Source organism: Nonomuraea sp. NPDC049684 (genome assembly GCF_044465345.1).
Lineage (GTDB): Bacteria > Actinomycetota > Actinomycetes > Streptosporangiales > Streptosporangiaceae > Nonomuraea.
Window position 1 is genome coordinate 1 of record NZ_JBITLO010000012.1, and the last position, 114117, is coordinate 114117.

99 protein-coding genes and 2 pseudogenes (1 of these 101 only partly in view) are annotated in these 114117 nt (G+C 71.9%); 68 read left to right on the forward strand and 33 right to left on the reverse strand.

Going from position 1 to position 114117, the window contains the following annotated elements:
• Positions 1–943: 943 nt before the first annotated feature.
• A complete protein-coding gene (locus ACIBST_RS32240; RefSeq protein WP_397177161.1) occupies positions 944–2380 on the reverse strand; it encodes a hypothetical protein in 1437 nt (478 codons plus the stop codon).
• On the opposite strand from ACIBST_RS32240, the gene ACIBST_RS32245 reads away from it, so the two are divergent.
• Positions 2324–3355, forward strand: coding sequence for a hypothetical protein (locus tag ACIBST_RS32245; RefSeq protein ID WP_397177162.1), 1032 nt, complete (start codon positions 2324–2326; stop codon positions 3353–3355). The two genes, ACIBST_RS32240 and ACIBST_RS32245, sit on opposite strands and share 57 nt — an antisense overlap.
• Before the next feature lie 80 nt (positions 3356–3435).
• Here the strand turns inward: ACIBST_RS32245 and ACIBST_RS32250 are convergent, their stop codons facing one another.
• Positions 3436–4389 (reverse strand): MBL fold metallo-hydrolase, encoded by a 954-nt coding sequence (locus ACIBST_RS32250; protein ID WP_387679901.1) that lies wholly within the window; start codon positions 4387–4389, stop codon positions 3436–3438.
• A gap of 83 nt (positions 4390–4472) precedes the next feature.
• Here ACIBST_RS32250 and ACIBST_RS32255 point away from each other — a divergent pair, with 83 nt between their 5' ends.
• Entirely contained in the window at positions 4473–4865 is a 393-nt protein-coding gene (locus ACIBST_RS32255; RefSeq protein WP_397177164.1) for a single-stranded DNA-binding protein, read from the forward strand.
• Between the two features lie 83 nt (positions 4866–4948).
• Here ACIBST_RS32255 and ACIBST_RS32260 read toward each other — a convergent pair whose 3' ends face one another.
• On the reverse strand, positions 4949–6517 hold the full coding sequence (locus ACIBST_RS32260; protein ID WP_397177165.1) for a DUF1015 family protein: 1569 nt from the start codon (positions 6515–6517) through the stop codon (positions 4949–4951).
• A 114-nt stretch (positions 6518–6631) separates the two neighbouring features.
• On the opposite strand from ACIBST_RS32260, the gene ACIBST_RS32265 reads away from it, so the two are divergent.
• Complete coding sequence (locus ACIBST_RS32265) at positions 6632–7057, forward strand: tetratricopeptide repeat protein (RefSeq protein ID WP_352326203.1); 426 nt, start codon at positions 6632–6634, stop codon at positions 7055–7057.
• A gap of 243 nt (positions 7058–7300) precedes the next feature.
• The gene (locus ACIBST_RS32270; protein WP_397177166.1) at positions 7301–7534 is read left to right on the forward strand and encodes a hypothetical protein; all 234 of its coding nucleotides are present in this window, start codon (positions 7301–7303) and stop codon (positions 7532–7534) included.
• Positions 7535–8189: 655 nt separating this feature from the next.
• On the opposite strand, the gene ACIBST_RS32275 is transcribed toward ACIBST_RS32270, so the two are convergent.
• Positions 8190–8627 (reverse strand): TipAS antibiotic-recognition domain-containing protein, encoded by a 438-nt coding sequence (locus ACIBST_RS32275; RefSeq protein WP_397177168.1) that lies wholly within the window; start codon positions 8625–8627, stop codon positions 8190–8192.
• Between the two features lie 121 nt (positions 8628–8748).
• On the opposite strand from ACIBST_RS32275, the gene ACIBST_RS32280 reads away from it, so the two are divergent.
• On the forward strand, positions 8749–9720 hold the full coding sequence (locus tag ACIBST_RS32280; RefSeq protein ID WP_397177170.1) for an HAD-IIA family hydrolase: 972 nt from the start codon (positions 8749–8751) through the stop codon (positions 9718–9720).
• Positions 9721–10055: 335 nt separating this feature from the next.
• Here ACIBST_RS32280 and ACIBST_RS32285 read toward each other — a convergent pair whose 3' ends face one another.
• The gene (locus tag ACIBST_RS32285) at positions 10056–10403 is read right to left on the reverse strand and encodes an SCP2 sterol-binding domain-containing protein (protein WP_397177171.1); all 348 of its coding nucleotides are present in this window, start codon (positions 10401–10403) and stop codon (positions 10056–10058) included.
• A gap of 127 nt (positions 10404–10530) precedes the next feature.
• Between ACIBST_RS32285 and ACIBST_RS32290 the strand changes: the two genes are divergently transcribed.
• The 14 genes and pseudogenes from ACIBST_RS32290 (at position 10531) to ACIBST_RS32355 (ending at position 24500) form a co-directional block, all read left to right on the forward strand.
• Positions 10531–10704, forward strand: a complete 174-nt coding sequence (locus ACIBST_RS32290; RefSeq protein ID WP_352326208.1) for a hypothetical protein — start codon at positions 10531–10533, stop codon at positions 10702–10704.
• Entirely contained in the window at positions 10701–11513 is an 813-nt protein-coding gene (locus tag ACIBST_RS32295; protein WP_352364461.1) for a TlyA family RNA methyltransferase, read from the forward strand. The genes ACIBST_RS32290 and ACIBST_RS32295 overlap by 4 nt, the downstream gene beginning before the upstream one ends.
• Positions 11510–12412: an NAD kinase gene (locus ACIBST_RS32300; protein WP_352364459.1), complete on the forward strand. Its 903-nt coding sequence runs from the start codon at positions 11510–11512 to the stop codon at positions 12410–12412. The genes ACIBST_RS32295 and ACIBST_RS32300 overlap by 4 nt, the downstream gene beginning before the upstream one ends.
• A gap of 94 nt (positions 12413–12506) precedes the next feature.
• Positions 12507–14216, forward strand: a complete 1710-nt coding sequence (recN, locus tag ACIBST_RS32305) for a DNA repair protein RecN (protein WP_397177173.1) — start codon at positions 12507–12509, stop codon at positions 14214–14216.
• Between the two features lie 73 nt (positions 14217–14289).
• A complete protein-coding gene (gene steA, locus ACIBST_RS32310) occupies positions 14290–15486 on the forward strand; it encodes a putative cytokinetic ring protein SteA (protein ID WP_397177557.1) in 1197 nt (398 codons plus the stop codon).
• Positions 15483–16457: a copper transporter gene (locus tag ACIBST_RS32315; protein ID WP_397177174.1), complete on the forward strand. Its 975-nt coding sequence runs from the start codon at positions 15483–15485 to the stop codon at positions 16455–16457. The genes steA and ACIBST_RS32315 overlap by 4 nt, the downstream gene beginning before the upstream one ends.
• A gap of 1 nt (position 16458) precedes the next feature.
• The gene (locus ACIBST_RS32320) at positions 16459–17310 is read left to right on the forward strand and encodes a hypothetical protein (RefSeq protein WP_364340006.1); all 852 of its coding nucleotides are present in this window, start codon (positions 16459–16461) and stop codon (positions 17308–17310) included.
• Positions 17311–17382: 72 nt separating this feature from the next.
• A complete protein-coding gene (gene murJ / locus ACIBST_RS32325) occupies positions 17383–18975 on the forward strand; it encodes a murein biosynthesis integral membrane protein MurJ (protein ID WP_397177175.1) in 1593 nt (530 codons plus the stop codon).
• A gap of 1134 nt (positions 18976–20109) precedes the next feature.
• Positions 20110–20286 (forward strand): annotated as a pseudogene (locus ACIBST_RS32330) (glycosyltransferase family 1 protein); the annotation flags it as partial.
• A 411-nt stretch (positions 20287–20697) separates the two neighbouring features.
• The gene (locus ACIBST_RS32335) at positions 20698–21465 is read left to right on the forward strand and encodes a glycosyltransferase family 4 protein (RefSeq protein WP_397177559.1); all 768 of its coding nucleotides are present in this window, start codon (positions 20698–20700) and stop codon (positions 21463–21465) included.
• A 176-nt stretch (positions 21466–21641) separates the two neighbouring features.
• Positions 21642–22625, forward strand: a complete 984-nt coding sequence (locus ACIBST_RS32340; protein ID WP_352364449.1) for a TerC family protein — start codon at positions 21642–21644, stop codon at positions 22623–22625.
• A gap of 108 nt (positions 22626–22733) precedes the next feature.
• Complete coding sequence (locus ACIBST_RS32345; protein ID WP_352329585.1) at positions 22734–23375, forward strand: phosphatidylserine decarboxylase; 642 nt, start codon at positions 22734–22736, stop codon at positions 23373–23375.
• Positions 23362–24189 carry a CDP-diacylglycerol--serine O-phosphatidyltransferase gene (pssA, locus tag ACIBST_RS32350; RefSeq protein ID WP_357983442.1) on the forward strand — a complete coding sequence of 276 codons (828 nt, stop codon included), beginning with the start codon at positions 23362–23364 and terminating at the stop codon, positions 24187–24189. Before ACIBST_RS32345 ends, pssA begins: the two co-directional genes overlap by 14 nt.
• A gap of 35 nt (positions 24190–24224) precedes the next feature.
• Complete coding sequence (locus ACIBST_RS32355; protein ID WP_364340010.1) at positions 24225–24500, forward strand: hypothetical protein; 276 nt, start codon at positions 24225–24227, stop codon at positions 24498–24500.
• Position 24501: 1 nt separating this feature from the next.
• Here the strand turns inward: ACIBST_RS32355 and ACIBST_RS32360 are convergent, their stop codons facing one another.
• Both ACIBST_RS32360 and ACIBST_RS32365 read right to left on the reverse strand, forming a co-directional pair.
• Positions 24502–25158, reverse strand: coding sequence for an MBL fold metallo-hydrolase (locus ACIBST_RS32360; protein WP_397177176.1), 657 nt, complete (start codon positions 25156–25158; stop codon positions 24502–24504).
• On the reverse strand, positions 25155–25946 hold the full coding sequence (locus tag ACIBST_RS32365; RefSeq protein ID WP_397177178.1) for a maleylpyruvate isomerase family mycothiol-dependent enzyme: 792 nt from the start codon (positions 25944–25946) through the stop codon (positions 25155–25157). The genes ACIBST_RS32360 and ACIBST_RS32365 overlap by 4 nt, the downstream gene beginning before the upstream one ends.
• A 216-nt stretch (positions 25947–26162) precedes the next feature.
• On the opposite strand from ACIBST_RS32365, the gene uvrA reads away from it, so the two are divergent.
• Positions 26163–29003 (forward strand): excinuclease ABC subunit UvrA, encoded by a 2841-nt coding sequence (gene uvrA, locus ACIBST_RS32370; protein WP_352323036.1) that lies wholly within the window; start codon positions 26163–26165, stop codon positions 29001–29003.
• Positions 29004–29109: 106 nt separating this feature from the next.
• On the opposite strand, the gene ACIBST_RS32375 is transcribed toward uvrA, so the two are convergent.
• The gene (locus ACIBST_RS32375; RefSeq protein ID WP_397177180.1) at positions 29110–29856 is read right to left on the reverse strand and encodes a DUF2306 domain-containing protein; all 747 of its coding nucleotides are present in this window, start codon (positions 29854–29856) and stop codon (positions 29110–29112) included.
• Between the two features lie 231 nt (positions 29857–30087).
• Between ACIBST_RS32375 and ACIBST_RS32380 the strand changes: the two genes are divergently transcribed.
• The 7 genes from ACIBST_RS32380 (at position 30088) to whiA (ending at position 36595) form a co-directional block, all read left to right on the forward strand.
• Positions 30088–30504 carry a Rieske (2Fe-2S) protein gene (locus ACIBST_RS32380; protein ID WP_397177181.1) on the forward strand — a complete coding sequence of 139 codons (417 nt, stop codon included), beginning with the start codon at positions 30088–30090 and terminating at the stop codon, positions 30502–30504.
• Between the two features lie 117 nt (positions 30505–30621).
• Positions 30622–31089 carry a Rieske (2Fe-2S) protein gene (locus ACIBST_RS32385; protein WP_397177183.1) on the forward strand — a complete coding sequence of 156 codons (468 nt, stop codon included), beginning with the start codon at positions 30622–30624 and terminating at the stop codon, positions 31087–31089.
• A 76-nt stretch (positions 31090–31165) separates the two neighbouring features.
• Positions 31166–31618: a Rieske (2Fe-2S) protein gene (locus ACIBST_RS32390; RefSeq protein WP_397177184.1), complete on the forward strand. Its 453-nt coding sequence runs from the start codon at positions 31166–31168 to the stop codon at positions 31616–31618.
• A 140-nt stretch (positions 31619–31758) separates the two neighbouring features.
• The gene (gene uvrC / locus ACIBST_RS32395; RefSeq protein WP_397177560.1) at positions 31759–33663 is read left to right on the forward strand and encodes an excinuclease ABC subunit UvrC; all 1905 of its coding nucleotides are present in this window, start codon (positions 31759–31761) and stop codon (positions 33661–33663) included.
• Positions 33664–33707: 44 nt separating this feature from the next.
• Complete coding sequence (gene rapZ, locus ACIBST_RS32400) at positions 33708–34574, forward strand: RNase adapter RapZ (protein WP_357705735.1); 867 nt, start codon at positions 33708–33710, stop codon at positions 34572–34574.
• Between the two features lie 11 nt (positions 34575–34585).
• On the forward strand, positions 34586–35542 hold the full coding sequence (yvcK, locus tag ACIBST_RS32405; protein WP_387680348.1) for a uridine diphosphate-N-acetylglucosamine-binding protein YvcK: 957 nt from the start codon (positions 34586–34588) through the stop codon (positions 35540–35542).
• Positions 35543–35614: 72 nt separating this feature from the next.
• Positions 35615–36595, forward strand: a complete 981-nt coding sequence (whiA, locus tag ACIBST_RS32410; RefSeq protein WP_138714326.1) for a DNA-binding protein WhiA — start codon at positions 35615–35617, stop codon at positions 36593–36595.
• Positions 36596–36782: 187 nt separating this feature from the next.
• Here the strand turns inward: whiA and ACIBST_RS32415 are convergent, their stop codons facing one another.
• Positions 36783–37493, reverse strand: coding sequence for a hypothetical protein (locus tag ACIBST_RS32415; protein ID WP_397177186.1), 711 nt, complete (start codon positions 37491–37493; stop codon positions 36783–36785).
• A 182-nt stretch (positions 37494–37675) separates the two neighbouring features.
• Here ACIBST_RS32415 and gap point away from each other — a divergent pair, with 182 nt between their 5' ends.
• The 5 genes from gap to ACIBST_RS32440 all read left to right on the forward strand — a co-directional run bounded on the left by gap (position 37676) and on the right by ACIBST_RS32440 (position 41441).
• Positions 37676–38680 carry a type I glyceraldehyde-3-phosphate dehydrogenase gene (gene gap / locus ACIBST_RS32420; protein WP_397177188.1) on the forward strand — a complete coding sequence of 335 codons (1005 nt, stop codon included), beginning with the start codon at positions 37676–37678 and terminating at the stop codon, positions 38678–38680.
• A gap of 37 nt (positions 38681–38717) precedes the next feature.
• Positions 38718–39905, forward strand: a complete 1188-nt coding sequence (locus ACIBST_RS32425; RefSeq protein ID WP_397177189.1) for a phosphoglycerate kinase — start codon at positions 38718–38720, stop codon at positions 39903–39905.
• A gap of 1 nt (position 39906) precedes the next feature.
• Positions 39907–40692: a triose-phosphate isomerase gene (gene tpiA, locus ACIBST_RS32430; RefSeq protein WP_397177191.1), complete on the forward strand. Its 786-nt coding sequence runs from the start codon at positions 39907–39909 to the stop codon at positions 40690–40692.
• Positions 40693–40791: 99 nt separating this feature from the next.
• Positions 40792–41022, forward strand: coding sequence for a preprotein translocase subunit SecG (gene secG / locus ACIBST_RS32435; RefSeq protein WP_090942947.1), 231 nt, complete (start codon positions 40792–40794; stop codon positions 41020–41022).
• A 74-nt stretch (positions 41023–41096) separates the two neighbouring features.
• Positions 41097–41441 (forward strand): RNA polymerase-binding protein RbpA, encoded by a 345-nt coding sequence (locus ACIBST_RS32440; RefSeq protein WP_082310244.1) that lies wholly within the window; start codon positions 41097–41099, stop codon positions 41439–41441.
• A 49-nt stretch (positions 41442–41490) separates the two neighbouring features.
• Here the strand turns inward: ACIBST_RS32440 and ACIBST_RS32445 are convergent, their stop codons facing one another.
• Both ACIBST_RS32445 and ACIBST_RS32450 read right to left on the reverse strand, forming a co-directional pair.
• Positions 41491–43095 (reverse strand): amidohydrolase, encoded by a 1605-nt coding sequence (locus ACIBST_RS32445; protein WP_397177193.1) that lies wholly within the window; start codon positions 43093–43095, stop codon positions 41491–41493.
• A gap of 50 nt (positions 43096–43145) precedes the next feature.
• On the reverse strand, positions 43146–44522 hold the full coding sequence (locus ACIBST_RS32450; protein WP_397177195.1) for an NAD(P)/FAD-dependent oxidoreductase: 1377 nt from the start codon (positions 44520–44522) through the stop codon (positions 43146–43148).
• A gap of 107 nt (positions 44523–44629) precedes the next feature.
• On the opposite strand from ACIBST_RS32450, the gene ACIBST_RS32455 reads away from it, so the two are divergent.
• A complete protein-coding gene (locus tag ACIBST_RS32455; RefSeq protein WP_397177196.1) occupies positions 44630–45652 on the forward strand; it encodes a GNAT family N-acetyltransferase in 1023 nt (340 codons plus the stop codon).
• A gap of 192 nt (positions 45653–45844) precedes the next feature.
• Here the strand turns inward: ACIBST_RS32455 and ACIBST_RS32460 are convergent.
• Positions 45845–46261, reverse strand: a pseudogene (locus ACIBST_RS32460) (Clp protease N-terminal domain-containing protein); the annotation flags it as partial.
• Positions 46262–46334: 73 nt separating this feature from the next.
• Here ACIBST_RS32460 and ACIBST_RS32465 point away from each other — a divergent pair.
• Together ACIBST_RS32465 and ACIBST_RS32470 are read left to right on the forward strand one after the other, a co-directional pair.
• Positions 46335–47168: a hypothetical protein gene (locus ACIBST_RS32465; protein ID WP_397177198.1), complete on the forward strand. Its 834-nt coding sequence runs from the start codon at positions 46335–46337 to the stop codon at positions 47166–47168.
• A gap of 40 nt (positions 47169–47208) precedes the next feature.
• On the forward strand, positions 47209–48078 hold the full coding sequence (locus tag ACIBST_RS32470) for an oxidoreductase (RefSeq protein WP_397177200.1): 870 nt from the start codon (positions 47209–47211) through the stop codon (positions 48076–48078).
• A gap of 114 nt (positions 48079–48192) precedes the next feature.
• Here the strand turns inward: ACIBST_RS32470 and ACIBST_RS32475 are convergent, their stop codons facing one another.
• Complete coding sequence (locus tag ACIBST_RS32475) at positions 48193–49032, reverse strand: class I SAM-dependent methyltransferase (protein ID WP_397177201.1); 840 nt, start codon at positions 49030–49032, stop codon at positions 48193–48195.
• Between the two features lie 102 nt (positions 49033–49134).
• On the opposite strand from ACIBST_RS32475, the gene add reads away from it, so the two are divergent.
• Positions 49135–50154, forward strand: coding sequence for an adenosine deaminase (gene add, locus ACIBST_RS32480; RefSeq protein ID WP_397177203.1), 1020 nt, complete (start codon positions 49135–49137; stop codon positions 50152–50154).
• A gap of 39 nt (positions 50155–50193) precedes the next feature.
• Here add and pgl read toward each other — a convergent pair whose 3' ends face one another.
• Genes pgl through tkt form a run of 6 tightly spaced genes read right to left on the reverse strand, consistent with a single transcriptional unit; the run spans position 50194 to position 58254 of the window.
• Complete coding sequence (pgl, locus tag ACIBST_RS32485) at positions 50194–50967, reverse strand: 6-phosphogluconolactonase (RefSeq protein ID WP_352323012.1); 774 nt, start codon at positions 50965–50967, stop codon at positions 50194–50196.
• A 27-nt stretch (positions 50968–50994) separates the two neighbouring features.
• The gene (gene opcA / locus ACIBST_RS32490; RefSeq protein WP_352323011.1) at positions 50995–51909 is read right to left on the reverse strand and encodes a glucose-6-phosphate dehydrogenase assembly protein OpcA; all 915 of its coding nucleotides are present in this window, start codon (positions 51907–51909) and stop codon (positions 50995–50997) included.
• Positions 51909–53510, reverse strand: a complete 1602-nt coding sequence (zwf, locus tag ACIBST_RS32495; protein ID WP_397177205.1) for a glucose-6-phosphate dehydrogenase — start codon at positions 53508–53510, stop codon at positions 51909–51911. Before zwf ends, opcA begins: the two co-directional genes overlap by 1 nt.
• Position 53511: 1 nt before the next feature.
• Positions 53512–55128, reverse strand: coding sequence for a glucose-6-phosphate isomerase (locus ACIBST_RS32500; protein ID WP_397177207.1), 1617 nt, complete (start codon positions 55126–55128; stop codon positions 53512–53514).
• Positions 55125–56216, reverse strand: a complete 1092-nt coding sequence (gene tal / locus ACIBST_RS32505; protein WP_397177209.1) for a transaldolase — start codon at positions 56214–56216, stop codon at positions 55125–55127. The genes ACIBST_RS32500 and tal overlap by 4 nt, the downstream gene beginning before the upstream one ends.
• Positions 56217–56223: 7 nt before the next feature.
• Positions 56224–58254 (reverse strand): transketolase, encoded by a 2031-nt coding sequence (gene tkt / locus ACIBST_RS32510; protein WP_397177561.1) that lies wholly within the window; start codon positions 58252–58254, stop codon positions 56224–56226.
• Between the two features lie 335 nt (positions 58255–58589).
• On the opposite strand from tkt, the gene ACIBST_RS32515 reads away from it, so the two are divergent.
• Together ACIBST_RS32515 and ACIBST_RS32520 are read left to right on the forward strand one after the other, a co-directional pair.
• Entirely contained in the window at positions 58590–59534 is a 945-nt protein-coding gene (locus tag ACIBST_RS32515; protein WP_364340061.1) for a heme o synthase, read from the forward strand.
• Positions 59535–59659: 125 nt separating this feature from the next.
• Positions 59660–60850, forward strand: a complete 1191-nt coding sequence (locus ACIBST_RS32520) for a PrsW family intramembrane metalloprotease (protein WP_397177211.1) — start codon at positions 59660–59662, stop codon at positions 60848–60850.
• On the opposite strand, the gene ACIBST_RS32525 is transcribed toward ACIBST_RS32520, so the two are convergent.
• Both ACIBST_RS32525 and ACIBST_RS32530 read right to left on the reverse strand, forming a co-directional pair.
• Positions 60826–61533, reverse strand: coding sequence for a vancomycin high temperature exclusion protein (locus ACIBST_RS32525; RefSeq protein ID WP_397177213.1), 708 nt, complete (start codon positions 61531–61533; stop codon positions 60826–60828). The genes ACIBST_RS32520 and ACIBST_RS32525 overlap by 25 nt on opposite strands.
• Before the next feature lie 22 nt (positions 61534–61555).
• Entirely contained in the window at positions 61556–62542 is a 987-nt protein-coding gene (locus tag ACIBST_RS32530) for a heme A synthase (protein ID WP_397177214.1), read from the reverse strand.
• 117 nt (positions 62543–62659) lie between these two features.
• On the opposite strand from ACIBST_RS32530, the gene ACIBST_RS32535 reads away from it, so the two are divergent.
• Genes ACIBST_RS32535 through ACIBST_RS32545 form a run of 3 tightly spaced genes read left to right on the forward strand, consistent with a single transcriptional unit; the run spans position 62660 to position 65413 of the window.
• A complete protein-coding gene (locus tag ACIBST_RS32535) occupies positions 62660–63700 on the forward strand; it encodes a proline racemase family protein (protein WP_397177215.1) in 1041 nt (346 codons plus the stop codon).
• On the forward strand, positions 63697–64731 hold the full coding sequence (locus tag ACIBST_RS32540) for an ornithine cyclodeaminase family protein (RefSeq protein ID WP_397177217.1): 1035 nt from the start codon (positions 63697–63699) through the stop codon (positions 64729–64731). Before ACIBST_RS32535 ends, ACIBST_RS32540 begins: the two co-directional genes overlap by 4 nt.
• Before the next feature lie 13 nt (positions 64732–64744).
• Positions 64745–65413, forward strand: coding sequence for a GntR family transcriptional regulator (locus tag ACIBST_RS32545; RefSeq protein ID WP_352364390.1), 669 nt, complete (start codon positions 64745–64747; stop codon positions 65411–65413).
• Positions 65414–65669: 256 nt separating this feature from the next.
• Here ACIBST_RS32545 and ACIBST_RS32550 read toward each other — a convergent pair whose 3' ends face one another.
• From ACIBST_RS32550 to ACIBST_RS32560, 3 genes are all read right to left on the reverse strand, one after another.
• On the reverse strand, positions 65670–66587 hold the full coding sequence (locus ACIBST_RS32550; protein WP_352328758.1) for an EamA family transporter: 918 nt from the start codon (positions 66585–66587) through the stop codon (positions 65670–65672).
• Positions 66588–66693: 106 nt separating this feature from the next.
• Positions 66694–67464: an ABC transporter permease gene (locus ACIBST_RS32555; protein WP_397177218.1), complete on the reverse strand. Its 771-nt coding sequence runs from the start codon at positions 67462–67464 to the stop codon at positions 66694–66696.
• Positions 67461–68369 carry an ABC transporter ATP-binding protein gene (locus tag ACIBST_RS32560; RefSeq protein WP_397177220.1) on the reverse strand — a complete coding sequence of 303 codons (909 nt, stop codon included), beginning with the start codon at positions 68367–68369 and terminating at the stop codon, positions 67461–67463. The genes ACIBST_RS32555 and ACIBST_RS32560 overlap by 4 nt, the downstream gene beginning before the upstream one ends.
• A gap of 156 nt (positions 68370–68525) precedes the next feature.
• On the opposite strand from ACIBST_RS32560, the gene ACIBST_RS32565 reads away from it, so the two are divergent.
• The 11 genes from ACIBST_RS32565 (at position 68526) to ACIBST_RS32615 (ending at position 79285) form a co-directional block, all read left to right on the forward strand.
• Positions 68526–69302, forward strand: a complete 777-nt coding sequence (locus ACIBST_RS32565; protein ID WP_397177222.1) for a VOC family protein — start codon at positions 68526–68528, stop codon at positions 69300–69302.
• A 93-nt stretch (positions 69303–69395) separates the two neighbouring features.
• Positions 69396–70631 carry a multidrug effflux MFS transporter gene (locus tag ACIBST_RS32570; RefSeq protein ID WP_397177223.1) on the forward strand — a complete coding sequence of 412 codons (1236 nt, stop codon included), beginning with the start codon at positions 69396–69398 and terminating at the stop codon, positions 70629–70631.
• A 91-nt stretch (positions 70632–70722) separates the two neighbouring features.
• Positions 70723–71421 (forward strand): metalloregulator ArsR/SmtB family transcription factor, encoded by a 699-nt coding sequence (locus tag ACIBST_RS32575; RefSeq protein ID WP_352328768.1) that lies wholly within the window; start codon positions 70723–70725, stop codon positions 71419–71421.
• Positions 71418–72830 carry a Fe-S cluster assembly protein SufB gene (gene sufB, locus ACIBST_RS32580; protein WP_352364380.1) on the forward strand — a complete coding sequence of 471 codons (1413 nt, stop codon included), beginning with the start codon at positions 71418–71420 and terminating at the stop codon, positions 72828–72830. The genes ACIBST_RS32575 and sufB overlap by 4 nt, the downstream gene beginning before the upstream one ends.
• Positions 72830–73951, forward strand: coding sequence for a Fe-S cluster assembly protein SufD (sufD, locus tag ACIBST_RS32585; protein WP_397177225.1), 1122 nt, complete (start codon positions 72830–72832; stop codon positions 73949–73951). The genes sufB and sufD overlap by 1 nt, the downstream gene beginning before the upstream one ends.
• Complete coding sequence (locus tag ACIBST_RS32590) at positions 73948–74265, forward strand: non-heme iron oxygenase ferredoxin subunit (protein WP_352325535.1); 318 nt, start codon at positions 73948–73950, stop codon at positions 74263–74265. The genes sufD and ACIBST_RS32590 overlap by 4 nt, the downstream gene beginning before the upstream one ends.
• Before the next feature lie 2 nt (positions 74266–74267).
• On the forward strand, positions 74268–75014 hold the full coding sequence (gene sufC / locus ACIBST_RS32595) for a Fe-S cluster assembly ATPase SufC (protein WP_352325533.1): 747 nt from the start codon (positions 74268–74270) through the stop codon (positions 75012–75014).
• Positions 75011–76267 (forward strand): cysteine desulfurase, encoded by a 1257-nt coding sequence (locus ACIBST_RS32600; protein WP_397177227.1) that lies wholly within the window; start codon positions 75011–75013, stop codon positions 76265–76267. Before sufC ends, ACIBST_RS32600 begins: the two co-directional genes overlap by 4 nt.
• Before the next feature lie 2 nt (positions 76268–76269).
• Positions 76270–76707 carry a Fe-S cluster assembly sulfur transfer protein SufU gene (gene sufU / locus ACIBST_RS32605; RefSeq protein WP_352325531.1) on the forward strand — a complete coding sequence of 146 codons (438 nt, stop codon included), beginning with the start codon at positions 76270–76272 and terminating at the stop codon, positions 76705–76707.
• Positions 76704–77063 carry a metal-sulfur cluster assembly factor gene (locus ACIBST_RS32610; protein ID WP_352325530.1) on the forward strand — a complete coding sequence of 120 codons (360 nt, stop codon included), beginning with the start codon at positions 76704–76706 and terminating at the stop codon, positions 77061–77063. Before sufU ends, ACIBST_RS32610 begins: the two co-directional genes overlap by 4 nt.
• 308 nt (positions 77064–77371) lie before the next feature.
• Positions 77372–79285, forward strand: coding sequence for a DEAD/DEAH box helicase (locus tag ACIBST_RS32615; protein WP_397177229.1), 1914 nt, complete (start codon positions 77372–77374; stop codon positions 79283–79285).
• An 81-nt stretch (positions 79286–79366) separates the two neighbouring features.
• Here ACIBST_RS32615 and ACIBST_RS32620 read toward each other — a convergent pair whose 3' ends face one another.
• Positions 79367–80389, reverse strand: coding sequence for an aminotransferase class V-fold PLP-dependent enzyme (locus ACIBST_RS32620; RefSeq protein ID WP_397177231.1), 1023 nt, complete (start codon positions 80387–80389; stop codon positions 79367–79369).
• A 150-nt stretch (positions 80390–80539) separates the two neighbouring features.
• Here ACIBST_RS32620 and ACIBST_RS32625 point away from each other — a divergent pair, with 150 nt between their 5' ends.
• From ACIBST_RS32625 to ACIBST_RS32650, 6 genes are all read left to right on the forward strand, one after another.
• Positions 80540–80803 (forward strand): phosphoribosyl-ATP diphosphatase, encoded by a 264-nt coding sequence (locus tag ACIBST_RS32625; protein WP_189652386.1) that lies wholly within the window; start codon positions 80540–80542, stop codon positions 80801–80803.
• Between the two features lie 59 nt (positions 80804–80862).
• Positions 80863–81708: an ATP phosphoribosyltransferase gene (gene hisG / locus ACIBST_RS32630; protein ID WP_352325534.1), complete on the forward strand. Its 846-nt coding sequence runs from the start codon at positions 80863–80865 to the stop codon at positions 81706–81708.
• Between the two features lie 70 nt (positions 81709–81778).
• Positions 81779–82663, forward strand: a complete 885-nt coding sequence (locus ACIBST_RS32635) for an ABC transporter ATP-binding protein (protein ID WP_397177232.1) — start codon at positions 81779–81781, stop codon at positions 82661–82663.
• On the forward strand, positions 82663–83397 hold the full coding sequence (locus tag ACIBST_RS32640; RefSeq protein ID WP_397177234.1) for an ABC transporter permease: 735 nt from the start codon (positions 82663–82665) through the stop codon (positions 83395–83397). Before ACIBST_RS32635 ends, ACIBST_RS32640 begins: the two co-directional genes overlap by 1 nt.
• Positions 83394–84527: a sensor histidine kinase gene (locus ACIBST_RS32645; RefSeq protein WP_397177236.1), complete on the forward strand. Its 1134-nt coding sequence runs from the start codon at positions 83394–83396 to the stop codon at positions 84525–84527. The genes ACIBST_RS32640 and ACIBST_RS32645 overlap by 4 nt, the downstream gene beginning before the upstream one ends.
• Complete coding sequence (locus tag ACIBST_RS32650) at positions 84524–85129, forward strand: response regulator transcription factor (protein WP_397177238.1); 606 nt, start codon at positions 84524–84526, stop codon at positions 85127–85129. Before ACIBST_RS32645 ends, ACIBST_RS32650 begins: the two co-directional genes overlap by 4 nt.
• 22 nt (positions 85130–85151) lie before the next feature.
• Here ACIBST_RS32650 and ACIBST_RS32655 read toward each other — a convergent pair whose 3' ends face one another.
• Positions 85152–86177, reverse strand: coding sequence for an EAL domain-containing protein (locus ACIBST_RS32655; protein ID WP_397177240.1), 1026 nt, complete (start codon positions 86175–86177; stop codon positions 85152–85154).
• 119 nt (positions 86178–86296) lie between these two features.
• Between ACIBST_RS32655 and ACIBST_RS32660 the strand changes: the two genes are divergently transcribed.
• Positions 86297–86950: an acVLRF1 family peptidyl-tRNA hydrolase gene (locus ACIBST_RS32660; RefSeq protein ID WP_397177242.1), complete on the forward strand. Its 654-nt coding sequence runs from the start codon at positions 86297–86299 to the stop codon at positions 86948–86950.
• A gap of 23 nt (positions 86951–86973) precedes the next feature.
• Here the strand turns inward: ACIBST_RS32660 and ACIBST_RS32665 are convergent, their stop codons facing one another.
• Positions 86974–87792, reverse strand: coding sequence for an NAD(P)H-binding protein (locus tag ACIBST_RS32665; protein ID WP_397177244.1), 819 nt, complete (start codon positions 87790–87792; stop codon positions 86974–86976).
• A gap of 87 nt (positions 87793–87879) precedes the next feature.
• Here ACIBST_RS32665 and ACIBST_RS32670 point away from each other — a divergent pair, with 87 nt between their 5' ends.
• The 5 genes from ACIBST_RS32670 to ACIBST_RS32690 all read left to right on the forward strand — a co-directional run bounded on the left by ACIBST_RS32670 (position 87880) and on the right by ACIBST_RS32690 (position 93504).
• Positions 87880–88458, forward strand: a complete 579-nt coding sequence (locus ACIBST_RS32670; protein ID WP_397177245.1) for a TetR/AcrR family transcriptional regulator — start codon at positions 87880–87882, stop codon at positions 88456–88458.
• Positions 88459–88615: 157 nt separating this feature from the next.
• The gene (locus ACIBST_RS32675) at positions 88616–90214 is read left to right on the forward strand and encodes an ABC-F family ATP-binding cassette domain-containing protein (RefSeq protein ID WP_352325517.1); all 1599 of its coding nucleotides are present in this window, start codon (positions 88616–88618) and stop codon (positions 90212–90214) included.
• Between the two features lie 113 nt (positions 90215–90327).
• Positions 90328–90543: a helix-turn-helix domain-containing protein gene (locus ACIBST_RS32680; RefSeq protein WP_125642298.1), complete on the forward strand. Its 216-nt coding sequence runs from the start codon at positions 90328–90330 to the stop codon at positions 90541–90543.
• Between the two features lie 145 nt (positions 90544–90688).
• Positions 90689–91516: an enoyl-CoA hydratase/isomerase family protein gene (locus ACIBST_RS32685; RefSeq protein WP_397177247.1), complete on the forward strand. Its 828-nt coding sequence runs from the start codon at positions 90689–90691 to the stop codon at positions 91514–91516.
• A gap of 98 nt (positions 91517–91614) precedes the next feature.
• Positions 91615–93504 carry an ABC transporter ATP-binding protein gene (locus ACIBST_RS32690; RefSeq protein ID WP_397177249.1) on the forward strand — a complete coding sequence of 630 codons (1890 nt, stop codon included), beginning with the start codon at positions 91615–91617 and terminating at the stop codon, positions 93502–93504.
• On the opposite strand, the gene ACIBST_RS32695 is transcribed toward ACIBST_RS32690, so the two are convergent.
• Positions 93476–94360 carry a sulfotransferase family protein gene (locus ACIBST_RS32695; protein ID WP_397177251.1) on the reverse strand — a complete coding sequence of 295 codons (885 nt, stop codon included), beginning with the start codon at positions 94358–94360 and terminating at the stop codon, positions 93476–93478. The two genes, ACIBST_RS32690 and ACIBST_RS32695, sit on opposite strands and share 29 nt — an antisense overlap.
• Positions 94361–94461: 101 nt before the next feature.
• Between ACIBST_RS32695 and ACIBST_RS32700 the strand changes: the two genes are divergently transcribed.
• Together ACIBST_RS32700 and ACIBST_RS32705 are read left to right on the forward strand one after the other, a co-directional pair.
• On the forward strand, positions 94462–95355 hold the full coding sequence (locus ACIBST_RS32700) for an LD-carboxypeptidase (RefSeq protein ID WP_397177253.1): 894 nt from the start codon (positions 94462–94464) through the stop codon (positions 95353–95355).
• A 41-nt stretch (positions 95356–95396) separates the two neighbouring features.
• Complete coding sequence (locus ACIBST_RS32705) at positions 95397–96272, forward strand: hypothetical protein (RefSeq protein WP_397177255.1); 876 nt, start codon at positions 95397–95399, stop codon at positions 96270–96272.
• 25 nt (positions 96273–96297) lie between these two features.
• Here the strand turns inward: ACIBST_RS32705 and ACIBST_RS32710 are convergent, their stop codons facing one another.
• From ACIBST_RS32710 to ACIBST_RS32730, 5 genes are all read right to left on the reverse strand, one after another.
• The gene (locus tag ACIBST_RS32710; RefSeq protein WP_397177256.1) at positions 96298–99084 is read right to left on the reverse strand and encodes an AfsR/SARP family transcriptional regulator; all 2787 of its coding nucleotides are present in this window, start codon (positions 99082–99084) and stop codon (positions 96298–96300) included.
• Between the two features lie 264 nt (positions 99085–99348).
• On the reverse strand, positions 99349–101664 hold the full coding sequence (locus ACIBST_RS32715) for an ATP-binding cassette domain-containing protein (RefSeq protein WP_397177258.1): 2316 nt from the start codon (positions 101662–101664) through the stop codon (positions 99349–99351).
• A gap of 90 nt (positions 101665–101754) precedes the next feature.
• Positions 101755–102126, reverse strand: a complete 372-nt coding sequence (locus tag ACIBST_RS32720) for a hypothetical protein (protein ID WP_397177260.1) — start codon at positions 102124–102126, stop codon at positions 101755–101757.
• A gap of 70 nt (positions 102127–102196) precedes the next feature.
• The gene (locus ACIBST_RS32725) at positions 102197–105175 is read right to left on the reverse strand and encodes a BTAD domain-containing putative transcriptional regulator (protein WP_397177262.1); all 2979 of its coding nucleotides are present in this window, start codon (positions 105173–105175) and stop codon (positions 102197–102199) included.
• A 152-nt stretch (positions 105176–105327) separates the two neighbouring features.
• Entirely contained in the window at positions 105328–111393 is a 6066-nt protein-coding gene (locus ACIBST_RS32730; protein WP_397177264.1) for a phospholipase A2, read from the reverse strand.
• A 228-nt stretch (positions 111394–111621) separates the two neighbouring features.
• Between ACIBST_RS32730 and ACIBST_RS32735 the strand changes: the two genes are divergently transcribed.
• Together ACIBST_RS32735 and ACIBST_RS32740 are read left to right on the forward strand one after the other, a co-directional pair.
• Positions 111622–113388, forward strand: coding sequence for an ABC transporter ATP-binding protein (locus ACIBST_RS32735; RefSeq protein ID WP_397177266.1), 1767 nt, complete (start codon positions 111622–111624; stop codon positions 113386–113388).
• A protein-coding gene (locus ACIBST_RS32740) for an ABC transporter ATP-binding protein (RefSeq protein ID WP_397177268.1) crosses the window boundary here: on the forward strand, positions 113385–114117 show its 5' portion. 1106 nt of this gene lie beyond the right edge of the window; only the first 733 of its 1839 coding nucleotides appear in the window; it begins with the start codon at positions 113385–113387; its stop codon lies off the right edge, out of view. The genes ACIBST_RS32735 and ACIBST_RS32740 overlap by 4 nt, the downstream gene beginning before the upstream one ends.

Consider the following 114117-nt stretch of genomic DNA (forward strand, 5'->3'; position numbering starts at 1 on the left):
CCGGAAGTTAAGCTTCTCTGCGCCGATGGTACTGCACTCGGGAGGGTGTGGGAGAGTAGGTCACCGCCGGACAATCTTTCGAAGAGGCCCCACACGGATCGTGTGGGGCTTCTTTGCGTTGTACACCTTCTTCGATGAAGAGGTACAGGGCCCCGCAGCGCGCCCCTGGGGTTGGCTCTGGTGTGGCAGGGGGGCGCCAGTCGCGTCAATCCCAACCGGTTCGCGAACACCGCGAGCCGGTGCGCTGTAGGAGATCACCCCCATATGTCGACGCGTTCTCCGCGCCGGCAACGTTTCATTTGCTTCGTGAGCGGGCCTTGGGTGATGGTGGTGAGCTAATGGCCGTGCACGCGGTTGAACCGACAGTTCCTCGCGGCCGCCTGTCCTGCAAGGAACGAGGAGCAGTGCCCTGGATGGTGTTCCGTTTCCTTCCGGTGGGGTGCATCAGAGGAGAGGCTTCTTTCGGGGCGCCTGGCGCACAGCAGTTGTAAGGTGCCACCCTCTCGCCAGCCGAACAATCGTTGCGAGGCTTCCTCCAATGCCTCCGGGGGCACGTGCACGAGAACGTCCGCCAGATACTCCTGAGGAGACTTCCGTCGCGTCTTTCTGGTGAGCGTCGTTCTGTGGGCGGTTGGTCGAATGGTCGTGGGTGGCTGGAGGGCTCGGTAACGGTCAGGGGCTTGCTAGGCTGGGGGGAGCGGGCCACCCCCACGGGTGGCCTTCGTCGCGTAAGGCCCGAGGGCGGGCGGCGACCAGCCACGGTGGACCGCCGTTGTGAGTCCGCTGAGTGAGCCAACGAAATGGACCAGAAGTGAACAGAGATAACGGATCGGACGGCGGACAGCGCGAGCGCGGCGACTACGGGGACAGGCGCTCCAGCGGCGGCAGGACTGGCGGATACGGCTCTCGCGGGCGTGATTCCGGTGGCGATCGTCCGTTCCGTTCAGAGGGCCGGCCCCGGCCGTACAACCGCGAGGACAGGGCGCCCCGAGGCGCGGAGGGTTCCCGCGACGAGCGTGCGCCGCGGCGCGAGGGTGGTCCCCGGGACGAGGGCCGCCCCTACCGCGACCGGGACGACCGCGGACCCCGCCGCGAGGGCGGCTACGGTGACCGCCGTGAAGGCGGAGGCAGCTACGGCGAGCGCCGCGAGGGCGGCGGTGGCTACGGCGAGCGACGCGAGAGCCGGTATGGCGACCGCGGGCCGCGTCGTGAAGGTTTTGACCGTGGGCCGCGTCGTGAGGGCGGTGGCTACGGTGACCGTGGGCCGCGTCGTGAGGGCTTCGATCGCGGGCCGCGTCGTGAGGGTGACGAGCGTCGTCCTTACCGGGACCGGGATGATCGTGGGCCGCGCCGTGAGGGCGGCGATAGCCGTCCCTACCAGGACCGGGGCCCGCGTCGTGAGGGTGGCGACAGCCGTCCGTACCAGGACCGTGGGCCGCGCCGTGAGGGTGGTGGCTACGGTGACCGCGGGCCGCGTCGCGAGGGCTTCGACCGTGGGCCTCGCCGTGAAGGCTTCGATCGCGGGCCGCGTCGAGAGGGCGACGAGCGTCGTCCCTTCCAGGACCGCGGACCTCGGCGTGAGGGCGGCGGCTATGGCGACCGTGGACCGCGCCGCGAGGGCGGCGGCTACGGTGACCGCGGGCCGCGTCGTGAAGGTTTCGAGCGGGGCCCGCGTCGTGAGGGCTTCGAGCAGGGGCCGCGTCGCGAGGGCGGTGGCTACGGTGACCGTGGGCCGCGTCGCGAGGGCTTCGACCGTGGGCCTCGCCGTGAAGGCTTCGATCGCGGGCCTCGCCGTGAGGGCGGCGACAGCCGTCCGTACCAGGACCGGGGCCCGCGTCGAGAGGGCGGCGGGTACGGCGAGCGTCGCGACGACCGCTTCGGTGACCGTGGTCCGCGTCGTGAGGGCTTCGACCGTGGTCCTCGTGGTGAGGGCTCCGAGCGTGGTCCCCGCGGTGAGGGTTTCGACCGTGGTCCGCGTCGTGAAGGCTTCGACCGTGGTCCGCGTCGCGAAGGGGGGCCGCGTCGAGAGGGCGGGTTCCGTGACGACCGTGGCGGCGGGCAGCGTCGTGAGGGGTTCGACCGGGGTCCGCGGCGCGAGGGTGGCTACGACCGTGGCCCGCGCCGCGACGACTCCTACGGGCCGCGTCGCGAGGGCGGCGGCTACCGTGAGTCGCGTCCGTTCTCGCGTGACGATCGCGGGGAGCGTCCGGGTGGCGGCGCCCGCGCCAGGTACGGCCGGGACGACCGCGACGCCGACGCCCCGCAGCGCGAGAGGCTGCCCGAGGTGGCGCCGGACATCACCGCGGAAGAGCTCGACAAGGAAGTGCGCGAGGAACTGCGTTCGCTGCCCGGTGACCTCTCCGACCTGGTCGGCAGGCACCTGGTCGCCGCTGAGCGCGCCCTTGAGGAGGACGACCCCGACAAGGCGCACGAACACACCAAGGTGGCGCGCCGGTTCGCCGCTCGCATCGGTGTCGTACGTGAGGCTGCGGGCATCGTCGCCTATCGGGCCGGACACTTCTCCGAGGCGCTCAGCGACCTGCGTGCGGCCAGGAGGATGACGGGGTCGGACGCGTACCTGCCGGTCATGGCCGACTGCGAGCGCGGTCTGGGCCGTCCGGAGCGGGCGATCGACCTCGTGCGTTCGCCGGAGGCCGAGCGCCTCGACCGGGCCGGACGCATCGAGCTGACCATCGTCGAGTCGGGCGCCCGGCGTGACCTCGGCCAGCAGGACGCGGCCGTGATCACCCTCCAGCGCCTGCCTGAGCTGCGCGACCCGCAGCCCAAGCCGTGGTCGGCGCGTCTCGCGTTCGCCTACGCGGACGCCCTGGCCGACGCCGGGCACCAGGAGGCGGCGACCGACTGGTTCGCCCGTGCGATGGCCTTCGACGAGGACGGCGAGACGGACGCGGCCGAGCGCTACGCCGAGCTCACCGGAGCCGTCATCGAGGACGTCGAGGAGGACTACGAGGAGGACCTCGACTCCGAGGACGACTTCGACGACGCCGGTGCCGCTGAGGTGGGCAAGCTGGCCGAGGAGGAGGAAGAGGACGACGAGGCCCTGGCCGAGGCGGACGACCTCCTGGAGCCCGAGGCCGCCGAGCCCGCCGCGGCTGACGAACCTGTCGAGCCTGCCGAGCCTGCCGAGCCTGTCGTCGAGCCGGAGGACGCCGTCGCTGCTGAGGCTGCCGAGCCGGAGGCGGGCGAGCCCGCCGACAGTGGCGAGGAAGCGAAGCCGGTGGAGGCCGGGACGCCGGGGATCACGCCCGCGTTCATCGAGCCGAACTTCGGTGACGTGCTGGAGGTCGAGACGGACGAATCCGCACAGGACCGTCCGAAGAAGAACGACGAGTAAGTGTTGCCGCTCCGCCGTACCCCTGATCCTCAGGGGTACGGCGGAGTTTTTGTGTCACATGGGGCGTGGTCGGCCGGTCGTCATCGTTCGACGCGGTTGAGCCAGTGGAGGATGCCCGCGACGTTCGACGGGGCGCCGCTCAGCAGTTCGAACTGCTCGGCCGTCACGTCGTCCGATTGCAGGGCGGTGTAGCGCTCCTTGGTGCGGTCGCGGACCATGGCGACCGCGTGATCGAGGTCGAGGCCCTCGGAGTGTGCCTGGCGGGTGAGATCCACCCAGACCCGGAGCTCTTCGGCGGATCGCTCAAGGGTCTCCTGGACGGCGCCGACCGGTCCGTAGTGGCTGAACAGCAATCGTTGCGGGCCAAGTGCCTGGAACAGGGCGATCGAGTCGAGGGCCGTCTGAAGGTCGAAGTCCGGCGGCGGCGTGGCGGGGCGCAGGTCGCCGGTCTGAGGCAGATACACGCCCGCGGCGTCGCCGACATAGAGATCTCCGGTGGCGGAGTCGATCAGGCCGACGTGGTGCTTGGCGTGGCCGGGCGAGTAATGGCTGCTCAGCGTGCGGCCGTTGCCCAGGTCGATGGCTCCGGTGTCGCCCAGGGCGACGATGCGCTCGGCCTCGGTGGGGGACAGCTCGCCGAAGAGAGTGTCGAGCTGGTCACCCCAGACCATCCGGGCGCTGGCCATCAGACGCGACGGATCGGCCAGATGGCGTGCGCCCTTCTCATGTACCACCACCTGCGCGGACGGGAAGAACTTCGCGATGTCCCCCACACCGCCCGCATGGTCGAGGTGGATATGGGTCACCACCACCGTGGCCAGGTCGTCCGGGCCGACGCCGAGCGAGGCGAGCGCGTCGCGCACCACGGGGGACGAGGTCGAGGTGCCCGTCTCCACCAGGCACGGCCGATCTCCCAGGATCAGGTAGCCGGCGGTGATGCCCGCGTATCCGGCCATTTTGGTGTCGATCTCATAGACGTCGCCGCCTAGTGCGGTGATGTTGTCCACAGGCACTCCCGCGCGTACATCCGTCATCCCCAGAACGACGTTCGCATCGATCCGGGCTTCCCTTCATCGTAGAGAGTGATCTCCTCCGGAACGCAAACGGGAGGACGACAATGGATCGGAACGAGGTCGTGCTGGTGGGGCGGCTGTCAGCGGCGGTCGAGGAATACGCGATGCCGAGCGGCGACATGGCCACGAAGTGGCGCGTCATCGTCCGCCGCCGGCGCAGGCACCGGCGAGGCCCGGCTCTCACCGACAGCATTCCTTGCGTCACGTTCGATCCCGGGGTGGCGGAGATCGTGCGCGGCCTCGAACCGCGGGACTTCATCGAGGTGACGGGCGCGTTCCGCTGCCGGGTCTTCGGCCCGGCCGCCGCCAAGATCTGGCGGTACGAGGTGGAGGTGGGCGCCGTCAGACCCGTCGAGGAGCCGGTTCCTGAGCCGTCTGAGGAGGTGGGGCCGAGCCGGGAGCCGCGGCCGGTGGCTCAGCTGGCCGGGGCGGGGTGACCTTGCCGGCGATGGCGAGGCGCCGCCCCGGGAGAGCGCTCGGAGGTGGGCAGGGAAGGCGCGGCTACGCGGCAGGGGCGGCGTCAGTCGATGGCGAACGTGCGCAGCACCAGGCCGGTACGCGGCTTGGGGCCGAAGGAGGTGGACTTGCGGGGCACTCGTTCGCCGCCCGCGGCGACCGCCAGCACGTCGTGGACCATGAGCGGCTTCAGGATGACGGCGGTGCCGCCCGTCTGGATCGCGAGCCGCAACGCCGCCTCGGTGTCGTGGTGGACGATGCGTACGGCCCGCTCGTCGTCCTCCATGCCCCACACCTTGGGCAAGATGAACTCGCTGAGGATGGAGGTGTTCAGCGAGTTCCAGCGGTCCGAATGGTGGTCCGGCATCGCCAGGTTGAGCTGCACCGGGTCGGGGTCGGTGAGCAGATGGGTGCCGCCCTCCCCGGCGAGCAGGAAGGCGGGTTCGGCCGCGTTCTGCAGCGCCTCCAGGCCCTGCGCGAGGTCGTCGTGGTCGTGCACCTGCCAGGCGCCCCTGGCTCTGGCGGCGGCCTCGGTCAAGGGGAGACCGGGGATGACGCGGTGAATGGCCTTGAGGTCGGGCGGGTAGGCGGTGGAGTCGACGATCAGGGCCAGCCCGAAGTCCCAGGGGCCCAGCGCCTGCCGGGGTACGGCCGGGGCGGAGGCCGGCTCCTCTGACGGATGGGCCAGGTGATCGGTCAGCTCGTGCCGGAACGAGGCGACCGGGCTGGGCATGCTCGGGGGCGTGTTGAGGGAGACGTGCTGAGAGGCTTGGGGAGGTGTGGGCTGGAGGGCTTCTTGTGACAGGTCGTCAGGCGTGGCCTGGTGGGGACCGCTCCGCAGGGCTTGGCGGGCGGCGTGCTCCTGGCGCTGGAGGACGCGGTAGGTGGCGTACCGGTGGTGACCGTCGGCGATCAGGGCCTGGCGGTTGCGCAGGTCGGCGTTGATGGCGTCGATCTCGTCCTGGTCGGTGATCGCCCACAGCCGGTGGGTGAGACCGTCCTCGGTGCCGGCCGTGACGAGGGGCGGTCGTTTGGCGGCCACCTCGTCCACCAGGCGGGTCGCCTTGCCGTTGTCGCCGTTGTAGAGCAGGAAGATGGGTTCGAGGTTGGCCTCGGTGGTGCTCATGAGGGCCAGCCGGTCGGCGATGGGGCCGGGCATGACGTCCTCGTGGGGGAGGATGACGCGTTCGGCGGGGTCCACCAGGCCGACGTCGCCGATCAGGCCGCGCTGGAGGACGTGCGGGCCGCTCTGCTCGTACACGTACAGGGCGGGGGTGTCGTCGGCCACCAGGACGCCGGCGTCCAGCCAGGCCCTCAGCGTGTCCCTGGCCTCGGAGTAACGGGCTTCGAGCGGCACCTCGGTCCGGTGGCGGAGTCTGGACGGGGTCCCGGCGGGCTCACGAGGGGTGCCCGGGTCGTTGGCGGGTGTCGCTTCGGGGTTGCAGGGAAGGATGAGGCGGACGACGTTGTTCGGGTGGGAGGCAAGGAGGGCTTCGACGTCCGCATCGCTGATCAGGTCGTACGGTGGGGAGGTCACCTTGGCGGGATCTTCGACATCGAAACGTACGCCTCGGAAGGGCCGTAGCACCAGTCCGTCAGGCACCGGCAGTTCAGGAGTCCCCATACCGGGCATGCTCCCATAAATGCTCGCGCCTACCAGGAGTTGCCCCAATCGTTTGCTGTCGCGCCCCTTACGCGGCGGAGCGGGAGCGAGGTTCGTCGTCCAGCGATGAAGGAGTCCTCACGCATGGTTCAGGGCGGAAACGGTCACGATGAGTCCGTGGGTGGCGTTCCCGGCGGCGGTGTCTACGACTGGTATCAGCGTGGGGTGAAGTTGCTGAAGGAGGGGAGCCCGGCGGCTGCCGCGGCGTTGCTGGAGCGGGCCGCCGCTGCTGAGCCGCAGTCCCGGAGCATCCTTGAGGCGCTGGCTCGGGCGCAGTTCAACTCCCGTCAGTACGCGGAGGCCGCGGCCAGCTTCCGGCAGATCGTGGATGCGAACCCGGCTGAGGATTATGCGTACTTCGGGCTGGGCTTGTCGTTGTGGCGTACGGGGGATCTGGAAGGGGCTCAGGAGCCGCTGGCCATCGCGGTGGCCATGCGGCCGGACGAGCGGCATTACGTGTCGGCCTTGAAGAGTGTGCGGGCGACGTTGAGGGCTCGCCGGGAGATGTAGGGGTACAGACCTGGCGATGGCGAATGTGGCCTTCCAAGTGGCTGTGCCAGGTCTTCAGAGTCTCTTCCGTCGGTGTCCGCTCGGATGAGGACCGCCCAGGAGCGTCTGCTTGCGGCTGGTCGTGCTGATCGGGTGGGGGCGCCGCAGCTCACTGTCTTGGTGCGGCACCCGAGCTGATAAGGATGATCCTGCGCGACGCAGATGAGGTGATGGCGCAAACGCGGCGGCCCGGCATCTGGACCGATGGGCACACTGTTGCTCACCGACCCCGGATTCGCCAGGGCGACCGAGGTGGGAGAGCGGGAGTTCGTCGTTCGTCGCCTGCACGAATGGACGTTACTCAGGTCGATCGCCGTCAATGCTCGTTGGAAACCGAGGGATGTCCTTGCCGCCTCCGACTGGTTTCAGCGCACGGCTGAGCTCGCCGGCCATTTGGAAGGACACGACCTGTTTGCACCGCCGCCGACCACCGGGTGAGCGACGCCGATAGGTGAGTCAGGTCAGTTCAGAGGGCTTGACGATCTCTCGGTATCCCGTGCCGTACCGCCTGGCCCATCGGGTTGACCTTGTCGCTGAGGTCCTTTCAGGGCTTCGATGAAGCACTCATGCTGTGACGCATGGACGGCCCTGTACGCGCCCTTCCCAGCCGCTGACGGTGGCCGGGGGACATCACGGCACCAGCCTGCCGTCGTTTCCGCGCACCTGGCCAGCCGTGACGGCGCACCACGATGCCGGAGAAGTGGCTGCCCCAGCTCGCTTGGCGACCGACTCGGGTGGTGAGGAGAGCATGGTGATGGGCCGTGCGACATCGCACTGTGTCTCCACGTGAGTGCTCAGGGGTGTGGCGCAGCCAATACAGCCGTCGTGGTAGCCCAGGCCGCCCCTGCCTAAGCGTGCAGGCATGCCGCGGCTGTATCCGGCTGTCCCTGCATAAGGGGCGACATGCCGTGGCTGCATATGGCGGCGGAAGGCTGCGGTGAAGGTCCTGGTCCGGTTTCTGTGGCGGTAGCACGGCGCCATGAGAGGCCATGACCCCGGTTCCGGGCCGGCCGCCGTCTCCACACACACCGGACCCCGGTTCCGGGCCGGCCGCCGTCTCCGTACACGCCGGACCACGGTCAGGTGGCGGGCATCAGCTCTGGCGGGTGGCGTTGGCGAGGATGGCGGATCGGAGGTAGGCGGCGAGGCCGGGGGAGGTGCGGTCGAAGGCGGCGGTGAAGCGGGGGTCGGAGACGTACAGCTCGGCCAGGCCGCGGTGGAGGTCGTACGTGCAGTCGTAGAACCAGCGGGAGAGGTGGGCACGGTGTTCCTCGGCCAGGTCCATCGCGAGGTCGCCGTCGGCCGGGACGCCGGCGTGCATCGCGTCGGCGAGGCGGGCCGAGAGGGCGGCTGCCTCGGCTTCGTGCCGCTGCCAGTCTTCCTTTGTGTACGTCGAGGTGCGGCGTGCGGATTCGGCCCAGGCTTGTGTGTCGCCCCAGCGTTCCTCGGCCTCCGCCGCGTACTCGTCATGGACGGGGGTGCCGAGGGGTTCCGCGTGTTCCTCGGTCGTGGGGTCGGGCTGGCGGGACATGGTCGTCCTTCCGGTGTCGGGTACGGGTTTCCCGATCCACGAGGAGAGGGCTTCCTGTGGCGGGGTACGAAGGCGACGCTAAAGTCTCACGCGGCGTGAGAGTCAAACGGGAAGAGGCGCTGTGCTGATTGACGGCTATGACACCCTGCTGCTCGACCTCGACGGTGTGGTCTATCTCGGACAGCACGCGGTTCCGGGGGCGAGGCAGGCGCTGGAGGAGGCGCAGGGCAAGGGGGTCCGGCTCGCCTATGTCACCAACAACGCCTCCCGCACGCCCGCCGCCATCGCCGCCCACCTGCGGGAACTCGGCGTCCCGGCCACGGCGGCCGATGTGGTGACCTCGGCGCAGGCGGCCGCGCGGCTGGTCGCCGAGCGGGTGGCTCCCGGCGCCGCGGTACTGGTCGTGGGCGGGTCGGGGCTGCGGGTGGCCGTACGTGCCCATGGGCTCAGGCCGGTGTCCGTCGCGGCCGAGTCGCCCGCGGCGGTGGTTCAGGGGATCGCTCCCGGTTTGTCATATGCCCTGCTGTCGGAGGGGGCGCTGGCCGTACGGCAGGGCGCGCTGTTCGTGGCCTCCAACGGTGACAGCACCATGCCGACCGGGCGGGGCGAACTGCCGGGGAACGGGGCAATGGTCCGGGTCATCGCCGCTGCCACCGGGGTTGAACCGGTGTACGCCGGTAAGCCGGATCCGCCGTTGCACCGGGAGTCGATGATCCGTACGGGCGCTCGGCGACCGCTGGTCGTGGGGGACCGGCTGGACACTGACATCGAAGGGGCCTCCAACGCGGGGGTGGAGAGCCTGCTGGTGTTCACCGGGGTGGCCACCCCGCTCGACGTGCTGACCGCTGCGCCCCGGCACCGGCCCACCTACCTGGCCGAGGACCTCGGCGCGCTGGTCCAGCCCTATCCCGACGTGCGGGACGGCACCTGCGAGGGATGGCGGGCCGAGTGGCGCGACGGGACGCTGCACCTCGAAGGCGACGGCAGCCGGATCGACGGCCTGCGCGCGGCCTGCGACGCCGCCTGGACGGCCGCGGGCGAGGGGCAGATCGGGGAGGACGCGGTCAAGGACGTCCTGAAGCGCGTGGGGTGAGGCGATCGGCGCGGGCGGGCAGGCCGCCTCGGCCCTGCTTACCCCGCCCAACAGCGGCCAGGCACCCCACGAGCCCCGTCGTGACCGGCATGCCCCACGGCACGAACGGGTTCGTACACGCCCGTGAGGCAGGGGCAGGTGGGCTTGTCGGGAAAGCGTCAGATGGGGGTAGTCGGGGGCGACGTGGCCGCCGGAGGGCGGCTCAGTCGGTCGGGGGGCGAGGGGCAGGTTCGCTGTTCGCTTGTCGCCTAACAGTTAACGCACGCGCCGAGTAGTTGCCCGACAGCGAACACAGCTGCGCAAGAACAGTCGCGCGAACGCGCACGTTGCACGGGTCAGATCAGCTTGCGCAGGCGCAGCAGGTCGCCGAAGCTCGCGTCGATCTTCACCCGCCCTCCGAGCAGCGCACGAGCCAGGTCCAGTTCGCCGTCGACCAGCGCGACCAGGTCGTCGCTCGCAATGGTGATCTTCACATCGGCCGCTTTGCCGCCCGCCGGCGGCTCCTCGGTGAACGGGTCGAGCCCCCCGTGGTGCAGCCGTCCGTAGAAGATCACGTCGAGGTCGGACACCCGGGCGCTGACCGTGCGCTCGACCACGTGTTTGGCACGATCCTCCGCGCCGATCTCGTCGAACTGGGCGACGAGCCTGGCCAGTGCCGCCCGGCACTCCTCGACGCTTGCCATGTTGGGCATCCTTTCTTTCCCTTTGCGGTCGGTAGCGTTCCACATCACTAGCACCCCCGTATGAGCTTCAACGCGTGACACGCCTGCCAAGGTCCCGGGCGCTCGCCCAAGGCGTTACGGTCGAGTCATGAGTGAGCTGCCGGAGGAGACCGGTGACGAGCGGGTCGACGCCATCGTGGCCGGTCTCGGTCGTGTGGGCGAGCTGCCGGTGAACGAGCACGTGGCGGTGTTCGAGGAGGCGTTCGCCGGGCTGGAGTCCACTCTCGCGGGCGCGGGCGACGAAGCGCTGGGCGAGCGGTGAGCCGGAGGATCCGTCTCGACAGCGAGCTGGTGCGCCGCGGGCTGGCCAGGTCGCGCGAGCAGGCCGCCCAGCTCATCGAGGCCGGGCGGGTCAGCGTGGGCGGCCAGCAGGCGCACAAGCCCGCGACCCAGGTCGACACCGCCTCGGCCATCGTCGTCGCCGAGTCGGCCGACGGGCCCGACTACGTTTCGCGGGGAGCGCACAAACTGCTCGGGGCGCTGGAGGCGTTCAAGAGCCTGTCGGTGGAGGGGCGCAGGTGCCTCGACGCGGGAGCCTCCACGGGAGGCTTCACCGACGTGCTGCTGCGCCACGGCGCGGCCCACGTGCTCGCCGTCGACGTCGGCTACGGGCAGCTCGCCTGGTCGCTGCGCACCGACGAGCGGGTGACCGTGATGGAACGCGTCAACGTGCGCGACCTGACCCCCGACATGGTCGGCGAGCCGCCCACGCTGGTCGTGGGCGACCTGTCGTTCATCTCGCTGCGGCTCGTGCTGCCCGCGCTGGCGCAGGTCGCCGCGCCGCGGGCCGACTTCGTCATGCTGGTCAAGCCGCAGTTCGAGGTGGGCAAGGAGCTCGTGGGCGCGGGTGGCGTGGTGCGCGACCCCGAGCTGCGGGCCAGGTCGGTGCGCGAGGCCGCGGCCAAGGCGCAGGAGCTGGGACTGAGCGTGCGGGGCGTGACGGCGAGCCCGCTGCCCGGTCCCTCCGGAAATGTCGAATACCTGCTGTGGCTGGGCAAAGGAGAGGGTGATCCGCCCGTCGCCGAGCTCGATGCCGAGATCCAGCGTGCCGTCGCGGAAGGGCCGCAATGAACCGGACCGTGCTGGTCGCCGTCCACACCGGGCGGGGGGCCGCCGTCGAGAGCGCCCGTCTGGTCATCAACCGGCTGGTCGGGGCGGGCATCAATGTACGCGTCCTGGACACCGAGGCGCGTGACATCGGCTGTGGCGGGGTGGAGGTCGTCCCCAGCGACGACCCCGGCTCGGCCAAGGACGCCGAGGTCATGATCGTGCTCGGCGGCGACGGCTCGCTGCTGCGCTCGGCCGAGCTGGCCAAGCCCGCCGGCACGCCGCTGCTCGGGGTCAACCTCGGGCACGTCGGGTTTCTGGCCGAGGCGGAGGTGGCCGACCTGGCCTCGGCGGTCGACAGCGTGGTCGCCGGGCGCTACGACGTCGAGGAGCGCATGACGATCGACGTCCTGGCCAGGCAGAACGGCCGGGTGATCGCCGACACGTGGGCGCTCAACGAGGTCACCGTGGAGAAGCAGGAACGCATGCTGGAGGTGGTCGCCGAGATCGACGGGCGGCCGCTGTCCCGCTGGGGCTGCGACGGCGTGATATGCGCCACTCCTACCGGTTCGACGGCGTACGCGTTCTCGGCCGGCGGGCCGGTGGTCTGGCCGGAGGTGGAGGCGCTGCTCCTGGTGCCGATCAGCGCCCACGCGCTGTTCGCCCGGCCGCTGGTGGTCTCGCCGCGGTCCACGATGGCCGTGGAGATCCTGCCCGACACTCCGGGCGGCGTTCTGTGGTGCGACGGCCGCCGCCGTTTCGAGCTGCCCTCCGGATCGCGGGTGGAGGTGCGCAGGGGCGCCGAGCCGGTGCGCCTGGCCCGTCTGCACGGCGTCGAGAACACCGGCGCGCCCTTCACCGACAGGCTGGTCGCCAAGTTCGAACTACCGGTTCAGGGATGGCGCGGGAGAGTGCGACCCTGAATGAATGGAGGGCGGAGCGCGTAGGATCCCATGGGCAACAGGTGTCCGGAGACAATCGACCGGCCATCAGGCACGGCAGTGACGGGAGTGGGCAGTGCGACCAAGGGTCGAGGAGGTCCGCATCCAGGGGCTCGGCGTCATCGACGAGGCCGTACTCGAGCTTTCGCCGGGCTTCAACGTGGTCACCGGCGAGACCGGCGCGGGCAAGACGATGGTCGTCACGGGGCTCGGGCTGCTGTTCGGCGGCCGGGCCGATCCCTCGCGCATCCGTCCGGGGGCCGACAAGGCGACCGTGGAGGGCACGCTCGTCGTCGAGCCCGACGGCCGGGTCGCCCAGCAGGTCGAGGACCTCGGCGGTGAGGTCGAGGACGGCGAGTTGATCATCTCGCGCACCGTCTCGGCCGAGGGCCGCTCCAGGGCCTGGCTCGGGGGCCGTACGGTGCCCGTCGGCACGCTGACGTACCTGGCCGACGACCTGGTGGCGGTGCACGGGCAGATGGACCAGCAGCGGCTGCTGCAGGCCGCCAGGCAGCGCGCCGCGCTCGACCGTTACGCGGGAAACGAGCTGGTCAAGCCGTTGCGGGCGTATTCGCAGGCGTACAAGCGGCACAAGCAGGTCGGGGCGCTGCTCGACGAGCTGACCACCCAGGCCAGAGAGCGCGCCCAGGAGGCCGACCGGCTGCGGTTCGGCCTGGAGGAGATCGAGAAGGTCGACCCCAAGCCGGGCGAGGACGCCGACCTGCGCGAGGAGGAGGAGCGCCTCTCGCACGCCGACGCGCTGCGCAGCGCCGCCACCACGTCCCACACCGCGCTGCTCGGCGACCCGATGGAGGCCGGCGGCGGCGCCCGGGACGTCATCTCGCTGCTCGGGGAGGCGCGCGCGGCCGTCGAGGCCGTGCGCGACTACGACCCCCAGCTCGCCGGCGTGGCCGACCGGCTCGCCGAGGCCGGATACCTGATCTCCGACGTCGCCACCGACCTGGCCGCCTACGCCGAGTCCGTCGAGGCCGATCCGGCCCGTCTGGGAGCCGTGCAGGAGCGCAGGTCCGTGCTGGGCAGCCTGATCAGGAAGTACGCCGAGGACAGCGCCGGAGTGCTGGCCTGGGCCCAGCAGGCCGCCGCCCGCCTGGGCGAGCTCGAAGGCGACGACGAGCGCATCGAGGAGCTCAGCCGCGAGCACGAGGAGCTCACCACCAGGCTCACCACCCTGGCCGCCGAGCTCACCAAGGTGCGCCAGGCCGCCGCCGAGCGGTTCGGCCAGGCCGTGACCGAGGAGCTGACCGCGCTGGCCATGCCCCACGCCCGGGTCGTGGTGCAGCTCACCCAGAGCGCCGAGTTCGGCCCCGAGGGCGTCGACGAGGTGGAGCTGCGGATGGCCGCCCACCCGGCCGCGCCGCCGCTGCCGCTCAACAAGGGCGCCTCCGGCGGTGAGCTGAGCCGCGTCATGCTCGCCATCGAGGTCGTGTTCGCCGGTGCCGACCCGGTGCCGACGTTCGTGTTCGACGAGGTCGACGCGGGGGTCGGCGGCAAGGCGGCGGTCGAGATCGGACGCCGGCTGGCCCGGCTCGCGCGCACCGCGCAGGTGATCGTCGTCACCCACCTCCCGCAGGTGGCGGCCTTCGCCGACCAGCATCTGGTCGTCGAGAAGGCCAGCGACGGCAGCGTCGTGCGCAGCGGTGTCGTCACGCTCAACCACGAGGGGCGCGTCCGCGAACTGTCCCGCATGCTGGCCGGTCTGGAGGACTCCGAACTGGGCCGGGCGCACGCGGAGGAGCTGCTCGGGCTCGCAGCGGCCGACAGGTGATTCTGTGTGACATAGTGGACACGCGGCGTAGTGCTTGGCCTCCGCGCTGTTTCCCTCTGGCAGGATGGTCATGATGAAGGTTCCGGGGAGCAAGATGCCGGGCCTCCGTGGCAGGAAGGTCGGTGACCTTCCCGGTGTGACGGCAGTGGCGAGAATCGACCGGCGAACCAAGAGGCTGACCAAGCGCCTCCAGCCCGGGGAAATAGCGATTATCGACCATGTCGACGTTGACCGGGTCAGCGCGGAGGCGCTCGTCGCATGCGGCGCGGCGGCTGTGGTCAACGTCGCCGCGGGCATCAGCGGCCGCTATCCCAACCTGGGCCCGCAGATCCTGCTCGACGCGAACGTGCCGTTCGTCGACAACGCCAATCCCGAGCTGTTCGAACGCGTCAAGGACGGCGACGTCATCCGCCTCCACGAGGGCGTGATCTACCTCGACGACGACGTCGTGGGCAAGGGCGACGAGCAGACGGCCGAGGCCGTCGAGGCCGCCATGGCCGAGGCGCGCGCCGGGCTGGCCGTGCAGATCGAGGCTTTCGCCGTCAACACGATGGAGTACGTTCGCGGTGAGGGCAAGCTTCTCATCGACGGAGTCGGCGTGCCTGAGATCCGCACCCCGATGGAGGGCAGGCATGTCCTCATCGTGGTGCGCGGATATCACTACAAGGAAGACATCGCCACCCTCCGCCCCTACATCAGGGAATACCGTCCCGTCCTCGTCGGCGTCGACGGCGGCGCCGACGCGCTGCTGGAGGCCGGCTACCTCCCCGACGTGATCGTGGGCGACTTCGACTCCGTCTCGACCAAGGCCCTGACCTGCGGCGCCGAGCTCGTCGTGCACGCCTACCGCGACGGCCGCGCCCCCGGCCTGGAGCGGGTGCACCAGCTCGGCCGCGAGGCGGTCATCTTCCCGGCCACCGGCACCAGCGAGGACATCGCGATGCTCCTGGCCGACGACAAGGGCGCCGAGCTGATCGTCGCGGTCGGCACCCACGGCACCCTGGAGGAGTTCCTCGACAAGGGCCGCTCCGGCATGGCCAGCACCTTCCTGACCCGGCTGATCATCGGCAGCAAGCTCATCGACGCCAAGGGCGTGAGCAGGCTCTACCGCAGCCGCATCACCACCTCCCAGCTCCTGCTGCTCGTGATCACCGCGCTGATCACCATGGGGGTCGCGCTCTTCCTGTCACCGCTCGGCCAGACCTGGCTGAACGGCCTGCAAGACGTCTGGAACGCATTCATCTTCTGGCTGGTCGGACTCTTCTCGTGATCGATTTTCGCTACCACGTCGTCTCCATCGTCGCGATCTTCCTGGCGCTGGCCGTCGGGATCGTCCTGGGCACCACGCTGCTGCAGGAGCCCGCGGTCAAGTCCGCGCAGGAGCTCACCGCGCAGCTCACCAAGACCAAGGACGAGCTGCGCGTGCAGATCGACCAGCTCCAGGGCCGCGAGGCGGGCAACGACGCGTTCGTCACCAGCGTCACTCCGAAGCTGGTGGCCGGCGAGCTGACCGGCCAGCGCGTGCTGCTGGTCGAGGCGCCGGGGTCGAGCACCACGTTCCGCGAGGCCGAGCAGCAGGTGCTGGAGGAGGCGGGCGCCGAGGTGGGCGGGCGCGTCACGCTGACCGAGAAGTTCTTCGACCCCGACCGCAGCGGCGTGCTGGACGGCCTGGTCAACCAGCTCAAACCGGTCGACATGGTCTTCCCGTCCACGGCGACCGTCTGGGACAAGGCCGGCGCGCTTCTCGCCTCCACGCTGCTCACCACCGACCAGGCCCAGGCGGGCACCCCCAACGCCGCGACCGCCGCCGTCCTCAGCGGGTTCGAGGCGGGCGGGCTGGTCAGCACCGACGGCGATCCCGCCAAGCGGGCCATGCTGGCGGTGATGTTCGCGCCGGAGAAGGCGTACGAGGGGGAGCAGGCCGACACCCAGCTGGGCGCGCTCGTCTCGGTCGCCGACCGGCTCGACGCCGCGGGCAAGGGCGCGGTGCTGGCCGGCAGCGCCGCCAACGCGGCCGTCACCGGAGGCGCCGTCAGCGCCCTGCGTGACGACGGCGACGTCGCCAAGCGCGTGTCCACCGTCGATACCGTCGATATGCCCACGGGCCGGGTCGTGGTCGTCTACGCTCTCCGGGAGCAACTGAGCGGGCGGGCCGGCCAGTACGGCATCGGCAGGGGGGCCTCGGCCACCCAGCCCGCGATGACGACCACCACACCCTCACCGACCCAGTCAGGGAGCTGACATGGCCCGTGGCCTGCTCTACGCGCTGGCCGGCGCCGCGATCGGTGCCGCCGCCGCCCGTGCCGCCTACTCCGCCTTCACCCGGAACCGCCCGGCCGACCTGGGCGGCCGATGGACGCGCAAGAACCATCGCGGCGAGCCCATCACCCTGCTGGAAGGGCCCGCGTTCGTGGCGGGCTCCGGCGCCGCGGCCGCGCTCACGCCCGGTCTGGCGCCGCGCACCCGGCTGGCCGCGGTGCTGGCCGGCGTCGGCACCGGCGCCCTCGGGGCCTACGACGACCTCTACGGCACCACGTCCTCCAAGGGGTTCAAGGGCCACCTGACGGCTCTGGCCCGCGGCGAGGTCACCAGCGGCGCCGTCAAGATCCTCGGGATCGGCGCCACCGGGCTGGGCGCCGCCGCCCTCGTCTCCGACGGGCCCGTCGACACCCTGGTCAACGGCGCTGCCATCGCGGGCGCCGCCAACCTCGCCAACCTGTTCGACCTGCGTCCCGGACGGGCGATCAAGGTCGGGCTGCTGGCCGGCGGGCCGCTGCTGGCGGTCTCGCTGCTGCGGTCCTCGCCCGCCGCCGCGGCCCTGGCCGCCGTGCCGCTGGGCGCCGCCGCCGCGCTGCTGCCCGACGACCTCGGCGAGCGCGCCATGCTCGGCGACGCGGGCGCCAACTCGCTCGGCGCCCTGCTCGGGCTGGCCGCGGTCACCAAGCTCGGCCGGCCCGGCAGGCTCGTCCTCCTGGGCACGGTCGCGGCGCTCACCGCCGCCTCGGAGAAGGTCAGCTTCACCAAGGTCATCGCCGCGAACCCGGTGCTCAACCGGCTCGACATGCTCGGGCGGCGTCCCGTCGACCACGTGTGACCCTCCGCGCGCGATTGTCGGTGGCACCTGCCAGGATGTCGGCGTGACCGGATACTGGGCGGGGGAGGCCGGGTGCGGAGCGTGACGGCGCGGGGCGTGGCGGGTGGCGCCCTGCTCATCGGGGCGATCACGGTGCTGGCCCGGATCGCCGGCTTCGCCAAGCAGTACGCCTTCGCCCAGACCGTCGGCACCAACTGCCTGTCCACCGCCTACATGACGGCCAACCAGATCCCCAACATCGTCTTCGAGGTCGTCGTCGGAGGCGCGCTGGCGGGCATGGTGGTGCCGGTGCTGGCCGGGTCCGCCGCCTCGCGCGAGCGCACCGGGCACATCAGCTCGGCGTTGCTGACGTGGGTCGTCGTGGTCCTGGTGCCGCTGGGGGCGCTCACGGCGATCTTCGCCCGTCCGGTCATCGGCCTGTTCCTCGGCGAGGCCGTCAACGGGTGCGACACGACCCAGCTCGTCGCCCTCGCCACCCGGATGCTGGTCGTCTTCGCCCCCCAGATCCCGCTGTACGGCGTGGCCGTCGTGCTCTACGGCGTGCTGCAGTCGCACAACCGCTTCGCCGGGCCCGCGGTCGCGCCGCTGGTGTCCAGCATCGTGGTCATCGTGGCGTACCTGCTGTTCGTGCCGCTCAGCTCGGCGACCGTCGACCCGGCTCACCTGCCCGGGCCGGCCGAGCTGGCCCTGTCGGTGGGCACCAGCCTGGGCGTGCTCTCGCTCGTACTGACCGTGGTCGGGCCCGTGTCGCGGCTGGGGCTGCGGTGGCGGCCCACCTTACGCTTCCCCGACGGCGTGGCCGGGCAGGTGCGCAGGCTCGCCCTGGCCGGGATCGCGGCGCTGCTCGCCCAGCAGGCCGCCATGATCGTCGTCGTGCTGCTGTCGAACAAGGCGATCGGCAACGGGGCCCTCACCGTCTACAACTACGCGTGGGCGATCTATCTGGTGCCGTACGCGGTGCTGGCCGTACCGATCGCCACCAGTGCGTTCCCCCGGCTGTCGGCGCAGTCGGGCGACGCGGTCGCGTTCTCGGCGCTGGCGGCGCGGACCACGCGGGCCGTGGTGCTGGTCACGGGGCTGGCGGCCGGGGTGCTGGCCGCCGCGTCGGGGCCCGGCGCGGTGGTGTTCCTGGGAGGCAGGAGCGAGGTGCCGCCACCGCAGCTCGCGCTGGCGATCGCACTGTTCGCGCCAGGCATCGTCGGCTACGGGCTCATCGCCCACCTGAGCCGGGTGCTCTACGCGGCCGGGCTCGGACGCGCGGCTGCCACCGGGACGGTGGCGGGGTGGCTGGTCGTCATCGTCGCGCAGACCGTGCTGGTGCTGCTGCTGCCCGCCGGGTGGAAGATCGGCGGGATGGCACTGGGGATGAGCGTCGGCATGACCGCCGGTGGGGTGGTGCTGCTCGCGGCCGTGGTGCGGTCGCGCGGGATCGGTGCCGCGGCGGGGCTGCCGCGGGCTGCGGGGGCGGCGGTCGCCGGTGGTGTGCTGGGGTACCTGGCGGGGGCTGGGGCGGTGAGGTTGCTCGGGGTCTCGGGCATCTGGCCGAACGTGGGTGCGGTGGTGCTGGCGGCGGTGGTGGCCGGGGTGGTCGGGGTTGCCGTCGTGGCGGTGGCGGACCGGCCGGATGCCAGGGTGGTGGCCGGGTTGCTCCGCCGGGGCGGCTGATCCACTGCCACCGATCGTCTGCCTGGTGTCGCAGGCAGGTGGGCGGCAGGTGCGCTCCTGCGGTTCCGGTCGCGCACGGCTTCTGGGACGCGGACGGCTGGTGGCCCACGCTCCTGACGCTCGGACGACTGGTCCCCTGCGGCTTTCGGGCGCCGTACGGCTGGGTCGCGCATGGTTTTGGGGTTCGGGCGGTTGGCCCGCGCGGCTTCGGGGCTTGCGCGGCGGGTCTCGCGCGGATTCTGGGCGCCGTACGGCTGGGCGCGGACGGCTTTGGGCTTTGGACGGCTGGTCCCATGCGGCTTTGGGGCTCGCGCAACTGGGGCCCACGCGCTTTGGGTGCCGTACAGGTGGGTCGCGCATGGCTTCGGGGGTTCGGAGGCTGGTCCCCTGCGGCTTCTGGAGCTCGCGCACTGGGTTCCGCGCGGCTATTAGGGCTGGCACGACTCGGGGTGCGGTCCATAGTGGCGCGCGGCTCTTGGATTGGTGCGGCTTCTGGTCTTTCGCGGTGTGTGGTCTGCCGTTGGTGCTTGGTTTGTGAGGGGTCTTCTGTGTGGGGCAGGGCGTCCTCGAAGGCTTGCCCTCCCGGGGCTGGGCCAGTGGTAGGTGGCGGGCCATGCAGGGCCAGGAAGCCATCTAGGGGGGTGGCCTCTGGGAGGTTCCTGGTTTTGGAAGGGGGCAGGGCAGCGGGCGCAGGGTTCCCGTAGTGCTTGGCTCCAGGCACCTACAGAGCCGGTCGGATTGTGAAGGTGACCACATTCTGGGGTGCTTCCTCCGTGAGGCTCAGAGGCTATCGAGCTGCCCGGCATCAAGACGGTGTTATGAGGCTCGGAATCTTGGGCCCCTTGGTCTCGGGCACAGGGTCTGCAGGGTTGGTGGTCATGGCGTTCGGGCCGAGGCGTGGTGGCCGGGGGCGGGGGTCCGTGGGCGTCAGGTGCCTGTGGGGACGGTGCTGAGTGTCGGTGCGTTGTGCGGGTGAGAGCGGGAAGCTGCGGCGTGGTTCGGGTTACGGTTTCAGCTTTGAGGTGTGGCTGCGGTTTCGGCGAGGGCCTAGGAGGGGTCGTGCGGGTGGCTTTTGTGATGGGGACCACGTCGGGTGGGACCGGGCGGCATGTACGGATGCTCGTCGAAGGGCTGATGCAGCGCGGCCACCAGGTGGCGGTGGTGGGGCCGGGGAGTGTCGAGGAGGCGTTCTCCTTCCGGGCGGCGGGAGCCGCGTTCGCCGAGGTGCCCGTGTCCGACCGGCCGCATCCGCTGAACGACCTGCGCGCGGTGCTCGCGATCCGGCGGCTGACGCGTGACGCCGACGTCGTGCACGCCCATGGCCTGCGAGCGGGGGCGTTGGCGAGCCTGGCACTGAGGGCGTTCAGGACTCAGGGGACAAAAGACCGGGTGGCCCCGGTTGAAGACGCCGGGCGTCGGGATGCGCGAGGCCGGGGGACCTCGGTTCAGGACGTCGAGAGGCGAGAGACGCGAGGCGGGGAGGCCTCGGTTCAGGGTGTCGGGCGTCGGGAGGCGGGAGGCGGGGGAGCCTCGGTTCAGGGCGTCGGGGGGCAGGTGGCGGGAGGCCAGGGGGCGCCGGTGCCAGACGTGGTGGGGTTGGAGGGGGCGGGCCAAGGGGGCTCGGGGCAAGAGTCTGGGGAACGCGAGGTCAGGGGGCAGGGGGGCTCAGGGGAAGGCGCAGGGGGGCGAAGAGGTGGTGGTCGGCTCGGGAAGGGGCCGGGGGTGGTGGTCACGTTGCACAATGCGCTCACTGCCGGTGGTTTCGTGGGGTTCGTCTACGGGGTGCTGGAGCGGATCGTGGCGCGGCGGGCCGACCGGGTGCTGGTCGTCTCGCCGGACCTGGCGGAGCGGATGACCGTCCTGGGAGCTCGGGAGGTGGCGGAGGCGGTGGTGCCCGCGCCTCCGCTCCGGCCCGCCCGGCGCAGGCCGGAGGAGGTGCGGGAGGAACTGGGGGCGGGGGATCGTCCCCTGGTGCTGACGATCGGCCGGCTCGCCCAGCAGAAGGGGCTCGACACCCTGCTGGACGTGGCGGCCGGGCCGTGGGAGTCGCCGGCGCCGCTGTTCGCCGTCGCGGGCGAGGGGCCGTTGCGGGCGGAACTGGAGGACCGGATCCGGTCCCGGAGCCTTCCCGTCCTGCTTCTCGGAGAGCGGGACGACGTCCCCGACCTGCTGGCGGCCGCGTCCGTCGTGGTCAACTGCAGTCGGTGGGAAGGGCTGCCGCTCAGCCTCAGCGAGGCGCTGATGGCGGGCAAGCCGGTCGTGGCCTCCGACGTCGGCGGGATCCCGTGGCTGGTCGGCGACGCGGGGATGCTGGTGCCGTACGGGGACGCCGAAGGGCTGCGCAGCGCGTTGCGCAAGGTCCTGGGCGAGCCGGGGGTGGCACGGACGCTGGCCGAGGCGGCGGCCCGGCGCGGACGGGAGTTGCCGGACGGTGACGATGCCGTGGAGAGCGTCCTCGGGGTGTACGAGGGGGCAAGATCGAATGGATGATGAGATCGGAGTGTCGGCGTATACTGCGTGGGTTAGGGAGGGGAGTATCCCTTCGCGACAGCCTCGTCATCACGGTGCAGCCCCGCTCCACGGGGCCCCCGGGGCTGCCGGTCCGCGTTGTTCGCGGGCGGGAGAGACCTCCGGCAATGAGTCATGCATGCCGGAGGGTTTGAATCGTGACCGTACCCGTGTGGGCCTGGATCGCCGTCATCGGCGGTCTGCTGGTCGTCCTCGCCTTTGACCTCTGGATCGTCGACCGCGGTGAAGCCCGTGAGTTCTCCATGCGGCAGGCCGGATATTGGGTCACCTTCTACGTCGCCCTGGCCGCGTTGTTCGGTGTGGGGTTGTGGGCCACCTTCGGGGCCGACAAGGCGGGGGAGTTCTTCGCCGGTTACATCACTGAATACAGCTTGAGCGTCGACAACCTGTTCATCTTCTTCATCATCATGAGCAGGTTCGCGGTGCCGCGGCCCTACCAGCACAAGGTGCTGCTCGTCGGCATCGTGCTCGCGCTGGTCATGCGCGGCATCTTCATCGCGCTCGGCGCCGCCGCTCTGGAGCGGTTCAGCTGGCTCTTCTACGTCTTCGGCGCCTTCCTCGTCTACACCGCCGTCAACCTGATCCGGCAGCACCTCAAGGGCGAGGAAGACGAGTTCAACGAGAACATCCTGCTCAGGTGGGTGCGCCGGGCGTTCCCGACCACCGAGGGGTACGTCGGCTCGAAGGTCAGCGTCAAGATCGACGGCCGCCGCATGGTGACCCCCATGCTCATCGTGATGGTCGCCATCGGAACCACCGACCTGCTGTTCGCCCTCGACTCGATTCCGGCCATCTTCGGGCTCACCAAAGACCCCTACGTCGTCTTCACGGCCAACGCGTTTGCCCTGATGGGGCTGCGTCAGCTTTACTTCCTGCTGGGCGGGTTGCTGCAGCGACTCGTCTACATCAGCTATGGTTTGGCGTTCATCCTCGGGTTCATCGGGGTTAAGCTGATAATGGAGGCGTTGCATGCCAGCGGCGTCTCCTGGGCACCCGAAATTCCCATCTGGGTGTCGCTCACGGTCATCGGCTCCACCATGGCGATCACCACGGTTGCGAGCCTGATCAAAGCCCGCATGACGAGCGGCGAAGGCGAGCACACGCACCCGGAGCAGGTCTAGCGGAACGGCTATCGAGGCGCTTTGCTTGTGTAGTTGCGCCGTGTAATAGTTGCGAGTTCCGTAACAGCATGGCAAAGCGCCTAGTCCAGTCACCACCAAAGGTTGTACGTGTCAGACGATTCTGCTAAGTCGAGCCGCGTCCGGCTCGCGCGCGGGGTCTCCCCGTGGCTCCTCCCGACGGCGGCCGCGGCGGCCGCCACCGCGCTGCTGACGCGCCGAGACCGGCGCTGGGCCCTGGCTGCGGCCCCGCTGGGTGCGCTCACGGGCGGCATGCTCTGGTTCTTCCGCGACCCCGAGCGCACTCCTGGCGAGGGGCGCATCCTGTCGCCCGCCGACGGCGTGGTGCAGAGCATCGACCCCTGGCCGGACGGCCGCACCCGCGTCGCGATCTTCATGAGCCCCCTGAACGTGCACGTCAATCGTGCCCCTCTTGCGGGAAATGTCACGTCCGTGCAGCATGTCGCAGGTGGGTTCCTGCCGGCGTTCAACAAGGACAGTGACCAGAACGAGCGCGTGGTGTGGCATTTCGAGACCGCGCTGGGCGACATCGAGATGGTGCAGATCGCGGGCGCCGTGGCGCGCCGGATCGTGCCGTACCTGAGCGCCGGGGCCAAGGTGGCGCAGACCGAGCGCATCGGGCTCATCCGGTTCGGCTCGCGGGTCGACATCTACCTTCCCGAAGGCATCTCGCCCGCGGTCACCGTGGGGGAGAAGACGGTTGCGGGGGTGACCAGAATTGACCACGGCTGACGCCGGCAGCTGGCAGGCAGGCGAGGAAGAGCCCCGCGGTCCCGTGGGCAAGGCGTTCCGCCTGTCCGCCGCGGACTCGCTCTCGCTGGGCAACGCGGTCTGCGGATTCCTCGCCGTCTGCGTCCTGGCCTACTCGGCGATTCAGCAGCTCACGGTCGCCGACGGCAAGTTCACGCCCACGCCGAGCTACTTCGCCACGGCGATCGTCCTGCTGCTCATCGGCGCGACCTGCGACTTGTTCGACGGGCTCGTCGCGCGGCGCTTCCGCGCCTCGGCGATGGGCGCCGAACTGGACAACCTGGCCGACGTGATCAGCTTCGGGTTCGCGCCCGCGTTCATGGTCGTGATCTGGGGTGTCGGCGCGCCGCCTTCGGTGCCGTTCATCGCGGTGGTCACCGCCGCGGCGGCCGTGCTGGTCGCCGGTGTCGTACGCCTGGCGCGCTTCGCGTGCGTCAAGACCAAGAGCGGCGACTTCATGGGCCTGCCCATCCCCATGGGCGCCATGACCGTGATCTCCATCGTGCTGCTGTTCCAGCCCAGCATCTGGGCGCTGTTCGCGGTGCTCGGCGTGGCCTGGCTGATGGTCAGCCGGATCGAGTACCCCAAGCCGAAGGGTCAGCTCGCGGCGGTCGTCCTCGGGTGGATCATGGTGAACGTGGCCTTCCTCACGTTCTGGGTGGCCTGGCCGGAAGGCGGCGACCTGCCGATCAAGATCGGCGCGACCATGCAGATCGCGCTCGTCGCGGCGATCCCGCTGCGCATGTTGTTCTACAAGCGGGAGCTGCGCAAGGAAGCCGAGCGAATCGGCAACTAGGGGATTTTTCATCCATCTTCGGCTTTGATGGATTCATGTCGGCCATGCCGCGCGAGCACACGCGTACGTACTACCTCGGCAAGCTGGCCACCGAGCTGGAGCAGCGCGGGCTGACCGCCACCCTGCGGGCCAACCCGCCCGCGCTGCGGATCAGCGATCCCGACACCGCGCTGCTGGCCGAGACGATCGACTGCGTGCCACTGCCCGAAGGGTGGTTCTACCGCTGGTCGTGGGGCGAGCTCGTGGGCCTGGCCGACGATCCCGCCCTGGCGGCCGGGCGCATCGTGCGCGTGCTGGCCGCGGGCAGGTGAGCTACCAGCCTCTGGCCTTCCACTCCGGCAGCGACGGACGTTCGGCGCCGAGCGTCGTGTCCTTGCCGTGGCCGGGGTAGACCCAGGTGTCGTCGGGCAGGCGGTCGAAGACGCGCTCGGTCACGTCGGTGTAGAGCCGCTCGAAGCGCTCCGGGTCCCTGCCGGTGTTGCCCACCCCACCGGGGAACAGGGAGTCGCCGGTGAACAGGTGACGGCCGTCGGGGCCGCCGTCGTAGAGCAGCGCGATCGAGCCCGGGGTATGGCCGCGCAGGTGTATGACCTCCAGGCTGACCGGGCCCAGGGCGATCGTGTCGCCGTGGTCGACCGTGCGGCCGACGGGGACGGGCAGGCCGGGCGCGTCGAGCGGATGGGCGATCACCTCGGCGCCGGTGACCCTGGAGACCTGTTCGAGGGCCTGCCAGTGGTCGCCGTGCTGGTGGGTGGTGACGATCGCGCCGAGCGGCTGGTCGCCGACGAGCGCCAGTAGCCGGTCGGCGTCGGCCGCGGCGTCGATCAGCAGCTCGTCGCCGGTCTCGGTGGAGCGCAGCAGGTAGGCGTTGTTGTCGTGGGGGCCGACCGCCAGCTTGGAGATGGTCAGGGCGGGCAGCTCGCGCACGTCGGCGGGGCCGCCGACCCGGACGTCGCCGGTGTAGGTCATGGATAGTCCTTCGGGGGCGTCGCGGGCAGATCAGCGGGAGCCGGCATCGTCAGCCACGGCGGCGGCTCGGGAAGGAGCGCGCCATCGTCACCAGGCGGCGACGGCTGTCCCGCGGGCACCAGGGTAACGCCCTCGCCCTCCGACCTTCCCGTCAACCAGGCCAGCATGTCGGCCGGCCGGCCCTGGACCGCCGGGCCGTGGCCGAGGTTCTGCCACCTTTGCCCCGGCTTGCCGGTCAGGACGACCTCGCTCACCGTGCTGCGGCCGTACGGCCAGGATCGGCGGAGGTCGTGCAGTTCGCGGTGGACGAACGTCTGCGGCCAGTCGTGGGGGCCGTACCCGGCGGCGAGGTCCACGTGGTGCATGCCCACCTCACGCAGCCGGCGTACCAGGACGTACCAGGCCGGATGCGACGGCGGCCGCATGCCCCGTACGGACGCCTGCCACGCCTCGGCGGGCAGGTCGCGGATCGCGGCGGCCAGGCGGGCGGCGCTGCCGGCCAGGTCGGCCAGGTGGCGCGCGGCCGGACGGGCGGCGGCGGCCTCGATCTCGGCGGCCCTGGCCTCCACGGAGGGGTACTGCGGGGTCTCGACGCCCGTCCTCGCCCAGGCGAGCAGGCGGAGATGGGAGCGGGCGTTGCCGGCCAGGTGGGCGAGCACGTGCCCTCTGGTCCAGCCGGGCAGCAGGGACGGGGCCGCGACGTCGGCGTCGGACAGGGACGCGGCCGTGGCCAGCAGCCGGTCGGTCGCGGAGGCGAGTTCGGCCTGCACCGCGGGTAGAACAGTCATGTCCAGATATTTCATCACTTAGGTGTCCAAGGTCGGCTCGGGCATAAAGTGGCAGGTCAAGTGGTTGACTCTCAAAGGGCTCCTGCCGACGCGGGAGATGGCCGTAACCTGTGAAGGACGGATTTTCGGGGGCCGGGGATCGGCTCGCCGAAAATGTCGGTGCCCCCGTCTACCATCCCCCGTGGACCTATCCGCCTTTCGACCTCCGGGATCGCCGTGGCAGACCGCCTGATCGTGCGTGGTGCACGAGAACACAACCTCAAGGACGTCTCGCTTGACCTGCCGCGAGACTCGCTGATCGTCTTCACCGGCCTCTCCGGCTCCGGCAAGTCGAGCCTGGCCTTTGACACGATCTTCGCTGAGGGCCAGCGGCGCTACGTCGAGTCCTTGTCGGCCTACGCCCGCCAGTTCCTCGGCCAGATGGACAAACCCGACGTCGACTTCATCGAGGGCCTGTCGCCCGCGGTGTCCATCGACCAGAAGGCCACCAGCAAGAACCCCCGCTCGACCGTCGGCACCATCACCGAGGTCTACGACTACCTGCGCCTGCTGTGGGCGCGCATCGGCAAGCCCCACTGCCCGGCCTGCGGCCGTCCGATCGCCCGCCAGATGCCGCAGCAGATCGTCGACCGCGTGATGGACCTGGAGGAGGGCACCCGTTTCCAGGTGCTCGCCCCCGTCATCCGCGGCCGCAAGGGCGAATACGCCGAGCTGTTCCGCGAGCTGCAGACCAAGGGCTTCGCGCGGGCCAGGGTCGACGGCACGGTCGTGCGGCTGGAGGAGCCGCCGACGCTGAAGAAGTACGAGAAACACGACATCGAGGTCATCGTCGACCGCCTGTCGGTCAAGGAGTCCTCGCGCCGCCGGCTCACCGACTCCGTCGAGACCGCGCTGCAGCTGTCCGGCGGCACGATCACGCTGGAGTTCGTCGACCTGCCGGAAGACGACCCGGGCCGGGAGCGCTTCTACTCCGAGCACCTCTACTGCCCCTACGACGACCTGTCGTTCGAGGAGCTGGAGCCGCGCTCGTTCTCCTTCAACTCGCCCTTCGGCGCCTGCCCCGAGTGCACCGGCCTCGGCACCAAGATGGAGGTCGACCCCGACCTGGTGGTGCCCGACCCCGAGCGCACGCTCGGCGACGGCGCGCTGCACCCGTGGTCGGGCGGCCACACCAGCGAATACTTCGTCAGGCTGATCGAGGCGCTCGGCCACACGGTCGGGTTCACCCTCGACACGCCGTGGGAGCGGCTGCCCAAGAAGGCCCAGAAGTCGCTGCTGTACGGCCACGACGAGCAGGTGCACGTCCGCTACAGCAACCGCTACGGCCGCCAGCGCTCCTACTACACCACCTTCGACGGCGTCATCCCCTGGGTGCAGCGCCGGCACGCCGAGGCCGAGAGCGACGCCACGCGCGAGCGCTTCGAGGGCTACATGCGCGAGATCCCGTGCCCGGCCTGCAAGGGCGCCCGGCTCAAGCCGGTCACCCTCGCCGTCACGGTCGACGACAGGTCGATCGCCGAGGTCGCGGCCATGTCGATCGGCGAGTGCGCCAAGTTCCTGGCCGAGCTGAAGCTGTCCGACCGTGACATGCACATCGCCGAGCGGGTGGTCAAGGAGATCAACGCCCGCATGGGCTTCCTGCTCGACGTCGGCCTCGACTACCTCACCATGGACCGCGCCGCCGCCACCCTCGCCGGTGGCGAGGCCCAGCGCATCCGGCTGGCCACGCAGATCGGCTCCGGGCTGGTCGGCGTCCTCTACGTGCTGGACGAGCCGTCCATCGGCCTGCACCAGCGTGACAACATGCGCCTGCTCGACACGCTGATCAGGCTGCGCGACATGGGCAACACGCTGATCGTCGTCGAGCACGACGAGGACACCATCGCCGCCGCCGACTGGGTGGTCGACATCGGCCCCGGCGCCGGCGAGCACGGTGGCCAGGTCGTGGTGTCCGGCACCGTCCAGGAGCTCCTCGCCAGCGAGGAGTCCATGACCGGCCAGTACCTGTCGGGGCGCCGGAGCATCCCGATCCCGGCCAAGCGCCGCAAGCGCGACAAGAAGCGGCAGATCACGGTCAAGGGCGCACGCGAGCACAACCTCAAGGGCGTCGACATCGAGTTCCCGCTGGGCGTGTTCACGGCGGTGACCGGCGTGTCGGGTTCGGGCAAGTCGACGCTGGTCAACGACATCCTCTACAACGCGCTGGCCAAGGAGCTCAACGGCGCCCGCACGGTGCCGGGGCGGCACTCCCGCATCAACGGCATGGACCAGGTGGACAAGGTCGTGCACGTCGACCAGTCGCCGATCGGCCGTACGCCGCGCTCCAACCCGGCCACGTACACCGGGGTCTTCGACCACGTGCGCAAGCTGTTCGCCCAGACGGCCGAGGCCAAGGTGCGCGGCTACCAGCCCGGGCGGTTCAGCTTCAACGTCAAGGGCGGGCGCTGCGAGGCGTGCGCGGGTGACGGCACGATCAAGATCGAGATGAACTTCCTGCCGGACGTCTACGTCCCCTGTGAGGTCTGCCACGGCGCCCGGTACAACCGGGAGACGCTGGAGGTCCACTACAAGGGCAAGACGATCGCCGAGGTGCTCGACATGCCGATCGAGGAGGCGCTGGCCTTCTTCGACGCGATCCCGGCGATCAAGCGGCACCTGCAGACGCTCAACGACGTCGGCCTGGGCTACGTGCGGCTCGGGCAGCCGGCGACCACACTGTCCGGCGGCGAGGCGCAGCGCGTCAAGCTCGCCTCCGAGCTGCAGCGCCGCCAGACCGGCCGGACGATCTACGTGCTCGACGAGCCCACCACCGGCCTGCACTTCGAGGACATCCGCCGCTTGCTCGGCGTTCTCGGGCGGCTGGTCGACGGCGGGAACACGGTGATCGTCATCGAGCACAACCTCGACGTCATCAAGACCGCCGACTGGATCATCGACATGGGCCCCGAAGGCGGGTCCCGCGGCGGCACGCTCGTGGCCGCGGGCACGCCCGAAGAGGTGGCGCTGGTCAACGAGAGCCACACCGGGCGCTTCCTGCGCAAGATCCTTTCGCTCTGAGGCAGGGCACCGGCTCGGGCGCGGCCGCGTCTCACTGTGGGTCGGGTGCGGCTGGGTCTCGCTGTGGGTCGGGTGGTGGTTCGGGTGCGGCTGGGCCGCACCCGGGTCAGGTGGTGACTCGGGGGTCGGCGGGAGTCAGGGGGGTGGTTCGGGCGCGGCGGCGGCGCTTGGCGGCGTCGCCGCGCTCCAGCCACCACTCGGCGAACAGCAGCGGCAGCACCCAGCCCAGCCAGGCGCTCAGCGCGCCGACCGTGGCGGCCAGCAGCGCCTGGTCGCCGTGGAAGGTGGTGTCGAGCTGCGGTGACAGCGTGATGACGAACACCGCGCCCCACAGGCGGTTGGTGATGATCGACATCGTCAGGGCGAAGCTGCGGATCATCCACCTGCGGTGATCGACGAACCTGCGCTGCCTGGCCATCCGCCAGCCGGCCAGCGTGCAGCCCAGCCAGAGCAGCGCCAGCACCACCCCGCTGGCCCTGGTCACCGGGCCGAAGGGCGTGGCCAGGCTGACCACCAGGCCCAGCAGGCCGCCGGGCAGGCAGCCGCCGAAGACGTACACCCGGCCGATCATGCGGTGCGCCCGCGGATGGCGGGCGCGGAACCACGGCCAGACCTGCAGGCAGCACGAGATCATCGCGATCGAGCCGAAGATCACGTGCAGGGAGAGCACCGCGAAGTGCGGCGGGAAGAAGTCGGGCGCGGGCACCCGCGACCGGCTCGGGTCCAGCGACAGGTACGGCGGCAGCGAGAAGGCGACGAACGCGATCGCCAGCACCGCGAGCGGAGCGACCCACGGACGCCGCCACCAGCGCGGCCCGGACGTCGTGGGGATGGGAGTCTCGGTGAGTGTCATGAGCGACACGCTCGCGCCCGGCGCTGACCGCGGGCATACCGTCCGCTGACCGTGCGCGGACCGTGCGCCGACCGCTCGTTGCCGCGACGGTGACCGTATCGGTCACCCGATGGGCGGACCGAGGGGTGGGGCCAATAAAGTTGAAGCACGGGTAACGGCTTGACCTGCTGGGGGTCGGCGCAGACGCGAAGGGTCGGCTAATTCATGACGGTGACGAATCAGGGCGAAGCCATGCCCGAAACCGGCGGCGGCCTCGGGCGGCGCGAGATGCTCGGCGTGGCCGGGGTGGCCGCGTGCGGGCTGGCGCTGGCAGGGTGCGGAGCTGGGGACGCCAAGGCGCAACCGGCGTCGGGGATCAAGGGCAAGGTGCTGGCCAAGACGGCGGACGTGCCCGTCGGCGGCGGCACGATCGTGCAGGAGTGGCGGATCGTGGTCACGCAGCCCACGAAGGGCGTCTACAAGGCGTTCAGCGCGGTCTGCACGCACAAGGGATGCATGGTGGGCACGCCGAAGGACAACGTCATCACGTGTGCGTGCCACGGCAGCGAGTTCGCCGCCGACAGCGGCCAGGCCACCAAGGGGCCCGCGACCGCGCCGCTGACGGTCTACCACGTCAAGGTGGAGGGCGACGGCATCGTCGTGATTTGAGCGTGTGTTTGTTCTGGGTAATTGTGCGTGGTTTTCGGGATTGGGGGCGTGCAGGCTGAACCGGTGCGGGGCGCCGGCCGTACCTGCATGTGAGACCGAGACCTGGGAGGACGCACCATGACAGAAACGACGCGCCGGACGGTCATGCTCGGCGCCGGAGGCGCCGGGCTCGCGGCGGTTCTGACGGCGTGCGCGAGCTACGGTTCGCCGACGACGGCGGCGAACGAGGCGCCGGCCACCGACGACACGGCCGCCGGGGAGCCGTCGTCGGAGCCCAAGAAGAAGGCGAAGAAGAAGGCCAAGGCGCTGGCCGACACCGGCGACATCCAGGTGGGCGGCGGCGCGGTCTTCAAGGACCAGAAGGTCGTGGTGACGCAGCCGACCGAGGGGGAGTTCAAGGCGTTCACAGCGATCTGCACCCATGCGGGATGCACGGTCGCCAGCGTCTCGAACGGCACCATCAACTGCCCCTGCCACGGCAGCAAGTTCAAGATCGAGGACGGCTCGGTGGCCGACGGCCCCGCCGGCGCGCCGCTCGCCGAGAAGAAGATCACCGTGGACGGCGACAAGATCAGACTCGCCTAATCCCCGTCTCATGAATTTCTCACCTGCCTCCGGTTGGGTGGGACGCATGGGAGATGACCTTCGAAGCCGTCGGGCAGTGATAGCGGGCGTGGGCGCGGGCGGGCTGGCCCTGGCGATCAGCGCCTGCGGCGGAAACGCCGAGACCCCGGCGGCCACCGCCCCCGACGCGGGCGGCCAGTCGAGCGCCGCCCAGCCGGGCGCATCGCAGTCCGGCGCCCCGCAGTCGAACGCCCCGCAGGCCGGCGGCGCGCTGGCCAAGACCGCCGACATCCCCGTCGGCGGCGGCACGATCTTCAAGGACCAGAAGATCGTGGTGACGCAGCCGACGGCGGGCGAGTTCAAGGCGTTCAGCGCGATCTGCACGCACAAGGGCTGCCCCGTGGGCAGCGTCGCGGACGGCGCGATCGTGTGCCCGTGCCACGGCAGCAAGTTCGACATCGCCGACGGCTCGGTCACCGACGGGCCGGCCGACAAGCCGCTGGCCGCCCAGCAGATCAAGGTGGAGGGCGACCAGATCACCCTGGCCTGACCCGTGGAGTGACCCCGGGCCTGGCCCATGGCCCGGCCCGGAACGTGGTCGGTCCCGTAGTGCCGTCCGATGGCTCGGCGGGTCACCTTGTCGGTGGCGCCTACTAGTCTTTGACCGTGGCGAGAGCAGCGGGCAGCCCCTTGAGTTTCCGGCCCAGACCAGGTTCGATCCCCGAGTCCCCGGGGGTCTACCGGTTCAGGGACGCGCACGGCCGGGTGATCTACGTCGGCAAGGCCAAGAGCCTGCGGCAGCGGCTCAACTCCTACTTCGCCGACTTCTCCGCGCTGCACCCGCGCACCCAGTCGATGCTCACCACGGCCGCCGACGTCGACTGGACCGTCGTCGGCACCGAGGTCGAGGCGTTGCAGCTCGAATACTCCTGGATCAAGGAGTTCGACCCGCGCTTCAACGTCAAGTACCGCGACGACAAGTCCTACCCCTACCTCGCGGTGACGATGGGGGAGGACTTCCCGCGCGTCCAGGTCCTGCGGGGCGCCAAGCGCAAGGGCACCCGCTACTTCGGGCCCTACTCGCACGCCTGGGCCATCCGCGAGACCGTCGACCTGCTGCTGCGCGTCTTCCCGGTGCGCACGTGCAGCGCCGGGGTGTTCAAGCGGGCCGGGCAGATCGGCCGTCCGTGCCTGCTGGGCTACATCGACAAGTGCTCGGCGCCGTGCGTGGGCCGGGTGACCCCGCAGGAGCACCGCGAGCTGGCCGAAGACTTCTGCGACTTCATGGCGGGCAACACCACCCGCTTCATCAAGCGCCTTGAGAAGGACATGCGCGAGGCCGCCGCCGAGCAGGAGTACGAGCGGGCGGCCCGGCTGCGCGACGACATCCAGGCGCTGCAGCGCGCGCTGGAGAAGCAGGCCGTGGTGCTCGGCGAGGCCACCGACGCCGACGTGATCGCGCTGGCCGAGGACCCGCTGGAGGCCGCCGTCCAGGTGTTCTACGTGCGCGGGGGCCGCATCCGCGGTCAGCGGGGCTGGGTGGTCGACAAGGTCGAGGAGACCTCGCCCGGCGAGCTGGTCGAGCAGTTCCTGCTGCAGATGTACGGCGAGGCCGGCCCCGAGTCGATGCCGCGCGAGGTGCTCGTGCCCGCCCTGCCGCCCGACGCCGAGGCGGTCGCCGAGCTGCTGACCGAGCAGCGCAGGGCCCGGGTCGAGGTGCGCGTCCCGCAGCGTGGCGACAAGAAGGCGCTGATGGAGACCGTCGAGCGCAACGCCAAGGAGTCCCTGGCCCAGCACAAGATCCGCCGCGCCGGCGACCTGACCACGCGCAGCAAGGCGCTGCAGGAGATCGCCGACGCGCTCGACCTCGACCAGGTCCCGCTGCGTGTCGAGTGCTACGACGTCTCCCATCTGCAGGGCGAGAACGTCGTGGCGTCCATGGTGGTCTTCGAGGACGGTCTGGCGCGCAAGAGCGAGTACCGGCGCTTCGCGATCAAGACCAAGGAGGGCGACGTCGCCTCGATCCACGAGGTGATCATGCGGCGGTTCCGGCGCTACCTGGAGGAACGTTCGGCCACCGGCGAACTGGCCGCCGAGGACGACGACGGCCACGGTCCCATCGACCCGGAGACCGGCAAGCCGCGCAAGTTCGCCTACCCGCCCAACCTGGTCGTCGTCGACGGCGCGGGCCCCCAGGCGGCCGCCGCGCAGCGGGCGCTCGACGAGCTGGGCATCGACGACGTCGCGGTGTGCGGCCTGGCCAAGCGGCTGGAGGAGGTGTGGCTGCCGGGCGACGACCAGCCAGTGATCATGCCTCGTTCAAGTGAGGGTCTCTACCTGCTGCAACGCGTCCGCGACGAAGCACACAGGTTCGCCATCACCTACCATCGTTCCAAGAGGTCCAAGTCAGTGAAGGAGAGCGCGCTCGACGGCGTGCCCGGCCTCGGGCCGGCGCGCAGGCAGGCGTTGCTCAAGCACTTCGGCTCCGTCAAGAAGCTACGCGAGGCCAGCGCGACCGAGATCTGCGAGGTTCCCGGCATCGGGCCGGCCCTCGCCGAGGTCATCGTGTCGACGCTGAAGGGAGATACATCGTGAACACCCGCGAGGGAGCGCAGGGTGTCGGCGAACGGAGTGAGGCCATGAGCACCGAGCCGGCGTTCGTCATCGTCACCGGCATGTCCGGGGCGGGGCGCAGCACGGCCGCCAAGGCGCTGGAAGACCTGGGCTGGTTCGTCATCGACAACCTGCCGCCGGGGCTGCTGTTCGCGATGGCGGAGGAGGCGGGCAAGGTCAAGCTGGCCGCCGACAAGGTGGCCGCGGTCGTCGACGTGCGCAGCCTGGCCTTCACCACCGACCTCAACGCGGCCATCGAGGAGCTGGAGGGCCGCGGCGTGCGCGTACGGGTCGTCTTCCTCGAGGCCAGCGACGAGGAGCTGGTGCGCAGGTTCGAGAACGTCCGCCGCCCCCACCCGCTGCAGGGCGAGGGCCGCCTGGTCGACGGCATCACCCGCGAGCGCGGCATCCTGCGCGAGGTGCGGGCCAACGCCGACCTGGTGATCGACACCTCGTCCCACAACGTCCACGACCTGCGCAACAAGATCGTCGCCTACTTCGGCGGCGAGGACCGTCCGGGGCTGCGGCTCAACGTCGTCTCGTTCGGGTTCAAGTACGGCCTGCCGGTCGACGCCGACCTCGTCGTCGACTGCCGGTTCCTGCCCAACCCCCACTGGGTGCCCGAGCTGCGGCCGATGAACGGCCTCGACGCGCCGGTCAGCGACTACGTGCTGGGCCAGCCGGGCGCCAAGGAGTTCCTCGACGCCTACGAGGAGGTCCTGCAGGTCGTCGCCACCGGCTACGCCCGCGAGGGCAAGAGCTACGCGACCCTGGCCGTGGGCTGCACGGGCGGCAAGCACCGCAGCGTGGCCATGGCCGAGCAGGTCGCCGCCCGCCTGCGCGACCGCGGCATGGAGGTCCAGGTCAGTCACCGGGATGTGGGGCGGGAGTGACCCATGAACGTATGGAGGCGGGGCTGCCCCATCCGCTGAACGGTCCCCGCGTGGTGGCCCTCGGCGGCGGCCACGGGCTCTACGCCTCGCTGTCGGCCTTACGGGTCGTGACCGACCGGCTGACCGCGGTGGTGACCGTGGCCGACGACGGCGGCTCCAGCGGCCGGCTGCGCCGCGAGCTCGGCGTGCTGCCGCCCGGCGACCTGCGCATGGCGCTGGCCGCGCTGTGCGGCGACGACGAGTGGGGCATCACCTGGAGCGAGGTCGTCCAGCACCGCTTCCGCAGCGAGGGCGAGCTCCACGGGCACGCCGTCGGCAACCTGCTGATCGTGGCGCTGTGGGAGCTGCTCGGCGACTCGGTGGCCGGCCTCGACTGGGTGGGCCGGCTGCTCGGCGCGCACGGCAGAGTGCTGCCGATGGCCTCGGTGCCGCTCGACATCGTGGCCGAGGTCGAGCTCGACGGCGTCACCTCGACCGTGCGCGGCCAGGTCGCCTGCGCGCTCACGCCGGGCCGGGTCCAGGCCATCTCCCTGGTGCCGGAAGACCCGCCGGCGCGTCCCGAGGCGGTCGCCGCGGTGCACGAGGCCGACTGGCTGGTGTTCGGGCCGGGCTCGTGGTTCACCAGCGTGCTGCCGCACCTGAAGGTCCCCGAGCTGGCCCGCGCGCTGCACGACAGCAGGGCCAAGCGGCTCGTCACCCTCAACCTGGCCCCCCAGCCGGGCGAGACCGACGACTTCTCCCCCCAGCAGCACCTGGAGGTGCTCCGCCAGCACGCCCCCGACCTGGCCTTCGACGTCGTGCTGGCCGACACCGGCGTGGTCGACGACCTCGACGCCCTGGACAAGGCCGCGGCGGCGCTCGGCGCCCGGCTCGTCCTGGCCGACGTGGCCGCGGCCGACGGCTCGCCCCGGCATGACCCACGACGTCTTGCCTCCGTCCTGGACGAGATTTTCCTCCAGAAGCGTTGATCCTGGTCGGCGTGGCGCGAAGGTGCGAGAGACTGGCGGGAGCCGGTCTGAATGGGGGAAGGACTAACGCTTATGGCGATGACAGGTGTGGTGAAGGACGAACTGAGCCGCCTGCCGGTGCTGAAACCGTGCTGCCGCAAGGCGGAGGTTTCCACGCTGCTGCGGTTCGCCAGCGGCCTGCACCTGGTGGGCGGCCGCATCGTGATCGAGGCCGAGCTCGACACCAACGCCACCGCGCGGCGGCTGATCAAGGACATCGGCGAGGTGTTCGGCCACAAGGCCGAGGTGCTCGTGCTCGCGCCGGCCGGGCTGCGCAAGGGCTCGCGCTACGTGGTGCGCGTCTACCGCGACGGTGAGGCGCTGGCCCGGCAGACGGGCCTGATCGACAACCACGGGCGCCCGGTGCGCGGCCTGCCCCGGCAGGTCGTGGCCGGCGCGGCCTGCGACGCCGAGGCGGCCTGGCGGGGCGCCTTCCTGGCGCACGGGTCGCTGACCGAGCCGGGGCGTTCGATGTCCCTGGAGGTCACCTGCCCGGGGCCGGAGGCCGCGCTCGCGTTGGTCGGCTCGGCCCGGCGGCTGAAGATCCACGCCAAGGCGCGGGAGGTGCGCGGCGTCGACCGCGTCGTGGTCCGCGACGGCGACGCGATCAGCGCGCTGCTCACCCGGCTCGGCGCGCACGACAGCGTGCTGGCCTGGGAGGAGCGCCGGATGCGCCGCGAGGTGCGGGCCACCGCCAACCGGCTGGCCAACTTCGACGACGCCAACCTGCGGCGTTCGGCGCGGGCGGCCGTCGCCGCGGGCGCGCGGGTGCAGCGCGCGCTGGAGATCCTCGGCGAGGAGGCGCCGGACCACCTGGTGGTGGCCGGGCGGCTGCGGGTGGAGCACAAGCAGGCGTCGCTGGAGGAGCTGGGCCAGATCGCCGACCCGCCGCTGACCAAGGACGCCATCGCCGGGCGCATCAGGCGGCTGCTGGCGATGGCCGACAAGCGCGCCTCCGACCTGGGCATCCCCAACACCGAGGCCAACCTCACCGTCGACATGCTGGCGCCGTAGCGGGCTGGCCGCCGTGCGGGCGCCGCGGCGCCGTTCCGGGAGACCCCCATCCCGTACGGCTCCGCGCGGTGGCCCGCACGCGCCGACGTCCCCGCGGGCCCGTCATGGCCGGTCGTGAGGGCTCACGGGCCGCTCGCCGTGACGAAGCGCGCCGTGGGCCGCCCGACGGCGACCGAGTGGGCCCGGGTCAATCCCTGGCGGGCTTGCGCGGCGTGAACAGGTCCGCGGGCGCGGCCTGCTGCCCGGGCGACTGCGCGAGCACCTGTGCGGCCGACTGCGTGGACGCCTGTGCGGCCGACTGGGTGGGCGGTTGCGCGGGCTCGAAGGGCGCCCGGTACTCCTGCCCGGCCTCCTCCGCCGCCTCCTGGGCGGCCAGGGCGGCCCGGTCGGCGCGGCGTACGCGCAAGACGCGCAGCGTGACCAGCAGGAGCGCCGCCACGGCGGCGACGGCGATGTACAGCCACATCTGCCACGTCTGCGCGAGCGGCTCGCGGTAGGCCGCCAGGGCGCGGGGAAGCCCGTCGCCGGCGTTGGCCGCCGTGATGTCGCCGAGCCGCGGGGAGAAGGGCGTGCCGGTCGCGGAGGTGCGCCGCGCGGCGCCGATCGTGATGGACACGCCCGAGATCTGGCCGCCGGCGACGGCCGCCGCCGCGTACAGGGCGGCCACCACCGGCAGCGCCCGGTTGCGCGGGCGGGCCGCGCCCACGGCCAGGGCGACCAGCAGCGCGATCAGGAGCGACAGCGTCACCGACAGGGCGTGGCCGTTACCCAGCGTGGCCACGGCCTTCGGCAGCCGGTCCTGGAACAGCACCGCGAGCCCCAGGGCCGCCGCGCAGACCAGCGCGGCGACCAGCCCCGCGATCAGTCCAGGAAGCAGGCCGGACCGCTTATGTGACATCTCAGCCCCCAGAGAATGCACGAATTTACTCCGACGAGTCGGGCACTTTACTCGAAGCTCGCAAATTGCGCCCCCTGAACGGGGATACGCAGGGCGGTACCTGCAGTGGTCTAAACCAATTTGGGTCCGATAGTGTTCGTGGTTGAGATTCAACCGCCATCTGTTCGAGGAGATCGGTTTCCGTGAGCATCCGCGTAGGCGTCAACGGCTTCGGCCGCATCGGTCGCAACTTCTGGCGCGCGGTCGCCGCCAGCGGCAAGGACATCGAGATCGTCGCGGTCAACGACCTGACCGACAACGCGACGCTCGCCCACCTGCTGAAGTACGACAGCATCCTGGGCCGTCTGCCGTACGAGGTGAAGGCCTCCAGCGACGAGATCACCGTCGACGGCAAGGCGATCAAGGCGTTCGCGGAGCGCGACCCGGCCAAGCTGCCCTGGGGCGACCTCGGCGTCGACGTCGTGGTGGAGTCCACTGGCCTGTTCACCGACGCCTCCAAGGCCAAGGTGCACGCCGACAACGGCGCCAAGAAGGTCATCATCTCCGCGCCGGCCAAGAACGAGGACGTCACCATCGTGATGGGCGTCAACGAGGACGTCTACGACCCGGCCAGCCACACGATCATCTCCAACGCGTCCTGCACCACCAACTGCCTGGCCCCGATGGCCAAGGTCATCCACGACACCTTCACCATCGAGAAGGGTCTGATGACCACCATCCACGCCTACACGCAGGACCAGAACCTGCAGGACGGCCCGCACAAGGACCTGCGCCGCGCCCGCGCCGCCGCCCTCAACGTGGTGCCCACCTCCACCGGCGCGGCCAAGGCCATCGGCCTGGTGCTGCCCGAGCTCAAGGGCAAGCTCGACGGCTTCGCCATGCGCGTGCCGATCCCCACCGGCTCGGCCACCGACCTCACCGTCGACGTCAGCCGCGAGGTCACCGCCGAGGAGGTCAACGCCGCGGTCAAGGCCGCCGCCGACGGCCCGCTCAAGGGCATCCTCAGCTACACCGAGGACGAGATCGTCTCCTCCGACATCGTCACCGACCCCCACTCCTGCATCTTCGACGCCGGCCTCACCAAGGTCATCGGCAACCAGGTCAAGGTCGTCGGCTGGTACGACAACGAGTGGGGCTACTCCAACCGCCTCGCCGACCTGATCGAGCTGGTCGGCCGCGGCCTGTGAGCGTGGTCGAGGCCGCTGCGGGAACAGGAGCATGAGCATGCGCACGCTCGACGATCTCGACGTCAAGGGGCGGCGCGTGCTCGTGCGCGCCGACCTCAACGTCCCGCTCGACGGGGACAAGATCACCGACGACGGCCGCATCCGGGCGTCGGTGCCGACGATCCAGGCGCTGGCCGGGCGCGGCGCCAAGGTCGTCGTCTGCGCCCATCTGGGCAGGCCCAAGGGCAAGGTCAACCCCGAGTACTCGCTCCGGCCGGTGGCCGCCCGCCTGGGCGAGCTGCTCGGCCAGGACGTCGCCTTCGCCACCGACGTGGTCGGCGACAGCGCGCGGCAGACGGTCGAGGCCCTCCAGGAGGGCCAGGTCGCCCTGCTGGAGAACCTGCGCTACGAGCCGGGCGAGGAGTCCAAGGACGACGCCGTCCGCGGCGCGTTCGCCGAGAAGCTGGCCGGCCTGGCCGAGCTCTACGTCGGCGACGGGTTCGGCGCGGTGCACCGCAAGCACGCCAGCGTCTACGACGTGCCCAAGCTGCTGCCGCACGCGGCCGGCGGGCTGGTCGTGGCCGAGGTCGAGGTGCTGCGCAGGCTGACCGAGGACACCGAGCGTCCCTACGTGGTCGTCCTGGGCGGGGCCAAGGTCTCCGACAAGCTGGGCGTCATCGCCAACCTCCTCACCAAGGTCGACCGGCTGCTGATCGGCGGCGGCATGGCCTACACCTTCCTCAAGGCCCAGGGCCACGAGGTGGGCCGCTCGCTGCTCCAGGAGGACCAGCTCGACCAGGTGCGCGGCTTCCTCGCCGAGGCCGGCAAGCGGGGCGTCGACCTCGTGCTGCCGGTCGACGTGGTGGCGGCCGTCACCTTCGCGGCCGACGCCGAGCACGAGGTGGTCGAGGCCACCGCGATCCCGGCCGACCGCGAGGGGCTCGACATCGGCCCCAAGACGCGCGAGCTGTTCGCGAGCAAGCTGGCCGACGCCAAGACCGTCTTCTGGAACGGGCCGATGGGCGTGTTCGAGTTCGACGCGTTCTCCGGCGGCACCAGGGCGGTGGCCGAGGCGCTCATCGGCTCCGACGCCTTCACGGTGGTCGGCGGCGGCGACTCCGCGGCGGCCGTGCGCAGGCTGGGCCTGCCCGAGGACGGTTTCTCGCACATCTCCACCGGCGGCGGGGCCAGCCTGGAATACCTTGAGGGCAAGACCCTTCCCGGACTCGCGGCTCTGGAGGACTGAGGTGGCCCAGCAGCGCAAGCCGCTCATCGCCGGCAACTGGAAGATGAACCTCAATCACCTTGAGGCCATCGCCCTGGTCCAGAAGCTGGCGTTCGCGCTCAGCGACAAGGACTTCGACAAGGCCGAGGTGGCCGTCCTGCCGCCCTTCACCGACCTGCGCAGCGTCCAGACGCTGGTCGACGGCGACAAGCTGCGCATCGTCTACGGGGCCCAGGACCTGTCCCAGTACGACGGCGGCGCCTACACCGGCGAGGTGTCGGGCGTCATGCTGGCCAAGCTGGGCTGCACGTACGTGGTCATCGGCCACTCCGAGCGCCGCCAGTACCACGGCGAGGACGACGACCTCGTCAACGCCAAGGTGCAGGCGGCCTACCGGCACTCGCTCACGCCCATCCTGTGCGTCGGCGAGGGCCTGGCCGTGCGCCAAGAGGGCGGCCACATCGCGCACAGTCTCGGTCAACTCGACGGCGCCCTGCGCAAAATCAGCGCCGAGCAGGCAAAATCGATAGTGGTGGCCTACGAGCCCGTGTGGGCGATCGGCACGGGCGAGGTGGCCACCCCGCAGGACGCCCAGGAGGTCTGCGGAGCGTTGCGGGTCAGACTCGCGGAGCTCTACGACCCCGAAGTGGCCTCCGCGGTCCGTATCCTTTACGGTGGCTCGGTCAAGTCCGGCAATATCGTGGGGATCATGGCTCAACCCGATGTCGACGGCGCGCTCGTGGGCGGTGCCAGCATCGATGCCGGGGAGTTCGCCAAGATCTGCCGATTCTCCGAATTGCCTGGCTAACTGAGTCGTTCTGAGGGTGCGACTTGACACCAGGCCGTACCCTCAAGAGGCAAGTTTGAATCGTCACGCGTAACAGAGCACTGAAGGAACAGGCATACCGTGGAAATCGGAATCTCCATCGCCCTCATCCTGGCGAGCGGTCTCATGATCCTGCTCGTCCTGCTCCACAAGGGCAAGGGTGGCGGCCTGTCTGACATGTTCGGCGGCGGTTTCTCGTCGAACTTCGGTGGTTCCTCGGTGGTGGAGCGCAACCTCGACCGGCTGACCGTCATCACGGGCACCGTCTGGTTCGTCTGCATCATCGCTCTCGGCCTGCTCATGCGGCCCTGAGACAACTGATTAACGCGTGACAGTGATTCTCCCCCCGTGTCACGACGCGGGGCGATCGAGCGAGGAGTTCATCCGTGGGTAGTGGCAACGCGATCCGTGGCAGCCGAGTCGGCGCCGGCCCTATGGGGGAGGCCGAGCGCGGCGAGGCAGCTCCGAGAGTGCGGGTCTCGTTCTGGTGCGCCAACATGCACGAGACGCGCCCCAGTTTCGCCAGCGACGCGGCGGTCCCCGAGATGTGGGATTGCCCACGTTGCGGCCTCCCAGCCGGACAGGACGAGGAGGCCCCGCCTGCCCCGCCCAAGAACGAGCCGTACAAGACGCACCTGGCCTACGTGAAGGAGCGCCGGAGCGACAAGGACGGCAAGGCGATCCTCGAGGAGGCACTGGAGCGCCTGCGCAACAACAAGTCCCCCTGGTAGGCGAGCCGGCGGAAGGGCCCTGGTGCTGGTCACCGGGGCCCTTCGCGCGTCACCGGCCGTGCACCGCCACGCCGTCGACGAACGTCATGCGCACCCGCGTCGTCCAGATGTCGGCCGGGGGCAGCTCGAAGGGGTCGCGGTCGAGCACCACCAGGTCGGCCGGGCGGCCGGGGGCGATCACGCCCGCCGGCGAGCGGTTGATCCAGGCCGACCCCTCGGTGTACGCGCTCAACGCCGTGGCCAGGTCGAGGCGCTGGCCGGGCAGGAACGGCGTCTGTGCCGTCGGGTAGCCCGCGTGCACCGATCCGCCCGGTTCGGTACGGTTCACCGCCACGTGCATGCCCTGGATCGGGTCGGCGTCGGAGACCGGCCAGTCGCTGCCCGCGCAGAACCGGGTGCCGTGCGCCTGGAGATCCTTGAAGGGGTACTGCCACGACGAGCGCGGCTCACCCAGGAACGGCAGCGTCAGCTCGTCCATCTGGGCGTGGTGGGTGGCCCACAGCGGCTGCAGGTTGGCCGTGACGCCCAGCGCGGCGAAGCGCGGCACGTCGGAGGGCTCGATGATCTGCAGGTGGGCGATGTGGTGGCGGTTGGCCGGGTCGGTGCCGTCGAAGCTGTCCAGGGCCTCGCGCACGGCACGTTCGCCGATGGCGTGGAAGTGCACCTGGAAGCCCAGCCGGTCCAGCTCGGCGACGTACCGCTTGAGCTTGCCGGGATCGACGTAGGACAGGCCCGTGCCGCCGCACCGGCAGTACGGCTCCAGCGTCGCGGCGGTGAAGTTCTCCGTGATGCCGTCCTGCATGATCTTGACCGAGGTGGCGGCGAACCGGTCCAGCCCCTCGGCGGCGGCCCGCCTGCGGACCAGGTCCTCGATCTGGTCCTCGCCGCGCGTCCTGTCCCACCACAGCGCGCCCACCACGCGGGCGCGCAGCCGGCCCGCGCGGGCGGCGTCGAGGTAGGTGGGAAGCTGGTCGTCCGAGCCGGCGTACGAGCCCACGATGGCGTCCTGCCAGCCGGTGACGCCCAGCGAGAACAGGTGCCGCTCGGCCTCGGCCAGCGCGCGGGCCTGGTCCTCGGCGGTGGGCCGGGGGGCCAGCAGGCCGACGAGGTCCATCGCGCCCTCGTGCAGGACGCCCGAGGGGGTGCCGTCGGCGTCGCGCTCGATCCTGCCGTCGGCGGGGTCGGGGGTGTCGCGGGTGATGCCGGCCAGGTCGAGGGCGCGGGAGTTGACCCAGGCGGCGTGGTGGTCACGCTGGATCAGGTAGGCCGGCCGGTCGAGGAAGTCGAGCTGGGAGCGGTGGGGGAGGCCGTTGGGGAAGGCTGACATGTCCCAGCCTCCGCCGTCGATCCACTCTTTTTCTGGATTTTTCGTGGCGTAGTCGGAGATCTTGGCAATGTAGGGGTCTAGGCCGAAAATCTCTGACAAGTCGCACTTTGCTCGTTCGAGTCCGGCTTGTACCGGGTGCATGTGCGCGTCGATGAAGCCCGGGGTGAGCAGGCCGCCGTCCAGATCGACGGTGTCGTGGCCGGGGGCGCTGCGGGACAGCTCGCCCTCCGGGCCGACGGCGGCGATCACCCCGTCCCGCACCAGCACGGCGTCGCGCCGCACGGCGCCGCCGATGAAGGCGCCTCCACTACGGAAGAGGATGTTCATGGAGGTTCTCCCTTTCTCAGTGCGGTTCTCAGTGCGGGGTCAGTGCGGGGTCAGTGGCCGGTGATCAGGTCGGCGAAGCGGGCCAGGGCCGAGGTGCGGGGCATGGAACGCTCCCGGTGGTCGGCCACCCGGTACAGGCGGTACATCGCGTGCACCCCCATCCAGCGCAGCGGCTCGGGCTCCCAGGAGCGCACCTTGCGCCCCACCCACGGCAGGGACGTCAGCTCCGTCTCCTCCCCGAGTATGAGATCACGCAGGGTGCGTCCGGCGAGGTTCGTCGTGGTCACGCCGTGTCCGGTGTACCCGCCGGCCCAGCCCAGGCCGGTCGCGCGGTCCACGTGCACGGTCGAGCACCAGTCGCGCGGCACGCCCAGCACGCCCGACCAGGCGTGCGCGACCGAGGAGGAGCGGGCCGCGGGGAAGAAGTCGACCAGGAGGCGCCACAGGGCCTCGACCGTCCACTCGTGGGTGCGGCCGCGGGCGTCGATGCGGGAGCCGTACAGGTAGGGACGGCCCCTGCCGCCGAAGGCGATGCGGTCGTCGGCGGTGCGCTGGGCGTACATGTAGTAGTGCGCGAGGTCGCCGAGCAGTTCGGCGCCCCGCCAGCCGACCTCGTCCCAGAAGGAGGCGGGGAGCGGCTCGGTGACGATCATGGAGCTGTTCATGGGCAGCCACTGGCGGCGCAGGCCGTTCAGGCGGGCGGTGAAGCCCTCGGTGGCGCGGATGACGTACGCCGCCGTGACCGTCCCGTACGGGGTCACCGCCCGGCCGGGGGCGATCTCGGTGACCGGGGTGCGCTCGTAGACCGGGACGCCGAGGCCACGTACGGCCCCGGCCAGCCCCTGGGCCAGCTTGGCGGGCTGGATGCGGGCGCAGTGGGGGCTCCAGGATGCCGCCAGGGCGCCCGCCACGCGTACGTGCTCCGAGGGGTCGGCCAGGCGCAGGTCGGCCTCCTCGATGCCCCAGGCGCGGGCGGCGGCCACCGAGGCGCGCAGCCGGTCGGCCTGGGCGGGGGTGCGGGCCACGTTCACCACGCCGCCCTTGACGATGTCGCAGTCGATCGACTCGTTCTCGCAGACCGCGATGACCTCGTCGATGGAGGCGTACATCTCCCGCTGCAGGCGGCGGGCGTCCGAGCCGTACCGTTCGTGGGAGCCGGCCAGGTCGCCGGTCAGCCAGCCGCCGTTGCGTCCCGAGGCGCCGAACCCGGCGAACTCCTGCTCCAGCAGCACCACCCGGAGCGAGGGCCGGGCCTTCTTGAGGTAGTACGCGGTCCACAGCCCCGTGTAGCCGGCTCCGACGATCGCCACGTCGGCCTGCAGGTCGCCGTCGAGCCGCGGACCGGGCTCCGGCACCCCGGACGAGCGGTACCAGAAGGACACGTCACCGTTGACGAATCCGGACGACAAGGGAACTCGCGCGTTCATGGCCCCATATCCTGCTATATCGGGATTAGGTGGCGCATCTCACGACGAAATTCGTGATGAAACCCGTCGGTAGCGGGCATGTAACACGTCCCAGGCATGCTCCTCGTATGGGATTCTTGCGCATCCGGACCACGGTGGACGAGCGACCCGGACGGCTGGCCTCGCTGGCCTCGGCCCTGGCCGCCAGGGGCGGCAACATCCTCGGCCTGAGCGTCCAGTCCGACGCCGACGGCACGGTCGACGAGTTCGTGGCCGACATCCCGGCGAGCCCCGAGGCCGTCCGCGAGGCGCTGGAGGCCGCCGGCGGCCGCCGCGTCCAGGTGGTCCCCGCCACCGCCCACGAGCTGACCGACGAGCCGACCAGGGCGCTGCTGCTGGCCTCCCGGCTGCGTTCCATGCCCTGGCGGCTGCCCGAGCTGCTGGCCGAGCTGCTGCGCGCGGACGACGCCCGGTGGATCTACGGTGAACCGGTGAACGACCTCCCCGACCCGACCCTGCTCGTCGTGCCCGTGGCGCGGCGGCGCGCGGTCCGCCTGCGCCGCACCGGGCTGCCGTTCACGCTGACCGAGGCCGCCCGCGCGGCCTCCTTCGCCCGGCTCGCCCAGCCCGCGCCCGGCCAGACCCCGTCCGAACACGCGCTGAAACTGGCCGACGGCGCCGAGGTCACCGTGCGGCCGCTCACCACGATCTACCGCGAGGCCGTGCGCGACCTGCACGACAGGTGCTCGCCCGAGGCCCGCAGGTTCCGCTACTTCACCTCGATGCCCGCGCTCCCGCCGCGCACGTTCGACCGGCTCTGCGACCGCGGCAGGGGCTTCTCGCTGGTCGCCGGGCACGACGGCCAGGTGGTGGCGATGGCGAACCTCATGTTCACCCCCGACCCCGGCATCGCCGAGATGGCCTTCCTGGTGGAGGACCGCTGGCAGGGGCGTGGTTTGGGCACCGTGCTGGCCCGGATGCTGGTGCGGCAGGCGCGCGACCTCGGGTATGCCGAGGTCAGGGCCACGCTGCTGGCCGACAACGCGCGGATGCGCGGCCTGCTGACCACCCTGGGGGCCTCCGTCGGCCGGACCGAGGACCCGGGCGTCGTGGAGGCGCGGCTGCCGGTCGGCGCGCGGGCCTCAGCCTAGGCCCTCCTCCTCGGGCTCGCCGGGCCCGCCTGGCCCGCCGGAGTCGGCTGGGGCGGCGGCCGGGCCGATGCCGAGGTGACGCTCGATGCGTTCCAGGCTCTCCTCGATGCGGGTGAGCCGTTCGGCGAGCACCGAGCCGCCGCCGAAGTACACCTCCGTCGGACGTTCCCTGGTGCCGCGGCCCACCCGGTCGAGCAGGCGCTGCCGGACGTCGGCCAGGTCGGCGCCGGTCTCGGCCAGCGCCTGGGCGGCCAGCCCCTCGCCCTCCCTGATCAGCCCGAGCAGGATGTGCTCGGTGCCGATGTAGTTGTGGCGCAGCTGCAACGCCTCGCGCAGGGACAGCTCCAGCACCTTCTTGGCGCGCGGGGTGAAGGGGATGTGCCCGCTCGGCGAGCTGGCCCCGCGGCCCACCTCGCGCTCCACGAAGGCCCGTACGTGCTCCAGCTCCACGCCGCAGCCGTCGAGCACCAGCGCGGCCAGACCTTCACCCTCGTGGATGAGGCCCAGCAGGATGTGTTCCGTGCCGATGTAGTCGTGGCTCATCTGCCGCGCCTCCTCCTGGGCGAGCACGACGACCCTGCGCGCACGGTCGGTGAAGCGTTCGAACACCGGGGGCCTCCGTTCGACTGGGGCTGCCTCCACTATGCGCTACAAACCACGCCGTGTGGGGTATTTGTCCTGTGTGGATCTTGACGAGGTGGCCGGCCGCCTCTACGCAGTCCCGCCGGCGGAGTTCACCGCCGCCCGCGCGGCCGAGGTCCGCGCGGCCAAGGAGGCGGGCGACGTACGGCTCTCGCGCGACATCGCGAAGCTGCGCAAGCCCACCGTCTCGGCCTGGGCGGTCAACCGGCTGGCCCGCGAGCACCCCGCCGAGCTGGCCGAACTGCTCGGCGTGGGGGAGCGGCTGCGCGCGGCCTGGCAGGCGCAGGACGCCGGAGCGCTGGCCGAGCTGACCCGGTCGCGCGGCGAGGCGACCGCCAAGGTGGCGAGGCTGGCCAGGCAGGGCGGCGGCCTGTCGGCGGCGGCCGCCTCGGAGGTGGACCAGACGCTGGACGCCGCCGTCGTGGACGCCGGCGCCGCCGACCAGGTGCGGGCCGGCCGCCTGGCCAAACCGCTCAGCTACAGCGGCTTCGCCCCCGCCCCCGCCACTGCCCCTTCCACCGCGCCCGCCACCACCCCCTCCAGCGGGCCCCGGTCCACGGCGCGGGGGCGGGCCGGGAAGGACGCGGAGGCCGAGGCGCGGGCGGCCGCCGAGGCCAGGCAGGCCCGAGAGGCGAAGGAGGCGAAGGAGGCCGAAGAGGCGAGGAAGGCGAAGGAGCGCGCGGAGGCCGAGGCGGCCCACCGGGAGTGGGCCGAGGCCCTGGAGTCGGTCACCCGCGACTACGACGAGCGCGCCGAGAAGGTCGCCCGGCTGGAACGCAAGCTCGCCAAGGCCCGTAAGCGGCTGGAGGAGGTCCGGCAACGTCTGGAGGTCACGCGCCGCGAGGAGCGCCACGCCCGCCGCCGACTGGACTAAGGTGCACGAAAACGCGTTCGTACAGCTGCAAGGAGGGGCGATGGCCCCCTGGACGCCCGCCGACATCCCGGACCTCACCGGCACAACGGCCGTCGTGACCGGCGCCAACAGCGGCATCGGCCTGCCCACCGCCCGTGAGCTGGCCCGGCACGGTGCCCGCGTCATCGTGGCCGCCCGCTCGGCGGACAGGGGCGAGGCCGCCGTGGCGGAGATCCGGCGGGCGGTGCCGGGGGCCGACGTCGTGTACGGCGCTCTCGACCTGGCCGACCAGTCCTCGGTCCGGCGCTTCGCCGACACGATGGACAAGGTGGACCTGCTGGTCAACAACGCCGGCATCGGCCTGATCCCCCGCCGGCTGACCAAGGACGGCTGGGAGTTGCAGTTCGCCACCAACCACCTCGGACATTTCGCGCTCACCGGGCTGCTCCTGCCACGGCTGCTGGCCGCCCCGCACCCCCGGGTGGTCACCGTCTCCAGCGACGCGCACTCCATGGGCAGGCTCGACTTCGACGACCTCGCCCTGGAACGCGGCTACGGCCGGATGAGCGCGTACGGACGGTCCAAGCTCGCCAACCTGCTCTTCACCCTGGAGCTCCAGCGACGGGCCTCCAGCGCCGGTACGCGCCTGATCAGCGTGGCCACCCACCCGGGCGCCACCGCGACCCGCTTCGTCAAGCTGGGGCCCCTGCAGCCCCTCCTGCGGCTGTTCCTCCGGTCGGCCGACGCCGGCGCCGCCCCCTCCCTGTACGCCGCCACCTCGCCGGACATCACCGGCGGCGAGTTCGTCGGCCCCCGGCTGAAGCTGCTGACGCCCTCGGAGACGGCCAGGTCCGAGGAGGTCGCCAGGCGGCTGTGGGAGGTGTCCGCGCGGCTCACGGGCGTACGGTTCGAGGAGATCGCCCACCGCTGAAGCACGTGCCGCAGCCCGGAGCGCTCACCGGGTTTGGGGCGCCTGAGGCCCGTGGTGTGGCTTCGCCGGGCCGCCGTTCGGCGAGGATCGGTGGACGACGTGCCCTGGCCCCGGTCAGCGCAGGCCGCGGGCCAGGTGGGCACAGACGGGGAAGCCCTCGTCGGCGTACGGGGCGGCCAGGCGGTCGTAGCAGGCCCGGACGCGGGCGTAGGTCTCCGGCGGCTGCCGGGCGACCGTCTCGAAACGCGGGCCGCCCGCCTCGACCACGCCGCTCCACCAGGCGGCGACGTCCACGCGGTGCCGCCAGCGCAGCGTCCGCACGTCCACGGCCGTGAAGCCCGCCTCTTTCATGAGCCCGGCGAAGCGTTCCGGCCGTTCCACGGCGGCGAAGGGGCGGACCGGGGGCTCGTACGGCACCCCCGCCGCCGCCAGGGCCTCGGCGAAGACGTTCGTGGCCGTCATCTCGTCGGACTTCCACCAGGTCAGCGCGACGGCGCCGCCGGGACGCAGCACCCGGCGCAGCTCCGCGAGCGTCGCCGGGACGTCGGCGACGTGGTTGACGACGAAGTTGCCCGCCACGGCGTCGAAGCAGGCGTCCTCGAACGGCAGGACGGGCAGGGTGGCCCGGCGGACCGTGGCCGCGGGGTGGCGGCGGGCGACCAGCTCCAGCATGGCGGCATCGGCGTCCACAGCGGTGACCTCGGCGCCGGCCGCGAGCGCGGCCGCCGTGACCACGCCGGTGCCACACCCGACGTCGAGAATCCGCACCTGACGCTGTCCCGGACCGCCTGCCTCCGGGCGCCGTCCCGGACCGCCTGCCTTCGGACGCCGCTCCACCCGGCCGTCCAGGCCCGGGGTCACGTCGGCGCCTCGGGTTACGGCGGCGAGCAGGGCTTGGACGGTGTGCGAGCTGAGCCGCGCGAAGCCGCGGTCGTAAGCCTCGGGATCCCTCACAGGCCACGAGCCTACCCGCGCCGCCCGAATCCTGACATCTTCAGGTGATATTTCACCCCTTTCCCTGTCTCAGGACGAAATCTCAGGCTTATGGTCTTCGCCATGACCATCGACGCCTTCATCGACGCGCTGCCCAAGGTGGAGCTGCACGTGCATCTGGTCGGTTCGGCCTCGGTCGACACCGTGCTGGAGCTGTCCCGGCGGCATCCCGGCAGTGAGGTGCCGACCTCCGAGGAGGAACTGCGCCGCTTCTACACCTTCCTCGACTTCCCCCACTTCGCCCGCGTCTACCAGGCCGTCAACAGCCTCGTCCGCGAGCCCGAGGACGTCGCCACCCTCGTCCTCGGGCTGGCCAGGGACCTCGCCGGACAGGGCGGCCGGTACGCCGAGCTGCAGGTCACCCCGTACGCCCACCACATGGTCGGCATGCCCATGCGCGAGGTGACCGAGGCCCTGGACCTGGCCGCCCGGCGCTCCCTGACCGACCACGGCGTGGAGATGGCCTACATCTTCGACATCCCCGGCGAGTACGGCGAGGAGGCCGCCCGGATCACCGTCGACCACGCTCTGCGCGAACCTCCCGCCGCATTGGTAGGTTTCGGCATCGGAGGCATCGAACAGGACCGCCCCAAGTACCGAGACGCCTACCGCGACGCCTTCACCGCCGCACGCGCCGCCGGCCTGCACAGCGTCCCGCACGGCGGCGAGATGAGCGGCCCCGAGACGATGTGGGAGGTCATCGAGGGGTACGGCGCCGAGCGCATCGGCCACGGCATCAACTGCCTGTCCGACCCCCGCCTGGTCGCCCACCTGCGCGAGACCCAGCTCCCCCTGGACGTCTGCCCCACCTCCAACGTCTGCACCGGCCAGGTGCCCGACCTGGCCGCCCACCCGCTGCCCCGGATGCTGGAGGAGGGCCTGTACGTCACCCTCAACAGCGACGACCCGCCCATGTTCGCCACCACGCTGGCGGGGGAGTACCGGGCCGCCGCCCACGTGCTCGGCCTGGACGCCCCCGAGCTGGCCCGGCTCGCACGCAACGCCGTCAACGCCTCCTACCTGGCCGCCGACCGCAAGCAGACCCTCCTGAAGGAGATCGACACCCTGACCGCCACCCTCTGACTGCCAGGCACGCCGTGCGCCCCGGACCCGCGTTCGAGGTCAGGGGGAGGCCAGGCGGCCCAGTTCTGGGGGGATCTTGGCGGCGGCGGCGCGGTCCAGGAGGAACAGGGTGCCGGCTCGGCCGCGGGCGCCGGCCGCGGGCACCTGGACGTGCCCCGAGTCCGACAGCGCCAGGCGTACCGCGCCCGACTTCTCCTCCCCGGCCGCCACCACCCACACCTCGCGCGCCGCCTGGATGGCCGGCAGCGTCAGGGAGATGCGGGTGGGGGGCGGCTTGGGGGAGCCGTGGACGGAGACGACCGGGCGCGTGTCGTACAGGGCGGGCATGCCGGGGAACAGCGAGGCCACGTGCGCGTCGGGGCCCATGCCGAGGAGCATGACGTCGAAGGCCGGCACCGGGCCGTGGTCCTCGGGGCGGGCCGCGGCGCGCAGCTCGGCGGCGTACGCCTCGGCCGACTCCTCGGCCGTCATGCCCGAGTCGGGGCCGCGCATGACGTGGATCCGGGCGGGGTCCAGGTCGACGTGGTCGAGCAGCGCCTGGCGGGCGCCGGTCTCGTTGCGCTCCTTGTCGCCGGTGGGCACGAAACGTTCGTCGCCCCACCAGACGTCCAGGCGCCGCCAGTCGACGGCGTCACGGGCGGGCGTGGCGGCGATGGCGGCCAGCGTGGCGATGCCGACCGTGCCGCCGGTCAGCACGATCGAGGCCGACCCCTTGGCCGACTGCACGTCGACCAGGCGCGTGATGATGCGCGCCGCCACGGCCTTGGCCAGGACGTCGGCGTCGCGGTGCACGACAACGTTGGGAACGCTCACGACACTTCTTTCTCAAGTGGAGGGGGGTCAGCCCTTGTACGTACGGGCGAAGCGCTTGACGGCGGCCTCGTAGACCTCGTCGCTGTCCAGCCGGCGCAGCTCCTCGGCCATCAGCTCGGAGGTGTGCCGCCTGGCCAGGGCCACGTTCCGGTCGGGCTGGCCGGGACGCGACAGCGTGGCCAGCCGCGCGTCGGAACGCATGACCGACAGCTCGCCGTCGCCGGTCTGCAGCCGTACGGCGGTCAGGCCGGGACCGGCCGACTCGCCCACCTTGACCGGCGCGCCCAGCCGCTCCGACAGCCAGGCCGCCAGCAGCGGCGCGCTCGGGTGCCCGGCGCTGGCCTCCACCACGCCCTTGCGCACCTTGCCCACCGGCTGGTCGAACGCGGCGGCCAGCAGGCTGCGCCACGGCGTCAGCCGGGCCCAGGCCAGGTCGGTGTCGCCGGGGGCGTACCCCTTGGCGCGGGTGACCAGCGAGGCGGCGCCGCCGTTCTCGAAGCCCTTGGCGTCGGTGATGCGCCGCTGGGCCAGGGCGCCGATCGCGTCCTTGGACGGCACGTCGGGGGCCGCGCCCGGCCACCAGGCCACCACGGGGGTGTCGGGCAGCAGCAGGGGGCTGACGACGGAGTCGGCGTGCTGGGTCAGCTCGCCGTACAGGCGCAGGACCACGACCTCGCCCGGGGTGTTCTCGCCGATGCGCAGCTCGGCGTCGAGGCGGTTGGGCTCGGCCTCCTCCCGCTTGATCACCACGATGATGCGCGAGGGGTGCTCGCGGGCCGCCTCGGTGGCGGCGCGCAGCGCGTCGTACTGGTGGCGCTCCTCGGAGACCACCACGAGGGTCAGCACCATGCCGATGGCGGGCGCGCCCATCTGGTGGCGCAGCAGCATGAGCTGCGCCGAGATCTTGCCGGCCGTCGTGTCCGACAGCATGAAAGTCGTCACTAGAGTCTCCTCCACACGCGGCCGTCGCGCGCCATCATCGCGTCGGCCGACTCCGGTCCCCACGAGCCCGACTCGTAGGCCTCGGGCTGTCCCTGCGTGGCCCAGAAGTCCTCGATCGGGTCGAGGATCGTCCAGGACAGCTCGACCTCGCGCTGGTGCGGGAAGAGCGGCGGGTCGCCGATCATGACGTCGAGCAGCAGCCGCTCGTACGCCTCGGGCGAGGACTCCAGGAACGACTCGCCGTAGGCGAAGTCCATGGACACGTCGCGCACCTCCATGGCGGTGCCCGGGACCTTCGACCCGAACCGCACGGTGATGCCCTCGTCCGGCTGCACGCGGATGACCAGGGCGTTCTGGCCGAGGATCTCGGTGTCGGTCTTGCTGAAGGGCAGGTGCGGCGCCCGCTGGAACACCACGGCCACCTCGGTGACCCGGCGGCCCAGCCGCTTGCCGGTACGCAGGTAGAACGGCACCCCGGCCCACCGCCGGTTGGCGATCTCCAGCTTGATGGCCGCGTACGTCTCCGTGATCGACTCGGCGGGGATGCCCTCCTCCTGGAGGTAGCCGACGACCTTCTCACCGCCCTGCCACCCGGCCGCGTACTGGCCGCGGGCGGTGTTGAGCCCCAGGTTGGACGGCAGCCGCACCGCCTTGAGCACCTTCTCCTTCTCCCGGCGCAGCGCCGAGGCGTCGAAGGAGGTCGGGTCCTCCATGGCGACCAGCGCGAGCAGCTGGAGCAGGTGGTTCTGGATCACGTCGCGGGCCGCGCCGATGCCGTCGTAGTAGCCGGCGCGCCCGCCGATGCCGATGTCCTCGGCCATGGTGATCTGCACGTGGTCGACGAAGCTGCGGTTCCAGATGGGCTCGTACAGGTTGTTGGCGAAGCGCAGCGCCAGGATGTTCTGGACCGTCTCCTTGCCCAGGTAGTGGTCGATCCGGAAGATCGAGCTCTCCGGGAACGCCGACGTGGTGATCTCGTTCAGCTCGTGGGCCGACTTCAGGTCGTGGCCGAACGGCTTCTCGATGACCACCCGCCGCCACGACCCCTCGGGCGCGTCGGACAGGCCGGTGCGCTTGAGCTGCTCGACCACCACGGGGAAGAACTTGGGCGGGACGGACAGGTAGAAAGCGTAGTTTCCGCCCGTGCCGCGGGTCTGGTCGATCTCCGCCAACGCCATCGCCAGCGCGTCGAAGGCTCCGTCGTCGGAGAACTCGCCCGGCACGAAATGGATGCCTTCGAGGATCTGCTTCCAGACCTCCTCGCGGAACGGCGTACGCGCGTGCGCCTTGACCGCGTCGTGCGTCAACTGCGCGAAGTCCTGGTCCTTCCAGTCGCGCCTGGCGAAACCGACCAGCGAGAAACCGGGCGGCAGCAGGCCGCGGTTGCCCAGGTCGTAAATGGCCGGCAGCAGCTTGCGCTTGGCCAGGTCGCCCGTCACGCCGAACAGCACCAGCACGCACGGCCCCGCCACCCGCGGCAGCCGCTTGTCACGCGGGTCGCGCAAGGGGTTGGCCTCGGCGACCTCCAATGTCGTGGCGGTGTTCGCCACGGCCGCCGCCACCGCGACGACCTCCTCCTCAGGAGATGCTTCGTCAGTCATCTCAAACCTCCTGTGCGGCTGCGAGCAAATGCGCGACACCCGTCGCGCGGTCCGTCAAGTGCAGGCGTACGGCGGGCCGCCCGCGCGTCTCCAGCGCGGCCAGGTCGCCCAGCGCCTGCGCGAGCTGGAGCCGCCCCAGCGTGTACGGCTGCCCGGGCACGGCGACGTCGTCGGTCACCGCCCCCGTGATCTGCAGGAACACGCCGTTCTGCGGCCCGCCCTTGTGGTATTGGCCGGTCGAGTGCAGGAAGCGCGGCCCCCACCCGAACGTCACCGGCCGGTTGGTGCGGATGGCGAGCAGGGCGCGCAGCGTGGCCGCGTCGGCCATCATCCACGCGTCGGTCATCTGCTCGAAGTCGGCCCCCTCGGGCATCGGCGCGTCGAAGGCGGCCAGCCGGTCGAGGTAGGCCATCACGGCCAGGTAGCCGTCGTGCGGGATGGCCTTCAGCAGCTCGGCCAGCACGCCGGGCAGGTCGTGGGAGCGGACCGCGCCGTAGACCTCGACGGGCCCGTCGACCAGCGTGGGAGCGCCGAGCGGCAGGTCGGGCAGGGCCAGCAGGGCCGCGGTGTTCTCCTTGGACTCGGCCACGTTCGGCTGGTCGAAGGGGTCGATCTCCAGCAGCAGCCCGGCCACGGCGGTCGCGTACTCCCAGACCAGGAACTGGCCGCCGAGCGGCCCGTCGACGCGGACGGCGCCGTCGTCGGACTCGATCGCGACGACCAGCTCGTCGCCGGTGTGGTTGGGGTCGGCGTTGACGATCGGCAGGATGCCCCTGCCCTGCTTGCCGGTGGACTCGGCGACGAGCTGCTCGATCCAGTCGGGCAGCCCGTTGATGCCGGAGAGCTGGTCCTCCAGCACGAGCTTGTCGCGCCCGGCCAGCGCCGCGCCGCCGAGGGCCGCGCCCAGGTCGAGGCCGGGGTTGCCGGTGTCCTGCGACAGCAGCGGCAGCACCTCCTCGGCGTCGTCCAGCAGCCGCTCGACGTCGGCCCCGGCCAGCGCGCTCGGCACCAGCCCGAACGCCGACAGCGCCGAGTAGCGGCCGCCCACGTCGGGGACGGCCAGCACCAGGTGGTAGCCGCCGTCGACGGCCCGCTGCTCCAGCGGAGAGCCGTGGTCGGTGACGACCACGATCCGGTCGGCGGGCGAGATGCCCGCCTCGGTGAAGATCTGTTCGTAGATGCGCAGGTGGCAGTCGGTCTCGACGGTCGAGCCGCTCTTGCTGGCCACCACCACGACCGTGGACTCCAGCAGGTCGCTCAGCGCCCGCCGGACCTGCGCGGGGTCGGTCGTGTCCAGCACGGTCAGCGGCACGTCGGCGGTCTGGCAGATCACCTCGGGAGCCAGCGACGAGCCGCCCATCCCGGCCAGCACCACGTTCGTCAGGCCCTCGGCGCGCGCCCGCTCCACGAGCTTGCCCAGCTCGGGAAGGAGCTCGCGGGAGGTGCGCGGCAGCGTCAGCCAGCCGAGCCGGACCGCCGCCACCGCCTCGGCGTCCTCACCCCACAGCGTGGGGTCGCCGCCGGCCAGCCGCGCGGGCACGCCGTCGGCGACGAGGCGCCCCGCGACGGAGGAGGCGGCCGCGGCCACCCCCTCCTCGCGGTAGGACACCTCGATCATGGCACCAGATTCTTGGTGACGCTCTCCAGCAGCTCGTTCCAGGACGCCTCGAACTTCTCGACGCCCTCCTCCTCCAGCACCCGCACGACGTCGTCGTAGTCGATGCCGGCGTCCTTGAGCGCGGCCATGGTGTTCCAGGCCTGCTCGTAGAAGGGACGCACGGTGTCGCCGGTGACCTGGGCGTGGTCGGCGGTGGCGTCGAGCGTCTTCTCCGGCATCGTGTTGACGGTGCCGGGGGCGACGAGCTGGTCGACGTACATGGTGTCGGAGTAGTCGGGGTTCTTCACCCCGGTCGAGGCCCACAGCGGGCGCTGCGGACGGGCGCCCGCGGCGCGCAGGCGCTGCCAGCGCTCGGAGCTGACGACCTCCTCGTAGGCGGCGTAGGCCAGGCGCGCGTTGGCGATGCCCGCCTTGCCCTTCAGCTCCGGCTTGCCGAGCTTGTCGAGCCGCTTGTCGATCTCGGTGTCGACGCGGCTGACGAAGAACGAGGCCACCGACTCGATCGTGGCCAGGTCCAGACCCTTGGCCTGCGCGGCCTCCAGCCCGGCCAGCCAGGCGTCCATGACCGCGCGGTAGCGCTCCAGGGAGAAGATCAGCGTGACGTTGACGCTGATGCCCTCCGACAGCGCCTGCGTGATCGCGGGCAGGCCCTCAAGGGTGGCCGGGATCTTGATGAACAGGTTGGGCCGGTCGACCATCCACCACAGCGCCCTGGCCTCGGCCACGGTCTTCTCGCTCTCGCGGGCCAGGCGGGGGTCGACCTCCAGCGAGACGCGGCCGTCCACGCCGCCGGTGGCGTCGTAGACCGGGCGCAGCACGTCGGCGGCCCAGCGGATGTCGTACGTGGTGATGGCGCGTACGGCCTCCTCCACGGTGACGCCGCGCACGGCCAGGTCGTGGAGCTGGGAGTTGTAGGCGTCGCCCTTGCTGAGCGCGCTTGCGAAGATCGTCGGGTTGGAGGTGACCCCGACGACGTTCTTCTCGCGGATCAGCTGGTCGAGGTTGCCCGTGCGCAGCCGTTCGCGGCTGATGTCGTCGAGCCAGATGGAAACGCCCTGGCCGGACAGCTTGTTGAGGTTCTCGCTCATCTTCTTCTCAGTTTCCCGTCGTCTCGCCCTTGTCCTGACCCAGCTTGGCGAGGCTCGCCTTGGCCGCGGCCGCCACGCGCTCGGCCGTGAGCCCGAACTGCTCGTACAGCGTCTTGTACGGCGCCGAGGCGCCGAAGTGCTCCAGGCTGACCACTTCGCCGCACTCGCCGACGAACTGGTGCCAGCCGAGCGCGACGCCGGCCTCGACCGCGACCCGAGCCCTGATCGAGCTCGGCAGGACGGTCTGCCGGTAAGCGGAGTCCTGCCCGTTGAACCACTCGACACACGGCATCGACACCACTCGTGCCGGGATGCCCTGCGCCTCCAGCAGCTCGCGGCCCTGCACGGCCACCTCGACCTCGCTGCCGGTGGCGATGATGATCACGTGCGGCTGGCCGTCGGACGCCTCGCGCAGCACGTAGCCGCCGCGGGCCACGCCGTCGGCGTTCGTGCCCTCGTAGACCGGTACGTTCTGCCTGGTCAGAGCCAGGGCGGCGGGACGGTCGGTGTGCTCAAGGATCGTCTTCCACGCGTAGGCGGTCTCGTTGGCGTCGGCCGGGCGGACGACGTCGAGGCCGGGGATCGCGCGCAGCGCCCACAGGTGCTCGATCGGCTGGTGGGTGGGGCCGTCCTCGCCCAGGCCGATGGAGTCGTGCGTCCAGACGTAGGTGACCGGCAGCTTCATCAGCGCGGCCAGGCGCACCGAGGGGCGCATGTAGTCGGAGAAGACCAGGAACGTGCCGCCGTAGGGGCGGGTGCCGCCGTGCAGGGCGATGCCGTTGAGTATCGCGCCCATGGCGTGCTCGCGGATGCCGAAGTGCAGCGTGCGGCCGTAGCGGTTACCGGGGAAGTCCTTGGTCTGGTACTCCTCGGGGATGAAAGACGGCTCGCCCTTCATCGTGGTCAGGTTCGACTCGGCCAGGTCGGCCGAGCCGCCCCACAGCTCGGGCAGCACCGGCGCGAGCGCGCCCAGCACCTCGCCGCTGGCCTTGCGGGTGGCCATCGAGGAGCCGGTCTCGAACTCGGGCAGGGCCGTGGCCCAGCCGGCGGGCAGCTCGCGGTGGGAGATGCGGTCGAACTCCTTGGCCCGCTCGGGGTTGGCCAGGCGCCATTCGGCGTAGCCCTTGTCCCACTCGGCGCGGTCGTTGCGGCCGCGGGCGACCACCTCGCGGGCGTGCTGGAGCACCTCGGCCGGCACGTCGAAGCTCTTGGCCGGGTCCATGCCCAGGATCTCCTTGGTCGCGGCGATCTCCGCCTCGCCCAGGGCCGCGCCATGGATCTTGCCGGTGTTCTTCTTGTTCGGCGCCGGCCAGCCGATGATCGTGCGCAGCCGGATGAAGGAGGGCCGGTCGGTCTCGGCCTTGGCCGCCTCCAGCGCCTCGTACAGCGCCTGGACGTCCTCCTCGTACTCGCCGCCGGCGGTCCAGTCGACGCTCTCGGTGTGCCAGCCGTAGGCCTCGTAGCGCTTGACGACGTCCTCGGACTTGGCGATGAGGGTGTCGTCCTCGATGGAGATGTGGTTGTCGTCGTACAGGACGACGAGGTTGCCCAGCTTCTGGTGGCCGGCCAGGGCGCTGGCCTCGTGGCTGATGCCCTCCTCGATGTCGCCGTCGCTGACGAAGCACCAGATGTGGTGGTCGAACGGCGAGGAGCCGCGCTCGGCGTCGGGGTCGAACAGGCCCCGCTCGCGGCGGGCCGCCATCGCCATGCCGACCGCGTTGCCCAGGCCCTGGCCGAGCGGGCCGGTGGTGGTCTCCACGCCGGCGGTGTGGCCGTGCTCGGGGTGGCCCGGGGTCAGGCTGTCCCACTGGCGCAGCCGGCGCAGGTCGTCGAGCGTCAGGCCGTAGCCCGACAGGTAGAGCTGGATGTAGAGCGTCAGGCTGGTGTGGCCGCACGACAGCACGAACCGGTCGCGGCCCGCCCAGTTGGGGTCGCTGGGGTCGTGGCGCATCACGCGCTGGAACAGCAGGTATGCGGCGGGGGCCAGGCTCATGGCGGTGCCGGGGTGACCCGAGCCCGCCTTCTCCACTGCGTCCATCGCCAGGGCCCGGACGACGTCGACGGCCTTCTTGTCGAGGTCGGTCCATTCAAGGGCTGGCACGAGTTCGGTGCTCAAGTGCTCGATCTCCGGAATCTAGTTGTCATTTGGCAGTACCTGTTGGCTATCCCGCCCACACGGGACCCTAACCGAGTGGAGCTGGCGATCGATTCCCATTCCACCCTCGCGTGTCCATGAATGGCGCAAGCCCCCCATTGGCCGGACCGTCCGCCCCTGCGACTACAGTTTGTTTGTTCGCAGAGGCGCCACGGCGCCACTCATCGATCCGCTCTAATCAGAGGTTACGCGTTGACTCCGCACAGGCTGGAAGCGCCTTGACGGTGCTGACCAACAGGCAGGCCACGGCCCCCTCGACCGAGCCCGGGGCGCCGCGCACGTTCGGCATGGTCGTGAAGGCCTACGTCGCGCTCACCAAGCCGCGGATCATCGAGCTGCTGCTGATCACGACCCTTCCGGTGATGTTCCTGGCGGCCGGCGGCCTGCCGCCGCTGTGGAAGTCGATCGCCGTCATGGTCTTCGGCACCCTGTCGGCGGGCAGCGCCAACGCGCTCAACTGCTACGTCGACCGCGACATCGACCAGAAGATGCGGCGCACCCGCCGCCGGCCGCTGGCCCGGCACCAGGTCTCGCCGCGCGGCGCGCTGGTCTTCGGGATCGTCCTGGGGATTTTGTCCACTGTTGGCCTGTGGCTCACCACCAATTGGCTGGCCGCGGTGCTGTCCACCGGCGCGATCCTGTTCTACGTCATCGTCTACTCGATGCTGCTCAAGCGCCGCACGGCCCAGAACATCGTCTGGGGCGGCATCGCGGGCTGCATGCCGGTCATGATCGGCTGGGCGGGCATCACCGAGCGGCTCGACTGGGCGCCCCTGGTGCTGTTCGGCGTGGTGTTCTTCTGGACGCCGCCCCACACCTGGACCCTCGCCATGCGCTACAAGGAGGACTACGCGGCGGCCAAGGTGCCGATGCTGCCGGTGGTGGCCACCGAGCGGCGGGTGATCCTGGAGTCCGTGGCCTACACCTGGGCGACCGTGCTGTGCTCGCTGGCCCTGTGGCCGGTGGCCGGCACCACGCTGTTCTACCCGGTCGTCGCGGTCGTGCTCGGCGTGGTCTGCCTGTGGGAGGTCCACCGCCTGCTGGCCCGGCTCAACGCCGGCAAGAGCGGCGTCGACCTGCGCCCGATGCGCTTCTTCCACTGGTCCAACGCCTACCTCGCGCTGCTCTTCCTCGCCGTCGCGATCGACCCGCTGCTGGCCTGACCGCCGTGACCGTCCCGGCCGCCGTGCGCGAGGCCCCCGCGGCGCGTGTCCGGACGGTGAGGAGTGGCTGTCCCGGGCGGGCGGTCGGCACGGACCCCGGCCCTTCGATCCGTTAAAGTCACGGTATGGCGACCCGTGATCCACGCTGGGTGTTGAAGGACCGCCCGTCGTTCGCGTTGATCACCGGGCTGGTCCTCACCGGCATCTGCGCCCTGGTCTCGTTCTCCTTCGACGTGATCAACGGCGAGCCGGTGCAGTTCTTCATCGCGCTCGGGCTCGCCCTGGCGCCGGTGCCGCTGCTGCTGGCCGCCGTGCTGGCGCTGGACCGCATGGAGCCGGAGCCGCGCAGCAACCTGATCTTCGCCTTCGCCTGGGGCGCGGGCATCGCCGTGCTGGTCGCCGGCGCGATCAACTCGCTCAACCTCCACTACTTCATCGACACCGCCAAGCTCTCGCCGACCAGCGCCCGCAACCTGGCGGCCACCTTCGGCGCGCCGGTGGTCGAGGAGACGATGAAGGGCCTGGTGCTGCTCGGCCTGCTGAAGTTCCGCCGGGCCGAGCTCGACGGCCCCACCGACGGCATCATCTACGCCAGCATGGTCGGCCTCGGCTTCGCCATGAGCGAGAACGTCAGCTACTACCTGTCGGCGCTCAACGGCAACGGCGTCAGCAGCCTGGCGGTCACCGTGGTGCTGCGCGGCATCCTGTCGCCGTTCGCCCATCCGCTGTTCAGCTCGATGATCGGGGTGGCCGTCGCCTACGCGGCCCAGCGCCAGGGGCCCGAGCGGGTCTTCCTGGTGCTGGCCGGCTGGTCGGGGGCGATGATCCTGCACGGCCTGTGGAACGGCCTGGCCTCCTACGGCGGCTTCCCCGGGCTCGTGGTGGCCTACCTGGCGCTGCTGGTGGTGCTCGTCGTGCTGATCGGCGTGGTGTTCCGCGACCGGCGGCGCATCGTCGCGCTCATCCAGACCTACCTGCCGCCGTACGAGCCGACCAAGCTGGTCGGGCCGGCCGACATCTACATGCTGTCCACGTTCGCCAGGCGCCGCCAGGCCAGGCAGTGGGCCAGGGCCTACGGCGGCAAGCGGGGCGTGCGCGCCATGCGCGACTACCAGCTCGCCGCCACCGAGCTGGGCCTGCTGCACGAGCGGGCGGCCCGCCACATCGTCGACGAGCAGGCCTTCCACGAGGAGCAGCGGGCCCTGCTGGAGTGCATGAGCACCGCCCGCGCCGACTTCCCGGTGCCGCCCGTGCACGCCCGCCGGATGGCCAGGGGCACCCCGCCGCCCGGCTACGCGCCCGGCGCGCCCGGCTGAGCCAGGATCTCGGTCAGCGAGACCTCGCGCGGCCCGGGGTAGACCGGGTCGGAGTGCAGCAGCAGCGCGTCCACGACGGCCTTGCCGGTGGCCAGCAGCTCCCGGGTGGCGTAGGCGTACGTGGTGGCCGCCCACTGGCGGGTGGAGTCGTCGCCGACGCCGAACGTCTCCAGCCCGGCCGTCCGGCACAGCGCGACGGCTCTCGGCAGGTGGAAGACCTGGGTGACGACGGTGACCCGCTCGGCGCCGAACACCCGGCGGGCCCGTACGCACGAGTCCCAGGTGTCGAAGCCGGCGTAGTCGAGCACGATCACGTCCGCCGGCACGCCCCTGCGCAGCAGGTAGTCGCGCATGGCGGTGGGCTCGTCGTAGTCCTTGCGGCTGTTGTCGCCCGACAGCAGCAGCGCCCGCACCTTGCCCGCCCGGTAGAGCTCGGCGGCCACGTCGAGCCGGCGGGCCAGCATGGGCGTGGGCTGCGTGCGCCACAGCCCGGCGCCGAGCACCAGCGCGGCCTGCGCGGGCGGCACCCGGCCCAGCCAGCCCCCCGTGTCGGCCACCACGCGGTGCGGCGAGCTGTCGAGCCAGGCCCAGGTCATGGGCGCCAGCGCGAGCACGCTGACCAGCACCAGCCCCTGGTAGGTACGGCGCAGCAGCCTGCGCGAGAGCCTAGGGAGTCGCACCACACCCCATACCATCGCACAACGGTCAGACCGGAGCGGGCGCTTCCGTGTGAGCGGCGGCGGCCGGGGCCTCCAGCGGGCCTCTGGCGCGCAGCGAGGTGACCACCCGCAGCGCGGCGATCCACACCAGCGAGGCGCCGAGCACGTGCAGCAGCACCAGCGCGGCCGGCACAGCCAGGAAGTACTGGGTGTAGCCGATCACGCCCTGGGCCAGCTCCACCGCGAACAGCCCGAGCGCGGCCCGCCTGGCGGCCCGGGGCGCGCCGGTCACGCGCAGCGCGAACAGCAGCGCGAACGTCAGGCCGACGACGACGTAGACGATGTCGGCGTGCAGCCGGGCCACGGTCTCGATGTCGAAGCCGAACCGCGAGGCGATGACGTCGCCCGAGTGCGGGCCCGTGCCGCTGACCACCACGCCCGCCACCAGCAGCACCGCCGTGGCCGCGAGCAGCGCGTGGCCGAGCCGCCGGACGTCGTGGTGGGCGACCCCGGCGGCCGGGCCGTCGCCCTCGCCGGCGCGGGCGTAGAGCATCCAGCAGGCGGCGATCAGGGCCATGGAGATCAGGAAGTGCATGCCGACCGTGAACGGGCTGAGCGCGGTCCTGACCACCAGCCCGCCCCACAGGGCCTGGGCCAGCACGCCCGCCGGCTGCAGCAGGGCCAGGCGCACCAGGGCCCGCCTGCGCGGGACCAGGCGCAGCGCCGCGACGACGCACGCCGCGCCCACCGCCAGCACCAGGAACGTCAGCAGCCGATTGCCGAACTCGATGAGCATCGTGAGCATCGACATCTCGGGATGGGCGACGGGCACGAAACTGTCGGGCGTGCACTTCGGCCAGGTCGGGCAGCCGAGCCCGGAACCGGTCACCCGCACGCCCGCGCCGGTCACCGCGATGCCCGCGTTGGCCACGACGGAGGCCAGCGCCCAGCCGCGCATCGAGCGCGTGGTCGGCGCCCAGAACGAGCGCAGGGCGCGGACGAGGACGTTGGGACGGCCGGTGGATTCCTTCACGTCAACGATAGTACGGGCCGGGTAGGACGGTCCCGTCAGGGGCTTCTCCGGAACGTGACAATGTGACATGTTACTCCTGGCGGCTTCCTCGACCCGGTTCCCGGAGGGCTTCGAACTGTGATCACAACTGTCGACTACCACACGGGCGGTGAGCCGTTCCGGATCGTCACCGGAGGCGTCCCCGGCATCCCCGGGGCGGACGTGCTCACCCGGCGGGAGAACGCGCCCGCCCACGCCGACCACGTCAGGCGGCTGCTGTGCCACGAGCCGCGCGGGCACGCCGACATGTACGGCTGCTTCCTCGTCCCGCCCGACGACGCCGGGGCCCATCTCGGCGCGCTGTTCTGGCACAAGGACGGCTTCTCCACCGCCTGCGGGCACGGCACGATCGCCCTCGGGGCGTACGCGGTGCAGGAGGGGCTGGTCGCGGCCGATCCCGACGGGGAGACCGACGTGGTGGTGGACGTGCCGTCGGGGCGGGTCAGGGCGCGGGTGCGGTGCTCGGGCGGGCGGGTTGTGGGGGTGACGTTCGTGAGCGTGCCGTCGTACGTGATCGCCCGGGACGTGGCCGTCGCCGGAACCAAGGTTGATATTTCGTACGGCGGGGCAATTTATGCGTCTATTTCGGCTGGGGAGTTGGGTCTGTCCTTCGAGCCCCGCCATCTGACCGCCCTGGTCGGGCACGCCCGCCGCATCAAGGCCGCCCTGGCCGGCCACCCCGCCACCCGCCACCCCCGCGACGACCGCCTGTCCGGCGTCTACGGCGTCATCTTCCACGACGACCTGCCGGACGACGACCTGCCGGCCGCCGCCGCGCCGGACGGGGGATCGGCGGGCGGCGGATCGGCGGGCGGCGAGCTGCCGGGGGCCGGGCGGAGTGTCCGGCAGCGCAACGTCACCGTCTTCGCCGACGGCGAGGTGGACCGGTCGCCGTGCGGGTCGGGCACCGCCGCCAGGATGGCGCTGCTGCACGACGCGGGCCTGCGCGGAACCCTGGTGCACGAGAGCGTCGTCGGGTCCGTCTTCCTGGCCCGGGTGGCCGGGGTGACGGCCGAGGGGATCGTGCCGGAGATCGAGGGCATGGCCTACCGCACCGGCCGGCACGTCTTCGAGCTCGATCCCGCCGACCCGATCGGAACGGGGTTCACGCTGCGATGAGCGCGCTTCCCTACATTGACGGGCCCGTGCTGGAGCGGCTGGTGCCGGTCGGCCGCGCGGTGGCCGTCCTCGAACAGGCCCTGCGCGACGGGCTCGACCCCGAGCTGACGCCCCGGCGGCCGGCCGTGGACCTGCCGGCCGGGCAGCTCCTGCTCATGCCCGCCGCCGCCGGCCGCTACGCCGGGGTCAAAGCCGTCACCGTCACGCCCGCCAACCCCGGGCGCGGCCTGCCCCGCATCCAGGGGACGTACCTGCTGCTGGACGGCTCGACCCTGGCCCCGCTCGCCGCCCTGGACGGCATCGCGCTCACGTCCCTGCGTACGCCCGCCGTCTCGGCCCTGGCCGTCTCCTACCTGGCCGAGCCGGACGCGCGCCGCCTGGTGGTGTTCGGCAGCGGGCCGCAGGCGTACGGGCACGTCCTGGCCCTGCGCGAGGTGCGACCGGTCGAGCACGTCACGATCGTGGGCCGCGACCCCGCCCGCGCCGCCGCCCTGGCCGCCCGCTGCCACGCCCTGGGCCTCACCGCCGAACCCCTGACCACCGAATCCCTGACGGCCGAACCCCTGACCACCGAACCCCTGACCGCCCAACCCCTGACGGCCGAACCCCCGACCGCCGGAACCCCCGCCGGTGCGCTGCCCGGTGCGGTGGCCGACGCGATCCGGGCCGCCGACCTCGTCGCCTGCTGCACCACGGCCGCGCGGCCGCTGTTCCCCGGTAAGCTCGCCCGGGACGGCGTCACCGTGGTCGCGGTCGGGTCGCACGAGCCCGGCGTCCGCGAGCTCGACGGCGACCTCGTCGCCCGCGCCACCGTGGTCGTCGAGGCCAGATCGGCCGCCCTGGAGGAAGCCGGCGACGTGATCATCCCGATCCGCCACGGTACGATCACCTCTGGTCATCTCGCCGGGAACCTCGCCGAGCTGATCGCCGGGAGGGTGGTGGCCGGTCCCGGCCCGCGGGTGTTCAAGAGCACGGGCATGGCGTGGCAGGACCTGGTGGTCGCCGCGGCCGCGTACGAGGCGTGGAAGTAGGAGGGGAAGGCGGATGGCTGCCGAGGACCGGCTCGACCTGCCGATGGTGGGGGAGCGGCAGAGTCTGCGCGAGCAGGTCGCGCACGCGCTGCGGGCCGCGCTGATCACCGGCGAGATGCGGCCAGGGGTGGTCTACTCCGCGCCCGTGCTCGCCGCGCAGTTCGGCGTCTCGGCCACGCCGGTCCGCGAGGCCATGCTCGACCTGGCCAAGGAGGGCCTGGTCGAGGCCGTGCGCAACAAGGGCTTCCGGGTGACCGAGCTGTCCGACCGCGACCTCGACGAGCTGACCCAGATCCGCGAGCTGATCGAGGTGCCCACCGTCTCGCGGCTGGCCGACAGCGCCCGCGCCGAGGAGTTCGAACGGCTGCGCCCGATCGCCGAGGAGATCGTCTCGGCCGCCGACCGGGCCGACCTGCTCGCCTACATCGACGCCGACCTGCGCTTCCATCTGGAGCTGCTGGCCCTGGCCGGGAACGTCCACCTGGTGGAGGTGGTGCGCGACCTGCGCAACCGGGCCCGGCTCTACGGCCTGTCGCAGCTGGCCGAGCGCGGCTCGCTGACCGACTCCGCCAGGGAGCACCTGGCCATGCTCGACGCGCTCAAGAGCGGCGACGGCAAGGCGGTCGGCCATCTGATGGGCGAGCACATCGGCCACGTCCGGGGCATCTGGGCCGAGCACTGACGGCTGCCGCGTTTCTTTACCGTCCGAATTAATAGGGTTTGTCCGTTTTGCGGTAATGTGTTGGTGAAAGCTTTCACGAACTCGCCTTCCTGAAGGCCTCACCAGCCCGGTCACGCGGACGCCCGCGTCCGCTGACCTTCACCGGGCTCGGCGAACCCGCCCACCTCAAGCCGAGCCCTCCGCCGCGCGCCCGAGAGATCCCCATCCCCGCGGGCGCGCGGCGGCACCCTTCAGGGCCGCACCCACCGCCCGGTGATCAGCGCCCCGTCATCCGGGTCGAGCCGAGGCTGGCGGCCACGACGCACACGATCGCCGCCCACTGCTGCACGTGCAGGACCTCGCCCAGCACCAGCACGCCCGCCAGCGCCGCCACGGCCGGCTCCAGGCTCATCAGAATGCCGAACACGTGCTTGGGCATGCGCCGCAGCGCGTGCAGCTCCAGCGAGTACGGGATCACCGACGACAGCAGCCCCACCCCCAGCCCGATCAGCAGCAGCGACGGCTGGAGCAGGTCGGCGCCGCCGGTCGTGACGCCCACCGGCGCGATCACCAGGGTCGAGACGATCATCGCGAACGACAGCCCGGTCGTGCCGGGGAAACGCCGCCCGGCCGCCGCCGACAGCAGGATGTAGGCCGCCCAGCACGCGCCCGCCACCAGGGCGAACCCGATGCCGAGCCACCAGGCCGCCGACGCCTGCTGCCCCCAGGGCGCCAGCAGCGCCACGCCGAGCCCCGCCAGGCCGATCCAGGCCAGGTCGAGCCTGCGCCGGGAGGCGGCCACGGCCACGCCCAGCGGGCCGAGGAACTCGATCGCCACCGCGACGCCCATCGGCAGCCGCGACAGGGCCTCGTAGTACGACAGGTTCATCAGCGCGAGCGTCAGGCCGAAACCGGCCCCCACCGCCCAGTCGCGCCACCCCAGCCCCCGCAGCTTCGGCCTGGCCACCGCGGCCATGATCAGGCCGCCCGCCGCGATGCGCAGGAACACCACGGCGCTCGGCGGCAGGACGGCGAACAGGTTCTTGGCGAACGCGGCGCCGAGCTGCACCGAGACGATGGACAGCAGGACGAGCGACGAGGGCGGGATCGAGTCCGCGGCCTGGCGCAGCAGGCGGCCAGGACGGGGCAGCGCCGGGCGGCGATCGAAGGGATCGTCGAGGGCGAAGTCGGTCACGGAACTCCTCGCGCGGCAGGTGGGGCGGTCGTCCAGAGCGTACTGACCTCGGACGACATCTCCGCACGCGGGGGCCGCGCCCCTCACCCCCAGCGGAACGGCCGCCTCACTCCCAGCGGAACAGCCGTGAGACCAGCGCCAGGGTCAGCACCGCCCAGCCGGCCAGGACGAGCACCGGCCCCAGCGGCAGCGCCGCTCCTTGGGTGAGCACCGCGCGCAGGCCGCCGGTCAGCGCCGAGATCGGCAGCAGCTCCAGGACCGGCCGCGCGCCCTCGGGGAACTTCGACAGCGGGAACACCACCCCGCCCGCCCCCAGCAGCACCAGGTAGACCAGGTTGGCCGCGGCCAGCGTCGCCTCGGCCCGCAGCGTGCCCGCCATCAGCAGGCCGAGGCCGCTGAAGGCCGCCGTGCCGAGCACGACCAGCACCGCCGCGGCCAGGAACGACCCGTGGGGCCGCCAGCCCAGCGCCAGCCCGACGGCCACGATCACGGCCGCCTGGATGACCTCCACGGCCACCACCGCGGCCGTCTTGGCCAGCATGAGCCCGGCCCTGGACAGCGGGGTCGCGCCCAGCCGCTTGAGCACGCCGTAGCGGCGCTCGAAGCCCGTGCCGATGGCCTGCCCGGTGAAGGCCGTGGACATGACGGCCAGGGCCAGCACGCCCGGCGCCAGGAAGTCGACCCGACGGCCGCCCCCGACGTCGACCAGCGGCGCCAGCGAGAAGCCGACCAGCAGCAGCACCGGGATGATCAGGGTGAGCAGGAGCTGCTCGCCGTTGCGGAGCATCGTGCGGACCTCCGAGCCGGCCTGCGCGAGCACCATGCGCGGGAACGGCGCGGCGCCCGGCGCGGGCGAGAGGTCGAGCACGGGGGTCATCGCAGCTCCCTGCCGGTCAGTTCGAGGAAGACGTCTTCGAGGGTACGGCGCTCGATGCGCAGGTCGTCGGCCGTGACGCCCTCCGCCGCGCACCAGGCCGTGACGGTGGCCAGCAGCTCGGGCCCCACCTGGCCCTCGATGATGTAGTGGCCGGCCGGCGACTCCTTGGCCGCGCTGCCCACCGGGAGCGCGTTGAGCAGCTCCTCCAGCGTGAGCCCCGGCCGGGCCCTGAACCTGAGCTGCCGCTCGGCCCCGGTCAGCGAGGCCGGGCTGCCCTCGGCCACCACGCGCCCCCTGTCGATGATCACGACGTGGTCGGCCAGCCGCTCGGCCTCCTCCATGTGGTGGGTGGTCAGCACCACCGACACCCCGGCGCCGCGCAGCTCGCCGACCAGGTCCCAGCAGGCGTGCCGGGCCTGCGGGTCGAGCCCGGCGGTCGGCTCGTCGAGGAACACCAGCTCCGGCCTGCCGATCACGGCCGCGGCCAGCGACAGCCGCTGCTGCTGGCCGCCCGACAGCCGCCGGTAGGGGGTGCGCGCGTGCTCGGCCAGCCCGAGCCGGGTCAGCAGCGCGCCGGCATCGTGGGGACGGGCGTAGAAGCGCGCGACCAGGCGCAGCCACTCGGCGCAGCGCATCGCCGGCGGCACCCCGCCCGCCTGGAGCATCACCCCGACGCGCGGGCGCAGCTCGGGCAGCGTGGGCGACATGCCGAGCACCCGCACCGTGCCGGAGTCGGCCGTGCGGAACCCCTCGCAGATCTCGACCGTGGACGTCTTGCCCGCGCCGTTGGGCCCGAGGACGGCGGTGACGGCGCCGCGGCCGGCCCGCAGGGTGAGGCCGTCGAGGGCGGTCCGGCCGCCGTAGCGTTTGACCAGGTCGACGATCTCGACGGCTGGGGAATCCATGGCCACGAGTTTAGGGACTGCGCCGGGCGGTCCGGCCCCCAGGTACGCGCCCGGCGAACGCCCGTCGGGCGGCCCTGCCCGGAAATGGACGGCCCTTGACCGGACCGTTCCCCGGAAAGGCGTGAGAACGGGGGGAAGCGCGGCGATGAGCCTCACATGTCGCGACGCAGTGGATACGACCCAGGAGTCCCGTGCTGGGTGGACCTGGCCAGCACCGACGTCCCCGGCTCGGCCCGGTTCTACGGGGATCTGTTCGGCTGGACGGCCGACATGGTCGACGACCCGGCGGCCGGCGGCTACGGGATGTTCGTCCACGAGGGCAGCAAGGTCGCCGGGATCGGCCCCGTCCGCGACGGCGGCTCGGCCTCGCTCTGGAACACCTACGTCGCCACCGACGACGCCGCCGCGCTGGCCGCCCGGGTCAGGGACGCCGGCGGCGCCGTCGTGGCGGAGCCCATGGATGTCTTCGACGAGGGCACCATGGTCACCCTGCGGGCCCCCGACGGCTCCTGCGCCGGCGCCTGGCAGGCGGCCGCCCACGCGGGGGCGGAGCTGGTCAACGAGCCCGGCGCGTTCTGCTGGAACGAGCTGTGCACCCGGGACGCGCCGGCCGCCGAGCGCTTCTACTCGGCGGTCTTCGGCTGGACGTCGCGCACGTCCGACCTGGGCGGCATGGCCTACACCGAGTGGGTGGCGGGGGAGGCGGCCGTGGCGGGGATGATCCCGATGCCCGGCGAGGCGCCGGCGGAGCTGCCGTCGTTCTGGCTGACCTACTTCGCGGTCGCCGACCTCGACGCGGCCCTGCACGCCGCCGCCGAGGCGGGCGCCGACGTGCTCACCGGCGTGACCGAGGCGCCGCCCGGCAGGTTCGCGCAGCTCATCGATCCGCAGGGTGCGGCGTTCGCCGTCATCCAGCTCAACGAAACATCATGAAATATCTGATAACCGGGAATTAGGAGGACCGAATCCCGGTTTGATCCCTCGGCCCTCGTGGGTCATCGGCCTGCGAGGGGAAGGGGTTCAGGCATGTCCGTGGCAGAAGCCGCGTCCGCCGCCATTGGGAGCAAGGGCGAGACCAAGGGCGGGAGGCGGGGGCTGCTGCTGGTGATCCTGGGCGCGCTGTCGGCGATCGGCCCGCTGTCCATCGACATGTACCTGCCCGCCCTGCCCGCCATCACCGAGGAGATGCTCAGCGCTCCCGCGCAGGTCCAGCTCACCCTCACCGCCTGCCTGATCGGCGTCTCCGTCGGCCAGGTCGTCGCCGGCCCGGTCAGCGACGTGCGCGGGCGGCGCGTCCCGCTGATCGTGGGCGTGGCGGGGTTCATGGTGGCCTCGCTGCTGTGCGCGTTCGCGCCGTCGGTGCCCGTGCTGATCGTCCTGCGGCTGCTCCAGGGCGTCCTGGGCGGGGCGGCGCTGGTCATCGTCCGCGCGGTCGTCCGCGACCTGTACGACGGCGCCGCCATCGCCCGCATCTTCGCCACGCTCATGCTGGTCAGCGGCCTGGCGCCGATCCTCGCCCCCATCGCCGGGGCCCAGTTGCTCGCCTTCACCTCCTGGCGCGGCGTGTTCGTGGCGCTCAGCGTCGCCGGGCTCGTGCTGCTGCTGGCCGTGCTGCCGGGGGTGCGCGAGACGCTGCCCGCCGACCGGCGCGAGAGCGGCGGGCTGGCGCACACCGTGCGCACCTTCTGGCAGCTCCTGCGCGACCGCGCGTTCATGGGCTGCGCGCTCACCGCGGGGCTGGCCTTCGCGGCGATGTTCGGCTACATCTCCGGCTCGCCTTTCGTGCTCCAGCAGGTGTACGGCGCCACCCCGCAGCAGTACTCGCTCATCTTCGGGCTCAACGCGCTCGGCCTGACCGCGATGGCCCAGCTCGGCGGCCGCCTGTCGGGCCGCGTTGAGCCCGCCCGCCTGGTCGTCGTGGGGCTGGTCACCGGCCTGGTGGGCGCCGGGCTGCTGGTGACCGCCGCGCTGACCGGGCTCGGCCTGGCCGGCATCGTGGCGGGCCTGTTCGTGATCATGCTGGGTCAGGGGCTCGTCCTGCCCGGCACGGGCGCGCTCGCGCTGGCCGGGCAGCCCGCCCAGATCGCCGGCAGCGCCTCGGCGCTGCTCGGCGTGCTGCAGTTCGCGCTGGGCGCGCTGGCGGCCCCGCTGGTCGGCCTGGCGGGCGAGGGCACGGCCGTGCCGATGGCCTGCGTGATGCTCGGCCTGATCATCTGCTCCACGCTCGCGTTCGCGATCCTGGGACGCCGAAAGGTTAGGTAAGCCTTACCTGCGTGAGCAATTCCATTGGTGGCCTGCTCCGATTCATTTGTGCAGCGGGAAGGAATTACGGCACACTGATGTTGTGAAAAACATGCCCACGATCGAGCCCGGTAGCGAGCGCAGCACCCGCGCGCGCGTCGCCAGGCTCATCCTTGAGCATGGTCCCGTGACGGCCGCCTCGCTCGGCGAGCGGCTGGGGCTGACGCCCGCCGCGGTGCGCAGGCACCTCGACGCGTTGCTGGCCGAGGGAATGATAGAGCCTCGCACGGTCAGGCCGCGCGGTCAGCGCGGGCGCGGACGGCCCGCCAAGCTGTTCGCCATCACCGACGCGGGGCGCAGTGCTTTCGAGCACGCCTATGACGACCTCGCCGGGAGCGCACTCCGCTTCCTGGCCGAGCGCATGGGACGAGAAGCCGTGACCGACTTCGCCCGCTCGCAGGTGTCGAGCCTGCTGACGCGGCTGGAGCCGGTCATGCGGACGGTGCCGGCGGACCAGCGCGTACAGGTGCTGGCGCAGGCGCTGTCGGCAGAGGGGTACGCCGCCTCGGCCAGCAAGGCCAAGTCGGGCGGCGACCAGCTCTGCCAGCACCACTGCCCGGTGGCTCACGCGGCCGCGGAGTTCCCGCAGCTCTGCGAGGCCGAGACGGAGGCGTTCGCGCAACTGCTCGGCACCCCGGTGCAGCGCCTGGCCACGATCGCGCACGGCGACGGGGTCTGCACGACCCACGTGAGCCCCAAGTCGCTGGCTGAATCCGCACACAGAGACAAGAGCAAGGAGACCGGAAGGTGACTGTCACCGACCGCCCGGAGCTGGAAGGCCTCGGGAATTACAAGTTCGGCTGGGCCGACCCGGATGCCGCGGGCGCGGCGGCCAAGCGTGGCCTGTCCGAGGAGGTCGTCCGCAACATCTCCGCGCTCAAGAACGAGCCGGAGTGGATGCTCGACCTTCGCCTGAAGGGCCTCCGCCTGTTCGCCAAGAAGCCGCTGCCCACCTGGGGCTCCGACCTCACCGGCATCGACTTCGACAACATCAAGTACTTCGTGCGCTCGACCGAGAAGCAGGCCGCTTCCTGGGACGAGCTGCCCGCCGACATCAAGAACACCTACGACAAGCTCGGCATCCCCGAGGCGGAGAAGCAGCGCCTCATCGCCGGCGTCGCGGCCCAGTACGAGTCGGAGGTCGTCTACCACAAGATCCGTGAGGACCTTGAGGAGAAGGGCGTCATCTTCGTCGACACCGACACGGGCCTGAAGGAGCACGAGGAGCTCTTCAAGGAGTACTTCGGCTCGGTGATCCCGGTCGGCGACAACAAGTTCGCCGCGCTCAACACCGCCGTGTGGTCCGGTGGCTCGTTCATCTACGTGCCGCCGAACGTCGAGGTCGAGATCCCGCTGCAGGCCTACTTCCGGATCAACACCGAGAACATGGGCCAGTTCGAGCGGACGCTGATCGTCGTCGACGAGAACTCCTACGTCCACTACGTCGAGGGCTGCACCGCGCCGATCTACTCCTCCGACTCGCTGCACAGCGCGGTCGTGGAGATCATCGTGAAGAAGAACGCCCGCTGCCGTTACACGACCATCCAGAACTGGTCGAACAACGTCTACAACCTGGTCACCAAGCGCGCCGTCGCCTACGAGGGCGCGACCATGGAGTGGATCGACGGCAACATCGGCTCCAAGGTCACGATGAAGTACCCGGCCGTCTACCTGATGGGCGAGCACGCCAAGGGCGAGACGCTGAGCGTCGCCTTCGCCGGCGAGGGCCAGCACCAGGACGCCGGCTCCAAGATGGTGCACCTGGCGCCCAACACCAGCTCCAGCGTCATCTCCAAGTCGGTGGCGCGCGGTGGCGGCCGCACCTCCTACCGCGGTCTCGTGCAGATCGAGGAGGGCGCCCACGGCAGCGCCAGCACCGTCAAGTGCGACGCGCTCCTGGTCGACCAGATCAGCCGCTCCGACACCTACCCCTACGTCGACGTGCGCGAGGACGACGTCTCGATGGGCCACGAGGCCACGGTCTCCAAGGTCAGCGAGGACCAGCTCTTCTACCTCATGAGCCGCGGGCTCGGCGAGGACGAGGCCATGGCGATGATCGTGCGCGGCTTCGTCGAGCCGATCGCCCGCGAGCTGCCCATGGAATACGCGCTCGAGCTCAACCGGCTGATCGAGCTGCAGATGGAAGGAGCCGTCGGCTGATGGGCCTGAACGAGAAGCCCCTGTCGACCCTGCACGAGAAGGCGTCCTACGAACTGGGCGACTTCGAGGTCCCGACCGGGCGCGAGGAGTCGTGGCGCTTCACGCCGCTGTCCCGCCTGAAGGGCCTGCACAACGGCAAGGCCGACCCCGTGGGCCACGTGCGCCTCGACGTCGAGGCCGCGCCCGAGGTCGTCGTCGAGACGGTCGGGCGCGACGACGCCCGCGTCGGCAAGGCGTTCACGCCCACCGACCGGGTCAGCGCGCAGGCGTGGAACAGCTTCGAGAAGGCGACCGTGATCACGGTGCCGCGCGAGGCCGTCACGTCGAGGCCGACCGTGCTCACCCTGACCGGTGAGGGCGACGGCGCCGCCTACGGCCACATCGTGGTCAAGGTGGAGCCGATGGCCGAGGCCGTGGTCGTGCTCGACCACAAGGGCAGCGCCGTCTACGCCGACAACATCGAGTTCGTCGTCGGCGACGGCGCCAACCTCAAGGTCGTCAGCCTCCAGGACTGGGACGACGACGCCGTGCACGTCTCCCACCACCACGCCCAGCTCGCCAAGGACGCGACCTTCCGCAGCTTCGTGGTGACCCTCGGCGGCGACCTGGTCCGGCTCTCGCCCAGCGTGGCCTACACCGCGCCCGGCGGCGACGCCGACATGTCCGGCGTCTACTTCGTCGACGCCGGTCAGCACCTGGAGCACCGCCTCCTGGTCGACCACTCCCAGCCCAACTGCAAGAGCAACGTCGACTACCGCGGCGCGCTGCAGGGCCAGGACGCGCACGCCGTCTGGATCGGCGACGTGATCATCAGGGTCGAGGCCGAGGGCACCGACACCTACGAGCTCAACCGCAACCTCATCCTCACCGACGGCGCCCGCGCCGACTCGGTCCCCAACCTGGAGATCCTCACCGGCGAGGTCGCCGGAGCCGGGCACGCCTCGGCCTCGGGCCGCCTCGACGACGAGCACATCTTCTACCTCCAGGCCCGCGGCATCCCCTACGACGAGGCCCGCCGCCTGGTCATCAGGGGCTTCCTCGGCCAGCTCATCGAGAAGATCCAGATCGAGGAGATCCGCGACCGCGTGCTGGCCGCGGTGGAGGCGGAGCTCGCGCGATGAGTTTCGAGAAGGTCTGCCAGGTCGCCGACATCCCCGACGGCGGCGTCATCGGCGTCGAGGTCGGGGAGACCCCGGTGGCGCTGGTGCGCAAGGGCGCCGACGTCTTCGCCCTGCACGACGTCTGCTCGCACGCCGAGGTGAAGCTCAGCGAGGGCGAGGTCTACGACGGCACGCTGGAGTGCTGGCTGCACGGCTCGTGCTTCGACGTGCGCTCCGGCAAGCCCACCGGCCCGCCCGCCACCAAGCCCGTGAACGTCTACACAGTCAAGATCGACGGCGACGACGTCCTCGTCTCGCTCTCGAAGGAGTCATAAACGTGTCCACCCTAGAGATCCGTGACCTCAAGGTCGCCGTCGAGGACAAGGAAATCCTGCGCGGCGTCAACCTGACGGTGAAGTCCGGCGAGACGCACGCCATCATGGGCCCCAACGGCTCGGGCAAGTCCACCCTCGCCTACGCGATCGCCGGTCACCCCAAGTACACGATCACCGGCGGCCAGGTGCTGCTCGACGGCGTCGACCTGCTGGAGCTGTCGGTCGACGAGCGCGCCCGCGCCGGCCTGTTCCTCGCCATGCAGTACCCGGTCGAGGTCCCCGGCGTGTCGGTGTCGAACTTCCTGCGCTCGGCCGTCACCTCGGTCCGCGGCGAGGCGCCCAAGCTGCGCGAGTTCGCCAAAGACCTCAAGGCCGGCATGGACGCGCTGTCCATCGACGCCGCCTTCGCCCAGCGCAACCTCAACGAGGGCTTCTCCGGCGGCGAGAAGAAGCGCCACGAGATCCTCCAGCTCGAGCTGCTCAAGCCGAAGATCGCCGTGCTCGACGAGACCGACTCCGGCCTCGACGTCGACGCGCTGCGGGTGGTCTCCGAGGGCATCAACCGCTTCCGCTCCACGGGTGAGACCGGCGTGCTGCTGATCACCCACTACACCCGCATCCTGCGCTACGTGAAGCCCGACTTCGTGCACGTCTTCGCCGGCGGCCGGATCGTCGAGGAGGGCGGGCCGGAGCTGGCCGACAAGCTCGAGGCCGAGGGCTACGAGCAGTACACGAAGGCATCTGCATGACTTCCACCAGCTTGGACGTGGAGAAGATCAGGAAGGACTTCCCGATCTTCTCCCGCGAGCTGCCCGACGGGCGCCCGCTCGTCTACCTGGACTCGGGCAACTCCTCGCAGAAGCCCAACCAGGTCATCGACACCATGCGCGACCACCTGGCGCTGCACTACAGCAACGTCGGGCGGGCCATGCACGTGCTCGGCTCGGAGTCGACCGAGGCGTACGAGAGCGCGCGCGACAAGGTGGCGGCGTTCGTCGGGGCGGGCTCGCGCGATGAGGTGATCTTCACCAAGAACGCCTCCGAGGCCCTCAACCTCGTGGCCTACTCCTTCGGCAACCCCGCCAACAGCGACCCCCGCTTCACCCTCGGCCCCGGCGACGAGATCGTCATCTCCGAGATGGAGCACCACTCCAACATCGTGCCGTGGCAGATGCTCGCGCAGCGCACCGGAGCGACGCTGAAGTGGTTCGGCGTCACCGACGACGGGCGGCTCGACTTCGACCCGGCCCTCGTCACCGAGCGGACGAAGATCGTCTCGATCGCCCACCAGTCGAACGTGCTCGGCACGGTCAACCCGGTCACCGCCGTTGCCGCGCGGGCGCACGAGGTCGGCGCGCTGATCATGCTCGACGCCTCGCAGTCCGTGCCGCACCACCCGGTGGACATGGCCGCGCTGGGCGCCGACTTCGTGGCCTTCACCGGTCACAAGATGGTCGGCCCTTCGGGCATCGGCGTGCTGTGGGGCCGTACCGAGCTGCTGGAGGCCATGCCGCCGTTCCTGGGCGGCGGCGAGATGATCGAGGCGGTCTGGATGGACCGCTCGACGTACGCGCCGATCCCGCACAAGTTCGAGGCCGGCACGCCGCCCATCGTCGAGGCCATCGGTCTCGGCGCGGCGGTCGACTACCTCACCGCGGTCGGCATGGACGCCATCGAGGCGCACGAGCGCTCGCTGACGGCCTACGCCCTCGACGCCCTGCGCGAGGTGCCGTCGCTGCGGCTGATCGGGCCCGACTCCCTCGACCAGCGCGGCAGCACGCTGTCGTTCACGCTGGAAGGCATACACCCCCACGATGTGGGGCAGATCCTGGACGACCAGTTCGGCGTCGCCGTGCGGGTCGGGCACCACTGCGCGCGCCCGCTGCACCTGCGGTTCGGAATACCGGCGACCACGCGGGCGTCGTTCTACCTGTACAACACCACGGGCGAGATCGACGCCCTGGTGCGCGGCCTCCATCACGTTCAGAAGGTGTTCGCATAGCCATGATCGGCGAGTCGATGTACCAGGAGCTGATCCTGGAACACTACAAGCACCCGCAGGGGCGGGGGCTGCGCGAGCCGTACGACGCCGAGGTTCACCACGTGAACCCGACGTGCGGCGACGAGATCACGCTGCGGGTCAGGGTGGGCGACGCCGGTAAGATCGAAGACGTCTCCTACGACGGCCAGGGCTGCTCGATCAGCCAGGCGGCCGCCTCCGTGCTGCACGAGCTGGCCACCGGCTCGACGGTCGAGGAGTCGCTGTCGGTGGTCGACGAGTTCACCAGGCTCATGCAGGGCCGGGGGCAGGTCGAGGCCGACGAGGAGGTGCTCGGGGACGCGGTGGCGTTCGCGGGCGTGGCCAAGTTCCCGGCACGCGTCAAGTGCGCGCTGCTGTCGTGGATGGCCTACAAGGACGCTGTGGTGAGGAGTGCCCAATGAGCAAGCCAGTGGAGACTCCGACCGGCTTCGACGGTGACACCACCGTCGAAGAGGTCATGGAGGCGCTCAAAGACGTCGTCGACCCCGAGCTCGGCATCAACGTCGTCGACCTGGGGCTCATCTACGGGCTCAACCTCGACCCGTCCGACGCCGGTCAGCCGGTGGCCACCATCGACATGACGCTGACCAGCGCGGCCTGCCCGCTGACCGACGTCATCGAGGACCAGGCCCACTCCGCCCTGGAGGGCATGGTCTCCGACGTCAAGATCAACTGGGTCTGGCTGCCGCCGTGGGGCCCCGACAAAATCACTGACGAGGGGCGTGAGCAGCTCCGTATGCTAGGCTTCAACGTCTGATCTTTCTAGCTGTAACGGCTGGCGTTGGGCGTCAGCCGTTTCAGTGTGCCAACGAAGGGTTTCGGAAGGTCCGTACCCAGCCAGGGAATATCCGATAACATCCCCGGCGTTGGCACCAGGTATACACCAGACGCCTCATCTCGCGTCATCGCGCCGCCTGCGGCCGGTGCCCCGGTGTATCCCCCCTGTGAAGTCCCGCCACGATGGCGGGCGTACTGCAACGTGTACGGCATCAGGCCGTATGTCCCGGCTCGTCCTTTCGCAGAAGTGACGCGCCACTTCGACTGAAAGGCACGAATTTCGTGACCATGCTTGACGCTGTCATGCCCGCGTTCGACGAGACCGCCCCCGAGACGGGCCCGTCCGAGTTCGAACTGCTCGGCCTTCCCAAGCCGCTCATCAGCGGTCTGGCCAAGCAGGGCATCGACAGCCCGTTCCCCATCCAGAGTGCGACGATCCCCGACGTGCTCGCCGGCCATGACGTCCTGGGCCGTGGCCAGACCGGCTCGGGCAAGACCCTGGCCTTCGGTTTGCCGACCATGGCTCGCATCGCGGGGGTGCGGCCCGCCGCCGGCCACCCGCGCGCGATGATCCTTGTGCCCACCCGTGAGCTGGCCCTTCAGGTGCACGACGCGCTCGAACCGCTCGGCCGCGGCCTCGGGCTGCGGATGAAGGTCGTCGTGGGCGGCATGTCCATGGGCAAGCAGATCGAGGCTTTGCGCCGCGGCGTCGACATCGTGATCGCCACCCCGGGCCGCCTGGGCGACCTGATCCGGCAGGGCGAGTGCTCGCTGGCGCAGGTCGAGGTCTCCGTCCTCGACGAGGCCGACCACATGTGCGACCTCGGCTTCTTCCCCGTCGTCACCGAGCTGCTGGCCCAGACCCCGACCGACGGGCAGCGCCTGCTGTTCTCGGCCACCCTCGACGGCGACGTCGACAAGCTGGTGCGCCGCTTCCTGAAGGACCCGATCACCCACTCCGTGGCCCCGGCGACCTCGCCGGTCGACACCATGGAGCACCACGTGATGCAGGTCACGCGGGACGACAAGTTCGACGTCACGGCCGAGATCGCCAACCGCGAGGGCCGTACGATCATCTTCGTCCGCACCCAGCACGGCGTCGACCGGCTGTGCAAGCAGCTCGCCCGGGTCGGCATCAAGGCCGGCGGCCTGCACGGCGGCAAGCGCCAGAACCAGCGCACCCGCATCCTGGCCGAGTTCCGCGAGGGCTCGATCAACGTGCTGGTCTGCACCGACGTCGCGGCCCGCGGCATCCACGTCGACAACATCAGCCTGGTGCTGCACGTCGACCCGCCGCAGGACCACAAGAGCTACCTGCACCGCGGCGGCCGTACCGCCCGTGCGGGCGAGAAGGGCACCGTCGTCACCCTGGTGCTGCCCAACGAGCGCCGCTCGACCGACGCCCTGACCAGGCGCGCCGGCATCCACCCGTTCCGGCTCAAGGCCACCCCGGGGCACCCCCGGCTGGCCGAGGTGGCCGGGGCCAGGACGCCGAGCGGCGAGGCCATCCCCGTGTGGGAGCCCGACGTGCGCAAGCCGCTGCGCCCGCGCCGCGAGGGCGGTCACGGCGGCGCCGAGCGCCGGGGCGGGCGTCGTCCGCGCCGCGAGTTCGACGGCGAGCGCCGTCCGCGCCGGCACGAGGACGGCACCTTCGCCGGCGGCGACGACCGTCGTCCGCGCCGTCACGAGGAGTCCGGCGAGGACCGTCGTCCGCGCCGGCACGCCGAGGGCGAGCGGCCGTTCGGCGGCGGGCAGCGTCCGGCCGAGCCGCGCACGTTCGGCGACGACCGCAGGCGTGGCGACCGGCCGCGCGGCGGTTTCCGCTCCGACGACCGTCCCGCCCGTCAGGACGACCGCGGCGGTTTCCGCTCCGACGAGCGTCCCGCCCGTCAGGACGACCGTGGTGGCTTCCGTTCCGACGACCGCCCGTTCCGTCAGGACGATCGCGGCTACCGGTCCGAGGGGCCGCGTGGCGGCGGGTTCCGTGACGGCCAGCGTGGCGGCGGCGGCTTCCGCTCCGACGACCGCGGCCGCTTCGGCGCCGACCGTGGCCGCCCGTTCTCGGGCGACCGTGACCGGCCCGCCCGCTCCGACGAGCGCGCCCCCCGCGACGGCTTCCGCTCCGGCGGCGGCTTCCGTCCCGAGGAGCGCGGCAACGGCGGGTTCCGCCGCAACAACGGCGGCCGCCGCTTCGAGCGCTGATCCCGCCCGGAGCCGCTGAACGACCAGGCCCGTCGCACCTCCCGCAGGGGAGGGGCGGCGGGCTTCGCCGTTCCCTGAGGGCTAGGAGGTCAGGACGTCGAGAGCCCGGTCGACGTCGTCGACGGTGTTGTAGACGTGGAAGCCCGCGCGCACCCGGCCGGCGCGCACCGCGGCGCGGATGCCGGCCGCCGCCAGCCGCTCGCCCGGCGCCTCCACCGACACGATCGCCGAGTCGGACGGCTCCAGCCCGAGCCCGGCCCTGAACCGGTTGGCCAGCTCGACGTCGTGCTCGTGGACGCGCTGGGCGCCGATCTCGTTGAGCAGTTCGAGCGCGGGCGCCGCGCCGACGTAGCAGAACCAGGCCGGCGACAGGTCGAAGGCGCGGGCGTCGGCGGCCAGCCGCAGCGGCGGCCCGTAGTAGGAGCCGCCGGGATCGTCGCCGGCGTACCAGTTGGCCGCCAGCGGGCGCATCCGGGAGCGCACCCGGGGCGACAGGTACCCGAACGCGGCCCCGCGCGGCGCCATGAGCCACTTGTAGGCCGCGCACGCCAGCACGTCGATCCCGTCGGCCACCGACACCGGCAGCCACCCGCACGCCTGGGAGCCGTCGGCGATGACCAGCGCGTCGTGGGCGCGGGCGGCGGCGACGACGTCGTGCAGCGGCGTCACGTAGCCGGTGGCCGACTGCACGAGGCTGAAGGCGACGGCGTCGGTGCGGCTCGTGACGGCGTCGGCCAGGCGCTCGGCGGGCACGGTCTCGACCTCGGCCGCCACCGCCCACGGGAACAGGTTGCTGGTGAACTCGATCTCCGGCACCAGCACCCGCGCCCCCGGCGGCAGCGCGGTCGCCACCGTGGACATGATCTGCGACACCGTCGAGCCGACCGTCACGTCGGCCGGTTCGGCGCCGACCAGGTGGGCGAAGGCCGTGCGGGCCCGGCCGACGGAGGCGTCCCAGGGCGCCCAGTCGCCGCTGCCGTGCCGCCACTCGGTGAGCACGGCCTGCAACTCCTCGAAGGCCGGGCGGGGCGGAAGGCCGTACGAAGGGGTGTTGAGCCAGCCGGGATCGGCGTCCCAGAGCTTGCCCACGGTCGCGATGTCCATGACCACCAGCCTAGAACGGCCCTCCGGAGACCGAACGGCCCCCGGACGACGGGCCGGAAGCGGCCGTCTCGCGTGGCGGACTCCGGGCGGCGTCACCGCCGCGCGCAGACTAGGCTTGTCAGGCACGCCAACCGACCGACGAGAGAGACCATGAAGACCTTCGAAGAGCTGTTCGCCGAGCTGTCAGACAAGGCGCGTACCAGGCCCGCGGGCTCGGGCACCGTGGCCGCGCTCGACGCCGGCGTGCATGCCATCGGCAAGAAGGTCGTCGAGGAGGCCGCCGAGAGCTGGATGGCCGCCGAGCACGAGTCGAACGACAGGGCGGCGGAGGAGATCTCCCAGCTCCTCTACCACGTGCAGGTGCTCATGATCGCCAAGGGCATCGGGCTCGACGAGGTGTACAAGCATCTCTAGGGCGCCGCGCGCCCGCTTCCGGAGTCCCGTCGACCATGAGTGAGGAAGAAGACCCGAACATGCTGCGTCTGGCCGTACCGAACAAGGGCGCGCTCAGCGAAGCCGCCCAGAACATGCTCAAGGAGGCCGGCTACCGGTCCCGCAGGGACAGCAAGGAGCTCGTCGTCGTCGACGAGGACAACGGCTGCGAGCTGTTCTTCCTGCGTCCCCGTGACATCGCCGTCTACGTCGGGGAGGGCACCCTCGACCTCGGCATCACCGGCCGCGACATGCTGATCGACTCCGGCGCGCCGGTGGAGGAGATCATGCCGCTCGGCTTCGGCGGCTCCACCTTCCGCCTGGCCGCCAAGGCGGGCACGATGTCGTCGGTCAAAGACCTCGACGGGCAGCGCATCGCCACCTCCTACGCGGGGCTGCTCGACAAGTACCTGTCCGACCAGGGCGTCGACGCCCGCGTGATCAAGCTCGACGGCGCCGTCGAGACCGCGATCCGGCTCGGCGTGGCCGACGCGGTCGCCGACGTCGTGGAGACCGGCACCACGCTGCGCAACGTCGGCCTGGAGGTGTTCGGCGAGCCGATCATGCGCTCCGAGGGCGTGCTGATCAAGCGGCAGAGCGCGCCGGAGACGCCGGGCATGGGCCAGCTCGTCCGCCGCCTGCAGGGCGTCGTGCACGCCCGCGACTTCGTGATGATGGACTACGACATCCGCGCCGAGCGCATCGAGGAGGCCATCGCCCTCACGCCCGGCATGGAGGGGCCCACGGTCTCGCCGCTCCACCGCGAGGGCTGGGTCGCCGTCCGGGCCATGGTCCGGCGCAAGGGCCACCAGCAGGTGATGGACCAGCTCTGGGACATCGGCGCGCGGGCCATCCTGGTCACCGACATCTACGCCTGCCGCCTCTGACAAATGTCACGCCCAACCCCGGAAGGATCACACTAACGGGGGAAAGGCCGCGCCCGTAGCGTTTGCTGACATGAACGCCATCGTGTTCGACCAGGTCAGCAAGCGCTACGGGGACGTGCTTGCCGTCGACGACCTCTCGCTCGCCATCGAGCCGGGCAAGACCGTGGCTCTGCTCGGCCCCAACGGCGCCGGCAAGTCCACCTCGATCAACATGCTGCTCGGCCTGCTGCGTCCCACCAGCGGCACGATCACCATCCACGGCCGCACGCCCGACCACGCGGTGCGCGCCGGCGAGCTGGGCGCGATGCTCCAGAACGGCGCCCTCATCCCCGAGCTGTCGGTCAAGGAGCTCATCGACCTCGTCCGCCGGCTCTACCCCGACCCGCTGCCGCTGGCCGAGATCCTCAAGCTGGCCGACCTGTCGGACCTGGTCAAGCGGCGCGCGAACAAGCTGTCCGGCGGCCAGACGCAGCGCGTCAGGTTCGCCCTGGCCATCGCGGGCGCGCCGAAGATCCTGCTGCTCGACGAGCCCACCGCCGCCATGGACGTGGAGTCCAGGCTGCGGTTCTGGGCCAGCATGCACGACTACGCCGCCGGCGGCAGGACCGTGCTGTTCGCCACCCACTACCTGGAGGAGGCCGACGCGCACTCCGACCGGGTGATCGTCATCGCCCGCGGCCGGCTGGCCGCCGACGGCACCGCCGCCGAGATCAAGGCGGGCGTGGGCGGCCAGGTCGTCCGCTTCACGCTGGGCGACCAGCCCGCGGCCGGGCTCGACCGGCTGCCCGGCGTCACCGCCGTCGAGGTCGCCGCCGGCACCGCCACGCTGCACACCTCCGACCCCGACGCGACCGTGGCCGCCCTGTTCCGGGGCACCGAGCTCGACGTACGGGGCCTCCAGCTCACCGGCGCCGACCTCGAAGACGCCTTCCTCGCGCTCACCAGGGAGTCCTGATGCTGTTCTACGCCAAGACCGAGGCGATGCGCATGCTGCGCAACCGGCGCTACATCATCTTCGTGGTCATCTTCCCGGTCGTGCTGTACCTGATCAACGCCAACATCTACGGCAAGCAGACCGACGGCGCCGGGGTGAGCTACAGCGTCGTGCTGATGGTCTCCATGGCCGCCTACGGGGCGCTGGCCTCGTCGATGATGAGCTCGGCGGTGCCGTGGGCGACCGAACGGCAGTCCGGCTGGCTGCGCCAGCTCCAGATCACCCCGCTGCCCAACTGGATGATCATCGCGACCAAGCTCGGCACCGCCATGCTGCTCGTGCTGCCCTCGCTGCTGCTGGTGGCCGTCGTCGGGATCGTCCAGCAGGGCGTGTCGATGCCGGCCGGCCGGTGGGTGCCGCTGCTGCTGGCCATGTGGCTGGGAACGATCCCGTTCATCGCGCTGGGCCTGGCGATCGGGTCGCTGCTGACGGCCGACGCCGCGCAGCCGGCCGCGATGATCTGCATGTTCGTCCTGGCCATCGCGGGCGGCCTGTGGTTCCCGCCGGAGGTGTTCGGCGACACCATGCGGACCGTGGCCGACGTCATGCCCTCCTACCACTACGCGAGCCTCGGCTGGAGCATCGTCGCCGGGCACGGCGTCGCGCTGACCGACGTGCTGGTGGTCGGCGGATGGGCGGTCGTCCTGGGCGGGGCTGCCGCCTACCTCTACCGCCGGGCTACTGTTCGGGCATGAGTTTCGCCGACAAGCTGCACTTCGGTGACGGGCGGCCGTCGCCCAGGCGGCGGTTGCTCGGGATGTCCGTCGGCATGGTCTACCTCGTCTTCCCGATCGCCGAGATCGTCGCGGGCGATGTCACGGGGGCCAGGGCGGTCTGGGGGGCCGCGGCGCTGGTCGCGTTCATCGGCTGCTTCGTCGGCACGGTGATCAGCGCCAAGAGCTTCCACGAGCGCTCGCGCGCCACCTTCCCCCTGCTCGGCGTGACCGCGGTGATCGCGGTGGTCAGCGCGTTCGCCTTCGGCGGCGCCTGGCTCACGCTGCCGGTCTACACGGTCGTGCTCTACGGGTTCACCCTCCCGCCCGCCTGGGCGCTGGCCGGGGTGGGGGTGAACCTGGCGGTGGTGGTGGCGGCCGGGGTGCTGACCGGCGACGAGTTCGCCGGCGTCATCGTCCTGGGGCTGCAGGTCGTCACGCTGGGCGTGCTGTTCATCAGCATCCGCAACAGCCGGGTGCTGACGTTGCGGCTGCAGGAGGCGCAGGGCGAGGTGGCCAGGCTGGCGGCCACGGAGGAGCGCCTGCGCATCGCCCGCGACCTGCACGACCTGCTCGGCCACAGCCTGTCGCTGATCGTGCTGAAGAGCGAGCTGGCCGGGCGGCTGGCCGAGGAGTCGCCGCAGGTGCGGCAGGAGATCGCCGACATCGAGTCGGTGGCCAGGCAGGCGCTGGTGGAGGTGCGCGAGGCGGTCACCGGCTACCGGCAGCGCAGCCTGTCGGAGGAGATCGACGGCGCCCGGTCGGTGCTGCGCGCGGCGGGCGTGCGGGCCGAGGTGCGGGTGTCCGGCACGCCGCTGCCCGACCTGCTCGACGGGCTGTTCGGCTGGGCGGTGCGCGAGGGCGTCACCAACGTCGTACGGCACGCGCGGGCCGCCCGCTGCGAGATCCAGGTGACGTACGACGGCGAACACGCCACCCTTGAGATCATGGACGACGGACGCGGCGGCGAGCCGCAGGGCACCGGCAGCGGGCTCAGCGGCCTGCGCGAACGGGTGACGGGCGCGGGCGGCACCATGGAGGCCGGCGGCGCGCCCAAGGGCGGGTTCCGGCTGCGGGTGCTCGTGCCGGTCAGGGTGGGGACGGCCGCGTGATCCGGGTGATGCTGGCCGAGGACCAGGGCATGATCCGCGGCGCGCTGGCCTCGCTGCTGGGCCTGGAGCCCGACATCGAGGTGGTCGGCGAGGCCGCCGACGGGGAGGAGGCCGTGGCCGTCGCGGTCGCCGCGACCCCCGACATCGCGCTGCTCGACATCGAGATGCCCGGCAAGGACGGCCTCACCGCCGCCGCCGAGATCGCCGCCCGGGTGCCGGGCTGCCGGGTGATGATCCTGACCACGTTCGGGCGGCCCGGCTACCTGCGTACCGCGATGGAGGCCGGGGCGGTGGCGTTCCTGGTCAAGGACAGCCCGGCCAAGGACCTCGCGGCGGCCATCCGCCGGGTGCAGGCCGGGGAGCGGGTCATCGACCCTGGGCTGGCCGCGGCGGCGCTGAGCGCGGGGCCGAACCCGCTGTCGGCGCGCGAGCGCGACGTGCTGGCCGCCGCCGCCGACGGCTCCACGATCGGGGACATCGCCCGCCGCCTGCACCTGTCGGAGGGCACGGTACGCAACTACCTGTCCTCGGCCATCCAGAAGACGCACGCGCGCAACCGCATCGAGGCCGTGCGTCGGGCCAAGGCACAGGGCTGGGTCTGACAGGGCTGGGTCCAGCCGTGTCTCACGTCCGCATGGCGGCGATCTGCCGGATCAGGTCCGACACCCGGACGATGCCCAGGCAGCGGTTGAGCTCGTCGGTGACCACCAGGTCGTCGTAGATGCGGGCCGCGTCCCGGCCGGCGGCCTGCATGGCGGCGATGGCGGGGGTCGTCCTCGGGACCGTGCGCGGCGGGTCGGCCAGGCGCTGGGCGGGCTTGGCGCCGTGCAGGGCGTGGCCGTACCGGGCGGCGAAGGACAGCAGGAAGCGGCTGCGGTCGAGGCTGCCCTTGGGGCGCTGGTACTCGTCCACCAGGATCACGCTGGTGATCGTGGGCTCGTGCCCGAACGCCGCCACGACCTCCTCCGCCTTGGCCCCGGCCGGCAGCGTCACCGCCGGGAGCAGCAGCTCCTGCACCCGCGGGCCGAGCATCAGCGTGTCCGGCGACTCGTCGGCCACCGGGAGCGGCACCCGGATCTTGCCGTCGGGGCCGGGCGCCAGCAGCGGGCCGTGGGCCAGGCGCACGCCCAGGCCGCGGGCCACCGCCACCTGCCCCTCGCGCTCGACGCCCGGGGCCAGCACGTGCGCGCCGATCCCGCGGGCCAGCGTCACCACCGCGCGCGCCACGGCCGCCGCCCGGTGGTCGCCGGGCAACCTGGTCACCAGCTCCTCGTCCAGCGCCAGCAGGTACGGCGCGGAGTCGGTGACGACGTCCAGCGCCGGGCCGCCCGCGCCCACGTCGGCGAAGCCCAGCAGGTAGCCGATCGTGCGCAGCCCGTCCAGGGCCACCTTCAGCAGGCGGCGGTCCTGCTCCTGGCACGTTCCGGTGAGCATCAGGATCGCCTCACGAGGATGCCTGCCCGCCCGCCGCAGGGCCTCGTGGAGTGGCGCCAGCGCCCCGGCGCCCGAGAGCACCACGTGCAGGGGCAGCGGCAGCACCATGGGCAGCGGAGCCGCCCGGAGCACGCCCGCCGGGTCGACGACGGCCGGCTGCGCGATGACGGCCCCGGTGTCGAGATCCACTACGGGGCTGGTGAGCAGGGAGGACACGTTCAGATGATCCGACCGGCACGGTTACGGCAGAAGCCCCCCGAAACGAAGTTCACCGACATTTCCGCTATAGTTCCCCCCTTCTCGTGAAGGGAATGTCGTTCGGTTACCCTTCCCGCATGAGCGCGCGTCCGGCCAGAGGCGGCGGCCGCTGGGTCACGGTGCCGCCCGAGCGCGTGCACCCCTGGATCGACGGGTTCGCCGGCCGCCACGGGCCCTTCGAGGCCGCCGGCGACGACCGCGTGGTCCGCCTGACCGCCGCCGACGGCGCGCTGGCCGAGCTGCACGTGCCGTTCCCGCCCATGACCCCCGGCCCGCCGCACGTGACCAGGCTGGTCGCGCACGCGCAGGCCGCCCGGCGGGTGGGCGTGCTGCTGGTCCGGCTCGGCGGTTACGCGGCCGGGGTGTTCCACGGCGCCGAGCTGCTCGACTCCAAGGTCGGCTCGCGGCTGGTGCAGGGCCGTACGGCGGCCGGCGGATGGTCGCAGCAGCGCTTCGCCAGGAGGCGGCAGAAGCAGGCGGCCCAGGCGTTCGACAGCGCGGCGGAGACGGCGGTGCGGGTGCTCGTGCCGCGGCTCGGGGAGCTGGAGGCGGTGGTGCTCGGCGGCGACCGGCGGGCGGTCGACGCGCTGCGCGGCGACCGGCGGCTCGCGCCGGTGTTCGCGCTGGAGAGCGAGCCGTTCCTGGTGGTGCCCGACCCGAGGCTCGCGGTCCTGCGCGAGGCGCCCGCCCGGTTCCGGGCCGTCCGGATCCGGGTGGTCGACCCGTCCTGAGCCCTGCGGGGTCCGTCGAGCGGTCAGGACGCGAAGGCGTCGGCGTGGTCGGCGACGAAGGCGGCCAGGGTGCGCGGCGGGCGGCCGGTGACGTCCTGGACGGTCGTGGTGATCTCCGCCCAGCCGGTCCGGCTCAGCGTCGCCTGCGTGGTGGCCAGCTCGGTGGCGAACGGCTCCGGGATCCCCTGCCCGGCCAGCCGCGCGGCCATCTCGGGCACCGGCAGGTCCACGTAGGTCACGGGCCGCCCGAGCACGCCGGTCAGCGTCGCCGCGATCTCCTCGTGGGTGGGCGATTCCGGGCCGGTCAGCAGGTACGAGCCCGACGGGCCCACCGGCCGGGTCAGCAGGGCGGCGGCCACGGCGGCGATGTCCCTGGCGTCGATGTAGTTCATCCCGCCGCTGCCCCAGGAGCCGTGGAAGCGGTCGCCGCGCACCTCGGCGAGCAGGTTCTGCATGAACCCGGTCGGCTGCAGGACGGCGTGCGGCACGCCGGAGGCCCGCAGGTGCTCGTCGACCTCGCCGTGGGGCCCGGCGCTGAGCGCGGCGCCGGGGGCGGCGTCGCGCACCGAGACCTCGACGATCTGCGCCACGCCCGCCTCGGCGGCCAGGTCGATGACCTGGTTGAGCCGCTCGGCGAACCCGGGGAACGGCGAGCTGTTGAGGAACAGCCGGTCGCCGGGGGACAGCAGCCGGCCGATCGTCTCCGGCCGGGTGAAGTCGCCGACGGCGTGCCGTACGCCCAGGTCGGCGGGGGTGCGCGACACTGCGAGCACGTCCTGGCCGGCGAGCTGGGCGACCAGGGCCCGGCCGATGGAACCGGTCGCGCCGGTGATCACGATCATGATGGACCTCCTAAGTGGAACCTCTTCTTCCGCTTGGCCGGACGGTACACTAAGCGGAAACGATCCGTCCACTTAGGAGGTCGCGACGTGCGCGCGGACGCCAGAAGGAACCTGGTCAAGATCCTCGACGCGGCCGCCCGGGTGATGGCCGAGCGCGGCGTCAACGCGCCCATGGAGCTCATCGCGCGGCAGGCCGGCGTCGGCGTCGGCACCCTCTACCGCCGCTTCCCCGACCGCGACGCGCTCATCGCCGCGCTGGGCGAGCATTACGTCCAGTCGCTGGCCGAGGCCCTGGAGCACGCCGTCGACGGCGAGCGGGACGCCTGGAGCGCGCTGCGCGGCTTCGTGCTGTGGGCCGCCGCCCCCGGCCGCGTCGCGCTGGCCGCCGCCCTCGCCCACCTGCCGCAGGAGGCCGTCGCGGGCACGGCGGAGTTCGCCGAGAGCAAGGAGCGCTGGGTGGAGCTGCTCCAGGGGCTCGTGCGCCGGGCCCAGGCGGAGGGCGGCATGCGTCCCGACGTGACCTGGGAGGACGTCGTCAGCCTGCTCACCGTCTTCACCTGCCACCCCGGGGGGCTGCCCGCCCCCGTGGCCGCCCGTCCGGAGAAGTACCTGCACCTCATGCTCGACGGGATGGCCGCCGGCGCCGCGACGTCGCTGCCCGCCTGACGGCACCCGTCACACGCGTACCGGGGAGCACCTGGAGCCCCTATAAGCAGAGGTAGCGCCTGGCACGAGGGCCCTACACTGATCTGTATGCATACTCCCGATTGACCGGCGGTCGCACGCCCAATCCTCGTTTCCTAGCTCGGGAGTGTCCGCCAATATGATCATCGCCAGTGACATCGAGCTGCGCGCGGGCGCGCGCCTGCTCATCGAGAACGCCTCCTTCCGGGTCAACCCCGGCGACAAGATAGGTCTGGTCGGCCGCAACGGCGCGGGCAAGACCACCCTGACCAAGGTGCTCGCGGGGGAGGCGCTGCCGGCCGCGGGCTCGGTCACCTCCTCCGGCAGCATCGGCTACCTGCCCCAGGACCCCCGTACGGGCGACCTGCAGGTGCTGGCCCGCGACCGCATCCTGTCGGCGCGCGGCCTCGACGAGGTCCTGCGCAAGCTGCGCGAGGCCGAGGTCGGCATGTCCTCCGCCGACGAGCGCACCCGCGAGAAGGCCGTCAAGCAGTACGGCAGGCTCGAAGACCAGATGCACGTGCTGGGCGGCTACGCGGCCGAGTCGGAGGCCGCCTCCATCGCCTCCAGCCTCGGCCTGCCCGACCGGGTCCTCGGCCAGACGTTGCAAACGCTTTCCGGCGGTCAGCGGCGCCGCGTGGAATTGGCGCGAATTCTTTTCAGCGGAGCGGAAACTCTCCTTCTCGACGAGCCGACAAACCACCTAGATGCGGACTCAATCGGGTGGCTTCGTGATTTTTTGCGATCTCATCAAGGTGGCTTGGTGATCATCAGTCACGACGTCGGCCTTCTTGAAGCCACGGTCAACAAGGTCCTCCACCTCGACGCCAACCGTTCGGTGATCGACCACTACAACGTCGGCTGGACGGCCTACCTGGCCCAGCGCGAGACCGACGAGAAGCGCAGGAAGCGCGAGCGCGCCAACGCCGAGAAGCAGGCGGGCGCGCTGCTGGCCCAGGCCGACAAGATGCGCGCCAAGGCCACCAAGGCCAAGGCGGCCCAGGACATGATGCGCCGCGCCCACCGCCTGCTGGCCGGCACCGAGGAGGAGCGCCAGAGCGACAAGGTCGCCCGTCTGCGCTTCCCCGAGCCCCTGCCGTGCGGCCGCACGCCGCTCATGGCCGAGGGCCTGTCGAAGTCCTACGGCTCCCTGGAGGTGTTCACCGACGTCAACGTGGCCATCGACCGAGGTCACAGGGTCGTCATCCTCGGCCTCAACGGCGCCGGCAAGACCACGCTGCTGCGCATACTCGGCGGCATCGAGTCTCCCGACACCGGCGAGCTGCGGCCCGGCCACGGCCTGAAGGTCGGCTACTACGCCCAGGAGCACGAGACCCTCGACCCCTCCCGCACGCTGCTGGAGAACATGCGCTCGGCGGGCGGCGAGTTCACCGACACCGAGCTGCGCAAGGTCCTCGGCTCCTTCCTGTTCTCCGGCGACGACGTCGACAAGCCCGCCGGCGTCCTGTCCGGCGGCGAGAAGACCCGGCTCGCGCTGGCGATCCTGGTGCTGTCGAGCGCCAACGTCCTGCTGCTCGACGAGCCCACGAACAACCTCGATCCGGTCAGCCGCGAGCAGGTTCTCAACGCTCTGAGGTCGTATTCAGGAGCAATCGTCCTCGTCACCCATGACGAGGGTGCCGTTGACGCCTTGTCACCGGATAGGGTGATCTTGCTGCCTGACGGAACTGAAGACGCGTGGAGCGACGAATTTTCCGATCTTGTGGCACTTGCCTGATCTTAATTTGAGTGGGTACGGATCTTTTCCCGTGGAGTAGGTAGCCGATCCCGCTGAAATGACTGATCATGGCGGAGTAACGCTGCGGAAGTCCGGCACTACAGGAGGTACTCGTGGCCGAGACACTGAAGAAGGGCACCCGGGTCACCGGGGCCGACCGGGAAAAACTGGCCGGCGATCTCAAGAAGCGCTATGCGCAGGGCGAGAGCATCCGCGCCCTGGCCGCTTCGACCGGTCGGTCCTACGGGTTCATCCACCGCATCCTTAGCGAGTCCGGTGTGACTCTGCGCGGGCGCGGCGGGGCGACTCGAGGCAAGTCCAAGCGCTGACGGCTGCCTCGGAACGTGCGACCGCAGCCGCCCGTCCCTAGTCAGCCGCTGTCGCGCCCGAGCCAGAATCATATTCTGTAAGCTCGGGCGCGACGGTCAGCCTTGGTGGCGCACCCCGTGCGCGACCGGACACAGGGAGCAGGCGATGGCGGAAGCACAGGCACCACGGCGCGGGGGGAACGCGGAGGACGTCTCTGCCGAAAGGCTGGCGGAGATCGGGCTTCGCCATGAGGTGGACGGTGAGATAGCGACGATCACGCTGGACCGGCCGGAAAAGCGCAACGCCCAGACGTTCGCGACATGGTCGGCGTTGGCTCGCATCGGGGAGAGCCTTCCCGAACAGGTGCGCGTCGTCGTCGTGAAAGGTGAGGGACCGTCCTTCTCGGCAGGAATCGACCTGCGGATGTTCACACCGGAGGGAGTGCCCGGACAGGGCTCGTTCAGCTCGGCCGCCGCAACCGACGGCGAGACCTTCGAGCAGCGCATACGTCAGGCACAGGACGGTTTCCTGTGGCTGCGCCGCCCGGAGATCGTCTCCATCGCCGCCGTGCAGGGGCACGCGATCGGCGCGGGGTTCCAGCTCGCGCTCGCCTGTGACCTGCGGATTGTGGCCGACGACGTCACCTTCTGCATGAAAGAGCCCGCACTGGGCCTGGTCCCGGATCTGACGGGGACCAAACCGCTGGTCGAGCTGGTCGGACTGGCCAAGGCGATCGACATCTGCCTGACCGCCAGGAACGTGTACGCCGAGGAGGCCATGCGCATCGGCCTCGCGGAGCAGGTGGTCGCCGGGGGCGACCTGGACAAGACCGTACAGAACAAGATCGCGGAGCTGCTGTCGACGAACCGGGACGCGGCGGTGGCGACGAAGCGCCTCCTCCAGGGGGCGCGGGCGCGCACCCTGGAGGAGCAGAGTGCGGCCGAGGGCAGGGAGCAGGCCAAGCGCGTCAAGGCCCTGTTCGGCCCGCGGTAGGACGGCCGGAGGCGGGGCTCCGGTTCGCCGTGAGCGGATCGCGGAATCGCCGCAGGCCCTCGCGACGCTGATCCGGGGGAGGAGGAGGGATCCCCCGTATGGCGATGATGGGAGGGGGCTTCGGCCCTCAGGTCTGGTCGTCACTGCGCCGTGACGGCTCGGTGACCAAGCAGCGCATCGCGCCGGGCACGGTCCGGCGCATCGGCCGGCACGCGCGCCCGCACATCAGGAAGATCGCGGCGTTCCTGCTGCTCGTGGTGGCCGGGGCGGTGATCGTGGTGGCCAACCCGCTGCTGATGAAGGCGATCATCGACGACGGCATCCTGACCCGCCGCACCGACGTGGTGATCGGCCTGGCGGTGGCCATCGCGGCGCTCGCGGTCCTCGACGCCGCCCTGACGCTGGCGCAGCGCTGGTTCTCCGCCCGCATCGGCGAGGGGCTCATCTACGACCTGCGCACCGAGGTCTTCGACCACGTGCAGCGCATGCCGGTGGCCTTCTTCATGCGGGCGCAGACCGGCGCGCTGGTCAGCCGGCTCAACAGCGACGTGATCGGCGCCCAGCGGGCGCTGACCAGCACGCTGTCGTCCGTGGTGTCCAACGTGGTCAGCCTGGTGCTGGTGCTGGGCGCGATGCTGGCGCTGTCGTGGCAGGTCACGCTGGTCGCGCTGGTGCTGCTGCCGATCTTCATCGTGCCCGCCAAGTACGTCGGCCGGCGCATGTCCGCGCTGACCCGCGAGCAGATGCAGCTCGACGCCGAGATGAGCTCGGTCACCACCGAGCGGTTCAACGTGGCCGGCGCGATGGTCGCCAAGCTCTACGGCAGGCCCGAGGACGACGCGGCCACCTACGCCGCCCGGGCCGGGCGCGTCCGCGACGTCGGCGTGACCGTCGGCATGTACGGCACGGTCTTCCGGGTCGCGCTCGGCCTGGTCGCCGCCCTGGCCACCGCGCTGGTCTACGGCATCGGCGGCGTGCTGGCCGTCGGCGGCGCCTTCGAGCTGGGCACGCTGGTGGCCCTGACCGCCCTGCTGATGCGCCTGTACGGCCCGCTGACGTCCCTGTCCAACGTGCACGTCGACGTGATGACGGCGCTGGTCAGCTTCGACCGCGTCTTCGAGATCCTCGACCTCAAGCCGATGGTCGCGCAGCGTCCCGGCGCGCGTCCGGTGCCCGAGGGCCCGGTCACCGTCGAGTTCGACGACGTGCGCTTCCGCTACCCGGCGGCCGAGGAGGTCTCGCTGGCCTCCCTGGAGTCGGTGGCCCGCCAGGACTCCGGGGGCCCGTCGCAGGAGGTGCTGAAGGGCGTCTCCTTCACCGCCCGGCCCGGCGAGATGATCGCGCTGGTCGGCCACTCCGGCGCGGGCAAGACCACCATCACCTCCCTGGTCTCCCGGCTCTACGACGTCAACGCGGGGGCCGTCCGGATCAACGGGCTCGACGTGCGCGAGGCCACGCTCGACTCGCTGCGCGACACCGTCGGCGTCGTCATGCAGGACGCCCACCTGTTCCACGACACGATCGGGGCCAACCTCCGCTACGCCAGGCCCGGCGCGAGCGAGGAGGAGATCCGCGACGCGCTTCGGGCCGCGCAGATCGGCGACCTCGTCGAGGGGCTGCCCGACGGGCTCGACACCGTCGTCGGCGACCGCGGCTACCGGCTGTCCGGCGGCGAGAAGCAGCGGCTCGCGCTGGCCAGGCTGCTGCTGAAGGCGCCGCGCGTGGTCGTGCTCGACGAGGCGACCGCGCACCTCGACTCCGAGTCCGAGGCGGCCGTGCAGCTCGCGCTCAAGACGGCCCTGCACGGCCGTACGTCGCTGGTCATCGCCCACCGGCTGTCCACGATCAGGGAGGCCGACGAGATCCTGGTCGTGCACGACGGGCGCGTGGCCGAGCGCGGCCGGCACGAGGAGCTGCTGGCCCGCGGCGGCCACTACGCCGAGCTCTACCGCACCCAGTTCAGCTCGGGAGATAGCCCAGCCGGGTGAGCTCCTGCCGGGCGACCTTCTCCACCAGCTCCAGGTCGGCCGGCCGCAGCCGGGCCCGCCAGACGCCGACCTCGGGGGCGCGCGAGCCGTACAGCGCGACCTTGGACACGCGCGTCTCCAGGAACTCGGTGAGCGCGGCGAGCGTGTCGGCGGGCTTCAGCGCCAGGTCCTCGTAGCGGACGGTGAGGAGCTGCCGCTCGGGCAGCTCGCGGCGCAGCTCGGCGCTCAGCCGCACGGCGCTGCGCCAGCGCAGCGCCGCCTTGCCCGCCGCGGGCATGCCCTTCCACCGGTCGAGGTGCTCGTCCTTGTTGACGCCGAGGAAGGCGTTGGGGAACTCGGTGCTGTCGGAGAGCATCGCGGGCTTGAACCAGGCCAGGCACGCCGGGTCGCCGAGCATGCCGGCGACGGCGTCCCTGCCGTCCCTGATGAGCTGGACGAACCGGGCGTCGGGGAACGCCTGGAGCAGCACGGGCGCGCTGTAGAGCAGGTCGGGGCTGCCGTCGCCGAACCGCGTCACCTCGCCGGGCTCCACGCACGGTCCGCTGCCGGTCACGCCGCCCGCCTCCCGGCACGGCTCGGCGCACTGCCCGCACGATCGCGCGGAGACCTGCCAGGACTCGGCCAGCGCGTCGCGCAGCACGCGGACCGCGCCCGACGTGCGGCCGATGGACGGTTTGCGGGCGAAGGCGTACACGACGTGCGCCACGCTCGCCCGGCCGGTCGTGACGTGGAAGCCGGGGGAGCGTTTGAGGGCGCGGGCCAGCAGGTCCGCGCCGGAGTGCGGGGCGCCGAGCAGGAAGACGGGCCTGCGGACCTTGATGCCGTTGACCACGAGGATGTGGGGCGGAAGTCGCATACTGGACCACAAGTGTGACACCGTTTGGCAGGTGAACGAGCCAATCAGCGTTTCGGTGCTTACCCGGGCCCCGGCGCTCCCAGGCGTGCAGGAGTTGACCGATGCAGCAAGGTGACACCGTGGCGATCGTCATGCCGTCGGGGCCGCCCTCACCCGTCCTGTTCCAGCGCGGCGTCGAGCGGTTGGAGGCCCTCGGGCTGAAGGTGGTGGCCGGGGCGCACGCGCTCGACCGCCAGGACCTCGACTACCTGGCCGGCCAGGACGCCGCCCGCGCCGCCGACCTCCAGGCCGCCTGGTGCGACCCGGCCGTGTCGGTGGTGTTCTGCGGCCGGGGCGGCTACGGCGCGGCCCGGCTGCTCGGCCTGCTCGACTGGGAGGCCATGCGCGCGGCCGGCCCCAAGGTGCTGGTCGGGTCGAGCGACATCACGGCCCTGCACAACGCCTTCGCGATCGAGCTGGGCGTGCCCACGCTGCACGGGCCGATGACGGCCTGCGACACGATCGCCGCCGAGGAGGGCCCCGAGCCGCGTTCGTGGGAGAGCCTGCTGGCGGCGCTGGCCGGTGAGAGCGCGACCGTGCGGGGCGACCGGGTGCTGGTGCCCGGACGGGCCGAGGGCGTGCTCACCGGGGGCAACCTGTCGCTGCTGGCCTCGATGTGCGGCACCCGGTACCAGCCGTCCTTCGACGGCAAGCTGGTGCTGCTGGAGGACATCGGGGAGGAGCCGTACCGGATCGACCGGATGCTGACGCAACTGCTGCAGGCCGGGGCGTTCGACGGCGTGCGCGGGATCGCCCTCGGGTCGTGGGTGGACTGCGGCGATCCGTACCCGGTGCTGGCGGACCGGCTGGCGCCGCTGGGGGTGCCGGTGGTGGCCGGGCTTCCGGTGGGGCACGGGTCACCACAGATGAGCGTGTGGCTGGGGGAGCTTGGGGCTATCGATACCGAATCGTGCTCCCTGGCTGGTCCGTTCCGCGACGGCGAGCAGGCAAGGTAGGAAGACACCTAAAGGGACGAATCCGACAGAGGGGACGGTGTGTGAGCTTCTTCAGGCGTGACCGGGAGCCCTCCCGCCGGCCGATCGAGGACGTCGACCTCGACTCCCTGCTCGGCCTCGTCGCGGAGTCCATGGGGTTCGTGTGCGAGTTCGCCCGCGACGGCGCGTCGCTGAGCCTGCGCGGCGACGGCGTCGCGGAGCTGGTGGTGAAGCTGACCGGGCTGCGCCGCGAGGCCGGCCGCCGGGCCAGGGAGGACTGGCCGGTGCTGGTCTCCGAGCACCTCGCGCACGCCCTGGCCACCGCCGGCGAGCGTTACGACGCCTGCGACCTCGACCAGGCCGCGCCGCTGCTGCGCACCCGGGTGGAGGCGGTGGACGAGGTCCCCGACCTGACCCGGGTGGTGGGGCGGCACCTCAACGCCGACCTGGTGGAGCTGCTGACCGTCGGCTCCCGCCTGGTGCGGCCCGAGGAGGCCGGCTGCTGGCCCGTCCCGACGGCCCAGGCGCTCGACCTGGCCGTGGCGAACGTCCGGCGGGCCGAGCGGCTGCAGGTCGAGCGCATCGAGCTGGGCGGCACGCCGGTGATCCGGCTGACCGGCGCGAGCCCGTCGGCCGCCACGCATCTGCGCTGGCTCGGCGACCACCTCACAGTGCCCGCCGACGGGGTGCTGGTGGTGCTGCCGGACCCGTACACGGTGCTGGTGCGGCCGGTGGACGGCATCGGGGTGGTGCGCGCCATCGAGCGGCTGCGGGTGCACGCGGCCCGCACCGGCGGGCTGAGCGCGCAGGTCTACTGGTGGCACCAGGGACGGCTGACGCTGATCAAGGCCGACATCGTGTTGCAGCAGGGGCAGACGAGGCTGGTGGTGGCGCCGCCGCCGGAGTTCGCCCGCATCCTCGCCCGCCTGGCCGTCTGAGGCGCCCTTCCAGCGGCCCGCCTGGTCAGTGGCGGCGCAGGACGGCGCAGCGGGTGCGGATCGTCTCGGCCTCGGCGTCGCCGAGCGTCTCGTAGCACTCCACGGCCCGCCGCCAGGCGTCCAGGGCGCCCGCGCGGTTCCCGGCGGCGGCGTGCGTCTCGCCGAGCCGGACCAGCGTCTGGGCGGCGGGGTGCAGGTCGTCGCAGGACAGCAGGAGCGCGGCCGCCCGCTCGTAGCAGGCCACCGCGCCCGCGCGGTCGCCCTTGGCCTCCAGCACGTACGCGATGCTGTCCCAGGCGTGGCCCTCGCCCTGGGCGTAGCCGAGGTCGGCCAGGATGCGCTGCGCCCGGCGGCAGTCGGCGTACGCCTGGTCGTACCGGCCGAGCTGGGCCCGCCACCAGCCCGCGGTGTTCAGCGCGCGGGCCTGGCCGATGGCGTCGCCGCCCTCCTCGAACAGCTCCTGGGCCCGCAGCGCGTGCCGCAGTTCCTCGCCCGGCCGCACCCGGCCGACCGCGACGGCCAGGCCGAGATGCAGGTGCGCCTCAAGGACCGGCTCGCCGAGGCCCTGGTGCAGCTCGACGGCCCGGTCGAAGTGCTCGACCGCCTGCCGGTCGGAGCCGAGCCTGGCGTGCGCGCGCGCCAGGCCGTTGTGGCATCCGGCCTGCGCCAGCCGGTCGCCGAGCCGCGCGGCGCACTCCAGCGCCACCGTCTGCACGCGCAGGTTCTCCTCCCACAGGCCGCGGCGCTGCATGAACTCGCCGAACCCCCACGCGAGCTGCCAGGCGTGCCGGTCCAGCCCCGCCCGCGCGGCCTCGTCCACCAGCCCGGGCACCACCGCCGACTCCGCGGCGTACCAGCTCAGCGCCTCGGCCTGGCCGGTGAAGCGCTCCACGGTGACGCCGCGGGCGGGCCGCTCCCGCCGGACGCGCTCACGGTGGGGGTAGCAGGCGGCGCTGGCCGCGCAGGCCGAGTGCAGGTAGTGGTCCAGCAGGCGGCGGGTCGCGGCCTCGCGGGCGGCGAGCCGGTCGGTGGCGCGGGCCTGCTCGGCGGCGTAGGCCCGCAGCAGGTCGTGCAGCCTCGGGCGGTCGCGGGCGGACAGCTCGACGAGGTTGGCCCGGTGCAGAAGGTCCACGAGCCTGCGGGTCCGCTCCACGGGCAGGCCGGCCAGGCTCGCGACCGCGGCCGGCGGGAGGTGCGGGGGCGCCTGCCCGAGCAGGCGGAACAGCCGCGCCGCCGCCTGCGGGAGCTCCCGGTAGGACCGGCCGAACACGGCCCGCAGGTCGATCGCCGGATCGGCGTCGGCGAACGGCTCCAGGTCGGCGTCCGCGTGTTCCAGGTCGGCGGCGATGTCGGCCAGCGGCAGGTCGGACCGGCGTACCGTCCGGGCGGCGACGATGGCCAGGGCCAGCGGCAGCCGGCCGCACCGGTCGATGATCAGCTCCGCGGCCTCGGGCTCGGCGGCCAGGCGCGCCTCGCCCACCCGGGCGGCCAGGAGGTGGCGGGACTCGTCGGCGGTGAGGGTGTCCAGGTGCAGCAGGGACGCGCCCGTGGTGACCGACAGCGCGGGCAGCTCCGTCCGGCTGGTGATCAGCGTCAGGCAGCCGGGCGCGGTGGCCAGGAGGGGGGTGACCTGGTCGGCGGCGCGGGCGTCGTCCAGCAGGACGAGCACCCGGCGGGTGGCCAGCAGGCTGCGGTAGAGCCCGGTCCGGTCCTCGACGCCCAGCGGGATCCGGGACTCCGGCACGCCGAGCGCGCCCAGGAAGCGGGGCAGCACGGCGGAGGCGTCGGCCGGGTCGAGGGCGCCGAGATGGGCGTGGAGCTGACCGCCGGGAAACCGGTCGCGGTGGTGGTGCGCCCAGTGCAGCGCCAGCGAGGACTTGCCGACGCCGGGCGGTCCCGAGATCACCCAGACGGCCGCGGAACCGGCCAGGCGCTCCAGCTCGGCCTTGCGGCCCACGAAACCGGCGAGCCGGGCGGGCAACTGCGCCGGAACCGGCGGCACGGCCACACTCGGCGCCTCCCTGTCCGGTGTGTCCTTGTTCGGTGGGCCGGGGCGGGGCTCCGGCGTCGCCGGGCGGTCCGTCCCGCGGGTGCGGCCTGTCGCGCCGGTGCGCAGGAGCTGGTGGTGGAGGTCGCGGAGGGCGGCGCCGGGTTCGACGCCCAGCTCCTCGGCCAGGGTGCGGCGTACGCCGGCGTAGCGGGCCAGCGCCTCGGCGGTCCGGCCGCCCTCGTGCAGCGCCCCGATGAGCGCGGCGGCCACCAGCTCGTCCAGCGGGTACGCCTCGGCCAGCGGCGACAGTGCCGCGACCGCGGCCCCGGGGTCCTCGGCCGAGACCGTACGGGCCCAGCGCAGCACGACCTCCTTGCGCTCCTCCCACAGCCGCCGCCGCACCCGCGCGGCCCATTCGCCCGGCAGCCCCGTCAGCGGGTCGCCGCGCCACAACGCCAGGGCCTCCTCCAGCGGCGGACGTGGATCGGCCGCCGTCGCCGCCTCCTCGGCCAGGCTCCGGAACCGCCGCAGGTCCACGCCCGGCTCGGCCACGTCGAGCAGATAACCGCCGACCCGGCGCAGCACGCCGCCCTCGTCGCCGAGCACCTCGCGGCGCAGCCGGGTGATGATCGTGTGCAGCGTGTTCCGGGCGCCCGGCGGCACCTGCTCGCCCCAGATCCGGGCCAGCAGCGTCTCGACGGGGACGACCCGGCCCACCTCCCAGGCCAGCGCGGCGAGCGCGAGCGCGGCCTGCGGGGGCCGTACCGGTCCGGTCTGATCCGCGCGCTCCAGCTCCACCGGTCCGAGCAACCGAATCATCATGATCTTCGAGCCTAATCAAGGGAGACCGGTTCATCCCGCGTTGTCATGTCTTCGAGATGGCATTGAGAAGTCATCGAGAAATCGCTCAGACGGCCGGCCGCTGGGTCGAGCGCGAGAACGGCCTGTGCCACGACCACGGCGACCAGGGCGTCAGGTGCAACGGCTGGTCGACGTGCTGCCTGGCGGCATCGCGATCTGCCTGTGGGGCGCGGCGATCCGACGCCACGGGGCCTCCCGGGCCCGTCGCCCGGGAGGCCCGGTCCGCTACGGGGCCTGGTGTCCCACGTAGTCGCGCAGGTGCACGGCGGTGAGCGAGTCGCCCTTCGTCACCAGTTCGGCCGGGGTGCCGGTGAACACCACCTGGCCGCCGTCGTGGCCGGCGCCGGGGCCCAGGTCGATGATCCAGTCGGCGTGGGCCATCACCGCCTGGTGGTGCTCGATGACGATGACCGTGTTGCCGTCGTCCACCAGCCGGTCGAGCAGGGCCAGGAGCTGGTCGACGTCGGCCAGGTGCAGGCCGGTGGTGGGCTCGTCCAGCACGTACGTGGTGCCGTTCTTGGCCATGTTGATGGCCAGCTTGAGCCGCTGGCGCTCGCCGCCCGACAGCGTGGTGAGCGGCTGGCCGAGCCCGAGGTAGCCCAGGCCGACCGAGTCGAGACGGTCGAGGATCGTCCTGGCCTGCCCACTGGGGAAGAACGCGCGCGCCTCGGCCACCGGCATCTCCAGCACCTCGCTGATGTTCTTGCCGCGCAGCCGGTACGTCAGCACCTCCGGCGTGAACCGGCGCCCCTCGCACGCCTCGCACACCGAGGCCACGTCGGCCATCATCGCCAGCTCGGTGTAGATCAGGCCGATGCCCTTGCAGGCCGGGCAGGCGCCCTCGGAGTTCGCGCTGAACAGGGCCGGCTTGACCCCGTTGGCCTTGGCGAACGCCGTGCGGATGGGGTCGAGCACGCCCGTGTACGTGGCCGGGTTGCTGCGCCGCGACCCGCGGATCGGCGACTGGTCGGCGACCACCACGCCCTCGCGGCCGGACACGTACCCGTGGATGAGGGAGCTCTTGCCCGAGCCGGCCACGCCCGTGACGACGGTGAGCACCCCGAGCGGGATGTCCACGTCGACGCCGCGCAGGTTGTGCAGCGTGGCTCCGCGCACCTCCAGCCACCCCTTGGCCGGACGGGCGGAGGCGCGCAGCGCGGCCCGGTGGCCGAGGTAGCGGCCGGTCAGGGTGCCCGAGCCGGGCAGCCCGTCGAGGTCGCCGGCGTAGCAGATGCGGCCGCCGCCGGTGCCCGCGCCGGGACCGAGGTCCACGATGTGGTCGGCGATCTCGATCACCTCGGGCTTGTGCTCGACCACGAGCACGGTGTTGCCCTTGTCGCGGAGCTGGAGCAGCAGGTTGTTCATCCGCTGGATGTCGTGCGGGTGCAGCCCGGCCGTCGGCTCGTCGAAGACGTAGGTGACGTCGGTCAGGCTGGAGGTGAGGTGGCGCACCATCTTCACCCGCTGGGCCTCGCCGCCCGACAGCGTGCCGGACTCGCGGTCGAGGCTGAGGTAGCCGAGGCCGATCTCGACCAGCGAGTCCAGCGTGTCGCGCAGCCCCTGGAGCACCGGGCCGACGCTCGGGTCGCCGATGCCCTTGACGAACTCGGCCAGGTCGTTGATCTGCATGGCCGAGCAGTCGGCGATGTTGCGGCCGTCGATGCGGGAGGACCGGGCGGCCTCGTTCAGGCGCGAGCCGCCGCAGGCGGTGCACCCGGTCAGCTTGAGCGCCCGGTCGGCGAAGGCGCGCGCCTGCGGCTGCATCGACTCGCGGTCCTTGGCCAGGTACTGGCGCTTGACCTTGGTGACCAGCCCTTCGTAGGTGAAGTTGCTGGTGCCGTACTTGATCTTCGTGGCGGGCTTGTCGAGCAGGTCCGCCCACTGCTCGGGGGTGAAGTCGCGCAGCTTGGTGTCGGGGTCGTACAGGCCCGAGCCGACCATGATCTGCCAGTACCAGGTGTCCACCGCGTACCCGGGGACCTTGATGGCGCCCTCGTTCAGCGACTTGTCCCGGTCCACCAGCTCGTCGACGTCGACGCCGGCGACCCTGCCGAGCCCCTCGCACTCGGGGCACATGCCCTCGGCGCGGTTGAAGCTGAACGCGAACGGCGGCCCCACCTGCGGGGAGCCGAGCCGGCTGAACAGGATCCGGAGCATCGTGTAGGTGTCGGTGGCGGTGCCGACGGTCGAGCGGGCGTTGGCGCCCATCCGCTCCTGGTCCACGATGATCGCCGCGCTGAGGTTCCGCAGCGAGTCCACGTCGGGACGGGCCAGGCTCGGCATGAAGTTCTGGACGAACGTGGTGTACGTCTCGTCAATCAGCCGCCGGGACTCCGCGGCGATCGTGTCGAAGACGAGCGAGGACTTCCCCGAGCCGGACACGCCGGTGAAGACGGTGAGGCGGCGCTTGGGCAGGTCGAGGTCGACGCCGGTGAGGTTGTTCTCGCGGGCGCCGCGTACCTGGATGACGTCGTGGCTGTCGGCGGCGGTGTGATCGGCGGATCGGGTGCGTACGGCGTCGGGCTTGGCGCTGGTGGCCACGGAATCCCTTCTTGTCACATCAAATGGGGAGCGGGTAGGCGATCGTACCGTACGCAGTACGGCCGCCGTGGGCTCCGCGGGAACCGGCGCTCAGCGGGCTCTGGCGATCAGCGACGTGACGAGCGAGGCGGCCAGCGGCAGCAGCGTCAGGCCGATCAGGAAGATCAGCCCGACCGGCCACAACCCCTGCCCGCCCCCGCGCAGCTCGCCCACCACCCCGGCGGCGAAGTGCACGAAGAACGGCGCGGCGGCGACGGCACCCCACAGCGGATGGGGGACGGCCCACGCGGCCAGCCCGGCCAGGACCGCCAGCGCGGCGAAGGCCGGCACAAGCGCCGGGGAGTCGAGGACGTCCTTCGGCGCGCCGGGCGCGACCGCGGGCGCGGTGAGCACGCACACGGTCACGGCGGCGACGCCTCCGGCGATCAGGATCACGGCCCACAGCAGGGCGGAACGCGGCATCTCTCTCCTCACACTGGTCCTGACGGCCAGCATGCCCGCGACGGGGACGGGGACACGAGCGCTCGGATACTCAACCCGGCTGAGGAGAACCGGCAAGCGAATGAGCCTCCAGCCGGGCCGCGGCCGCCGCCGCCGGGTCGCCCGCCGCCGTGTACGCCTCGGCCAGGCTGTCCAGCGCCCCCGCCAGGAACTCCTGCCAACCCCGCGCGCGCCACAGCCGCACCGACTCCTCCAGGTGCGCGACGGCCTCCTTCACCCGGCCCTCGGCCAGGTCCACCCCGCCCAGCACCCACAGCGCGTCGGCCCGGTGGTGGGCCAGCCGGTGGGAGCGGCTGAGCAGCTCGGCCGCCTCGGCGACCGCCCTGGCCCGCGGGTCGTGGTGGCCGGCGTACAGCTTGGCCAGGGCGACCAGGCCCATCGCCTCCAGCAGCGGGTCGCGGATCTGCCGGTAGATGGCCAGCGCCCGCACCATGTACTCCAGCCCGGCCTCGAACTCCTTGGCGTGGGCGTGGGCGAGACCGAGGAACTGCAGGGTGGTGGCCTCGAAGCGGGGGTTGCCGAGCTTGGCGGCCAGGTCCAGGCCGCGCAGCAGGTGGACGATGGCCATCTTGATGTCCCTGGTGCCGTAGGCGACGGCCATGCACACGTGCGCCCTGGCCTCGCCGCCCTGGTGGCCGCTGCGCTCGGCCAGCTCCAGCGCGATGCGGCCCGAGCGCAGGCCCTGCGCCATGTCGCCCCTGGCGGCCTCGCCCCAGGCGCGCAGCACGTACGCGTCGGACAGGCCGCGCCGCTCGTCCAGCTCGGTGAACATGGCGATCAGGCGTTCGGCGCCGTCGTACTGGGCGGCCATGGCGCCGCCGGTCTCGGTCCAGGTGGTGGAGTGCATGAGGCCGCGCCGGATCACCGCCTCGCCCAGCCGGTCGCCGGCGGCCAGGCAGGCGGCCAGCACCCGCTCGTGCAGCGCCCGCCAGTCGTCGAACAGGCCGCTGACGTCGAAGTAGCGCTCGGCGCAGCAGGCGGTGTCCCAGGCGACCTCGGCCAGGCCGAGCGCGCACGCCTGCCGGATCGCCGCGACCAGCGCGGTGCGCTCGGTGTCGAACCAGGCCATCGGGTCCTGCCGGATGTCCCACGGCGTGCCGTCGGGCGGGCTCCAGCGCGGGGCCGAGCCGTGGATGATGGCCGACGAACTGCCCTGGACGCGCTCGGTCGCCTGCTCGGCCAGCGCCAGCCAGCCGCCGAAGGCCCGGCCGAGCGCCGCCGCGACCGCCTCGGGACGGTCCTCCAGCTCGGCGCGCTCGCGGGCGTACAGGCGGACCAGGTCGTGGAAGCGGTAGCGCGGCTGCCCGGCCGGATCGACGCCGCTGATCAGCACGAGCTGGGTGTCCACCAGCGACTCCACCAGCTCCTCGCCCACCGGCACGGGCACGTCCAGCAGCGCGCCCGCCACCCATCCGGCGAAGTCGGGCACCTCCAGCGTGCCGAGCAGCCGGAAGGCCCGCCGCGCGGCCGGTTCCAGCCCCACGTAGCTGAGCGCCAGGCTCGCCCGGACCGCCAGGTCGCCGGTGGCGAACTGGTCGAGCCGCCGGCGCTCGTCCTTGAGCTGCCCGGCCAGGCGGGTCAGCGGCCAGTGCGGCCGGGCCACCAGCCGGGCCCCGGCCACCCGCACGGCCAGCGGGATCCCGTCGGAGAGCCGGACGATCTCCGCCGCCGCCTCCGGCTCGGCCTCCACCCGCCCGGCCCCGGCGATCCTGGACAGCAGGCGCACGCCCTGCCGCAGGTGCAGCACCGACAGCTCGATCAGGGCCGCGCCGGACAGCCCGCTCAGCCTGGCCCTGCTGGTGATGATGACGGCGCAGCCGGACGTGCCCGGCAGCAGCGGGCGCACCTGCTGCTCGGAGGCGGCGTTGTCCAGCACGATCAGCATGCGCCGCTCGGCCAGGCTGCTGCGGAACAGCGCGGCCCGCTCGTCCACGCTCTCGGGCAGCGTGGAGCGCGGCACGCCGAGCGCGGTGAGGAAGGCGGCCAGCACCTGGCCGGGGTCGGCGGGGCTGGCCTCGGCGCTGTGCAGGTTCGTGTGCAGCTGGCCGTCGGGGTAGTGGCGGGCGATGCGGTGCGCGGCGTGCACGGCCAGCGTGGTCTTGCCGACGCCGCCCATGCCCGCGATCACGCACACCCGCACCTGGCCGGGGCCCTGCGGCTCGTCGCCGAGCAGGGCGGTGAGCTGGGCGAGCTGCTCGCCGCGTCCGGTGAAGTCGGAGATGTCGGTCGGGAGCTGGGCGGGGGAGCGCGCCGCGGGCCCGGCGGCGCCCGGGGCCGGGTCGAGGGTGCCGGTGAGGATGGCCTGGTGCAGGCGGTTGAGCTCGGCGCCGGGGTCGAGGCCCAGCTCGGCGGCGAACACCCGGCGGGCCTCGCGGTAGCTGGCCAGCGCCTCGGCCTGCCGCCCCGACCGGGCCAGGGCGAGCATGAGCTGGCGGCGCGGGCGTTCGCGCAGCGGGTGCTCGGCGACCAGCTCGGTCAGCTCCGCGATGAGCACGGCGTGCAGGCCGCGGGCCAGGTCTGCCTCGATCCGGTGCTCCAGGGCCGCCAGGCGCTCCTCCTCCAGGCGGCGGGCGTGGTCGCGCAGCCCGGCGGTGAGGTTCAGCCCCGCGTAGGCGGGCCCGCGCCACAACTCCAGCGCCTGCCGCAGCAGCGTGGCGGCCTGTTCGTGGTCGCCGCCGGACAGCGCGTCGCCGCCGCGGCCGGCCAGGGTCTCGAAGCGTTCGGCGTCCAGCTCGCCGGGGTGCACGGCCAGCACGAAACCGGCGTCGGTGCGGGTGATGCGGTCCTGGCCGAGCGTCCGGCGGAGCTGGTGGACGTACAGGCGGAGGTTGTCGGCGGCGGTGCGCGGCGGGCGCTGCTCCCACAGGGCCTCGACGAGCGTGGCGGGGGAGACGGGGCGGCCGGCCCGGCACAGGAGCTCGGCCAGCAGGGTGCGCTGCTTGCCGACGCCGAGCGGCAGCGGCCCTTGGTCATCCGAGACGTGAAGCGGCCCAAGTACGGCGAACTCCATCGCGCTCCCCGCAAGGACGTTGGTGCACAAGGAAGATCAAAGCTGCTTCAATGTGCATCAACGTCCGACTCCCGTCAACCCTGCGCCGACCGGGAGAAAAGGGCACCGGCGGGAGCCTTTCGTGGTAGCTCCCGCCGGTGGTTCATCCTAGGTCACGGGTGGCCGAAGGCGACCACCGAAAGGAAGTACGCGTACGCGATGCGGCGACATGTCCCCTTGAAGAAGTAGTGGGAGCACACGCCCCAGTACAGGACGTAATAGAAGATGTAGTCCACCTGGTACTTGCTATGGATATACCCCATATTGCGCAGGGCGTACCCGTAGTCGTGCATCATGCACGCCTGGCGGAAGTCGTAGCCGAGCGGCTTGTCGGGTGACTTGGTGCAGTAGTCGTAGTACACGCCGCGCACCCACCACCCGGCCGGCGTCTTCTTCCACTGCACGTAACGCCAGCTCCCGTGGTAGTAGGCATAGCTGACGCCGCAGTGGTTGAAGGCGAAGTGCCAGAAGTTGGTGCACCAGTACCACTTCTTGCCGTCCAGGTCGGCGTTGGAGGTCGGCGACTGGTTGGCGTAGTCGTAGGCGTTGGCGCTGCCGCCCTCCACCGGGTCGGTCTGCAGGAACCGCCCGAGTCTCGGCTGGTAGAGCCGCACGCCCATGAGGATCGTGCCGTCGGGGGTGTCGGCGGCCCGCTCGGCCGCGCCGTGCCAGCCGTAGCGCATCGCGGGCTGACCGGCGCGCGGGTTGCCGAACTCGTCGAAGTCCAGCGCCAGCGGCACGCCGCCGGCGTAGACCACGTTGATGTCGTCGTGCAGGTTCGTCAGCTGGAGCCGCACGTCCCCGGTCGCCGAGGTGACCGCGGCCAGGCCGCCGGAGATGGAGTGCACGTTCCTGGTGACCGCGCCGCCCTCCACGACCCAGGCGGGCGTGTCGTCGTCGGCGTCGAAGTGCTCGACCCGCCTGCCGGCCGCGCTCCACGTGCCGCCGGACAGCTGCTCCAGCGTGGTGGTGTTGCGGCGCAGCTCCGGATCCAGCGTGTACGACTGCCGCACCGCCCCCGACGTCATCTGCCGGACCAGGTCGGTGGTGTAGTACTCCGCCTTCAGCCCGGCCGGCGTGGCCGTGGTGCGGCCGTAGGCGTCGTACTCGTAGCCGGCGTCGGCCAGCCGGTCGCCGCCGTCGTAGGCGTGGTTCTCGGTGACCGCCCCCGAGCCGTCGCAGGCGCTCGTCGTCAGGCCCGTCCTGTTGGAGTTGGCGTCGTAGCCGTAGGCCCGGCGCGAGCACACGCCGCTCACGGTGTCGTCCACCGAGGCGATCCTGCCCAGCTTGTCGTAGCCGATCCGCTGGGCGGACAGCCCGTTGTGGCTCACCTGCTGGCCGTGGATCGACCAGGTCACCGAGTCGTCCAGCAGCCGCGCCCCCGCCGCGGTCCGGTAGACCCGCGAGACCGGCGCGCCGGACGGGTCCCGGGCCAGGTCGTAGGACAGGCCGCCGGGCAGGCTCTCGTGGCTGATCGAGCCGTCCACGGTGTACGTGGCGGTGAACGTCCCGGCCACCGAGTCGGTCATGGTGGACAGCGCGCCGCGCACGTCGTCGTAGGCGTAGGTGACCGTCGAGGGCGCGCCGTCGGTCTTCCTGGTGATGCGGTCGAGGGCGTCGTACTCGACCCTGGTCACGCCGCCGTCGGCGTCGGTGTAGGACGTCTGGCGGCCCAGCGCGTCGTACTCGCGGGTGATCGAGGTGCCGTTGGAGGCCGTCGTCCTGACCACCCGGCCGGCCGCGTCGTAGACGGTGCTCACCTCGGGCACCGCCGTCCCGGCGCCGCCGGACACGACGGTCTTCACGATGTCGCCCGCCGGGTTGTACGTGGTCGTCGTCGTCCTGGTCACCCCGTTGGCTGTCTCGGTCACCGACGACACGCGGCCGCCGGGCTCGTAGGCGTACACCTTGGTGACCAGCTCGGCCGGACGGGTGCCGCTGTCGCCGACGCCCGTCTTGGACCTCGTCCGGCACAGCTGCCCGGCCCACTCGGCCTTGCCGCCGCACGCGCCGGCGCCGTCGGCGGTGTAGTACTCGCTGGTCGTGGTGCCCGCGTCGTCGCCCGACGACTTCGGCATCGTGGTGGCCACCACCCGGCCGTCGGCGTCGTACGTCGTGGTCTTGGTGATCGCCAGGCCGCCGGGGTCCTCCACTGTCCTGACGCTCTTGCCGGTGTTCCAGTCGTAGTACGTCCGGCTCGTCCGCACGTCGGCGTCGGCGGTCGCGCCGGGCACGTACGCGCCCACCGCCACCGTCGTGGCCAGGTTCGACACCTTGGCGTCGGCCGGACGGCCCTCGTCGAAGGTGTTGACCGTGTGCTTCCTGGCCGCGACCTGCGTGCCGTTCAGCGTGACCAGGTGCAGCGGGCCCAGCTCGGAGACCATCCGCTGCCCGTCGGAGCTGTAGGCGGACTCCTCGGCCAGCAGCCGCGCCCGGTCGGCGGGCGAGGCGTTGAGCAGCCCGAGCCGGGTCAGCTCGGCGCCCGCGTCCGGCGTCTGGGCGAGGGCGAGCGCCCGGTTGCCGGCCGACAGCGACAACACCGTGTTGCCCTGCGCGTCGTACTGGCTGGTGGAGACCGCGCCGCCGGGCTCCACCCGGTTGACCGTCTGCCCGGAGGCGTTCAGGTAGGTGATCGTGGCGCGGCCGTAGTCGGAGGCGGCCAGGCCGCCGCGGCCGGTGTGGTTGGCCGGCACCTGGTCGGCCGGGAAGATCGCGGTCGCGTCCACCGGGGAGTCGCTCTGCCCCCAGGCGGCCGTGGCCGTCTCGCTCATCCCGTACGGCGCCCCCGTCTCGCTGATCGGCACGTCGTAGACCACCGACGTGACCGCGGTGCCGTTCGTCTCGCTCGGCGTGCCGGGCCGCAGCGTCGGGCGGGAGACGGCGAGCAGCATGCCGTCCGCGGCGGTGTCGGCGTTGCCGGCCTTGCCGTAGGCGAACGTCCACGGCAGCTCGCCGGGCGGGGTGTAGCGGTTCACCCGGCCGCCGAGGTCGTAGTCGTAGCGCGTCCTGATGTCGGGGGTGGCCGGGTTCCACTGCTCGCGCAGGCGGCCCAGGTCGTCGTAGCGGTACTCCGACAGGCCCAGCGGCGCGCTCGCGCCGCCCTCCCACAGGCTGATCGCCTTGACCTGCCCGGCCACGTCGCCGAGCTGCGCGCCCGCGGTCGTGGTGGTGGCGTAGTCCAGCTTGATCAGGCGGCAGCCCTGCGGCAGGCTCGCCAGCGTGTCCACGTCGCAGTCGGCCTGCGTGTACGACGGCGCGATGATCTTGACGGGCCGGGCCAGCGCCTTGCCGTCCGAGCCGGTCACCGACTGCCACACGAACGCCGTGCTGCCCTTGCCGCTGGCCGGGTAGACCGCCCGCACCAGGTAGATCGGCGCGGCGGCGTCCACCTTGGCGAACACCGTGCGCTCGGCCGAGTTCGCGTCCGACAGGGTGTAGCGGTCGGCCGCGGCGTCGAAGGTGAGCTTCAGGCTCGCCGCGTCCTGCTGCGGCTCGTACGAGCCGTCGGCGTTCTTGGTGAAGGCCACCGCCGAGCCCTCGCCGCTCAGCTCGACCGAGGTGGAGGAGGTGGCCCGGAGCTGGGCGAACGTGCCCTGACCCGACTGGGCGAGCCCGGTCGGCGTCCACTCGGTGCCGAAGATCGCCGCCACGCCCGGCAGCGCCGAGCCCTTGCGCGGGTCACGCGAGGAGAACGAGCGCATCAGGCCGATGCCGTACACGTTGGCGTCCGTGGCGGCCATCCTGAAGTCGCCGGTCAGCGTGTTGACCGAGCCGGGGCCGACGGGCTGGGTGGAGGCGCCCTCGCCGTCCCGGTCCACGATCAGGTCCACCGGCTGGGAGGCGGCCGTGCCCGAGGAGGTGACGAACTCGGCCCTGATCTCGATCGAGCCGTCCTCGGCCAGCGTGTGCGTGGTGTCCCAGACCAGCTCGGGCGAGGCGCCCGCGCTCATCGCCACCGGCCAGGCGACCGCCGACCCGTCGGACTTCCTGCGCACGTCGGCCGCCGGCACCTGGTGCCAGGAGTCGGCCTCGCCGCGCCGGTAGGAGAAGGCGACCGCGCTCAGCCCCGCGCTGCCGGTGGCGGCGAGGACCGTCCGGCGGGCGGTGGACTGCCCGTCCTTGGGCGAGGTGACCGCCGAGCCGCCCGCGTTGAACGCGTACGTCGTCGCCTCCGACAGGTTGCCCGCCTTGTCCTTGACCCACGCCTTGAGCGTGTGCGGGCCGTCGGCGGGCGGCGTCCAGCTCACCGTGTGCGGGGAGCCGGTGTTGGCGGCGGACTGCTGGGCGCCGCCGTCGAACGACCACAACACCGCGGACGCGTCGGCCGAACCCGGCGTGATGGTGAACCGGCCGGCCTGACCGGCGCCCTTGGCCCAGGCGTCCTGCGGGTAGTCGCCGGAGGACACCTCGGGGGCGGGCGGCGGGGCGGCGTCCACCGTGAAGGCGAACCACGCCGACCAGGGGCCGTAGTCGGTGCCGTCGTGCGAGCGCACCCGCCAGGCGTACGACGTGCTCGCCAGGGCCGTGCCGGCCTTCCAGGAGGCGGTGGCGCCGTTCGCCACGTTCGCGGCCGAGCCGCCGGTCACCTTGGTCGCGTGGTCGGCCGTCCAGATCTCGAAGTCGGCCCGCTGCGCCTGCCCGTCGGCGTCGCTCACCTTGGCCGACAGCGTCGGCTGCGCCGCGCCCACCACGGCCGGGCTGGCGCACACCGAGCAGGGCGCGACGGCCAGGGCCGACGGCGTGCCCGGCAGCGAGTTGTAGGTGATCGCGATGTTGGGGTTGTTGGCGAAGCGCTTCCAGTAGTAGTTGTCGGTCTCGCTGCCGGCCTTGACCATGAAGGTGACCGACGTGCCGTTCGCGCTCACCACGCTCTGCACGGCGCTGGTGACGTCCCAGCCGACCCAGGCCGCCGGGCAGCTCGACGCGCCGCCCTGACCGGCCGACGACCAGCCGTAGGCGACGTTCTTGGCGCCGATGTTCAGGTTCGAGGCGGGCTGGTTGTTCCACGTCGTGCCCGAGCCGACGGCCGCGGTCCTGTGCAGCTCGACGTTCCGCGCCGAGCAGGACCAGGCCCACGTCTCCTTGATGTTGAACGTGGCCGCCGTGATGTGCTTGCCGGCCAGGCCCGACAGGCCCATGTTGAAGAACGAGCGCCGCTTGTAGCCGCCGCCGTTGCTGGTGCCGGCCGTCGCGTCGTTCGCGGAGTTCCAGTACGCGCTGGAGGGATAGGCCGAGTCCACGTACGTCCAGCCGGACTTGGCCGAGGTGAAGCTCGGGTCGATCGTCACCGGGTAGACCGTGGCCGGGTCGGCCAGCAGCGCGGCGTCGGGGGTGACGCGCAGCTCGCGGCCCGACAGCCGCACGCCCATCCTGGCCCGCCGGCCCGGCTGGGCGGCCAGCGCCGGGGTGGCCGGGTTGCGGGTCATGGCCGACTCGGTGGCGGCGTCCCACATCTCCGGCGCCGCCGAGCCGAACACCGGCTCGCCCTCGGCGTCGAGGACCGAGACGTTGCCGTGCCGGTCGGTCCTGACCTCGCCCTTCTTCACCGACGTGGCGAACGTCAGCTCCTTCAGCGCCGGGTTCGCCGCGGCCTGCCGGGTCCTGACGACGAGCTTCTCGGCGAAGCCGTCCACGTCCGCGGTCAGCACCAGGTCCACGCCCGGCAGCACGTCGGGGTAGGTGGCGGTGGCGCCGTCCAGCACCGGCTTGGGCAGGGCCCCGAGCGGCGTGCCGAGGGTGAGCCGGGTGCCCCGCTCGGTGGCGGTGACCAGCGGGCCGTCGCCGCCGCCGGAGAAGCTGTAGGACACCGCGGCGGCCTTCGGCGCGACCGTGCCGTCCTGGCCCGCCGTGAGCGTCGGGTCGGCGGGCACCCACGCCTCGCCCCGCCTGACCCGGACCGGGCGGTAGCGGTGCTCCTGGGTGACCGTGCCGGCCGGGTTGACGTAGAACTCGTCGGTCTCGGTGGTCAGCGAGACCGCCCTGATCCGCTTGCCGCAGACCGCGGCGGCCAGCCGGGCGGAGATCTCGGTGGGCATCTCGTCCGGGCAGGCGACCGCCGCCTGGGCCTTGGCGGGCGCGGGCGGGGCGGCCCGCGCGGGGAGCGGCACGAGGGCCGTTGACGTCAGCAACAGGACGACGAGCGGCGGTAAGGGAGTCAGCCGCCTGGGTTTCTTCAACACCGTCCAACCTCCGCGGGGGGTGTAAGGCCGTTCGGTGCTCAGCGTGAGCAGCGGCTGTATAGGCGGCGTATAGATCCCGTAGGCGGCCAAAACCGGTTGCGGCGCGGCGCCGGCGGCTGTTGTACTTCCCGGCGGCACCGATCGCCGGACGAAGGAGCGGATCGATGAGGACAGCGTCCATGACCTCCCAGCACAGGACACCCACCTATCCAGAGGGCATGACGCTTCTTGAGATCCCCGCTCACCAGGACACGTCCGCATGTAACTAGCCCCGCCCGGCAGGCCCTGCGCCACCTGCGGCCGGCCCCGCGCGCCGCGCTCGCGCTGGGCGCCGCCACCGCCGCGGCCACCGCGCTGCCGCTGGCCGCGCCGCACGTCACCCGCCGCTTCGTCGACGACGCCGTCGCCGGCGCCGGGCTGCGCCACCTGATCGTCATCGCGCTCGGATATCTCGGCCTGGCCGCCGCCGGTCAGGCGGCCCGCATGGCCGCCGCCTGGCTCGCCGGCCGCCTGGCCTGGGACGGCACCAACCGCCTGCGCGAACACCTGGCCGGGCACGCGCTCGGCCTCGACCTGGCCTTCCACGCCCGCCACTCGCCCGGCGAGCTGATCGAACGCGTCGACGGCGACGTGGCGGCCGTGGCCGACTTCGTCGTGGCCTTCGTGCTCGACGTCGTGGCCGGGCTGCTGCTGCTGGCCGGCGTGCTCGCCGTCGTGCTCGCCGTCGACTGGCGGCTGGGCGCGGCGCTCCTGGCCTACTGCCTGCTGACCGGCCTCGCCATGGCGGGCGCGCAGCGGCTCGCCGTGCCGTCGGCGACCCGGTCGCGGGAGGCGAGCGCCGCGCTCTACGGCCACCTCGAAGAGCGGCTGGCCGGGGCCGAGGACCTGCGGGCCAACGGCGCGGGCCGGCACGCGCTCGGCCGCTTCCACCAGGTCGCCGGGGCCTGGTTCCGCGCCGAGTGGCACGGCTCGCGCATCGCGGGCGGCCTGCTCGCGGCCACCAACGTGGCGTTCGCGGCCGGGACCGCGCTGATGCTCGCCCTGGCCGCCTGGCTGCTGGACGCCGGGGCGCTCACGGTCGGCACCGCCGTGCTGCTCTTCCAGTACACCCTGATGATCCGCACGCCGTTCGAGCGGCTGATCGACCAGCTCAGGCAGTTCCAGGGGGCGCTGGCCGGGTTCGCCCGCATCGGCTCCCTGCTGGCCGAGCGGCCCGCGCTGCCCGTCCACGCCGCGCCCCGGCCGCTGCCCGCCTCGGGCGCGCTCGGCCTGCGCCTGGACGACGTGAGCTTCGCCTACCCCGACGACGGCGAGAGCGCGCTGTCGGGCATCACCCTCACCCTGGCCCCCGGCGAACGCCTGGGCCTGGTGGGACGCACCGGCAGCGGCAAGACCACCCTCGCCAAGCTGCTGCTGCGCCTGTACGACCCGACCGGCGGCACGGTCGAGATCGGCGGCCTCGACCTGCGCGAGTGCGACCCCGAGTCGCTGCGCCGCCGGGTCGGCGTGGTCACCCAGGACGTCCGGCTGTTCGACGGCAGCGTCCGCGACAACCTCACCCTGTTCGGCGCCCTGACCTCCGCCCACGACGACGCCCGCCTGCTGGAGGCGCTGGACGGGGTGGGGCTCGGGGGCCGGCTGGCCGCGCTGCCCGGCGGGCTCGACGGCGAGCCGGGCGGCCTGTCGGCGGGGGAGGCCCAGTTGCTCGCCTTCGCGCGGGCCTTCCTGGCCGACCCCGGCCTGGTGATCCTGGACGAGGCGTCCAGCAGGCTCGACCCGGCCACAGAACGGCACGTCGAGGACGGCGTACGGCGGCTGCTGGACGGGCGGACCGGCGTGCTCATCGCGCACCGGCTCTCCTCGCTGGCGCACGTGGACAAGATCGCCGTGCTGGAACGCGGCAAGCTCGTCGAGTACGGCCGCCGCGCCGACCTGGCCGCCGACCCCGCCAGCAGGTTCGGCCGGCTCCTGGACGCCGCGGGGGTGAGCCGGTGAGCGCCCGCCGGGCCCTGGGCGTGGCGGGCCGCCTGATCGGCTTCGACGTGCGCCTGTACGTGCTGCAGATCCTGCTGTGGCTGCCGGTCCACGTGCTGCCGCTCGGCGGCGGTCTCGTGCTGCGGCAGCTCTTCGACCAGATCAGCGGGCACAGCCCGGCGACGTTGCGGCAGTCGTTGTGGCTGTGCGCGGCGTTCGCGGGCGTCGAGCTGGTCCGCGGGATCGTCCTGCTGTTCGCCTGGTCCTACGGCTCCTGCTGGTGGGACGCGGCGGCCACGCTGCTGCGCGCCAACGTGCTGGGCTCGGTGCTGACCGCGCGCGGCCCGGTGGCCGCCCGGCTGCCGCGCTCCCCGGGCGAGTCGCTGGCCCGGCTGCGCGACGACGTGGCCGAGCTGGTCGAGCTCGCCGACGAGTCGGTCCCCCTGGCCGGAGGCGTGCTGTTCGGCGGGGCGGCGCTGGCGGTCATGGTCTCGATCGACCCCGTCGTCACGGTGACGCTGGTCGTGCCGATGCTCGCGATCGGCGTGCTGAGCAGGCTCATGGGACGGGTGGTCAGACGGCGGCACCAGCGGGCCAGGGAGCTGGGCGCGGGCGTGACGGCCTTCGTCGGCGAGCTGTTCGGCGGCGTGCTGGTGCTGAAGACGGCTGGGGCCGAGCGGGCCGCGCTGGACCGCCTGCGCGCGCTCAACGCCCGCCGCCGGGACGCCGCCGTACGCAGCCGCCTGGCCA

Excerpts from the sequence above, each read along its gene's own strand:
- ACIBST_RS32250 (WP_387679901.1), bottom strand. The coding sequence starts at position 4,389 with ATGACGGATGTACGCGCGGGAGTGCCTGTGGACAACATCACCGCACTA.
- ACIBST_RS32255 (WP_397177164.1), top strand. The coding sequence starts at position 4,473 with ATGGATCGGAACGAGGTCGTGCTGGTGGGGCGGCTGTCAGCGGCGGTC.
- ACIBST_RS32260 (WP_397177165.1), bottom strand. The coding sequence starts at position 6,517 with ATGCCCGGTATGGGGACTCCTGAACTGCCGGTGCCTGACGGACTGGTG.
- ACIBST_RS32265 (WP_352326203.1), top strand. The coding sequence starts at position 6,632 with ATGGTTCAGGGCGGAAACGGTCACGATGAGTCCGTGGGTGGCGTTCCC.
- ACIBST_RS32270 (WP_397177166.1), top strand. The coding sequence starts at position 7,301 with ATGGGCACACTGTTGCTCACCGACCCCGGATTCGCCAGGGCGACCGAG.
- ACIBST_RS32275 (WP_397177168.1), bottom strand. The coding sequence starts at position 8,627 with ATGTCCCGCCAGCCCGACCCCACGACCGAGGAACACGCGGAACCCCTC.
- ACIBST_RS32285 (WP_397177171.1), bottom strand. The coding sequence starts at position 10,403 with ATGGCAAGCGTCGAGGAGTGCCGGGCGGCACTGGCCAGGCTCGTCGCC.
- ACIBST_RS32290 (WP_352326208.1), top strand. The coding sequence starts at position 10,531 with ATGAGTGAGCTGCCGGAGGAGACCGGTGACGAGCGGGTCGACGCCATC.
- ACIBST_RS32300 (WP_352364459.1), top strand. The coding sequence starts at position 11,510 with ATGAACCGGACCGTGCTGGTCGCCGTCCACACCGGGCGGGGGGCCGCC.
- steA (WP_397177557.1), top strand. The coding sequence starts at position 14,290 with ATGAAGGTTCCGGGGAGCAAGATGCCGGGCCTCCGTGGCAGGAAGGTC.
- ACIBST_RS32320 (WP_364340006.1), top strand. The coding sequence starts at position 16,459 with ATGGCCCGTGGCCTGCTCTACGCGCTGGCCGGCGCCGCGATCGGTGCC.
- ACIBST_RS32355 (WP_364340010.1), top strand. The coding sequence starts at position 24,225 with ATGTCGGCCATGCCGCGCGAGCACACGCGTACGTACTACCTCGGCAAG.
- ACIBST_RS32360 (WP_397177176.1), bottom strand. The coding sequence starts at position 25,158 with ATGACCTACACCGGCGACGTCCGGGTCGGCGGCCCCGCCGACGTGCGC.
- ACIBST_RS32365 (WP_397177178.1), bottom strand. The coding sequence starts at position 25,946 with ATGACTGTTCTACCCGCGGTGCAGGCCGAACTCGCCTCCGCGACCGAC.
- ACIBST_RS32375 (WP_397177180.1), bottom strand. The coding sequence starts at position 29,856 with ATGACACTCACCGAGACTCCCATCCCCACGACGTCCGGGCCGCGCTGG.
- ACIBST_RS32380 (WP_397177181.1), top strand. The coding sequence starts at position 30,088 with ATGCCCGAAACCGGCGGCGGCCTCGGGCGGCGCGAGATGCTCGGCGTG.
- ACIBST_RS32385 (WP_397177183.1), top strand. The coding sequence starts at position 30,622 with ATGACAGAAACGACGCGCCGGACGGTCATGCTCGGCGCCGGAGGCGCC.
- rapZ (WP_357705735.1), top strand. The coding sequence starts at position 33,708 with ATGAGCACCGAGCCGGCGTTCGTCATCGTCACCGGCATGTCCGGGGCG.
- yvcK (WP_387680348.1), top strand. The coding sequence starts at position 34,586 with ATGGAGGCGGGGCTGCCCCATCCGCTGAACGGTCCCCGCGTGGTGGCC.
- whiA (WP_138714326.1), top strand. The coding sequence starts at position 35,615 with ATGGCGATGACAGGTGTGGTGAAGGACGAACTGAGCCGCCTGCCGGTG.
- ACIBST_RS32415 (WP_397177186.1), bottom strand. The coding sequence starts at position 37,493 with ATGTCACATAAGCGGTCCGGCCTGCTTCCTGGACTGATCGCGGGGCTG.
- ACIBST_RS32425 (WP_397177189.1), top strand. The coding sequence starts at position 38,718 with ATGCGCACGCTCGACGATCTCGACGTCAAGGGGCGGCGCGTGCTCGTG.
- ACIBST_RS32445 (WP_397177193.1), bottom strand. The coding sequence starts at position 43,095 with ATGAACATCCTCTTCCGTAGTGGAGGCGCCTTCATCGGCGGCGCCGTG.
- ACIBST_RS32450 (WP_397177195.1), bottom strand. The coding sequence starts at position 44,522 with ATGAACGCGCGAGTTCCCTTGTCGTCCGGATTCGTCAACGGTGACGTG.
- ACIBST_RS32455 (WP_397177196.1), top strand. The coding sequence starts at position 44,630 with ATGGGATTCTTGCGCATCCGGACCACGGTGGACGAGCGACCCGGACGG.
- ACIBST_RS32470 (WP_397177200.1), top strand. The coding sequence starts at position 47,209 with ATGGCCCCCTGGACGCCCGCCGACATCCCGGACCTCACCGGCACAACG.
- add (WP_397177203.1), top strand. The coding sequence starts at position 49,135 with ATGACCATCGACGCCTTCATCGACGCGCTGCCCAAGGTGGAGCTGCAC.
- zwf (WP_397177205.1), bottom strand. The coding sequence starts at position 53,510 with ATGACTGACGAAGCATCTCCTGAGGAGGAGGTCGTCGCGGTGGCGGCG.
- ACIBST_RS32500 (WP_397177207.1), bottom strand. The coding sequence starts at position 55,128 with ATGATCGAGGTGTCCTACCGCGAGGAGGGGGTGGCCGCGGCCGCCTCC.
- tal (WP_397177209.1), bottom strand. The coding sequence starts at position 56,216 with ATGAGCGAGAACCTCAACAAGCTGTCCGGCCAGGGCGTTTCCATCTGG.
- tkt (WP_397177561.1), bottom strand. The coding sequence starts at position 58,254 with ATGGACGCAGTGGAGAAGGCGGGCTCGGGTCACCCCGGCACCGCCATG.
- ACIBST_RS32520 (WP_397177211.1), top strand. The coding sequence starts at position 59,660 with ATGGCGACCCGTGATCCACGCTGGGTGTTGAAGGACCGCCCGTCGTTC.
- ACIBST_RS32540 (WP_397177217.1), top strand. The coding sequence starts at position 63,697 with ATGAGCGCGCTTCCCTACATTGACGGGCCCGTGCTGGAGCGGCTGGTG.
- ACIBST_RS32545 (WP_352364390.1), top strand. The coding sequence starts at position 64,745 with ATGGCTGCCGAGGACCGGCTCGACCTGCCGATGGTGGGGGAGCGGCAG.
- ACIBST_RS32555 (WP_397177218.1), bottom strand. The coding sequence starts at position 67,464 with ATGACCCCCGTGCTCGACCTCTCGCCCGCGCCGGGCGCCGCGCCGTTC.
- ACIBST_RS32560 (WP_397177220.1), bottom strand. The coding sequence starts at position 68,369 with ATGGATTCCCCAGCCGTCGAGATCGTCGACCTGGTCAAACGCTACGGC.
- ACIBST_RS32565 (WP_397177222.1), top strand. The coding sequence starts at position 68,526 with ATGTCGCGACGCAGTGGATACGACCCAGGAGTCCCGTGCTGGGTGGAC.
- ACIBST_RS32570 (WP_397177223.1), top strand. The coding sequence starts at position 69,396 with ATGTCCGTGGCAGAAGCCGCGTCCGCCGCCATTGGGAGCAAGGGCGAG.
- ACIBST_RS32575 (WP_352328768.1), top strand. The coding sequence starts at position 70,723 with ATGCCCACGATCGAGCCCGGTAGCGAGCGCAGCACCCGCGCGCGCGTC.
- sufD (WP_397177225.1), top strand. The coding sequence starts at position 72,830 with ATGGGCCTGAACGAGAAGCCCCTGTCGACCCTGCACGAGAAGGCGTCC.
- ACIBST_RS32590 (WP_352325535.1), top strand. The coding sequence starts at position 73,948 with ATGAGTTTCGAGAAGGTCTGCCAGGTCGCCGACATCCCCGACGGCGGC.
- ACIBST_RS32600 (WP_397177227.1), top strand. The coding sequence starts at position 75,011 with ATGACTTCCACCAGCTTGGACGTGGAGAAGATCAGGAAGGACTTCCCG.
- sufU (WP_352325531.1), top strand. The coding sequence starts at position 76,270 with ATGATCGGCGAGTCGATGTACCAGGAGCTGATCCTGGAACACTACAAG.
- ACIBST_RS32610 (WP_352325530.1), top strand. The coding sequence starts at position 76,704 with ATGAGCAAGCCAGTGGAGACTCCGACCGGCTTCGACGGTGACACCACC.
- ACIBST_RS32615 (WP_397177229.1), top strand. The coding sequence starts at position 77,372 with ATGCTTGACGCTGTCATGCCCGCGTTCGACGAGACCGCCCCCGAGACG.
- ACIBST_RS32620 (WP_397177231.1), bottom strand. The coding sequence starts at position 80,389 with ATGGACATCGCGACCGTGGGCAAGCTCTGGGACGCCGATCCCGGCTGG.
- ACIBST_RS32625 (WP_189652386.1), top strand. The coding sequence starts at position 80,540 with ATGAAGACCTTCGAAGAGCTGTTCGCCGAGCTGTCAGACAAGGCGCGT.
- hisG (WP_352325534.1), top strand. The coding sequence starts at position 80,863 with ATGCTGCGTCTGGCCGTACCGAACAAGGGCGCGCTCAGCGAAGCCGCC.
- ACIBST_RS32635 (WP_397177232.1), top strand. The coding sequence starts at position 81,779 with ATGAACGCCATCGTGTTCGACCAGGTCAGCAAGCGCTACGGGGACGTG.
- ACIBST_RS32640 (WP_397177234.1), top strand. The coding sequence starts at position 82,663 with ATGCTGTTCTACGCCAAGACCGAGGCGATGCGCATGCTGCGCAACCGG.
- ACIBST_RS32645 (WP_397177236.1), top strand. The coding sequence starts at position 83,394 with ATGAGTTTCGCCGACAAGCTGCACTTCGGTGACGGGCGGCCGTCGCCC.
- ACIBST_RS32660 (WP_397177242.1), top strand. The coding sequence starts at position 86,297 with ATGAGCGCGCGTCCGGCCAGAGGCGGCGGCCGCTGGGTCACGGTGCCG.
- ACIBST_RS32665 (WP_397177244.1), bottom strand. The coding sequence starts at position 87,792 with ATGATCGTGATCACCGGCGCGACCGGTTCCATCGGCCGGGCCCTGGTC.
- ACIBST_RS32675 (WP_352325517.1), top strand. The coding sequence starts at position 88,616 with ATGATCATCGCCAGTGACATCGAGCTGCGCGCGGGCGCGCGCCTGCTC.
- ACIBST_RS32685 (WP_397177247.1), top strand. The coding sequence starts at position 90,689 with ATGGCGGAAGCACAGGCACCACGGCGCGGGGGGAACGCGGAGGACGTC.
- ACIBST_RS32690 (WP_397177249.1), top strand. The coding sequence starts at position 91,615 with ATGGCGATGATGGGAGGGGGCTTCGGCCCTCAGGTCTGGTCGTCACTG.
- ACIBST_RS32695 (WP_397177251.1), bottom strand. The coding sequence starts at position 94,360 with ATGCGACTTCCGCCCCACATCCTCGTGGTCAACGGCATCAAGGTCCGC.
- ACIBST_RS32700 (WP_397177253.1), top strand. The coding sequence starts at position 94,462 with ATGCAGCAAGGTGACACCGTGGCGATCGTCATGCCGTCGGGGCCGCCC.
- ACIBST_RS32710 (WP_397177256.1), bottom strand. The coding sequence starts at position 99,084 with ATGATGATTCGGTTGCTCGGACCGGTGGAGCTGGAGCGCGCGGATCAG.
- ACIBST_RS32720 (WP_397177260.1), bottom strand. The coding sequence starts at position 102,126 with ATGCCGCGTTCCGCCCTGCTGTGGGCCGTGATCCTGATCGCCGGAGGC.
- ACIBST_RS32725 (WP_397177262.1), bottom strand. The coding sequence starts at position 105,175 with ATGGAGTTCGCCGTACTTGGGCCGCTTCACGTCTCGGATGACCAAGGG.